Source organism: Streptococcus sanguinis (assembly GCF_020729725.1).
GTDB classification, from domain to species: domain Bacteria; phylum Bacillota; class Bacilli; order Lactobacillales; family Streptococcaceae; genus Streptococcus; species Streptococcus sanguinis_V.
Genome location: NZ_JAJEPA010000021.1, coordinates 115,344 through 228,977 on the forward strand (window position 1 = coordinate 115,344; position 113,634 = coordinate 228,977).

A 113,634-nucleotide genomic window follows, 5' to 3' on the forward strand; every position below is an offset into this window, starting at 1 on the left:
GCAAACTTGCCAGCAGGTTGGGTTCCTGCCATTCAATTTTTATCCTTTGATGAGACTGGCTTGCCTCTGGGGTTTTTAGCCCTACGCCTATCCTTAAATGAGAAATTATTTGTGGAGGGTGGGCATATTGGCTATTCTATCCGCCCCAGTCAACGCAGGAAGGGCTTAGCCAAGTTGCAGCTAGAGTTAGGACTATCAGAGGCTCGAAAGCAAGGATTAGAACGAGTGCTGATTACCTGCGATGAAGACAACGAAGCCAGCCGCCGCACCATTCTCTCTGCTGGCGGTGTTTATGAAAATACAATCGACAGAAGTCAGCGTTACTGGATTGATGTCAATTAAGGAGGGAACATGGAGCTAAGAAGACCAACTTTGGAAGATAAAGACGCAATTTTAGAGATGATTGCTGAGTTCGATGCTGCAAAATCCTATATGCACGGTGGCATGGGCTCCGCTTGGAAACGAGCAAAGGATTATGAGGATTGGTTAAAGATTGTAGAGCAGCAGGAGGATGCTGCCAACCTGCCAGCAGGTTGGGTTCCTGCCATCAAATTTTTATCCTTTGATGAGACTGGCTTGCCTCTGGGGTTTTTAGCCCTGCGCCTATCCTTGAATGACAAATTATTTGTGGAGGGTGGGCATATCGGCTATTCTATCCGCCCCAGTCAACGCAGAAAGGGCTTGGCCAAGTTGCAGCTAGAGTTAGGGCTGGCAGAAGCTAGAAAGCAAGGATTAGAACGAGTGCTGATTACCTGCGATGAAGACAACGAAGCCAGCCGCCGCACGATTCTCTCTGCTGGCGGTGTTTATGAAAATACAATCGACAGAAGTCAGCGCTACTGGATTGAATTGGAGGATGAAGATGAACAATCCCAAACCTCAAGAATGGAAAAGTGAGGAGCTGAGCAAGGGGAGAATCATTGACTATAAGGCTTTTAACTTTGTGGATGGCGAAGGTGTCCGCAACTCCCTCTATGTCAGTGGCTGTATGTTTCACTGTGAGGGCTGCTATAATGCAGCAACCTGGTCTTTTAACGCTGGCATTCCTTATACCCAAGAGTTGGAGGATCAGATTATGAAAGACTTGGCGGAACCCTATGTGCAGGGGCTGACCCTCCTAGGCGGCGAGCCTTTTCTCAATACAGGCATTCTCCTGCCCTTGGTCAAGCGGATTCGGAGAGAGCTTCCAGACAAGGATATCTGGTCCTGGACGGGCTACACCTGGGAGGAGATGATGCTGGAAACGGAGGATAAGCTGGAGCTGCTGAGTTTGATTGACATTCTAGTGGACGGCCGTTTTGACCTTAGCAAGAAGAATCTCATGCTGCAGTTCCGCGGTTCCTCCAATCAGCGCATCATTGATGTGCAGAAATCCCTTCAGTCAGGCCAAGTAGTCATCTGGGATAAGCTGAATGATGGCCTCCAGGCCTATGAGCAAGTTGACAGGGATAAGATGCTTTAAAAACTAAGTAGAATACTGATATAAAAGAGGTTTTACCTCTTTTTTTCTGTTTTCAAAAACAGTATAAAATATCGGTTTTTCGAGAGAGAAGAAAGAATTTACCGAAAATTAATACAGACTGTCCTTTTTTGTCAACAAATTTTGGAAAAAACTAAAATATTTTTAAATATTTTAGTGTATCATAATGCATTTATGATATAATAAAATGTATTTATATCTCAGGGGAGAAAAAGGGAGAATTATGAATCAACATAGGAGAAATGTGCCTGCTTCTAAAAAGGGGAAGAAGCTTAGGCTCTTTAATGCAGCTTTACTGACATTGGTAAGCTTGGTTTCAGGTTTGCTTGTTTTTTCTATATTTAAAAATAATGTTCTGGCGTTTCATCACCTGAACCTTATTTTGTCTGCTCTTTTGGCGGCTGTTATTTTACTGGCAGCCTTCTTTGTATGGAAAAATAAGTTCAAAGTCCTGACAACCTTACTTTTGCTTGTGACTCTGCTGGTATCCTCAGGAGCTATGTACGGGGTCAAGGAGCTGATGGACTTATCTAGAGGTGTGAACTCCACCTCAAATTACTCTGAAATTGAAATGGCCGTTTATGTCCGGGCGGACAGCGACAAATCAGATGTGACTCAGCTGAAGAAGCTGACAGCTCCGACTGAAAATGGAGACAAGGACAATGTAATGGCTCTTCTGGACCACATCAAGAAGACTAAAAAGACAGAACTCACAGTGGAAAACAGCTCGTCTTATATCGCAGCTTACAAGGCTCTCATCAATCAAGAGACCGAGGCCATTGCCCTCAATAGCTCGTTTGGAGATATGCTGGCTTCTCACGATGCTGACTATGCTTCAAAGATAAAGAAAATCTATACTTATAAAATTACCCGTCAAGTAGAGACCGGCAAGCGCAGGGATGATGCCAATGCGGATGTCTTCAATATCTATGTCAGCGGTATTGACACTTATGGCTCGATTTCATCTGTCTCTCGCTCAGATGTCAATATCATCATGACGGTCAATCGCAAGACCAAGAAAGTCCTCTTGACTACAACTCCTCGTGATTCTTATGTGGCGATTGCAGATGGAGGAGCTGGGCAGATGGACAAGCTGACCCACGCTGGGATTTATGGCGTGGACGCCTCTGTCCACACGCTGGAAAATCTTTACGGTATTCGCATTGACTACTACGTTCGTCTGAACTTTACTTCCTTCCTTAAGCTGGTAGACCTGCTGGGAGGGATTGATGTTGAAAATGACCAAGAATTTACCAGCCGACACGGCAATCATCATTTCCCAGTAGGGAAAGTCCATATGAACTCAGATCAGGCACTTGGCTTTGTTCGCGAGCGTTACTCTCTTCAGGGGGGCGACAATGACCGCGGAAAAAATCAAGAAAAGGTTATCGAAGCAGTCATTAAAAAGCTGACTTCAACCAGTGCTTTGAAGAACTACAATGAGATTATTTCTGGCTTGCAGGATTCTATCCAGACCAATATGGAGCTGCCTGTTCTTATGAATCTGGTCAATACCCAGCTGGAGTCAGGTGGAAGCTATCAAGTTCAGTCACAAGCTATCAGCGGAAATGGCCGCATGGATCTACCATCCTATGCTATGCCAGATTCCAATCTCTATATGATGGAAATCCAACCGGAAAGCCTTGATAATGCTAAGGCAGCGATTCAGCAGCTAATGGAAGGGAAAACACCATGATTGATATCCATTCTCATATTATCTTTGATGTGGACGATGGTCCTAAGAATTTTGAGGATTCCAAAAAACTGCTGGAAGAAAGCTATCGACAGGGAGTTCGGACTATTATCTCTACTTCTCATCGCAGAAAGGGCATGTTTGAAACGCCTGAACATACCATTAGCTCTAACTTTAAAATGGTAAAAGAACTGGCAGAGCTTGTGGCGCCTGACTTGACGGTTCTCTATGGGGCAGAGATTTACTACACCAGTGATGTGGCGTATAAGTTGGAAAAGGGGATTTTCCCCAGTCTAGCTGGCACACGCTATGTGCTGATTGAGTTTAGCATGGCGACGCCCTATAAGGACATTCATAAAGGCTTGGCTCAGATTCTGCGCTTAGGTCTAACCCCAGTCGTGGCTCATATCGAGCGCTATCACTGCCTGGAAAATGATGAAAAGAAGGTACAGGAACTCATTAATATGGGCTGCTATACTCAGATTAATAGCTCCAGTGTTCTAAAGCCTAAGCTGCTTGGAGACTCGCATAAATTTATGAAAAAACGGGCTCAGTTCTTTTTGGAGAAGGACTTGGTCCACTTTGTTGCCAGCGACATGCACAATCTAAGTCAGAGACCGCCCTTTATGAAGGAGGCCTTTGACATCGTAGCTAAGAAATACGGTTCCCGCCGGGCAGAGGCCCTCTTTGGCGGTAACCAAGCATTATTATTGAAAAATGAATTGATTTAGGGGAAAAATGGAAAAACAAGAAAAGCAAATCGTAGAAATCGATATTCTGTCCTTGCTGAGAGCCTTATGGCTGAAGAAATTTACCATCGTATTGGGAGCGGTGCTCTTTTCTTTGCTGGCTTTTGGCTACAGCGTCTTTATTGCTAAGAAAATGTATCAGAGTACCACACGCATCTATGTGGTCAGTCGTCAGAACGAAACGCAGGCAGCTTTGACCAATCAGGACCTGCAGGCAGGGTCTTACCTCGTTAAGGACTTTAAGGAAATCATTCTGTCACAGGCGGTTCTGTCACAGGCAATTAGTGAGTTGAAACTGCAAACGTCACCAAGAGAGCTGACGCGTCACATCACCGTTTCCGTTCCGGCGGATACTCGTATCGTTTCGATTACAGTTAAGGATGACAATCCAGAGGAAGCGGCTCGCATTGCCAATGCCTTCCGTAATATCGCTGCTGAGAAAATCATCGAAGTGACAAAAGTTTCTGATGTGACAACTTTGGAAGAAGCAACAGTCCCAGCAGAGCCTTCTTCACCAAATATTCGGCGTAATGTTATCTTAGGATTTTTAGGGGGCAGTGTCCTGATGTCGATCTTTATCATCGCGGTAGAAATCTTGGATGATCGGGTGAAGAAGCCAGAGGACATTGAAGAAGTCATGGGCTTGACGCTATTGGGCGTTATCCCAGATATGAACAGAATGTAAGGGAGAGAAAATGGCAACCTTAGAATTAGTTAGGAAAAAAAGGAACCTTGTCAAACTAACCGAGGAATACTACAACGCTCTGAGTACTAATGTACAGCTGAGCGGCGCCAATATCAAGATGGTCGAAATAAGCTCGGTGACGGCAAATGAAGGAAAGTCTACAACCTCAGTGAATCTCGCGGCCGCCTTTGCCAGAGCTGGTCATAAGACCTTGATGATCGATGCGGATATCCGCAACTCAGTCATGTCCGGTGTGTTTAGCAGTCAGAGAAAAGTATCAGGACTGACGGACTATCTGTCAGGACAGGCTGCCCTGCATGAAGTCATCAACGATACAGATCTGGAAAATCTGGATGTGATCTTATCTGGTCCAGTATCACCTAATCCGACGGGGCTTTTGCAAAGCAAGCAGTTTGATGCGCTTTTGACTGACCTACGTGTCCGTTATGACTATATCATTGTGGATACTTCACCGATTGGTCTGGTCATTGATGCGGCTATCATTGCTCAGAAATGCGATGCCAGCTTCTTGGTGATTCAAGCAGGTCATATCAAACGAAAAGCAGTCATGAAAGCTAAAGAGCAGTTAGAACAAACGGGAACTCCTTTTTTGGGTGTTGTCCTCAATAAATATAACATTGATTTGGAACGCTATGGTGCCTACGGAACTTATGGGGGATACGGCAGCTATGGCAATTATGGGAAATAATAGGGATTAAAGAGTTTTAGGATAATTGGGAGATTAGGAACATGACAAGAGCGAGAAAAAGAGTCATCTTAATTATTGTTGATATTATTTTGCTCAGTATAAGTCAGGGGATTTCAAAATTCTTCTTAGCAAAATATGTCGGGATAACGGATTTGTCTTTTGTCTCTATTTTAATGGGGATTATTGTATTGTATTTGACATTTGCAACACTGTCGAATGTCTTTTCTACCATTACAAGGTATACAGATTACAAAACAATGTTTCGAGTGGGGGGCTCAATTTTGGGAGCTTACTCGATTGTATACATTGTAGAGAAAATTTTTTATGAATCCACAAACAGTAGATATATTGTCCTTTCTATGCTGCTATCGTTTTTGTTGGTTATTGCTTCAAGGCTGACTTGGCGGGAGATTCATGAATTCGTGCAGCACCCGTCAGCCTTACTGGGAAAGAAAGTAGATGGGACGAAAACCCTTGTTGTTGGTTCAGGGGATGGTGCTAGTCTTTTTATCAAGACAGCCCAGCAAAAATCAAAAGATTTAAAGATAGTCGCGATTGTAGATGACGATAAGAATAAGCAAAATACCTATCTTCATGGAGTAAAAGTTGTAGGAACAACCGAGCAGATACCTGAAATTGTGGGAAATTATGAAGTCGAACAAATTGTCATTGCCATTCCTTCATTGGCTCCGGATGATTACGAGCGAATCGTAGAGTATTGCCAACAAACGGAGGTCAAGGTCAATGCCATGCCTAAGTATGAACAGGTGATTACGGGGAAACTATCTGTCAGCAAACTTCAGGAAATTGATATTGCAGATCTGTTAGGGCGTAAAGAAGTTAAGCTGGATCAGCAAAGTTTGAAGTCCAATATTAAATGTAAGACAGTGCTTGTTACAGGGGCTGGTGGTTCTATCGGCTCGGAACTTTGCCGTCAGATTGCTCAATTCTGCCCAGCTAGGCTCCTGCTTCTAGGTCATGGAGAAAATTCCATTTATTTGATTCATAAGGAGCTGTCAAGCCGATATAAAGATGACATTGAGTTGATTCCAATCATTGCAGATATTCAAGATAGAGAGAGGATTTTCCATATTATGGAAACCTATCGTCCTGATCGAGTGTATCATGCAGCAGCTCATAAGCATGTTCCTTTGATGGAGTACAATCCGACAGAAGCGGTCAAAAACAATATCTATGGTACACGAAATGTAGCAGAAGCAGCAAAGGCAGCTGGTGTCGCGAAATTTGTCATGATTTCTACAGATAAGGCGGTCAACCCGCCTAATGTTATGGGAGCAACTAAACGTGTAGCAGAAATGGTCGTGACCAGTTTAAATGAAGAAGGAAAGACTCTTTTCTCAGCTGTCCGCTTTGGGAATGTTTTGGGCAGCCGAGGTAGTGTGGTTCCTTTGTTCAAGGAGCAGATTGCCAAGGGAGGTCCTATCACCGTGACGGACTTTCGAATGACACGCTATTTCATGACGATACCAGAAGCCAGCCGCTTGGTGATTCAGGCTGGAGCCTTGATGCAAGGGGGAGAGGTTTTTGTCTTGGATATGGGCGAGCCTGTGAAAATTTTGGACCTGGCTAAAAAGATGATCACACTCAGCGGCCATACTGAAGAGGAGATTCAGATTCAGGAAGCAGGCATTCGACCGGGAGAAAAGCTTTATGAAGAGCTCTTATCCGCCAAGGAAAAGGTCAATGATCAAGTCTATGAAAAGATTTTTGTAGGGAATGTTCAGTCGCTGCCTAAGATAGAGGTGGATTCCTATGTGGACTCTCTTCTGTCTCTTGGTGCAAATGACCTCAAGGACAGCTTGGTAAAGTTTGCACAGCAATAAGTTTTTAGGATAATCATGTATAAATTTTTTAAACGAACATTAGATATAGTCTTGTCATTCTTAGGAATGATTGTCTTATCACCGTTTTTTCTGCTTCTAGTACTCGCTATTAAATTGGATTCAAAAGGACCAGTTTTGTTCAAACAGAAGCGGGTAGGTCTGCATAAGAAACACTTCTATATTTTGAAATTCAGAACGATGCGAATTGACACCCCTAAAGATACCCCAACTCATTTACTGGAAAATCCTGAGCAATGGATTACAAAGGTCGGGAAGTTTCTTAGGAAGACGTCTCTGGATGAGTTGCCTCAGATTTGGAATATTTTTGTCGGTGACATGAGTATCATAGGTCCAAGACCGGCTCTTTGGAATCAGTATGATTTGATTGAAGAGCGAGATCGCTATGGAGCAAATGATGTTTTACCAGGTCTGACGGGATGGGCTCAGATTCACGGGCGAGATGAGTTGCCGATTGCCAAGAAAGCTGAATTGGACGGCTACTACGTCCAGCATCTATCTTTTGGATTGGATGTCCGCTGTTTCTTTGGCACCATTAAGAGTGTGGCCAAGAGCGAAGGAGTTGTTGAAGGCGGCACGGGAAATATGGAAAAGAAAGATTAAAGGCTGATGAAAAGAATATTAATTACGGGAGAGGGTAGCTATATCGGCCGGAGCTTTAAGAGGTATGTTTCTTCACGGGAGGATGTCCAGGTTGATGAGTTGGACGTCCGCGGAGAAGTCTGGAAGGAGAAAGATTTTTCGTCTTTTGATGTAATTTTGCATTTGGCGGCGATTGTCCATATCTCTAACCCATCAAAAGAGATGGAGTCGGAATATAATCAAGTCAATACTCAGCTACCGTATGAATTGGCTCAAAAGGCTAAACGCGAAGGCGTCAAACAGTTTATCTTTATGAGCAGCATGAGCGTCTATGGCGAAGTTTTGGGAGATCGGGTTATCACAAAGGATACAGAAGAGCGTCCTGATTCCTTTTATGGCAAAAGCAAGCTAGCTGCTGAACAAGTTCTGAGGGAATTGGAGAGCGAAGATTTCAAATTGGCAGTTTTACGGCCGCCCATGGTTTATGGTCATCAAGCTAAGGGAAATTATAAGCGACTGTCAAAGCTGGCTCAGAAACTACCAGTTTTCCCTTTGGTCCAGAACGAACGTAGTATGATTTATATTGACAACCTTTGTGAGTTTATCAGACTGATTGTTCAGAATCAAGACAGCGGTGTCTTCTATCCTCAAAATCAGGACTATGTCAATACCTCTCAGCTAGTCAGAGAAATAAAAAGGACTCATGGCCAGAGAGTAGCCTTGCTGCCTGCATTTAACTGGATTTTAAAAGAACTGTCCCGCCATGTTTCGACTCTGAATAAGTTGTTTTCAGATTTAACTTATGAAAAAGAGATGTCTAGCTATCCTCAGTCTTATCAGGTAGCAGATTTTAGGAGCTCTATTGAGAAGACGGAAAAGGGAAACTAGTTTAGGATGATTGGGGGGGATTGTTAGTGAAGTTTTCGGTATTGATGTCTGTCTATCAGAAGGAGAATCCGGATTTCTTAAGAAAGAGTCTAAATAGCGTTCTTATAGAGCAAAGCAGCAAGCCAGATGAGCTTGTCCTTGTAGAGGATGGGCCGCTGACAGAAGAGCTTTATCAGATGATTCAAGATTTCAAGGAAACATTTCCAGAGATGAAAGTTCTACCCTTAAAGGAAAATGTCGGATTGGGAGAAGCTTTGCATCGAGGAGTTGAGGCTTGTTCTTATGACTGGATTGCTAGAATGGATACAGATGACATTGCGACACCAGATCGTTTCCAGCAACAAGTGGACTATATTGAGCAACATCCGCAGTTAGATGTTCTGGGTGGCAATATCATAGAATTTGACACGGAACCAGATCAAATAGTGGCAGAGAAACAAATGCCGCTTTCCCATGAAGAAATTATCAAAAGGTTGCAGCGGAGAAATCCTTTCTGTCACATGACGGTATTTTTTAAGAAATCATCTGTTTTAAAAGCAGGCAATTACAAGCCCTTGCCTTTAGTGGAAGACTATTATCTTTGGGCGAGAATGGCTGCTCAGGGCTGTCGTTTCGCCAATCTTAATCGGGTCTTGGTTTATGCTCGCGTCGGAAACGGCATGCATACGAGAAGAAGCCAGACAGAGCAGATTGCCAGCTGGAAAGTAGTCAATACTTTTTTGCTGTCACATAGTATGTTGAACCGAGGGCAATATTATCAAAATATGTTGATGATTCGTGCTTTTGTGGGAACGCCTATTTGGATAAAAGCGTTCATTTATAAGTATCTGCTTAGAAGAAAGTAATGACTTTACAGACAGAGCAGTCTAGCTTAGATAGGGAGAAAGCTAGAAGTTAAGGGGATATAGGATGAAAAGTTTAGGAAGGAGAGAGAAATGATTTCTGTCGTGATGGCGACCTATAATGGGGCGGATTTTATTTTGGAGCAACTAGACTCTATCCGCACTCAAAAGCTGAAGCCTGATCAGGTCATTATCTGTGATGACTGTTCGACAGATCAGACAGTGGCGCTAATCAGGGACTACATCACCAAGCACCAACTGACTGATTGGCAGCTGCTTGAAAATCAGGAAAATTTGGGCCATTATCGAACTTTTATAAAATTAGCGAGTTTGGCTGAGCACGATATTGTTTTTTTCGCTGATCAGGATGATAAATGGCTGCCTGATAAAACAGCTGCCTTGCAGAAAGTACTGTTAGAAACAGACGCTGCTATGGTGTATGGCCAGTCTTACTTGATTGATCAAAAAGGTCAGGTCATCAAGGAACCTAAGGTTTCAGGAGAAAGGCGAGAAAGAGATCTAGCTTGGCTTCTGAAAAAATGGCCGTCAGGTTATCAGACAGCTTTTAGAAAGTCGGTACTGACTAATATTTTGCAGCAGCAGTATACGGATTATCCTGGATTTGATTATCATGACGTTTTATTTGGTATGCTGGCTCCATTGTATGGAAAAGTTATTTGCTTGGACCAGCTTCTAGATCAGCACCGCATTCATCAGGCGAATGTAACCCGGTCTGCGTCGTCGCTCAGTTTTAATAAAACAAGGTTATCTAGGATTAACTATTTACAGAAGGTCATCAGTCGCTATGAGTCCGTGAAAAAAATTGCAGAAGAGCGACAGATTTCTGAGGCGGATCATCGCCAGCTTGCTAGGGCTTTGGCCTTGACCAATCTTAGACTGAAATTATTACAGTCTAGAAATCCATTTTGGGCTTTGAGCCTGATGTTTCAAATAAGGGAGTATCGAACAATAAAAGATTTCATCAGTGATTTGGTATACACCTATTCACTGAATGGAGTTGCTAGGAGATTATTGAAAAAGTTTGGGAGGTAAGAAAAATGAGAGGAACCAGTAAGATTGAATGGGAGTTGGCTTTGGGAGAACGCTTCAGCCCCATGTATCAGAAAATTACAGATGATAAATTAAAGGTTTTACAAAAAGCATATTTAAAAATGTATAAAAAATTTGATGCAGAGTGTCGTCGGCATCATATTCATTCCTACATGGTTGCAGGGACCTTGATTGGTTCTTTGCGACATGGGGGCTACATCCCTTGGGATGATGATATTGACTTGGTGATGTTCCGAGAGGACTACAATCGTCTGCAGGAAATCTTTGCGGACAGCGAGGACTTCGAGCTGATCTCTCCTGCGGATGCGACAGATAGTGTCTTTAAGGTGCTAAAGCTGCAGAGCAAGTCACTGACCTACTATGATGTTTTGGGAGAAGGTTTCAGTAAAAAGAAACATCTTTATCTTGATATGCTGCCAATTGACTTTGTCCCAGAGAATAACATGCTTCGCAAGCTCAAGGGCCTTCTATTCAGAGCCTTGGATTTGTCACACAATAGCTCACGCTGCTATACAAAGTTTACTCCGCATCTGACCTATATGGCTAAAGAATCCAAAGAACTCAGACAAAATCTTTGGATCAGAAGACTGATAGGCTTCCCTTCTTTTATCATGGGGCCGGCTAATATGTATAAGTTGATGGAAAAACTCATTCAGTCTAATAAGAAGACTTCAAAAATAACAATTGCTTATGGTGTAAAAGGCTATTTGGGAGAGACAATCGACTATGAAAGTTTCTATCCAGCTAAGAAGTATTCCTTTGAAGGCTATGAGTTCGATGGACCCAATGATGCGGACAAGTATCTGACCAATCGCTACGGTGATTACATGACACCGCCTGAAAGAAAAGAACAGACAGAACGTCATGTCAGACTGAGAGATAATTGGGTTGAATTAATAGAAGGAAGATAATGGTTTTTTTACTAATTTTGGGTGGCCTTTTCCTATTGTTTTTGACAATCAAAACAGTAGGGAGAGACTATGCTAACCCGGCTTTTATATACTTGGCAATATGGATGATAGCAAGCATTTTTACTGCATTTTATTCATCCAAATGGGGAGAGGGACTTTCTCTGATAACGGTCACTGTTATCTTTGTTGGGAATGCCATTTTTTTAATGGGAGTCCTCTTATCATCGAATTTGTTTGCTGAGAGGAAGTTGGACGCCAAACCTAGTCAAATAAAGGTGAGTAATTTTTTCATTATTTTAGTTCTCTTGTTTTTGGTTTATGCGGTCAGGTTTATTTATTCCGATTTGCTTTATTTGGCGGCGCAGAGCAAGCAGGTACCTGGGGGATTGTTTAAAACCATTGAATTGGCTCGGCATATGACTACAAATTATGATTTCTCTCTTAGCCGTCTTAGTCTCAATTTGCTGCGGGTTAACTTTTCTTTAGGAATTGTTTTCTTCTACTTTTTCTGCGAGTCTATTTTTTCAGGAAAAGATGGCATTTTTTACAAGGGCAAGTTACTGCTGGTTAGTCTGATTTCTTTAGGTATTTCTCTCTTGTCTACCGGACGTACGGAGTTGCTGGGCTTGGTTGCAGGCTATGCTATTGTGTATATGTTGTTTTTCTCGAAGTATTATTCGTGGAAAGACAGCAGGTATGGTGTGAAGCTTTTTCGCTCTTTGCTGATAATTGGCTTTATATTTCTTGTCTTATTTATGGCGGTTGGAACATTTGTTCTCAATCGAGTGGATAGTCGGGCAGAGTTCGGAATTTTGGATAATTTGGTTAAATATATGGGTTCACCCATTCAGGCTTTAGACTATTATCTAAAAAATCCTACTCTTTATAGCGATAATCAAGTCTTTGGAGAAAATACTCTTATTGCTATCTATGGAACATTGAAATCCCTTGGTCTGTCTAGTCATGAGCTGACACCTTTCCTGCCTGTTGTTCATTTTAACGACGATAAAACCAATGTTTACACAATTTATTACTACTTTATCAAGGATTTTGGTTATTTTTCAGTCCTTATCTTTCAGCTTTTATATGGCTTCTTTTACGGAAGTTTCTACTATTCTATCAAAAAACGCTATTTCACCCCGCTAAAGGTTATTGTTTTCGCTTTATTTGCGTATCCTTTGGTCATTTCATTCTTTCAGGAAACGTTGCTGTCATTGCTGACAACCCATATTAATCGGATTATCTATGCTTTTGTGATTTATATGGCAGCTGATTTACTGAGTAGAGTACGATTTACAAGGAGAGGAAGGAAAGTATCGGTATGACGACATCAGCTCTGATATTCGCAGGCGGCACAGGCAGCCGCATGAATACCAAGACCTTACCCAAGCAGTTTTTAGAGTTGCACGGTAAGCCTATTATTATTCATACGATTGAGCATTTTGAAGACCATCCGGCAGTATCGGACATTGTGGTTGTCTGTGTAGACGGCTGGCTGGATTATTGCAGAGATTTATTAGCTCGATTCAATATTAAAAAAGTCAGTCAAGTGGTTCCTGGTGGAGAGACTGGACAAATGTCTATTTTTAATGGTCTATCTGTCTTACGGGAAAAGTACAAGAACGATGACGACTATGTGTTGATTCATGATGGTGTTCGCCCCTTGATTGACGGGGGAATTATTTCTAAAAATATTGAAGCAGCCAAAAAGTATGGGGCAGCTATTACGGTTAAGCCGGTTATCGAAACGGTCATTCAGGTCGACGAGGCGGATGTTATTAATCAGGTTATTGAGCGTTCCACTTGTCAGACAGCTGTCGCTCCTCAAACCTTTGCGCTTTCAAAGATTCACTCCCTGCATTTAAAAGCTCAGGCAGAGAATCAGTTTGATATGACAGATTCTGCGACGTTGGCTCGTTATTTTGGACTCCCTCTGCATACAGTCATGGGGGGCAGCGAAAATATTAAAATTACGACTCCATCTGATTTTTATATCTTTAGAGCGATTTACGAAGCGCGTGAAAATGCACAAATTTTTGGTTGATATGGGAAATAATACGATTTTACAAAAGGATATGGAAGAGCTAGCTGCTGTCAGTCCTATTCTCAGAGAACTGAGCAATGTTACAGTCTTGGTAACCGGAGCAACCGGACTTATAGGCAGGCACTGTATTTCCGCCTTGATGGCTTTAAATGATTTGTACGATGCCAATGTCAGAGTAGTGGCCTTGGCCCGAAATCAGAAAAAAGCGGAAGAACTATTTCAGGATTTTTTACATAGTGAGAATCTGCAGCTAGTGTATGCTGACTTGCTGTCAGATTGGCAGATAGAGGAGGATTTGGATTATATTATCCATGGAGCCAGTGCGACGGACTCCTCTTTTTTCGTTGAGCATCCTGTGGAGACAATTGATCTAGCCGTAAATGGAACGAAAAAACTGCTGGAGATGGCTAAAAATAAGCAGGTTCGCAGTATGGTCTATCTCTCTTCTCTGGAAGTCTACGGGACGACAAATCCAGATGCTTCCAGCATTAACGAGAAAGATTACGGTTATTTGGATCCAACCAGTGTCCGTAGCAGTTATTCGGAAAGCAAGCGCATGGCAGAGTCCTTATGTGTAGGCTATTGTTATCAGTATCAGGTGCCAGTTAGAATGGCTCGTTTGTCACAAACTTTTGGCCCAGGTGTGAGCTATGAAGACAACAGAGTTTTTGCACAGTTTGCGCGTGCTGTCCTTGAAAAGAGAGATATTATCCTCCGGACTAAAGGGGAAACTGTTCGGAACTACTGCTATACCAAAGATGCCATTGAAGCCATTTTTTACATTCTGCTGAAAGGCCAAGCAGGTCAAGCTTATAATGTCGCCAATAAAGAGACGGCTATTTCCATTCGTGAGATGGCGGAAATGGTTATTGAGCTAAGTGGTAGCAATGAAACGAAGTTAGTTTTTGATTTGGCAGAGGATGTGGAAAAGCTAGGCTATAATCCGACAGTTAAGATTCGTCTTAATACGGACAAGATTGAAAGTTTGGGCTGGCAAGCCCATACTGATTTAGAAACCATGTTTTTACGGTTAATTGAGAGCATGGCAGCAGATAGGAAGGAATAGGAGGGCTAATTTGTCTGGTGGATTTAAAAAAATAATAGCTAATTTTTCCTATGTCGTCTTGTCCAATTTGCTGACAGTAATAGTTTCTTCTCTGGTTGTCTTGATTTTGCCTAAGATTATGGGTGTAGAGGAGTATGGCTACTGGCAACTCTATATTTTTTATTTATCTTATGCCGGTTTTGTTCATCTGGGTTGGGTGGACGGAATCTACCTGCGCTACGGTGGTTTGGAGTATGATGATCTGGATAAAGAAAAGTTTTTCTCTCAGTTTCTCATGCTTTTGATCTATCTGACAGGAATTGGAATTTTATTTTTCTTAGGGACTTCTGCCTTTATTAGAGATGAGAGCAGTCGGTTTGTTTTTATACTTTTGGTTTATACCATGTTGGTCACCAATCTGCGCTTTCTCTTTGTGTACATTCTGCAGATGACTAATCGACTAAAGGAGAGTTCCTATGTTGTCAGTGGAGACCGACTCCTCTATTTACTGCTTTTGCTGGTTTTTATTTTTGTAGGTTTTCGAGATTTCAAGATTATGGTCTATGCAGATTTGATTGGTAGAGTTGTTTCTCTTTTTTATGCTATGTATCTATGCCGAGATATGGCCCTGCGACCTCTCAATCAATTTAAGCTTGATATACAGGAAACGGTTTGCAATATTGCTGTCGGTATCAATCTGATGCTATCAAATGTAGCCAGTATGCTCATTATCGGGACGGTTCGAATGGGGATTCAAAAGGTATGGAACATTGCTACATTTGGGAAAGTATCCTTGACCTTGAGCATTTCCAATCTGCTGATGACCTTTATCAATGCTATCGGTTTGGTCATCTTTCCGATTTTGAAACGGACGGACGAAAGCAAGTTGCCTAAGATTTACAATCAGTTGCGGAATATCCTTATGGTTCTTATGTTTGGAGTGCTTTTGCTGTATTATCCCCTGAAAATAGCTTTGGACAGCTGGCTGCCGGCTTACAGAGAGTCCTTGATATTTATGGCTCTGGTCTTTCCTATGTCTGTCTACGAGGGCAAGATGGCTCTGCTTATCAATACCTACTTAAAAGCCTTGCGAATGGAGAGGCAGATTTTTAAAGTAAATGTTATTGCCATGCTCTTAAGCTTTGTTACTACCTTGATTTTTGCAGTTTTTCTGCGCAATCTGAATGCTACAGTGCTGTCTATCGTGCTGTTGCTGGCGACTAGGAGTATACTGGCAGAGCTAATCTTAGCCAAAAGGATGCAGATCGAGGTTGTCAAAGATATCTGGGTTGAGTTGCTAATGACACTTGTATTTATTGCTTCGAATTGGTTTTTATCAGTTTATCTAGCTGCAGCAGCCTACGGATTTGTCTATCTGACCTACAGCATTTACAAATACCAAAGTTTGAAAGGCCTGCTCCAGCAATTGCGGGCTCGTTGATGCTCGAGAGATTATAAATAGTTTAACAATCTAAATGCTAAGCCCTGTCCGGGCTTTTTAGGTTTGTAATGTAGCGTTAGCATACAAAGCTACTTATAAAGTTACTCTGGCTACAATCAGTTTGCTGAACCATATATTGTATATAGTGGAAATGAAAGACAATTTTTCCAGTAACTTATTGCGGATGATGGTATTTTTGAGAATAACTAGAAATTAGCTAAAATAATTCCGTTCTTTATGCCTGAGAATATAAATGGTTTTGCAAATTATTCTACCATGAAGAGACTTCAAAAATCATCTGGAGAGCAGAGCTATAGGGTAGCAAATTGGACTAGGCTTTGGTATTTTTAGTAAGTGCAGAATTTGGCGGTCAACTTTGGGAAGAGAAATACCTGTTAGTTGCAATAGTAAAATTAAAGAGAACGTGAGGATCAGCAAGAAGAGGTGTCCTATGAAAAAAATTTTAGTTACAGGTGGAACGGGGTATATAGGAAGTCACACAGTGGTTGAATTAGTCGCAGCGGGCTATGGAGTTATTATCGTGGATAACTTTTCGAATAGCTCTCCAGAAGTGCTAGAGCGCTTAGAAACTATCACTGGTGTAAACATCCCGTTTTACAAGGGTTCGATTTCTGATAAAGATCTGATGAACCAGATTTTCGAAGACAATCACATTGATGCAGTCATTCATTTAGCGGCCTATAAATCAGTAGAAGAATCGGTGCGGGAACCACTTAAATATTACGAAAATAATGTCAGTGCTGGTATTGCTCTTCTTGAAGTTATGAAAGAGTACAAGGTAGAACATATCATCTTTAGCTCTAGTGCCACAGTCTATGGAATGAATCATGGTTCATCCTTGACAGGAGATTTATCTATTTCAGCGACCAATTCATATGCTTATACCAAGCTGATGATGGAGCAGATTTTGACGGATCTTGCTCTTGCACATTCAGATTGGTCTGTGACTAATCTTCGTTATTTTAATCCGATTGGTGCTCACGAGTCTGGTCTGATTGGTGAGGCTCCAAATGGAATTCCTCATAACCTCATGCCTTATATTACCCAGGTTGCGGTCGGTAAATTACAAGAGCTTAGCATTTTCGGAAATGATTATGATACGCACGACGGTACAGGAGTGCGGGATTATATCCATGTAGTCGATTTAGCCAAGGGTCATGTTTTAGCTTTGAAACATAATTTAGAAAACAAGGGCGTCGCTGTTTTCAATCTTGGTACAGGAATCGGTTATAGTGTACTGGATATGGTTAAGGCCTTTGAGAATGTCAATGGTGTGAAAATTCCTTATGCTATCAAGGATAGACGACCTGGAGATGTGGCGACTTGCTATGCTGATGCAAGCAAAGCGAATGACATTTTGGGCTGGAAAGCTGAGAAAACTCTCCAAGATATGATGCGAGATTCTTGGAGATGGCAAAGCTCAAATCCCAATGGCTATGAAAGCTAATGTAGAATATCAGTCAGGTGAACAAAACTCTTCTGTAATAGTGCAGAAGAGTTCTTCTTATAGAAGAGATATAAGTTTCGTTGGATGCAAAAGTTTTTAAAGAATGTCATCAATTGATATGTTTTTTAATGGGCGTGTAATCTGGTTTTGATGAGCTGTAATAATAAACATGCTATAATGTCTGCATGAAGACTGAAAACACAACTTTGCACGCTTTCAAGGCCCTAGCTTGCTTTAGTATTGTTTCCTTACACTTTCTGTTGCCGGGGCAATTTGGCGTTTTTTATCAAATTGTGGCCCGCTTTGCAGTTCCCTTTTTCATGATGCTGTCGGGCTATTTTTCCTTTAATATTTCCAGGGATAAGGTCAAGTATCGTCTCAAGCAGATGCTTCTTTTGACAGCTGCCAGTCTCCTATTTTACACGATTGTGCATTTTGTCAACCTAGTGCTGGCCAGAGAACTAACAGAAAAGATGGCGGCTATAAACCTATCTGATTTTGCAGACTTTTTCCTCTTTAACAGTCCCAGAGACTTGATTGGCTCAACTGCTACACCGACTTGGTATTTGCTGGCTATCTCCTATATCTATACGCTTTATCTGGTTTTTTATAAGCGTTTCCACCGTTTAACTAGCTTTGGTGTGTCCTTATTCTTGTTGGTCCTGGCCTTTTGTATCGAGTTCAATACAGACAGCGAATTTTACTATCGTAACTTCCTGTTTATGGGCCTTCCCTTCTTTATTCTAGGCATGCAGTTTGCCAAGCATCGGGATCGGATTTTAGCCTACGACTTGTCTTCTGTCAGGAAATGGACGATTGGCTTGGGAATAGCAGGCTTGATTCTGCTTGAGTACTGTTTCATGGGTACGGAGTACGACCTCTATCCTAGTACCCTTTTGTCTTCCAGTGCAATTTTCCTCTATGCGGTCAGAAATGGGACCAATATTGATATTCCGATTTTGAATAATATTGCCAAAAAGTACGCCACCATGATTTATATCATCCATCCTTTTATTATCTTCATTTTCAGGTCGATAATGCCTCGGAATACTATTTATAGTTTTGGCTTTTTTATCATTTTCTTACTGTCTTATTTGCTGAGCATAGTTTTTCAGAAAGCTATCAGGCCCAGACTTATCAGTGCACTTCCGGCTCAGTGATGTAAGTTATCATAGCTTATCCTCTTCACTCCAAACTAAAAGCAACAGATCATACTGTTGCTTTTCTTGGTCTATCTTGGGTTTAGACTGCTCAATACTTTTTCAAAATTGTCAGAGCGGGCTTCGATGGTTATTTTTTCTAGCGTAAAAGGGTGGGTGAAGGTCAGCCGGTGGGCATGGAGCATAAGCCGCCCTTTGGGCTGCGGATGATAAAGGGGGTCACCGATAAGTGGGTGTCCGTGGTGAGCTAGATGAACACGGATCTGATGGGTGCGGCCAGTCTTGAGTTGGCATTTGACCAAGGCAGCCTGCCCAAATTGCTTGACCCTAGTCACATGGGTCTCTGCATAGAGTCCTTTTCGGGGGTCAACCAGCCGTTTCCTGCGGTCATGGCGGTCGTGGCCAATCTTGTCTTTATAGATAAGCTTTTTGCTTGGGAACTTGCCTTGGACCAGAGCCCAATATTCGCGGCTGATTTCTCGCTTTTCCAGCAGCCGATTGAGGATGGGTAGAACAAAGGGGTTCTTGGCAAAGAGGACAGCGCCGCTGGTTTCTTTATCCAGCCGGTGAACAACATAGCAGGTCTCGCCGACATAGGCAGAAACATGATTAAGAAGGGCTAGCTCTGTTGGTTCATTAGCGTGGGTTTTCATACCCTCGGGTTTATTGACGATAATGAGGTGCTGGTCCTGATAGAGCTCTTCTACGAGTTTGCCATTTCCAAATAAGATTGTCTTTTGAGGATAATCCTCCTCGTCAAATATCAGGCAGATATCATCTCCAGATTTGACTACAGTCTGCCAGTTGATAGCTAGACCGTTGACAGACACGTGCTTTTTGGTCCGCAGAAAGTGCCGAATTTTTCGCGGAATGAGAAATTGTTCTTCCAGCAGCTCTTTGACTGTCATGGCAGGCAGTCCATCTGGGATAGTCAGTGTAAATTTCATACATTTATTGTAGCAGAAAGCCATAACTTTGGAAATAGGCAGTGTCGGATAAAACTTGCTGCAGAGGCTTTTAAACGGCTATTTAATATACCCTTTTTCTTAAAAATAACTAAAAATCAGACAGGAAATAGGGTACTTTCTTGTCTGCACCTAAATAAGGTGATAAAATAAGGTTTATGAAGAATTTAAAAGATTTGTTTGAAAAATTAGTAGATTATTTTACTATACAGAAACCTCAAAAAGAAGCAGCAGAGGAGGTAGAGCTGACAGAAGAGCAGGCTAAGTCTGGTCTCAGCCGTTCAGGCAAGACCAAGAAGAAACCTCTCTCTCAGCACCCTATCCGCCGTTTTTGGCGCCGGTTTCATCTGACCAAGATATTCCTGATTCTCGGCTTGACCTTTGGTCTGGTGGTCGGTGGCTATCTCTTTTATGTGGCTAAGACGACCAATGTCAAGGATTTGCAGAATGCCCTCAAAGCTACCACGCTCATCTTTGACAAGGATGGCAATGAAGCAGGAAGTCTGTCTGGCCAGAAAGGGACTTATGTCGAGCTGACTGAGATTAGTCAAGACCTGCAGAATGCTGTCATCGCGACAGAGGACCGGACTTTCTATGAGAATGGCGGGATTAACTACAGTCGTTTTATCCTAGCTATTCTGACAGCTGGTCGCTCGGGTGGGGGGTCTACCATTACCCAGCAGCTGGCCAAGAATGCCTATCTGTCTCAGGACCAGACCATTGAGCGGAAGGCCAAGGAATTTTTCCTGGCTCTGGAAATCAATAAGAAATACAGCAAGCAGGAAATCCTGACCATGTACCTCAATAACTCTTACTTTGGGAATGGTGTTTGGGGTGTGGAGGATGCTTCTAAGAAATATTTCGGAGTTTCGGCTAGCCAGCTCAGCCTGGACCAGTCGGCTGTTCTGGCTGGTATGCTCAAGGGGCCGGAGATATATAATCCGCTGTATTCGGTTGAAAATGCGACCAATCGCCGTAATACGGTGCTGCAAAATATGGTTGCTGCAGGCTTTATTGATCAGGGGACGGCCGATCAGGCTGCCGCTGTAGGAATCGGTGGCCAGCTGGTTGATGCTTATGCCGGTAAGTCAGAAGACTATCGCTATCCATCCTATTTCGATGCGGTCATCAATGAAGCGGTCAATGACTACGGCTTGACTGAAGAAGAGATTGTTAATAATGGCTATCGCATTTATACTGAACTGGATCAGAACTACCAAGCCAGCATGCAGGTTATTTACAGCAATGTCTCTCTCTTTCCGGTAGCAGAAGATGGCACTATGGCTGAGTCGGGCAGTGTTGCCTTGGATCCAAAAACCGGCGGTGTGCGAGCACTAGTCGGGCGAGTCAATAGTGCAGAAGGTTCGACCTTCAGAAGCTTTAACTATGCAACTCAGTCTTCCCGCAGCCCCGGCTCTACTATCAAGCCTCTGGTTGCTTACAGTCCAGCCGTTGCTGCTGGTTGGCCGACAGATAAGGAGTTGGATAATACCAGAACCACCTTTGGCGACTATACCATCAACAATTACGGCAATATCCAAAGCTCCCCTAAAGTTCCAATGTATCAAGCCTTGGCAGAATCTCTGAACATTCCGGCTGTTTCAACTGTAGATGAGTTAGGCATTAACAAAGCCTTTGAGTACGGGAAAAAGTTTGGTCTGAATATGGACAAGGTCGATAAGACTTTGGGAGTAGCGCTAGGAAGCGGAGTTACAACCAATCCAATGCAGATGGCGCAAGCATATTCAGTCTTTGCCAACGGCGGTGTGATGAATGATGCCCATCTCATTACAAAAATTGAAAATGCCAGCGGTCAGGTCGTCAAGACCCATCGCCAAACCTCTACTCGGGTCCTCAATAGCTCAACGACTGACAAGATGAACAGCATGATGCTGGGGACTTTCTCGAATGGTACAGGTATCTATGCGGCTCCGTATGGCTATACTATGGCTGGTAAGACCGGTACGACTGAAACGGACTTTAACCCAGATCTATCTGGTGACCAATGGGTTATTGGTTATACGCCAGATGTGGTTATCAGCCAGTGGCTAGGCTTTCCAAAAACTGATGAGACCCACTATCTGACTGGAACCAGTGCGAATGAAGCCTCGGCGGTTTTCCGAAATGTTGCCAATAGCATCCTGCCATATACAGACGGAACTTCCTTTGAAGGGCAGAAGAATGCCTATGCTGCCAACGGCATTGCCCCTGTGGACACCTATGGTACGGAGGAAACGGGTACTACAACTGAAAACAAAGACTTCCTGCAGGATGTTCAGGACCGAGCTCAAAATCTGGTGGATGAAGCCAAGAAAGCCATTGATGACACTGGTATTCCTGAGAAAGCTAAGAATCTCTGGGATACTGTTACCAGCTGGTTTCAATAGGATTTAAAAGAGCTGAACGACTTGTCAAAAGCATAGAATCCTGCTATAATAAGAAAGATGGAGGCGTTATGGCATTAAAAAAAGCGAGTCTAGCGTGTACAGTCTGTGGTTCTAGGAACTACTCGGTTAAGCTCAGTAGCACTCCAAAACCAACGCGTTTAGAAGTTAATAAATTTTGTAAGCATTGCAGTAAATACACCCTGCATAAAGAAACTAGATAGGAGATTGTTGTGAAATTTTTTAAAGATGTTTTTAAATTATTGAAAGATACAACTTGGCCTACACGAAAAGAAAGATGGACAGATTTTATTTCTGTCATGGAATACACTGCATTCTTTGTGGTAATCATCTATATCTTTGACAAAGTAGTAGCAAGCGGTCTTTTCCAGATTCTGAATATTTTCTCTTAATAACTGAAGTAGAAATAGAGAAGAATCCTGCGGCAGCCATATTATTCAAATTCCCACCTATTGTGAGTAGGTGGGATTTTTGACGTATGTAGTTATTCTATTCTAGGTGAAGCTTGACAAAGTATAAAAAAGGGGCTAAAATAGTATACCTAGGATAGGTTGTATGCATGTACAATCGAGGACTCTCATCTATTGGCGTAGATGAGAGTTTTTTAATGAACCATTCTGGCAGGATATAATTTTCTAAATAGTTGTTAGTGAGTTTAGATTTTTTATCTTCTCAAAATCTATGACACATACTATTTTTATATAACACTTGACAAGGTATAAAAAATAAGTTATAATATAATTCCGTGATAGGTTGTATGCATGTACAATCGAGGGCTCTCATCTATTGGCGTAGGTGAGAGTTTTTTTATAGAAATTCTCCCAGAATAAAGCCGGAGCCCTCATCTATTGGCGTAGATGAGGGCTCCTTGGTTGCACCGGAATTACTTCTTCCGGCGCTTGTTGTTGTGCTTTCCCCGCTTCTTATTGCTGCGGTTTTGCTTGCGCTGCTGCTCGTTCTTGTTGAGCAAAAGCTCCTCGAGCTTGCGCTCGTCCAGCTTAGTGAGCTTGCGAAGTTCAGCATTCTTCTTCCGAAGAAGAATGATCTGCTTCCGCAGGCTCTGCTGACGCTTTTGCTTGCGCTTCTCCAGGAACTTCTTTCCCGAAGCAATGAGGTCCTTGAGGACCTCGTCAACGAGCTTATCAGCCGTCTTCTTGCCCAAGTAGAGCAGGACGACGGTGATAACAACCGAGATGTTGGGAGCGAGAGAGTGGATGGCGTCCGTGATAGTGTTGAGCATGTCAATCGTCTCCTTTCATAGGACATGCGGATGTACCTGAATGCTGCTAAAGAATACATGTCTTCTTTAATGGCTTGTCAGGCTTGCTTGTACTCTAAGGAGAAGATTAGTTGATGGGCTGCTGGTCTGCAGTCTCTTTCTTCATAATCTCGCCTCCTTAAAGATATCAATAATTTGTTCAAATAAAAAAGCCACACTCGCAGCTTGCCATTTGAACACCTGTGAAATCAGAATTTTTTCCAACTGGAAATACTTTCTGATTCGACATTCATTTGTTCAGCAAAAAAAGACCCTTCAAACAAGTTCAAAGCACACCAAAAAGCGATTCTAATAACAAAACATCCTATGTAGTCAGTTTTGAAAAAATCTTTCTTAGTGTTCTTCAAGCCATAGCCCGAAAAGTCATAATATTACCGATAGTCATAAATGTCTAAGCTGTTACACAAAATCTTTCAAAATACCAATCCCATAGCTTCGTAGATTGTTTTTCTGTATTTTGGCACTATCTCTTAAGCAGTCTAAATCTCAGTAAAGAGTAGAAAGTCAGTTCTTAAAGATAGAATGAAGCCGACAGGCCTCATACCCAACTGAAAAGTAAAAATATTAAATTATAGATTTATTATACCATTTTATATTCCCTTGTCAAGAATTTTGAGGCAGAATTAAAAGACTTTGATTTGTCAGGAAAATAGTTAATAAATTCCTTTGCATTTGAGGAAATTATGGTATAATAGGGCTAGAAAGAAGCAGAAGCCCATAGGCTTTTTTATTTAGGAAAGGATGAACTCATGGACAGTTTTGACAAAGGCTGGTTTGTACTGCAGACCTATTCAGGCTATGAAAACAAGGTAAAAGAAAATCTTTTGCAGCGCGCTCAGACTTATAATATGCTTGAAAATATCTTGCGCGTGGAAATCCCTACTCAGACCGTGCAAGTCGAGAAAAATGGCAAGACCAAGGAAATCGAAGAAAATCGCTTCCCTGGTTATGTCTTGGTGGAAATGGTAATGACAGACGAAGCTTGGTTTGTCGTGCGGAATACTCCGAATGTAACAGGATTTGTCGGCTCACACGGGAACCGCTCTAAACCAACGCCACTCTTGGAAGAAGAAATTCGCAATATTCTCATTTCTATGGGTCAAACAGTGCAGGAGTTTGACTTGGACGTTAAGGTTGGGGATACTGTTCGTATCATCGATGGTGCCTTCACTGACTATACAGGTAAGATTACGGAGATTGATAATAACAAGGTCAAGATGATTATTTCCATGTTTGGTAATGACACCGTGGCCGAAGTTAATCTTAGCCAAATTGCAGAGCTTTAATTGACGAAGCCGCTATCCTCGTCAAAAATAAAATCCAAGACTTTTTTCAGTCTTGGATTTTTGTGTTTTTGGAACGAAGTGTGAGATTACTTATCCTTAATGACGGAGTCAATAATGTCTTTAGTTTGTTTCATTTGATAGGTAGACATTACCCCAACGATTTGATTATTCTGAGTAGAGAAATTAATAGAGTTCTATAAAATCTAAAGTTTAAAATAGCAAATTTACATTTTACGGTTCAACAATCTGATAGACTTTATCTTGATCGAACATGACGCTGTAATCTTTGCCATCTTGACCTTCCCATCCAAAAACAGTTGAGTGGCCAAAGACTGCGATTGTTTCTGGGCGTCCATGTTTAGCAACGACCTCCTGCGCGGACATCCCAGGTTGCACATCCTTGAGATTGTTGATTTTCTTAGGATTAGGTAGGCTGGCTGTCTTGGTAGTTACTGCTCCCTGGTCACTAAAACTTATCAAGATGCTGTAATCAGTTCCTCGCCAAAAGCCGCCACTTCCCATATCTGAGTCAGCGGGTCCCATTTTGCTGACAACCTCATCTTTGGTGCTGGGAGTAGGACCAGCAGATCCTATAAGGGACTCAACTTTTATGGTTTTAAATTCAGCCCATTTTGGAATTTCAGGGATATCCCCAAGAGCTTCCAGAGCCTCTCCCTGATCAATTAGGCTGATTTGAGCATTAGGGTCCTTGCGAGTATTAGAGCTAGAAGAAGTAGAGTAGTCTTCATCATCTTCACTAGAAGAGGAACTTTTTTTGCTAGATTCCTTTGTTGAGGATGAACTTTTCGAAGCTTTGAGGGAGCTAGGCGTCTTTTTTCTTTGCTGCGTCTGCTTGGCAGGCATGCAGGCTGAGAGAGCTAGCAAAGAGAGGAGACTAAGGGTATAGAAGCTGACTTTTTTCATAATCAATCTTTTTTCCTTTCGCTGATGATGGATGATATTTTTATAATATTATATCAGCAAAGTTTGCTAGAAACAATAGGAAATGCAATAAAAAAAGCCCTTTGAGGACTTCTAGAAATATATTTACGAAGGCGGTAGACGGATTTGAACCGACGATCAAGCTTTTGCAGAGCCGTGCCTTACCACTTGGCTATACCGCCGCAACTCTTATTATTCTATCGTAAATACTTGCTTTCGTCAAGAGTGTTTCATAGTCAAAGCAGAAAATATTAGACGCTGCCATTCTGAACGTTTCGGAAAATACATGTTCTGCTGAGAGGTAGAATTCATTTTTAGTGGCAGATAGTGGCAGAAAATCTGCTAAATGCCTTGTCAAAGAGCTGCGCATTTGTTATAATAGAAGGTGCCGTGTAAATGGCAAAATACTCATTTTAGATGAATTGTGGGACTGTTGCCCTCGGGTGGTCCTGCGAGCTGAAATCTAAAAGAGGAAAAAAACAAAAAGGAGAATTTACTCATGGCAGTAATTTCAATGAAACAACTTCTTGAGGCTGGTGTTCACTTTGGTCACCAAACTCGTCGCTGGAACCCTAAGATGGCTAAGTACATCTTCACTGAACGTAACGGTATCCACGTAATCGACTTGCAGCAAACTGTAAAGTATGCTGACCAAGCTTACGACTTTATGCGTGATGCTGCTGCTAACGATGCAGTTATCCTCTTCGTTGGTACTAAAAAGCAAGCTGCTGACGCTGTCAAAGAAGAAGCAGAACGTTCAGGTCAATACTTCATCAACCACCGTTGGTTGGGTGGAACTCTTACAAACTGGTCTACTATCCAAAAACGTGTAGCTCGTTTGAAAGAAATCAAACGCATGGAAGAAGACGGAACTTTCGAAGTTCTTCCTAAGAAAGAAGTCGCTCTTCTCAACAAACAACGTGCTCGTCTTGAAAAATTCTTGGGCGGTATCGAAGATATGCCTCGCATCCCAGATGTGATGTACGTAGTTGACCCTCATAAAGAGCAAATCGCTGTTAAGGAAGCTAAGAAATTAGGTATCCCAGTGGTTGCTATGGTTGATACTAACACTGATCCTGATGATATCGATGTTATCATCCCAGCTAACGACGATGCAATCCGTGCGGTTAAATTGATCACTGCGAAAATGGCTGATGCTGTTATCGAAGGCCGTCAAGGTGAAGATAGCGTTGAATCAGTAGAAGCAGAATTGGCTGCAACTGAAACTCAAGCAGATTCTATCGAAGAAATCGTTGAAGTTGTTGAAGGTTCAAACGAATAATCAGTAAACTAACCTAAAGGGGCAGGGCTCAGCCCAGCTCCTTTATTTACATTAAAAAATAGGAGAAGAAAAATGGCAGAAATTACAGCTAAGCTTGTCAAAGAATTGCGTGAAAAATCTGGTGCTGGTGTCATGGACGCTAAGAAAGCACTTGTTGAAACTGATGGCGACATCGAAAAAGCGATTGAATTGCTTCGCGAAAAAGGGATGGCAAAAGCAGCTAAGAAAGCTGACCGTGTTGCCGCTGAAGGTCTGACAGGCGTTTACGTAAACGGTAATGTTGCCGCTGTTGTTGAAGTGAATGCTGAAACTGACTTCGTTGCGAAAAATGCTCAATTTGTTGATTTGGTAAATGCAACTGCGAAAGTAATCGCTGAAGGTAAACCAGCTAACAACGAAGAAGCTCTTGCTTTGACAATGCCTTCAGGTGAAACTCTTGAAGCTGCATACGTATCTGCAACTGCAACTATCGGAGAAAAAATCTCTTTCCGTCGCTTTGCATTGATTGAAAAGACAGATGCTCAACACTTTGGTGCTTACCAACACAACGGTGGCCGTATCGGAGTTATCTCCGTTATCGAAGGTGGAGACGATGCTCTTGCTAAGCAAATCTCTATGCACATCGCTGCGATGAAACCAACTGTTCTTTCATACAAAGAATTGGATGAGCAATTTGTTAAAGATGAATTGGCACAATTAAACCATGTCATCGATCAAGACAACGAAAGCCGTGCAATGGTTGGTAAACCAGCTCTTCCACACTTGAAATACGGTTCTAAAGCTCAATTGACTGATGCAGTTGTTGCTCAAGCTGAAGAAGACATCAAGGCTGAGTTGGCTGCTGAAGGCAAACCTGAAAAGATCTGGGACAAGATCATCCCAGGTAAAATGGACCGCTTCATGCTTGACAACACTAAAGTTGACCAAGCATACACACTTCTTGCACAAGTATACATCATGGATGACAGCAAGACAGTTGAAGCTTACCTTGAATCAGTAAATGCTTCAGTAGTTGAGTTCGCTCGTTTTGAAGTTGGTGAAGGTATCGAAAAAGCTGCTAACGACTTTGAAAACGAAGTAGCTGCAACAATGGCTGCTGCTCTTGGTCAAAACTAATCGTTTTTAGCTTAGAAATAGAACGATAAAAAGGTCTGAGATTTTTTCTCAGACCTTTTCATTTGTAGCATTTTGAAACATCAAGTTTAGAATGGTGAGCAGCATCACTTAGCTGCTTTTTCTCTTTCTTCCTTATGAGCAATCAAGCCATTGGTAAAAATCAAGACTACCAATATGAAGAGAAGCACTGTCGTTTGGGGGTAAGTCAGGCTAAACTGATAGACTTTGGTAATAAACAAAAGGGGCAGAGTAACCACCATCATGATTAGAAAGCTATACCATTTGACTCGGTTGCTGACCAGCTCCTGTTCGAACAGCAGGGGAGCATAAAGACAGGCGATGAGAGCTCCGATAGGAATATCAACATAGTCAGCAGAAAAGATGGTGAAAATACTCAGGGCTGCAAAGAGCCATTTGAGCACATGACGAGAATAGTTGAGCCAATCCATTTTCATTGGATTATCCTCCTTGTTTAGATGATAGTTGGCAGGCAGGAGTTTCTGTCTGTCTTTTCCTTGTGGATTTCCACCTATATTATAACGCTTTAAAAGCAAAAAGCAAGCGGTTACACAAGTCTGACAAAGCTTTTTCACTAGTTTGAATTGTCAGACCTTTCAGTCATCCCTTTTTCTTTCAAAATAGAGACTTTTCCGGTATAATATTAGTCAAAGATAGTCAATGTTAGAGAAGCAAGGAAAAAAGAAATTTATTCTGAAATTCTCAACTGGAAAGGGAAGTCATGGGTGCAAAAAACACATCGGACAGTATTGAAGCATATATCAAGTCTATTCTGGCTCAGGCTGGGATGGTTGAACTGAAACGCAGCGAACTGGCTGATGTTTTTCAGGTGGTTCCCAGTCAGATTAACTATGTGATTAAGACTCGTTTTACGGAAAGTCGGGGCTATATCGTCGAGAGTAAGCGTGGCGGCGGAGGCTATATTCGGATTGGAAAGATAGAATTTTCCGACCGGCATCAGATGCTTTGCGGCCTGTACGACAGTGTGGGAGAGCGTGTCAGCCAGCAGGTTTTCACAGATGTTATTCAGCTTCTTTTTGACGAGAAGATTATAACCGAACGTGAGGGCAATCTAATCTTGTCAACAGCTTCGGACTCGATTTTGGGTGATGGAGCTGCGGTGATTCGTGCCCGGATATTAAAAAAGATTTTACAACAACTAGACAGAAAAGGAATGGAATCATAAATGAAATACTCAAAAGCCTTAATAGAAAGCTTGGAAGCAGCCCAGCTCTTGGCCGGCCATTTTACGACAGATTATCTGGAATCATGGCATCTGCTGATTGCTCTGGCTAATAATCCCTACAGCGTTGCTGGTTCAGTTCTCAATGAGTTTCCTGTGGAAGTTGATGGATTTGAAGAAGCAGCTTTTCAGATTACTGGTCAGGCTTATCAGAAAGACGGTCACTTCGAGCTGCTGCCTTTTTCTTATCGCTTAGAGGAGTTGTTTGAGGAGGCGGGCCAGATTGCAGAAGCTGTTCGGGCTAAGCATGTAGGTACTGAACATGTGCTGCTGGCTATGTTATTTGACCGGGGGACCTTGGCCTCTCGTATTCTGGAATTTACTGGCTTTAGCTACGAGGACAAGGAGAAGGGACCGAAAATCAGTGATTTGCGAAAGGTCTTGGAGCAGCGAGCTGGCTGGGGCAAGGAAGATATCAAGGCTATTCGTAGTCTGAATAAGGGAGTAATGGCTGCTAAGCAGACCATGGCTAATATGATGGGGATGCCGGCTTCTACCAGCGGTGGTCTGGAAGACTACACCCGTGATCTGACTGAGCTGGCTAGAGATGGCCGATTGGAGCCCGTCATTGGCCGCGATCAAGAAATTTCACGGATAGTTCAGATTCTCAGTCGTAAGACTAAAAACAATCCAGTGCTGGTTGGAGATGCTGGGGTTGGTAAGACAGCTCTGGCTTTAGGACTGGCTCAGCGTGTAGCGGCTGGTCAGGTTCCGGCTGAACTTGCTAAGATGCGGGTTTTGGAGCTGGACTTGATGAATGTAGTCGCTGGCACTCGCTTTCGCGGAGACTTCGAGGAGCGGATGAACAACATCATCAATGACATTGAAGAAGATGGTCATGTCATTCTCTTCATCGATGAGCTGCATACTATCATGGGATCTGGCAGCGGTATTGACTCGACCTTGGATGCGGCCAATATTCTGAAACCGGCTCTGGCTCGCGGCACTCTGCGGACAGTTGGCGCCACGACGCAGGAAGAGTATCAGAAACATATTGAAAAAGATGCAGCCCTTTCCCGGCGTTTTGCTAAGGTCAGCATAGAAGAGCCTAATGTGGCTGACAGCATTGCTATTTTACAAGGCTTGAGAAAGAGCTATGAGGACCATCACAAGGTGCAGATTAGTGATCAAGCGATTGAGACGGCGGTGAAATATGCCCATCGCTATCTGACTAGCAAGCATCTGCCGGACTCTGCCATTGATCTTTTGGACGAGGCTAGTGCGACAGTCCAGAACAGAGGACCGCAGAATTACGAGCAGTCGGATTTGACGCCAGTGGATCAAGCCTTGATGGCAGCAGATTTTAAAAAGGTTTCCCAACTGCTTGAGCAAGAGCAGCAACCCAAGCTCTATAAACTGAAAGTGGAAGAAGACGATGTCTTAGCTACTCTTAGTGGTTTGTCTGGGATTCCTGTGCAGAAGCTGACTCAGACAGATGCGAAGAAATACCTCAACTTGGAAACAGAACTGCATAAACGCGTGATTGGGCAGGAAGAGGCAATTTCAGCTATCAGCCGAGCTATCCGACGAAACCAGTCTGGTATCCGCAGCAGCAAGCGGCCGATTGGCTCCTTTATGTTCCTAGGTACGACAGGAGTCGGGAAAACAGAGCTAGCCAAGGCCTTGGCTGAAAGTCTCTTTGATGACGAATCTGCTCTCATCCGCTTTGATATGAGTGAGTACATGGAGAAATTCGCGGCTAGCCGCCTTAACGGAGCGCCTCCAGGCTATGTAGGCTACGAAGAAGGAGGGGAACTGACGGAAAAGGTCCGCAACCGACCTTATTCTGTCCTACTCTTTGACGAGGTGGAAAAGGCGCACCCAGATATTTTCAATGTTCTCTTGCAGGTCTTGGATGACGGTCAGCTGACTGATAGCAAGGGCCGCAAGGTGGACTTCTCCAACACGATTATTATCATGACCAGCAATCTGGGGGCAACTAGTTTGCGGGATGATAAGACGGTGGGCTTTGGAGCGCGGGATATTCGCTTGGACCATGCCAATATGGAAAAACGGATGCTGGAAGAGCTTAAGAAAGCTTATCGACCAGAGTTTATCAACCGTATCGACGAGAAGGTAGTTTTCCACAGCTTATCTGCAGAAGATATGCAGGAAGTGGTCAAGGTTATGGTCAAACCGCTCATTGCCAGTCTTGCTGAGAAGGGAATTGAGCTGAAGTTTCAGGCTAGTGCTCTTAAGCTGCTGGCTCAGGAAGGCTACGATGTGGAAATGGGAGCACGGCCATTGCGCCGCACTCTGCAGACTCAGGTGGAGGACAAGCTGTCTGAGCTCCTCTTGACAGGAGATTTGACGACGGGTCAGATTCTTAAGGTCGGTGTCAAGGCTGGCCAACTCAAGTTCGAAGTGGCCTAGAAAGCGCAGTCTTTCAATGGAAAGTTGAGTGCTCGCGGTTAATCCCTGATAGCAATCATACCAATAGATACCGAACAGTTATTTCATCATTCAATGGAATTGGAATTGAAGGATTGGAGGCTGATATGTCGTTTTTTAAAGACTTGTTTGCTGGCAAGAAAGCTAGAGTAAAAGCACCAGAAGAGCGCAAGGCGGCCAGTATCCAGCGGTTGAAAAAGGAGGGGATTCCTTACATTGAGCATTTGCCAGTCATCGAAAGTGCTGAGCAAGTAAGGCCGCGCTCGCTAGAAGAAATTGCGCGTCGAGCTATTACCAGCCTCTTGATTATTCAGGCGGCCTTGGATATCGAAAATAATAATTATAATGAGGAGAGCCGCCATTGGCTGCAGGATAAACTGCAGCAATACGGGGTGCAGGAAGAGTTGACGCCCAAAGAAAGGGCAGTCTTGGAAGATCGTGCCGACCCGGCAGCTATCATCAATATGGTTTGGAAATACGAGGCCTATTGGTCCTTGATTTGGTACTTGGGTCTAGTAGATACTTTACCATTTCCAGATAAAATCTGTGATTGTGATGCTGCTATTGACGCAGTCGCTAGTGCGATTGACTTTCAGGAATTTCTGGGCAAATGCCAACCGCGCAGCTTAGAAGAGTTACTGGATGAGGATGATTTGATTTATCGTTATCATTGGGCCTGTGTTGATGCTCGGATTCATGACCAGCCAGCACCGGCAGGCCTTGATGAAAGTGTTGTTCTGGAGAGGCGGTCTGGCCTTGATTGGCTGCTGGGGCTGAATACGGCCCAAGACTGGGATGCTGTTGAGCTGCATACCTAGTCCAACTTCTCTTGATTCACTCAATTAGAAAAGGAGGTACCTTTGTCCGCTCGTAAAATGGCTAAAATTGCCATCCTATCGGCTTTATGTGTGGCCTTTCGCTATGCATTTTCCTTTTTGCCCAATGTGCAGCCTATTTCAGCTATCTTTTTCCTGATAGTTATCTTTGAGGATTTGCAGACTTCACTCCTAGTGATGGCTGTGACGATGTTTACATCAGCATTTCTTTTGGGAATGAGTCCGATCGTCCTCTTTCAGTTGCTGTCCTTTGGACTGATTCTTTGCCTTTGGCGGCTGCTCTATCCTCGGTTAAATCTAGTGGGACAGGGAATAGTAGCAGCTCTCCTATCCTTTGGCTATGGCATTGCCATCGATACACTGACAGCCTTGCTGTACAACTATCACTGGTGGTCTTATGCGATTATCAACGCTTTGACTTTCAATATAGCGCACGGACTGTCAACTTTGTTTTTTTACCCACTCTTGTACCCTATTTTAAGGAGGCTCTATAATGAAAAAAATCTTTAGTTTGCTGACACTTGCTTTTGCCCTTCTCCTTGTTGGTTGCGGCAGCAGCCAGACAAATACTGACAATAGCTCTAGCTCGGCTGATTCTTCTGTCAAAAAGGAACTGAAAATCAGCATCAGTATTGCACCAGAAGGTCAGGAGAAGAGCGAGAAAACAGTGGCTGTTGCAGAAGGAAAGACAGCTATGGATGCTTTGAAGAAGGCCTATAAGGTCGAAGAAAAAGATGGTTTTATCACTTCTATTGACGGTCGTGCTCAAGATGAAGCAAAGGGCCTCTACTGGATGTTTAAGGTCAACGGAGAAATGGCTCCTAAGGCAGCCAATCAAATCACTGTCAAGGATGGAGACAAGCTGGAATTCTATCAAGAAGTATACCAGCAATAAATCTTTTAGAATAAGAATCTGATGCTTAAGGTATTAGGTTCTTTTTTTGTGCCCTTGATATAGTTTTAAATTGTCTGAAAAATATTTTTATAAAATTTTATAAAAAACTATTGACAAAAGAAAAATATAGTTTATAATAAAATCATAGAAAGAATAAAATATAAAAAATAATAAAAAGGTTAGACGTATGAAAGAAAAAATTGCAATCGTCTTTGGAACATTTGCTCCCTTGCATCAGGGGCATATCGATTTGATTCAGAAGGCTAAGCGTTCTTACGACAAGGTGCGCGTAGTGGTTTCAGGTTATGAGGGAGACCGTGGGCAGGAAGTGGGTCTATCTCTGCAGAAACGATTCCGCTATACGCGGGAGACTTTCGCAGATGATGAGTTAACACAGGTTTATAAGCTAGATGAAACTTCTTTTCCACGCTATCCTCTGGGTTGGGACAAGTGGCTGTCGGCTTTATTGGAGTTGGTGAGCTATGATGCAGAACGGGAGGAACTGATTTTCTTTGTTGGTGAGGCTGACTATCAGGAAGAGTTAGAAAAGCGCGACTTCAAAACTTCCTTGCAGGAGCGACAGTTTGGGATTTCAGCTACGATGATTCGGGAAAATCCTAGTCGTTATTGGAAATATATCGCCCAACCTTTCCGCCGTCACTTTACCAAGAAAGTGCTGATTATGGGTAGCGCCAGCAATGGTAAAACGACCTTGGCTAAGGATTTGTCTCGCTTTTATGATGCTCCGGTTAGTCTGGAATATGCTCGAGAATACCAGATTCAAAATAACGTGCGAGACGATGAACTGACCCCTAAAGACTACTATTATCTGCTCTTAGGACAATATGCTCAGACTTCCCGATTAATTGATAGCAGCGTTAACCGTGGTCTGGTCGTGGCTGATACAAATTCGCTGGTAACCAAGGCTTACTATGATTACTATCTGAAAGAAAGTCCGGTTCAGGACGAAGAGACAGATACTTTTGATAATCTCTTTGCCAGCATTTTGTCTAAGGAAAAATGGGATTTGATTCTCTTTGCTGAGCCAGTCGGCACCTATGTTAACGATGGCTTTCGTGATATGAGCATGGCGGACGAGGCTATCCGCAGTGATTTTTCAAGCCATCTAAAAAGGCTGAAAGAGCAGTGTTTGGCTCATATTCCGACGGTCTATCTGGCTGGCAGTTATTTGGATAATTATCAGGCGGCCAAAGAGGCGATTGACATGATTTATCAAGCGGATTAAAAAAGAAAGTGGTAAAATAGAATGGTAGTAAAAAATCAAAAACTCTCTCCTGCGGATCTCTACGCAGGACTGAAACAAAAATCTCAAACTTTTGCTCGGAATTTCCGTAATGTCTGTGCCGCAGCTAAAAAGCAGGGTATAAAAGGGGTCGCGAAATTGCTCTGGCAAGATTTATTTGGCGGGCGCAGCTTGCCTCAATGGCTCTACTTGCTTGCTCTTTCCAGTCTGCCTTTCATTCTGGAGTTCACCAGTGGTCAGGAGCAGCATGACTGGCTGGGACTCTTTGCTTCTTGGACAGGCATCGTCTGCGTTATTCTAGTGGCCGAGGGGCGGGCCAGCAATTACCTCTTTGGAGCGGTTAATTCGGCAATTTACCTCCTATTATCTTTTCAGGCTAGCTTCTATGGAGAAGTGCTGACTACGGTCTACTTCTTTATCATGCAGCCAATCGGCCTTTATACTTGGCTGTCCAACCGGGTTAATGAACAAGATAAGGAAGAGCCATCTCATTTTGAAGCTAAGAAGTTAGACTGGCGTGGCTGGCTTAAATATTTGGCCTTGACTGCCTTGATTTGGATTGGCATGGGCTTTGCTTATAAGAGCATTCACAGTCACCGGCCTTTCCGTGATAGCGTGACAGATGCGACCAATGGTATCGGCCAGCTTCTCATGACTGGTCTCTACCGCGAACAGTGGATTTTCTGGATTGCGACCAATCTCTTCAGTATCTATCTTTGGTGGGGTAGTAACCTTCATATCCAGGCCATGTACTGGGTCTATACCCTTAATAGTATCGTCGGATGGTATCAGTGGACCAAGGCGGTGAAGAAAGCTTAAACCAAGGCTTGAGATTTTTTGATAGAAAAAATAGCTTAGGAAAGGAAGAAACTCATGACCAATCAGGATATCCCAGCGGGAATGTCGGAAAAAGAGTACTATGAAACCATGGCGGATGAGTCCGCCTTTTTGGCATGGTACAAGACACAGGATTTACCTAAGTATGAAACGCCTAGTGTAACAGCGGATATGGTGGCATACTGCTTCGTGGAAAGGCAGATAAAACTTTTGGTCATCAAGCGCAAGGCCCACCCTTATCAGAATAAATATGCCCTAGTTGGAGGCTTTGTAGACAAGCATGAGGATGCCTATCAGGCCTGCATTCGGGAAGTAAAGGAAGAGGTGGGGCTGGAGATACCGCTGGAAAAGGTGGAGCAACTGATGACAGTTTCCACTCCAGGACGTGATCCGCGCGGTTGGGTCATCACCATTGCCCATCTGGTCTACCTGCCGGCTATAGCAGTAGATCAAGCACAAGCTGGCGATGATGCCAAGGAAGTCACCTTTCTTGATGTTGACTTTAAGAAAAGGAGTTTTAGGAACGGTGAGAAGCTCCTGACAGCAGAGGACTTTGCCTTTGACCACTACCAAATCCTGCTGGAATCCATCAAGCGGATTCAGGGACGACTGGACTGGAATCCAACATTTCTCCATCTGCTGGAATCGCCGTTTACTGTCTATGAAGGGACTGAGCTGGTCAATCTCATCTCGCCGAGACGACCTATCGTCAGCAATAATTTTTTAGTAAAATTTGGAGAATACTTGGAGGAGGCTGGTGTTAAGCGCGTGCCAAAGAAGAAGCCGAGAAAAGTTTATCGGCTGAAGGTAGAAAAATAAAATTAAAAGAAAGTTGATTATATATTTCTCTTGCAGGACAAATTTGTCCTGTTTTTTCATTTTTAATTACGAATAGATAAGTAGGAGCGTGTTTCTCATGACAAAAGAAGCAGATTGAGAAACGAAACTTTACTTGAGTAAAAAATTTTTCGAAAAATCTTACATAAATGATTGACATAGTAAATCTAAAGTGTTACGATAATGTTACAAAAAGATTTCTAAATATTACGAGGAGACAAAAGATGAAAACACGTACTTATACAAAATTGATGGCAGCTGCAGTTCTGGCTTCTAGTTTGCTTTTAGGGGCATGTGGTAAGAAAGAAGAAAGTGCAACAAGTGCTAGTTCTAGCAAGACTGTTCAAGCTTCTTCTAGCTCAAAAGCTGCGTCATCCAGTAAGGTCAGCGCTTCTCCTAAGGTTAGCAATAGCGCTTCTTCAGAAGGAGCAGTTAGCCAGCCTGGACAAGCCGAAATTCCTGCTAATCAGCAACAGTCTACTGTTGAAGCACCTCAAGCCCAACAAACGCAGCCGAAGCAAGCTTCGGGTCGACAAAACACTCAGACTCAAGCAACTCAACCAGCCCAATCGCCAGAAAGCAATCGCCAGCTTCAAAATAAGCAGGCAGCTAGCAATGCTCGCTATAAAGGTGTCTTGACAATGGTGGATGGGGATTTCTCAGCGGCTGCTGGTACTTGGAAGGATGCCAATGGAAATACTGTGACTGTATCAGGTAACGGCCAATTCACAGTCCAGTCTGCAGATGGAAAGACAGATAATTATTCCATTGCTTCCTACTCTTATACACTGGATGATGGCAAATACAATGCGCAGTTAAGCGGGCAAGGCAATGCCAATCTGCAGATTACAACAGGAGCAGATGGTTCAGTAACAAGCGTTGTGGTGACTCAGCCCTAAACAGAACAAAAAAGGAAGTCCAATTGGCTTCCTTTTGGTTTTATTTTTGAATTTGTAAGAGTTCTTCGATTTCAGCTAGACTTTCAGCTTGCGAAATAGCACCGCGGAGCTTGGCTGCTCCGGCAGTACCGCGCAGATAGTGCGGAGCTAGGCCCCGGAATTCGCGGATAGCCACATATTCTCCTTTGAGATTTACCAAGCGGGAGAGGTGTTCGTGGGCAATTTTCATCTTGTCCTCGAAGCTGAGGTCTGGAAGGATTTCGCCTGTTTCAAAATAGTGGTTGATTTGGTTAAAGAGGTAGGGATTTCCCATAGCTGCTCGACCTACCATGACGGCATCGGCACCGACTTTCTCGATACGCTGTTTAGCGTCTTGGACGCTTCGGATATCACCGTTAGCGATGAAAGGAATCTTGGTAAGAGCTTGAGCCACATCGTGCAAGGTCTCAAGGTCGGCATGACCAGTATACATTTGCTCACGGGTGCGGCCATGCATAGCCAGGGCGGAGACTCCGGCGGCTTCGGCTGCTAGAGCGTTTTCTACAGCCAGTGAGCTGTCGGACCAACCCGTCCGCATCTTGACTGTCAGGGGAATATCCAGAACGGACTGGACCTTGTTGATGATTTTATAGATTTTCTCAGGGTCCTTGAGCCATTTAGCTCCAGCTTCGTTTTTGACAATTTTATTGACCGGGCAGCCCATATTGATATCGACAATATCGGTTTTAGTGTTTTCTTGGATAAATTCCGCTGCGCGCGCCAAACTGTCCTCGTCGCTACCGAAAAGCTGGATAGAAACGGGATTTTCTCCCTCATCAATATGGAGCATGTGGAGGGTTTTTTCGTTGTTATACTGGATGCCCTTGTCAGAGACCATTTCCATCACGACCAGGCCTGCTCCCAGCTCTTTGGCAATGGTCCGGAAAGCAGAGTTGGTTACGCCGGCCATGGGCGCCAGAACTGTGCGGTTGGGAATTTCGACTTTCCCAATCATAAAAGGGGTATTAAGATTTGTCACGAATCAGTTCCTCCAGGTCGTTTTGGTCAAAGTGATAGGCTGTCTGGCAGAATTGGCAGACGATTTCAGCTCCTTGGTCTTGGTCACGCATTTCTTCTAAGTCAGCCTTTGGCAGAGTAGCCAAGGCATTCATGAAGCGCTCTTTGCTGCAGTCGCACTGGAAGCGGATTTCTTCTTCAGATAGGCGTTTGTATGGCTTATCACCATAGATGGCAGCCAGCAGAGCTTCGATATGGTCATCAGATTCCAGCAGTTTTGAGATAGCAGGCATTTCTTGGATTCGCTTCTCAAAGCGGGCAATTTCAGCTTCTTTGGCACCAGGCAGAACTTGTACCAAGAAACCGCCAGCAACCTTGACTTTATCATTCTCATCCAAGAGGACATTGAGGCCAACTGCGGAAGGAGTCTGCTGGCTTTCGGTCAGGTAGAAGGCTAGGTCTTCGCCGATTTCTCCAGAGATGAGAGGAGTCATGGAGTTGTAAGGATTACCCGTACCGTAGTCTGTGATGACGAGGAATTCGCCTTGGCCTACAAAAGGACCAACCAGAACTTCGCCGGTAGCTGTCTTTTTGATATCTACACCGGGATTTTGCACATAGCCTTTGACATTGCCCTCAGTATCTGCCACTGTGATAATCGCGCCTAGTGAGCTAGTTCCAAGGATCTTGACGGTAATCTTGGTCTGGCCTTTTTCATTTGCAGCCAAAATCTGGCTGGCAATCAGTGTGCGGCCAAGTGCAACGGTAGAACTTGCTTGAGTTTGATGTTTTTCTTGAGCGGTCCGAACCGTCTCTGTGCTATCCAGCACATAAGCACGGAAAGAACCATTTTCTGAGATAGTTTTGATAATTTTGTCCATACCTTTTATTTTAACACAAAAAAGAAAAACAAGCGCGCGACTGCGCTTGTTTTTTGGGGTTAGGAAGCATTTTAAGACTAAAAATAGTATAATAAAACAAAGGAGGCTAGTATGAACCAATCTTTGAAAGCGGCAGTCTATGGTCTGGCAGTAGCTGATGCATTAGGCGTTCCGTATGAATTTTTAACCCGAGGCAGTTTTAAAGCGGTTGAGATGGTGGGTTATGGCAGCCATCAGCAACCGGCTGGGACTTGGTCAGATGATACCAGCCTTGTTTTGGCGACCTGTGATTCTATTAGGGAAAAAGGTAAGATTGACCCTGCCGATATGCAGCACCGGTTTAAACATTGGCTCTTCGAGGGAGCCTACACGCCGGATGGTCTGACTTTTGATGTAGGAAATGCGACTCGCGAAGCTTTGACAAGAGGACACGGTCTGTCTGAAGAATATTCCAACGGAAATGGTTCTTTGATGCGGATTCTGCCCCTTGCCTTTACGGAAGCCAGTCCGTCTGATATTGAAGCTGTTTCCAGTATTACTCATGCCCATGCGACTTCCGTAGAGGCCTGCCAGCTTTATGTGGATATTGCTCGTAGGCTCTCAAAAGGCCAGCAACTACCGGAAATACTATCAGGCTTAGAGACTAGCAAGACCTATGCTCGTTTGGAAACTTTAGCAGAGCTGACTGAAGATGACATTCGCTCTACTGGCTATGTGGTGGATACCTTAGAAGCAGCACTGTGGTGTCTGCTAACTAGCACTTCTTATCTGGAAACTGTCCTGAAAGCTGTTAATTTGGGCGATGACACTGATACAGTAGCAGCAGTTGCTGGCGGCTTGGCTGGTATCATCTATGGTTTGGAAGGAATTCCTGACAACTGGCTAGCCCAGCTGCGCAATAAAGAACTGTTGGAAAGTTGCTTGTTTTAAAGGGACGATCGGAAGAAAGGACTGTATTGATCATTTAAAAAGTAAAACAGTAAAAGAGCCACCTAGGCTCTTTTGCTTATTCTGTAGTTAATTCTTTCTGGGCTTCCTTGCCTTGGTCCAACAGGGCTTGGATAATCTTTTGATCACGCAGTTTGACAGAGTTGTTGATGGTCTCTGCAGATTGAATGACAGTGGCTTCTAGCAGAGCGCGTTTTTCTCGTCCTTTATCAATGGCTTCGATAATGCCTTGATTTTGTGCGACGAGGCTTTCTGCCAGCTTAGTGACAGATTCAACAGCGATAGTAGGGCTTTGGGAAATCCGCTCCAGTTGAGGAATGACTTCCTTGCTCGTTTCGGCGAGCATTTGCAGGGCAGCGTTATTCGCATTAGAGATAGCGTCAGCTACCTGACCAGACTTCATCGATTGCTGGAGAATGCCTAACTGGGCGATAGACAGTTTCATAGTTGGAATGGTATTTCGACGGAGCATTCCTAGCTTCTGGCGCATATCAGAGGAAACCTTGACCAGATTACGCATTTGAGGAGTCGTCGCCCAAGCTACATAGAGACGGCTGACATATTCAGTGTGTTGCTGCTCTAAGGTATTGACCACCTCTGTCATTCGGGCTAATTCTTGCGATTTGACTTGGTAGTCAACGGTTGTCATATCTAGCTGAGCAACTTCAGCCTGTAGCTTGAGCGCTCGATTGCCAGATTCTTGCTGAGCAGCTTCGATAAAGGAAATAACTCCAACTAGGTTTTCAACCGATTTGGTATTGTCCTCAATCAGCATTTCAGCAGAAACAATATTGCGAGCCAGAACGTCTTCTTGCTTGACGACGGTTGCAGCCATGCCGTCCATTTTCTGCTCAATATTTTGTGAATCAAAATAGAATTCTTGAAGAGTGTTTTTGCTCTGTTTGAAGAGCTTTTCCAGGAAATTAGGCTTCTTGTCCAATTCTGCTACTTGAGCATCCTTGTATTTTGCGACAAAGCCATTGAGTTCCTTGTTGGTATTTTTTAAAAGCTCATCTACCTGGGGAATCTGTAATTTTTTCTGCTCTGCTAAGATACGATTGACAGTACCGTTGACTTCTTCTACAGCAGATTGGCCAAAGTCCAGCAGGGCATTTTGGTCCGACACGAAATTATCCACAAGCTGCGGAGCTTTAGCCGTAATCGCACTCTGTTGCTCAGGAGTCAGCTTTTCTAGAAAAGTTAGCTGACCATTTTCTTGAGTCGTGTTGGCTTCGATGATTTCTGTTGTTTTGTCGCTTTTACTGATGGCATTGTTAGCAATTTTATCAATGTCAAAATTAAATTCTTGGCTCATAGTTTCTCCTTTGGTTTATCTAGCTTAAAAGCCGGTGTCAGTGTGCTTTTCTTTATCTAAGATGCGCAGGCTAATGTCAAAGTCCCTCAAATCAGCTTCATTTAACTGGCGTAGCGCTTCGTCTAGGTCCAAGTCAAACTGCTTGATGGCTGCTTTGGCCTTGGCTAGCCGCTCCTCTGCATTGTAAAAATCTTTGGGAGAAGCTTTGATTTTGAGGTATCCTTCTAAAATATCTTCGTAGTGCTCCATCTGGGACTGATGAATGGCAGTCAGCTCTTCCTTATTGTTGCTTTCGGATTGGGAGATTTTTTGAAGAATGGCCTCATGGTCAATCTGAATATTGCGAACCGTAGCGACCAATTCTGGGGCTAGCTCTTCTAGACTAGTTTTCTTAGGCTGAGCTTCTTTTCGTTTTTTCTCTCGTTCAATCTTTCTCAGTTGTTCATCAATTTCATCGGTTACGGTACGAATTTTGGTCTGGATCCGCTGGTAGACTGAAGCAGGAATTTCTCCTCGTAGGTCGTTAGCAGCATTTTTGATATAGGTTAGCTGGGGAAGAATTTCTAGAGCTAAATTCTGATAGCTTTCTTGGTCCCCATCTTCTTGGTAGGCTTCCAATTTTTTTATGCGGCGGTCAGCCTGACCAATCTCTGATTTTAAATCTTCAATACGGCCAATGCTGGCTTGTTTAGCTTCAATCCGAACTTTTTTCTGGCTTTGGTGGCGATAGATTCCGTAGCCAATAGCTCCCAGAATAGCTATGGGAATTAGATAGCTGGCTACAGCTCCAGAACCAAATACAAATACAAGTATCCAAATCCAGCTAAACCATTCTGGTTGCTGGTTGGAATCATCATTTCTCCTCGACATGGACGTTTCTCTTTCTTCTCAATGTGATATCTCTATTTTAACATAAAAGCTGGTTTTTGAAGGATAAAGATTGAAATGATTTTATATATTGAGACCATTTTTTATATTTGCTTAATTCAGAAAGGCATTTGCTTCCTCTCAATAGACCAAGCGTTGTTTCTAGAACGAAAGCTTCTTCGTTTGTCTCAAGTATTCAAACAAAAATCGCAAGGAATACCCTGCGATTCGTCTTTTATCAGTCCATCTCTGGGAAAAGTTTGGCTAATATTTTAGGGGTGATGCTTTGTCCCGGCCCCTCAGCACAATAGGTGTGCATATACATAGAGGGGTTGAAGTTGAGCTCGATGCAGGTACAGTTGGGATTTTCCTTTGTGGAAATAGCAGAGCTGTCAGGGATGATTAGGTCAACGCCACAAGCCCAAGCTCCCATAGCCTTTGCCATGTCCGCAGCTAGTTCCTTATAAGATGGGTGCATGCTGTCTGTGACATCAATCGAGTCTCCGCCAGTAGAAATGTTGGAATTGCGCCGCAAGTCAACCTTAACTCCAGCAGGCAGGATATCATCTGGTCCATAGCCCTGCTGGTCCAGCATAAGCAGTTCAATGTCCCCCAGTTCAATGATTTCGAGCGGTGAGCGATGGTCTCGACCGCGCAGGGGATTGTCGTTTTTGATGGCAATCAATTCTCTCACGGTATGCTGACCGTCTCCGACGACATTGGCCGCCACCCGCAAGAGGACTGCCTCACACTGACCGTCTAAGACAAAGAAGCGGTATTCCGTTCCAGCGATAAATTCTTCCACTAAGACAGCAGCGTCTTCTGAAAAAGCAATCTCCAAAGCCTTGCGATAAGCTTCCAGGCTAGCTGGTTCTTGGAAGATGGAGATGCCCAGTCCGAAGTTGGTTGACTTAGGTTTGACGACAATTTGTCGGTTCTTAATCAAAGGGTAATAGGCCAGTCCCTCTTCAAGTGTGGTAAATTCTGCTCCAGCCGGAACAGGAAAGTCAGCTTCTGCCAAAATCTTTTTGGTGACTGTTTTATTGGCCATAGCCAGAGGGATGACATAGTTATCCTTGGAGGTCATGTTTCCGTTCTTGACATACTCCGCATGGTGACCATGCCAAAGCTTGAGAAATTGGTCATTTTCATCTAAAATTTCGACATTCAGACCCTTCTGAATGGCATCAAAGAGTAGCATCTGGGTGGACAGTTCCATATTTTCGTAGCCTTTAAGGGCATAAGGAGCAGTCCAAGTGTAGCGGTGATACTCCTCTGCTTTTTCTAGTCCAAAGGCCATTAAGGAGTCCTGCTGGATATGAGACAGGAGCTGACCAGATATGGTTAGCTGAGGATTCAGAAGTGCTTCTTTAAGTTGCTGAAGCAAGGTTTGGTAGTAAGTTGGCAGTTCAAAATGTTGAATGAGCTCTTCCATGGCTTGGAGCAAGGCTGAGCTGTCTGCCTCATCTGGCAGGGCAGTCAGCGGATGACTACAAGCAATCTTTTGGTTCAAGTCGTGGGCAGCTTTTAATGCCGCATCAACATTTTCTACATCATCTAGCCAGAGCAGGCTCAGTAAAAAGAGATGGACGGTATCTAAGGTTTCTTGGCTAATGCCTAGATGGTTAAATGGATTGAGATCAAAGCAGCGGAATTCCAGATAAGTGATGCCTTGCTCCAGATAGGCACGATTGTGCTTCTGTCCACGGAAGCGAACGGCTGAGTAAAATTCCTTTTCAGCGCTGAGCTCGCCTGACTGAACGTAGTTTTCAATGTCGGTTATATATTGCTCCAAAGAAGCGTAGGACACCTGAATATGCTCGTCATTGACATAGCCATAGTCGCTGTTGCGAAAAGAGCGGATAGGCTGGGAAATGTCCTGACTATAGAAGCCAGCTTCTGCCAGAGGGGCAGCCCCGTAGAGATAGGTTAAAATCCAGCGGAAGCGCAGAAAGTTTCGAGCCAGCTTGAGATAGAGGTCATTTTTAAAGTCCTTGAGCGAATGGTGGGAGCTGGCTTGAAAGAGAGCAGTGACCAGATCTTTCCCTAGCTCCATATTGTAGTGGATGCCAGAGATAGCCTGTAGTTTTTTACCATATTTTTCCGCTAAGCCTTCTCGGTAGTGGCGCTCGTAGTCGTTTTCCAGATGGGCGATGGCAATCTCTTCTTCCGTCAGCTGTGGTGGCATGGACAGGGGCCAGAGGCGTTCACTCTGGTCAATCGAGCGGCCAGCCACATCGCTGATAGCTCCCAGTAAGCGCCGTGCTTCCTTAGTCGAGTGAGCGATAGGTGTAATTAGTTCCAGTTGTTGCTCACTGAAGTCTGTTTGGATGGTCGGGTGGAAATTGCGGGAACCAAGCTGACTAGGATGGGCAGTTTGAGCTAAGTGTCCGTCAGCTGTCACACGCAGATTTTCTCTCTCCAGACCAAAGGTCGCTTGGAGAATAGGGCTTGATGTATCCAGTTTCTGCAGTAATTGATTAATTGTCATCGTTTCACCGTCCTATAATAGTAATTTTAGTCTATTACAAACAGAAAAAGAAAACAAATTTTCGCTACGATTTTACAAAAATTCCGAACTTTTATTTTTAATAAACTAACAACTTTCAGAAAAAACAGATTTTGTGAAAATTTAATTCGTTTTCAAAAGGGAAAAAGCAAATCAAGAATGGATCCCACCTTGAAAAATTGTTAAATTTTTCATATAATGAGGTATAAAACATAATCGCAGGTGAGATTCCTGCCTGCTTTTCAAGAAAGGAAGAGCTGCTTCAGCTCAGACAGAATTATGACATCAGTAGTTGTTGTAGGAACCCAGTGGGGAGATGAAGGAAAAGGGAAGATTACAGACTTCCTTTCAGCCAATGCCGAAGTGATTGCTCGCTATCAGGGTGGTGACAATGCCGGCCATACTATCGTGATTGACGGCAAGAAGTACAAGCTGCACCTGATTCCGTCAGGAATTTTCTTCCCAGAAAAAATCTCTGTCATTGGAAATGGAATGGTGGTGAATCCTAAATCTCTGGTCAAAGAATTGAACTACCTGCATGAGGAAGGTGTGACGACAGACAACCTTCGCATCTCTGATCGAGCCCATGTCATCCTGCCTTACCATATCGAGCTGGATCGTCTGCAGGAAGAAGCAAAAGGTGATAATAAAATCGGAACGACAATCAAGGGAATCGGCCCTGCCTATATGGACAAGGCTGCTCGTGTTGGTATCCGGATTGCTGACCTTTTGGATAAAGATATTTTCAGAGAGCGCTTGGAGCGGAATCTAGCTGAGAAAAACCGCCTCTTTGAGAAATTGTACGATAGTACAGCAATCAGCTTTGATGATATTTTTGAAGAATACTATGAATATGGTCAGCAAATTAAGCAGTATGTGACCGATACCTCTGTTATCCTAAACGATGCGCTGGATCAAGGCAAGCGAGTGCTCTTTGAAGGAGCTCAAGGGGTTATGCTGGATATTGATCAAGGTACTTATCCATTTGTAACTTCTTCTAATCCGGTTGCGGGGGGAGTCACCATCGGTTCCGGTGTTGGTCCGAGCAAGATTGACAAGGTGGTTGGTGTCTGCAAGGCCTACACCAGTCGGGTCGGAGATGGACCATTCCCAACAGAGCTTTTCGATGAAGTAGGTGACCGCATTCGTGATATCGGCCATGAATATGGCACTACCACTGGCCGTCCGCGTCGGGTAGGCTGGTTTGACTCGGTTGTTATGCGCCATAGCCGCCGTGTCTCAGGGATTACCAATCTTTCGCTTAACTCCATTGATGTTTTGAGCGGTCTGGATACAGTGAAAATCTGTGTAGCCTATGACTTGGATGGTCAGCGCATTGACCATTACCCAGCTAGTCTGGAACAGCTCAAGCGTTGCAAGCCGATTTACGAAGAGCTGCCAGGCTGGTCAGAGGACATCACAGGTGTTCGCAGTCTGGAAGACTTGCCAGAAAATGCCCGCAACTATGTTCGCCGAGTGAGTGAGTTGGTTGGTGTTCGCATTTCTACCTTCTCAGTCGGTCCTGGCCGCGAGCAGACCAATATCTTGGAAAGCGTCTGGTCTAATTTATAAAAAAGTCAGCACAAGGAAATTGCTTCTTGTGCTTTTTTTGTAGGGGAATTCCATCTTAAGATTCATGTAAGATATATATTTTATACTAACAGCGTAAACAAAGACCTCCTAACTTTGTTTAAAAATCCTAAACTTTTTTCATAATAATCTCCTGAAAGTCACCCCAGTGGTGGCTTTTATTTTTTCTGAGAAGTGCAGCAGGCTTGTGGTATAATGAGATAGATGACTATAGTTTTAGAAAGACAATGATGGATTATACGATTGAACAAAAAGAAGCATTTATGCGAGAAGCTTTAAAGGAGGCGGAGATTGCCCTGGCTCATGATGAAATTCCTATCGGCTGTGTTTTGGTTAAAGAGGGGAAGATTATTGGTCGCGGTCACAATGCACGTGAGGAGCTGCAACGGGCTGTTATGCATGCGGAAATAATGGCTATCGAAGAGGCAAATCGGCATGAAAATAGCTGGCGCTTGCTGGATACAACGCTTTTTGTGACTATTGAGCCCTGTGTCATGTGCAGTGGAGCAATCGGTCTAGCGCGCATTCCTCACGTTGTCTATGGAGCAGCAAATCAGAAATTTGGAGCAGCTGGAAGCCTTTATGATATTTTGACAGATGAGCGCCTTAACCACCGTGTAGAAGTGGAGACAGGTGTCCTCCAAGAAGAGTGTGCTCAAATTATGCAGGAATTTTTCAGACAGAGAAGGAAAAAATAAAATTAGCCAAAATCAAAAGTTTGTGTTATACTAATTAATGGAGCAACAGTTTTGCGTGAAGCGGGTCAGGGGAGGAATCCAGCAGCCCTAAGCGATGTAAACTGTGTGCTCTTTTCTATTGCTCTTAATGAATCAAGCCTGAAAGGCGCAGATGAATCTTAGAGCAATGGATGCAGTTTTTCCCATAAGGGAAAAATCTGTAAACCTTATAGAGTCTTTTAGTGAATTAAGTCCAAAGGACGCAAAAGAACTTAGGTACATTGACGCAGTTCGAACGGACCTGAAATGAATTCAGCTGACATCCAATCTTAAGAAGCATATTGGTTTTCTTGTCAATCAAAATTATTCTTCTTAATAGGCCTAAAATTTGTTGACTTACGCAAACGATTGCTCTCAGTTATGTCCTAGGATTAGCTTATTTAGAAAAATAGTATAGAATAAAAAATGTAAACGTTTTAAAATAGTAAAAGCACTTGCTTATTTTTTCTTAAAGCGTTATCATAAAAGAAAAGAACAATTGGAGGATAAACATGACACATATTAAATTTGACTATTCAAAGGTACTGGATAAGTTTGTAGCACCACATGAATTAGATTATATGCAGCCTCAAGTGACTGCAGCAGATAATGCTCTACGAAACGGAACAGGTCCTGGAGCAGAAATGACAGGCTGGTTGAATTTGCCTGAAGAATATGATAAAGATGAATTTGCTCGTATTCAAAAGGCGGCTGCTAAAATCCAATCTGATAGTGAAGTGTTAATCGTCATCGGTATTGGAGGATCTTATTTAGGGGCACGTGCAGCTATTGATTTCTTGAATAATTCATTTGTAAACTTGCAAAGCAAAGAAGAACGCAAGGCACCTCAGATCCTCTATGCTGGAAACTCTATCTCTTCAAGCTATTTGGCTGATTTGGTAGACTATGTATCAGACAAAGATTTCTCTGTCAACGTTATTTCTAAGTCAGGAACAACTACAGAGCCTGCTATTGCTTTCCGTGTCTTCAAAGAACTCTTGGTTAAGAAGTATGGTCAGGAAGAAGCAAATAAACGGATTTATGCAACTACAGACCGCGCTAAAGGTGCAGTTAAGGTTGAAGCAGATGCTAATAGCTGGGATACTTTTGTAGTGCCTGATAGTGTAGGTGGTCGTTTTACAGTATTGACAGCAGTGGGACTCTTGCCAATCGCAGCTGCAGGGGCTGATATCAGCAAGTTGATGGAAGGAGCAAATGCTGCTCGCAAGGCTTATGCTTCTGATAAGTTGGCTGAAAATGAAGCATATCAATATGCAGTTGTACGCAATATCTTGTATCGTAAAGGTTATCTGACAGAAGTTCTAGCTAACTACGAACCGTCTTTGCAATACTTCTCAGAATGGTGGAAGCAATTGGCTGGTGAGTCAGAAGGTAAAGATCAAAAAGGTATCTACCCAACTTCAGCGAACTTCTCAACAGACCTGCACTCTTTGGGGCAATTTATTCAAGAAGGAACTCGTATCCTCTTTGAAACAGTTATTCGTGTAGATAAGCCTCGCAAAAATGTGTTGATTCCTGAATTAGCAGAAGACTTGGATGGCCTTGGCTATCTGCAAGGAAAAGATGTTGACTTTGTCAATAAGAAAGCAACAGATGGAGTGCTGTTAGCTCACACAGACGGCGGAGTGCCAAATATGTTTGTGACCCTGCCTGAGCAAGATGAGTTCACTTTGGGCTATACTATTTACTTCTTTGAGTTAGCTATTGCTCTTTCTGGCTACCTGAATGGTATCAATCCATTTGACCAGCCAGGAGTTGAGGCTTATAAGAAAAACATGTTTGCTCTTCTTGGGAAACCAGGCTTTGAAGAGCTGGGGGCTGAGTTGAATGCACGTCTTTGATTCTCATATGCTTTGAGTTCATTTATAATATAAAAAGATCCACAAGTTCATTTCTTGTGGATTTTTTAGTACAAGCCTCTTAATTAGTTTATTATTTTTTTGAACAGTGAAAAAAAGAGTGTCTTAATTCTTTTATGAAAGCGCTGTATAATTGCCTTGTAAATAAAATTTGAGAGGTATCAAAATGAATGATTGGTTAGACATTAAAGGTAAAACAGTTCTTGTGACGGGTGCGTCATCTGGGATCGGTAAGGCAATCGTTGAAGAATTGCTGGAATTAGGAGTCAATGTAGCGAATTTTGATCTTAGCGACAACGATTTGCGTCACCCGAATCTATTATTTGTAAAAGTTGATGTAACTTCTCGCTCTGAAGTAGAAGAGGGTGTTGCCAAAATAGTTGAAAGATTTGGCAATATTGATGCGGTAGTCAACAATGCGGGGATTAATGTCCCTAGATTATTAATCGATGCAGAAAATCCTAAAGGTCCTTACGAGTTGGACGATGAGACGTTCGAAAAAGTAACAATGATTAATCAAAAAGGTTTGTATCTGGTTAGTCAGGCAGTAGGACGTATTTTAGTGAAAAATGGGAAAGGTGTAATTGTGAACATGGCTTCAGAAGCAGGCTTGGAAGGTTCTGAAGGACAAAGTGCCTATGCTGCAACGAAAGCGGCAGTCTATAGTTATACTCGTTCATGGGCGAAAGAGCTTGGGAAACATGGTGTACGTGTGGTTGGAATTGCTCCAGGAATTATGGAAGCTACGGGTCTTCGAACTCTTTCTTACGAGGAAGCTCTTGCTTATACCCGTGGAAAGACGGTAGAAGATATTCGAGCTGGTTATGCTTCAACTTCAACGACTCCATTGGGACGGAGTGGGAAACTACGGGAAGTAGCTGATCTTGTAGCGTTCTATATTTCAGACCGTTCTAGCTATATAACAGGTGTCACTACAAATATTGCCGGAGGTAAAACTCGCGGTTAAAACAATGAAGGTAGGGAAGAGAGTTGACCTTAGTAAATCGGTGGTATAATATTTTAGATAAAATGGTCTCGCAGCCAACTTATTCCTTGGTAGATATGCGCTCAGAACTGGATATTAGCTTGCAAACCTTGCAAAAGAGTATCCAACAATTAAATGATGTTTTGGCTCCTAATATCCAGATTATCGCACAAGATGATCAGTTAATGTTAGAAGTGTATGACTATACAGAGTTGGAAAGGATTTTATCTGGTAGTTTAAAACAGGAGAGTGACTTCAATTCTTCCAGTAAAAGAATTGCCTATTTGCTAAAACGTTTAATTGAGTCAACCTCCCCTCTTCTTATTGACGACTTGGCTGAGGAAGTAGGTGTTAGTAGAAGTACCCTTAATAAGGATTTAAAACAAGTAAAATCTTTGGCAGAGAGTTACTCTATCACTATTTCAGGAAAGCCCAACCGTGGGCTGGAGGTCTTGGGGAGCGAGCTGAATTTGCGCTTGCTCTATATTCACCAAGTGGCTCCTTACTTTGAAGGAAGGACACTCACTGAGGCAACATCTTCTTTTCTGGAGACGCTAGTCCAGGACTATAAAATCCCTAAAGAAACACAGGAACTCCTTCGAAAGACCATTTCAATTATGGTGGAGCGTATTCATACATCTAGAGTGTTGAATTGTCCTATTCCTTACTATAGGAATGATTTAACAGAGACACCTTTAGCTGAGAAATTAATCTATCATATTGAGATGACTTATAAGATTTCTCTCAGTCAGTTTGAGATAGACTTTTTGTGTTTTCCGTTTAATGTCCGTTTTATTGACACTTTAAGCAAGACATCTTATCAATCTGAACAGCTTGCAAATATTTTTCAAGGGATTGTCAAGAAAGTCAAAGAAACAATGTTGGTTCACTTTGATGATGAAGAATTATTTGAAGAAATCAAATCTCATCTAGGCCCCTTAATCAATCGACTGATTTTCCATGTGCAAGCTAATGATATATTTCATGGCGAGGTTCAAACTCAATATCCTTTTGCTTTTGAAATGGCAAAAATAGCTGGAGAAGAACTATCTGCAATTTTTGGTTCTGAAATGGAATTATCTGAAATCGGATATCTGGCTTTGTATTTTGAAATGATTTTAAGAAAGCAAAATTCTGCTGTTAAGGGTTATCGCAAGCAGATAGCTGTAGTTTGCACAACAGGAAGAGGAACTGCTGCGATGATTATTCAGCAACTCAGACGAGTCCTTGGAAATGATGTAGACATTACTCAGTATTCTGAAGAGGATTTTAATGTGGATTTAAATCAGGACTATTTCGCGATTTTTACGACAGTTCCTCTAAAATATAAAGATTCTAAATCTCCAGTCATTCAAGTTAATCATCTTTTTGATGATCAATGGCTGCAGGAAGAATGGCAGAGGGCCAATGCTTTTCATCAAAAAAATCTAGAAACAGTCAGCTTACGTTTTCTTCGGTTGAGCCCCCAAAAAACCTATCAGCAATACTTGCTAAATATGATTTCAGAGTTAGAGAAACTTCAGATGATTGATGAAGGTTTTAGAAATCGGATAATTGATAGGGAGAAAAAGCAATCAACCATTTTTGGTGGAGGAATTGCCTTCCCCCATACAATTAACCAGGGTTATGCAAAGACTATTTTAATGTTTGGAAAACTAGAAGAGCCTTATCAAAAAGGAGATGAATGGATTGAATTTATCTTTCTAGTCGCCATACCCTCAGAAATTGAAAGAAAAATGGAAAGTGAATTGCTGGAATTGTATGACGACATTTTTCGAATTGCAGGAGAGCCTTCTCTAAAAGAAGCATTGAGGGCTGTAGAAACAGAGACAGAGTTTCTATCATTTTCTAAGAGCAAAGGAGTATTTTAATGAATTCGCTAATAATTTTCGCTGTATTTGTCATGGCAGCTTATATATTTCAAATGTTCCTCGGCTGGCAGCAACTCAAAGACTTCAATAAGACCTATACGATGCTCCGAAAACTGGGGCGCGTAGCGATTGGCAGAAAGTCCGGAAGAATAAAATCCGGTACGATTGTCATGTTCGCGGTTGATGAAAACGGTCGGGTTCTTAAAGCTAGCAAAATGCAAGGAGTCACAATCTTAGCGCGTTTTCAAAATATGGACGATTATGTTGGAGAAGACATCCATTATTTTGACAAGTATAATCCTCTTGTGAGAAAAGAAAATAAGTTGATGCAATCAGCCATAGAAGATGCTAGAAAAGTCTATCTTTGGCATGAGGCAGGTATTGAGAAAGAGACAAGTTCATCTGATTCTTTTCTGGGATTCGGCTTTTATGCGAATTACTTACAATTATCTATTAAACAGTTATTTAAAAAAAATAAGAAAAGGAGTTCCTTATGAATCACATTACAAAATTTGCAGAGAGTTTTATGAAACTCTTCCAATTAGGTGGAGAAACCTTTATTAGCTGGATGACAAATATTGTACCGCTTGTCTTAATGCTATTGATTGCAATGAATACCCTTATCGCTTTCTTGGGAGAAGAGAAGGTCAATTCTCTGGCTAAGATTTCTGCCAAAAATCCTGTTAGCCGGTATATGATTTTACCTTTCATTTCAGCCTTTATGCTGGGGAATCCGATGGCGATCAGTATGGGACGTTTCTTACCAGAATATTATAAACCTAGTTTTGTAGCAGCTCAGATGCAGTTCTGCCATACTTCAAATGGTGTATTCCCACATATCAATCCTGGGGAATTGTTTGTATGGATGGGAATTGCGACAGGAATTCAAACTTTAGGTTTAAGTCAGATGGACCTAGCAATCCGTTACATGCTTGTAGGAATTATCATGAACTTTGTTGGTGGATGGGTAACAGATTTTACGACTGCCTATGTTGCAAAACAGCAAGGTGTTACCTTGAGTAAAACATTTGATTGATAGAAAGAGTGAAATTATGTCATATAAGAGTATAAAAGTTGTTAAAGGAAATGGCGGTTTCGGAGGCCCTTTGGTCATTACACCTAGTGAGGCTAAGCATAAATTTATCTATATCACTGGCGGCGGAGAAAAGCCAGATATTGTAGATAAAATTGCTGATTTGACCGGTATGGAAGCTGTTAACGGGTTTAAAACTTCTATCCCTGATGAGGAGATTGCTTTAGCAATCGTGGATTGCGGCGGTACTCTTCGCTGCGGTATTTATCCTAAAAAGGGGATCCCTACAATCAATATTGTCGCTACAGGGAAAAGTGGCCCTCTAGCACAATATATCACCGAGGAAATCTATGTGTCAGCAGTTGGCCTTAATCAAATTTCTGCTGCTAATGAAGACGAAAAAGCGACAACTGTGGTAACTGAAAAGCCAACTTACGATACTAGTAAAAAAATTACAGAGCAAAAAGCTGAAACAAGTATTGTAGCACGAATTGGGATGGGGGCTGGGAAAGTCGTTGCAACCTTCAACCAGGCTGCTCGTGAAGCCATCCAAACAATGCTCAACACAATCATTCCTTTCATGGCCTTTGTTTCCTTGCTGATTGGGGTTATTCAAGGTTCAGGTGTTGGAAATTGGCTGGCAAAATTAATGGTTCCCCTAGCGGGGAACATCTGGGGACTCATTTTGATTGGCTTTATCTGTTCCTTGCCATTCCTATCTCCTTTGTTAGGCCCCGGAGCTGTTATCAGCCAGATTATCGGAACCTTAATTGGAGTCGAAATCGGAAAAGGGAATATTCCGCCCCAAATGGCTCTACCAGCTATATTTGCTATCAACACTCAAAACGGTTGTGATTTCATTCCTGTAGCACTCGGTCTATCTGAAGCCAAGTCTGAAACAGTTGAGGTTGGTGTCCCTTCTGTGCTTTATTCACGCTTTCTCAATGGTGTTCCGCGGGTGCTAGTAGCTTGGATAGCTAGTATTGGCCTTTATCAGTAAACCTTATGATAGATGCACGTAAACATAGCAACTATTATGTTAAACTTATCTATAAGCATAAGTTTATGACAGATTTGAGAAAGGATGAATCGGAATTAGATGAAGAAAATTTTTGAAGCTAAAGTAATTCAAGTGGGGCCTGAAGCTCAGAATATGATTCAAGATGCCAATATGCTCATTTTATTTGGAGAAGAAGCTCCGGAAGACTTAGCAGAGTATTGTTTTAAAATCGATAACAAAAATCTTCTAGGTGCAATACTAGAAGGTGGAAAGCTGGTCGTAGATAGTCAGGAATATTCGATTACTGCCGTAGGAAATGTAGTAGAAAAAAATTTAACTGGACTGGGCCATATCACTATTTCTTTTGATGGTTCAAAAGAGGGGAGCCTGCCGGGCACTCTCCATGTTGCAGCAGACCAAGCAGTAGTAATTGAAAAGGGCTCTACCATTCAGATTTTTGAAGCTGCCTAAGTAGGATAAAATATCTAAATAAGAATACTAGAAAAATAAGAGTCTAAAAACTTGATTCAGAGCCTGGGCAAAAAGTCCAGGCTTTTGAGTCTAAATTAGAAAAAATAGATGACGCAGTGGTTGATTGGCATCTTCCTTCGCTTTTTAAGCTCCAAAGATGACCTAATCAACTGTGCGGGGGTGGGAAGACGAACTTTTTAACTTGTTTGAAGTTCTTTCCCACTCCCTTTTTGATAGGAAGAATAATTTATGTTATAATATTGTAAAATTTGTCATTATTTTTCAATGTTTTCGCAATATGACAAATCAATAAAATTTATAAGGAGAAAACCATGTCAGATAAAGATGGACAAGGTCAAGTGCAAGGGGCTTGGCAAGAAAATCAACCTAGCCAGCCAATGCAAGGGAATTTCCAGCAGATTCAGCCGCAAGGATTGCCTGATAAGAAAGGCAATATCGGAAAAGTCATAGGACTTTCAATTTTTGCTCTCATAATTGGTCTTTTGATTGGCAGCGGTTCAGCTTATTTTATCGGCAAGCAGGCGCAGACAAATAAGGATATACAAAGGATTAAGCGCCTGAGTAAGGCTCAGGAAGAAGCCCAAGACAAGAGTGACAGCTTTACTACAGACGGGCAGTCGGTTCAGTTTAATTGGACTTTGAAAGACTTGGGACGGTTGAGCTATACAAATGATGAAGGATTAGGTCTGACGGCTGATCAAATCGTTGAAACTTATGGCTTGGCTAGTTCAGCAGAATATGATCGTAATCGTCTGTTACTCCGATGGGGCCCTTCTGTCAGGGACAAGGAGCAAAATATTTCTTTTCAATTTGATAAAGTTGACCAGAACTACTATCTGAGACAAGTGGTAGTTGGAGATTCTTTTAAAGAATATAGAAAAGGGAAGGAAACGACAGATTGGAGCGTATTATCTCCCAAAGACCTTGAACGTTTGAAAGAAGGAGACAAGGAAACGGGTGAAGGAGGAACAGCTTTATCAGAGGTTCTGAAGAAGCATCCTGTTCCGTCAGAAATTGTCATCACAAGCGAGCGTGACGTAGATAATAAGATTATCTCCAACCGTCTGATTGCTGAGGTGACTTATAAAACAGAAGATGGTTATGAATACCTATTGTTTGTAGGCCAGCCAGATGGAAATTTCTTATATATAAAGTCAGAGGAAATGTAAGTTTTTAGTTATTTAGTTTATCTTTTGTAACTGACTGCTTTCAAAGCATTTCGTTATTAAAAGAGAACTGATAAGACTATTGGAAATAAACAAGAAAGAGGAAAGAATATTGACAGAACAGCAAACACAGCATTCTTTTGAGCCTTCAAGGAATGCTCAGTCGCAAGAGGAATTCCCGCATCATTTTCAACCTCAGCAAGGCCATGTTTCAAGTCCGCAGGGACCAACTCCGCCTTTGACCAAGAATAAATCCTGGAAAGGAATCCTGATAGGCGGAGCCTTGCTTTCTCTTGGTCTTGGACTAATCGGAGGGGGAATCTGGGGATTTAGAATGGGAGTAGCGGATGTCATCAAAGGGGAATATCCTGTGCTCCATCCTTTGGCAGATGCTGGGGAATCAAAGAGAGATCAATCAGATCAGTACATTGACCCTGATACTACTGAGTTCAAGTGGGATATTGATAGTTTGTCAGAGTTACGGTTCAATACTATTCAGACAGATACGAATGGTACTTCTGTGGAAGATATTCTAGATAAATATGGTAAGGCTTTAAAAGAAGAGATCTCTCGTGACAGCCTTGATTTAGAGTGGGGAACGCTTCAAGATTCTGATGATGAGGAGGACTGGCCAATTTATTATACAGATCAAACTGCTTCTCTGGATTTTGAGAAGAAAAAAGATGGTTTCTATCTGAATAGCCTTCATATCTATAATATTCGCTTTGAGGGAAGCAAACATAATGCTGAGGACGAAGCGATGGCGGCTGATTACTTTGAAAAATTGAAAAAAGGCGATGCAAAGACTGGTAAAGATGGCATTTCCTATAAGGAAGTTTTTAAGGAATATGGCAGTCCGCGAAGTATCTCTATTCGTGTAGATGAAGATTTCAATGAGGATACTAGTCAAACCATTATGGAGGCGGCTTATGACGCTCCTAATGATGGTACTTATAGGTTGTTCTTCGTTCAGCAGGAGGACGGAAACTATCTTTTGTCCACTACTGCCAATAAATAAAACAGAACTCAAATAATAAAAGGAGAAACGATGTCAGAACAAAATAAACCGCAGGAACAATCTTTAGAAGGATTGGCTCCGTACCCGCAGCAAGTCCAGTCATCAGACTCAGGACAATTTGTAGCTAACTCAACAGAGGGGCAGCCTCGCCCAGCAGAAGGGGGCAGTCCTGAAATGCCGAATCCTAATCAAGATTTTGGTGTTCAGCAACCCATTTTTGACGCTCCACAGCAGCAGATGCCTCAGCAGGATAATTGGGGAAATCCCGCTTTTCAAGAAGCAATTCCTCAGGGATTTAATCCAGCTGGTCAGAACTTTGCCGGACCACAGCAAGCTGCAAACTTCGCTGGCCAGCCAAGTCCAGAGCCAAAGAAAAATAGTACGGGCAAGCTGATAGGATTTTTAGGAATAGGTCTGGCAGCGGGACTATTGCTAGGAGGTCTCGGCGGCTATTTCCTAAATGATTTTATGAGTGGGGGAAGTGTGCCAAGTCTGTCTCGAAAGGGACATCAAAGCGATGTTGCTTCTTTTGTGGCTCCGTCAAAAGAGGATGTATATGAGTGGGAAGTGAAAGACCTTGAAAAGCTGAGCATTGTTAGTGCGGATGATGAAGGATTGACCCCTGAACAAGTAGTCAAAGATTTTGGCTTGGCCAGCAGTGTGACGTTTCAAGAAGAAGGGCTCTCATTGTCTTGGTTACCTGACTCTAGTTATACCACTCTGACCTTTATGAAACACGAGGATGGCAGCTACCATCTTCAGGGTATGAGTATTATGCCCGGCAGTGACGACTATGATAAAAAGGTATCTAGCCAGATTACAGAGAGCTTAAAGACGGGTGATGCGGAAACAGGCGAGGGCGGTTCTTCCTTTAAAGAAGTAATCAAGGAATACCCAGAATATCAACATATCTCAGTTTATGGGGATGGTGAATCAGAGCCGAAGATGCTTGTAAACTATGAAACCTCTTCAAATAAGGAGATAACTTTGACTTTTATCCGTCAGGAAAACGGACAGTATCTATTGAGTAATCTTTCTAAATAGAATAAATGAATAGGGGTGCTTATCTCACAAGCTGGAAGTTCTGAACGGTACGCAAAAGATTAAAATAACCATTGATGCTAACAGCGGGAACATTTTGAACGAAAGAATTAAATAATATCGTTGGTATATGGTTTGGAATTGCTTTGTTAGGCACGGACGAAAGTTCGTGTCTTTTTCCTTGTAGATTTAGAGCTAAACCTGTTCAAAATATGATATACTGGAACAAGACTGTCTTAGCGAAACATTGCCTTTTCAAAGTGTTTAGAGGAAGGGTGAACTGAGAAGTTAAAAGGACTATTCATCAAAGTCTCACATTAGTTATTTTTGTTGTAAAATATTTTAAATAGTAAATGATGTTTTAAAAAAGTTATTGATACAGATATGGTATTTCTAGCTTATTGAAGAAAGAGAAGCTAGCGACTGTCTGTTAGAGCAGATCTATCGAAATGAATGAAAAATGCTATCTTACTAATGCTGATTAGTTTAAAAAATATGATTGGGAGAATATATGGAAAAAAGAAATCTAGAAGCCTTAAGACGGGAACATAAATCAAAATTTAACAAGGTTCAGCCTAAAAGAAGGGACGTCAATCATTCTGTATTCCCATCCAAAAAATCTGAAGAAGAGAAATCTCAGGTTTTGGCTCAATCTCAAATGATTGAGAAAAAAGTAGTAGAAAAAATAGAAAACATTGAGTTCAATGAATCCTCTTCTAATCCAGTAATTAATGTAAGCGACAAAGATAGTAGGGCTCAGTTAAGCTATCAGGATGTTTCAGAGACTCCAGACGGCTTGAGAACTGAAACAGAGATTAAACGAGTTTCAACGGCTGAGTCAGATGACTTCTTACACCTGAGGGAGAGAGAGTTATCTCGCCTTATTTTTGCTTTAGAATCCTTGAAATCTAAGAAGAAAGAATCACTCTATTTTAAGGATGAAACTAATCGTCCAGACTCAGAACTTGTATCTGAAGCAGAAGAGTATGAGCTGCGTCCGAGATTTAGTGCTGAGGAGCTCGCTAAAAAAGAAGAGAATGAGGCTTTTTGGAAGGAAAATTCGGAGACTTCATCTGATAGTTCTATGGGTTGGAAACTTATGTGGGCGTTTTTCATGTTACTCATAGGACTAGGAGCTGCAGGGCTAGTTTCCAATCCGAGTTCTAAAACAAACAATATTTATAATGATTCTTTTGATATTTATCAGGGGGGAATGTCATCTAACAGCGAAAAGGATTTAACTTCTACTAATCGTTCAGAATTGATTGCTGGAGAAGAATATCAGTTCCATATCACTTATGATGATCTCGCACTTTTGTTTGCGGATTTTAAAGGAACTGCCTCTCGTTTAACTGCAGACGAAGTGGTTGCTAAGTTAGGAAAAGCGAAATCAGGGAGAGAACATAACTATGATAATCAAATAATAACACTGAATTTAGATTATCCTGATGCAGGATCAAATGCTTCGGTTTCAATTTCTTTTTCTAGTTACGGTAGTGTGGGAACGCCTAAATTAGATTCTCTGTTCAGTCATCATCTTAGCAGCAATAGTTTACCAAATCGAAATTCTCAATTAACTCGTCAAGATTTTTCTGGTATAGAGAAAGGAAAATCCTACCAAGAAGTTGTCGGTCAATTGGGATTGCCAGATAGCCTTTCTATCTATACAAATTACATATCTTCTAGCAAAGTGTCTATTAGTTACCAGTTATCTGATGGCCAAATAGTTCATCTTTCTTTTGGAGTCTCTGATTCTCAAGGTTATATATTAGAAAAAAATTCTGGTTTAGAGGATGGAGCAGGAGAAACAAACACTTAGCGCTTGATGTAGAAGCTAATTTTGTTCAAGGTGCTAAAAGCATAGAGTTAAAAAAATACAATAGGAGGATGGATGAAAAAAAGAGATTTAGAGTCATTGAGACAACAGCACAAGGCTAAATTTACAGGAGGTAAATCGGCGTCAGCTAAAAAAGAGCAGCGACAACCTCAAAAAAGTCCTGATATTGATAAAACGAAAGAAGAATCACATCAGTTACCAACAGGAGAGAAGAAACTCGAAACAAAAACTGATTGGAAGCAAGGGGAGTTTGTAGAGAAGAGGAGAAAAAATTTAAAGTGGGTCTGGACAAGCGGGTCAATTCTTTTAGTGATATTGGTGCTTATTCCTATTTTTCGATATGTTTCTTCAAATAAGGGAAGTCAGGAACGCAACACCTATCAATCTAGTTGGTCCTCTAGTAAGGAAAGTGAGAGTTACTCTTTTTCGGAAACATCATCTCGCTCATGGGAGGTTCCTGAGGATGAGACTTCTCAAGAAGCGACAGCTTATGTTGATAAGAAAGCAGCTAACTTCGCTTGGACATTTGATGATATCTTAGCTCTTCAAGTCTATTCATCTGAACAGCAAGGAAGTGGACAAGACGCTCCAACTGCCGAAGAAATTATCGAACGGTTTGGGAAGGCAACTTCTGGAGGAGAAAGCAATAACGGTAGCGACGATACACTTTATCTTTTTTATAGTGAATCGAGTGGACAACAAACAGCTAGTCTTTTGTTCAAAAAAATTGACGGCAAGTACCGACTGAGCACAATTCGTGGTAACCAACTGAGCAGTTCGCTTTACTCAAGTGGCTCAGAAACGCTGACTGAAGCAGATTTCCAGGACTTGAAAGCAGACGAGTTTGGTCAAGGTGCCCACATTCAAGATGTGGTGTCGCGTTTTGGTTTGCCACAAGTTATCAACAAGTCTGTAGACTATAAAGACAGAACGATTGTCTATCTCAAATATAAGCTGACGAATAAAAGCTATCTTTACTTAGACTTTGCCTTATCAAAGACAGGGGATTATCGACTGACTCGGAAGTATGTTTATTGATAAGAAGATTCTTGTTCTACAGTTTAGGATTATTTGATTGAGGATGACATGATAATTGAGGCATGAAGGAGAGAATGATGCCAAGAAAAGAGCGGGAGAGTATGCGCCAGAAGCGTCAAACTAAATTTCAACAGGGTCAGAAGAGAGCAGGAAAAGTTCAAGAGAATCAGGAACTAGCTATTACTGAAGCGGAGCGCCAAGAAGTTACGAAGAATAGGGTGGAAAATAAGTGCTCTACTCCGGTTGAGAGAGACAGAAAAGGAATTCTTGGACGTAAGCTTGTTAATAAACAAGTGCTGTGGTTATCAGTAGGTTTCTTGTCCATCCTCTTGCTTTTGTCAGTTCCTTATTTGGTGGAACGGTTTGAACATTTCTTATCCCCTCAGAGAGTATTGGACGAATATGTGGATAAGGGGAACAATCATTTTGACTGGACTTATGAGGATATTAGTCAGCTTCAACTACAGAAAAAAAGTGATGTTGATGAGCGAAGTGGGTCTGGACTAACACCCAAGGATATTGTGAAGAAATTTGGTAAAGCGCAGTCAGGTAATCTAGCTCCTTTCCTGAATCAGACTGATGGGCGCATGAGTCTTTTCTATTCTCGAGAAGAACCGCGGCAGCGTTTGTCTTTCTACTTTGAAAAAATAAATAATGAATATCAATTGTCAGGTATTTATTCTTATAATCTTGCTAGTTCGCAGCATGTTCAAAGCCGAACGGATCTAAAAGAGGAAGATTTTGAACATCTTGTCCTTGGTAAAGAGTTTCAAAACGAAGATGGAACTAGCTATCAGGAAATTTTAGAGAAGTTTGGTCTATCAAAATACATAGAAATTGATTCCGGTGGCGAGAGTGGTCAAAAGCTGAATGTTTTATATAAGTTGAAGGATGGGAAATATGTAAGTCTCTGGTTCACCGTTTCTCAGGCCGGTGACTATCTTCTTTACGAAAAACATATCACCTGATGTTAGCTATCTTGAGAGCGAAAAGTATCAGTAGGCAATGATTGAAGATGCTTATGAGTATTCATTGCAGTGGAAAATTAAAAATATCCTCTATTGTGCGACCAAGGTTCATTTTATTGAATGGATAGTATTTGTCAGATTATGAAAAAGTAGGCAGACGGTCTTCTTTGTTTTAAAAAAATAATTGATAGAAAAAATAGAGATTTGGTTTATTTGAGGAGAAGAGCATGGGAAGAGGACGAAAAATTCAACGAGAATGGTCAAAGAAGACGGGATTAAACAAGCAAGCAACTAGTGTATTCTCTGATAGCAGTCCTCAGGGGGAAGTCTTTGAGGCTACAGCTAAAGAAAAACAGCAAAAAAAGTAGGCAGGGAATCGAAAACCTAAACTTATATCAAGTTTAGGTCAGTCTCGATACGCCTCTTTGTTAGTAGTTTCTACAGGTCTAGTGCTAATTACTTGTTTTTCAATCCTTGTATCATATATGTGGCCAAGGTCCAATCAAGTACCAAATGAGTCATCAGCGCAGTCTGCTAGTACTGTTCAGAATGAATCAGAAGACAATATAAAGAAGCAGACTGAAGAATATTCTGACCTTATTGAAGAGAATCGACAAATAGACTTTCAAATAGAAGATGTGCTACAGATGGTAAAAACGATGAAAGAACCTAATGTACTTCCACAGGATATTGTTGAGAAGTATGGAAAAGCTAGTTCCGGTAGCATAGATAATAGCGTGAAAGGCAGCCAACTAGTTGAATTGACGTATAAATTAATAGGAGAGAAAGGAGATATTATCTTAAGGTTTAGGGATGTTGGAGGTCAAACAGAGCTCTCATTAGTATACGTTAGAATATTTCGTAATGCTTGGGGGCCAGTTACGAAATCGGTCGATGATTACCAATCTCTTATTCCTCAAGATGAGCAAGAAGGAATGGAAGTAAAACAGGCCATAGCAGAACTGGGGATGCCTAAAACCATTTATGCTTCTAAAGTAGGTAAGGGGCAAGTTGTTTTAATTAGTCTTAGTTATTCCACCACAGACAATATGACGGTTTCTTTGTATTTTGATGAAGTAAATGGGCTTTACCGTCTAAAAAGTTTGCTGACCAGCACGGTCTGAGAAGATAGACCAGAAACGCCAGAATCTTCTTTAAAAATCAAGAGGCTTGCGAAAATAGAACTAAAAAAAATCCTGATGAGAGTATCAGAAAGGCGTTGGGGAAGTAAAAGTCTAAGGAATAGATGGAACCAATCGCAATGGGCCTTATCACAATCGGGTATCTAGGGTGCCCTAAAACATTTGGAGCTTCCAAATACTTATTACAAAGTAGGAATCAAGGGACATTAATCTGAGTCTATGTTAGATAGAATCCACTGTCATTTGGAATTTGCAGAGGATAAAGATAGGAGACGTCATTTAAAAAATATTCAATCCTCTGAATAGGGAATAATAATATCGTTCTAAGAAAGTACAAACTAAACTTCTGAATTGTGTTATAATAGATAAATATTAGATGGCTAGGAGAGAGTGTATCTTTCTCTACATAAAGAAATGGAAAGAACAGAGAGGTAAAGCTATGTCTGCTACTAAAATGAACGCTCAAGAAATTATCAAATTTATCGCTGATGCCAAGAAAAAAACTCCTGTCAAGGTAACCTTTGATGGAGAATTGCACGGATCAATCCCTTGGTCTGTTGTGAAGTTAGGCAATGTTCTTTTTGGAGACTGGGAAGAAATCAAGCCGCTCCTAGTGAACTTAGAGGAAAATAAGACTTATGTCGTAGAGCAGGATGCCCGCAACTCAGCGGTGCCGCTTTTGGATAAGCGTGACATCAATGCCCGCATTGAGCCGGGCGCTATTATTCGAGACCAAGTTGAAATTGGCGACAATGCTGTCATCATGATGGGGGCGGTCATCAATATCGGTGCGGAGATTGGTGCTGGGACCATGATTGATATGGGGGCTATTCTGGGTGGCCGAGCGATTGTCGGCAAAAACAGTCATGTCGGTGCTGGTGCGGTTCTGGCGGGAGTCATTGAGCCGGCTAGTGCTGAGCCAGTTCGGGTTGGAGACAATGTGCTGATTGGTGCCAATGCGGTTGTGATCGAAGGTGTACAAATTGGCAGTGGTTCCGTTGTTGCGGCTGGTGCGATTGTGACCCAGGATGTTCCGGAAAATGTAGTGGTTGCTGGTGTTCCGGCACGAGTTATCAAGACTATTGACGAGAAGACCCAGCAGAAGACAGCTCTGGAAGACGCTCTGCGTACTCTTTAAAGATGGCATAAAGATGAATTGATTGGGTGCAGCCCAACACTTTGACTGGTCTGACAAGATTTTAAAGGAAAGAAACAATGCTTGATTACCTGAACATTCGCCGTGATTTACACCAGATACCAGAAATCGGTCTGGAAGAATACAAGACTCATGCCTACCTGATGCAGGTCATTGATGGCCTGACAGCTGGCCTAGACTTTGTGGAAATCCGAACTTGGCGGACTGGTATTTTGGTCTTTATCAAGGGAAGTTCACCAGATAAGACGATTGGCTGGCGGACAGATATTGATGGTTTGCCGATTGTGGAGGATACAGGACTGGACTTTGCCAGTACTCATGAAGGTCGCATGCATGCCTGCGGACATGATATGCACATGACGGTGGCTCTAGGTCTGCTGGAGCAAGCTGTGAGCACTCAGCCTACCCACAATCTGCTTTTTCTCTTTCAGCCTGCAGAGGAAAACGAAGCTGGTGGAATGCTCATGTACGAAGACGGTGCTTTTGGTGACTGGCTGCCAGATGAGTTTTATGGACTTCATGTGCGACCGGACCTCAAGGTCGGTGATATTGCGACTAACAGAGGAACTCTCTTTGCTGGTACCTGTGAGGTCAAGCTGACTTTTAAGGGGAAGGGAGGCCATGCGGCCTTTCCTCATGAAGCCAATGATGCTTTGGTGGCGGCTAGCTACTTTATCACCCAGGTGCAGACCATTGTCAGTCGCAATGTCGATCCTATCGAGGGGGCGGTTGTGACCTTTGGTTCGCTCCATGCTGGCACGACCAACAATGTCATCGCAGAAACGGCCTTTTTGCATGGCACCATTCGGACTCTGACTCAGGAGATGAACCTCTTGACTCAGAAGCGCTTACGGGAAATAGCAGAGGGCATAGCCCAAAGTTTCGGTCTGGAATTGGACTTGGAGCTTAAACAAGGTGGCTACCTACCTGTAGAAAATCATCCTGACCTAGCAGACGAATTGATGGACTTTTTCCAGAAGGAAGAAGGAGTGCAGCTGATTGATATTGCGCCGGCTATGACAGGTGAGGACTTCGGCTATCTGCTCAGTAAGGTCAAGGGTGTCATGTTCTGGCTGGGAGTGGACAGTCCCTATGCCCTCCATCATCCCAAGATGACACCCGACGAGGCAGCACTGCCTTTTGCTATTGAAAAGATTGGAAAATTCCTAGATTATAAAATCAACGAAAGATAAGAAAAAGGTGGACGAGCTGCATGAAAAAAGAGCTGAGACAAACTGTACTGAACCAGATGAAGACACTGTCAGGAAAAGAAAAAGAGCAGGCAGATAACTGGCTGACCCAGCACTTGCTCAGTTCAGCAGCTTATCAAAAAGCTCAGGTTATTGCTACCTACCTTTCTATGCCGCATGAAGTCTCAACTGCATCCTTTATCAAGCAGGCTCAGTTAGATGGTAAGCGGGTTTTAGTGCCCAAAACCTATGGCCAGGGTCGGATGATATTTGTGGATTATGATGAAAGCCGCCTGCAAAAAAGCTCCTTTGGCCTTATGGAGCCGATGAGCGAAGAGGCTGTGGAGAAGACGGAGATTGATCTGATTCATGTGCCGGGTGTGGTCTTCAATTCTCAAGGCTTTCGGATTGGTTATGGCGGTGGCTACTATGACCGCTATCTGGCTGATTTTGCTGGAGCGTCTATCAGCAGCATCTATAGTTTTCAACAGTCTGATTTTGAACCCGATTATCACGATATAGCAGTAAAGGAAGTACTGATTTATGAACTACATCTACGATAAAAAATATCCTGTGACCAGTATTTTGCTAATTTTGACAACACTTGTCTTTGTGGGGATGCTTATTTTACGTGGCTTTTCTTATGCTGAAGCACAAACGGTCTTTGAATTTGGAGCAGTGTATTCTCCAACTATTATCATGAATCCCATTCAGATATGGCGCCTCTTTTCTGCTATCTTTGTGCATATTGGCTTGGAGCACTTTGTGGTAAATGTTATTACTCTTTATTTTATTGGACGGCAGGCAGAAGACATTTTTGGCTCACGAAATTTCTTTCTGCTCTATATGATGTCTGGCCTAATGGGAAATATCTTTGTCTTCTTTTTCAGTCCAGATGCTCTATCAGCAGGAGCTTCAACCGCCTTGTTTGGACTTTTTGCCTCTATCGTGACCCTGCAATATGTCGTTCGCGACAGCTACATTCAGCAGCTGGGGCAGTCTTATATGACCTTGATTGTGGTCAATATCATCTTTAGTTTCATGCCTAGTATCAGCTTGGCGGGGCATTTGGGCGGTTTGATTGGTGGCATACTCTGTGCGGTCATTCTCCCTATCAAAGGCTCAAGCAATGCCTTTAAACCTGCTCAGCGCTGGCTAGTCCTATTCGGTTATCTAGCCTTGGCTGCCCTTCTAATTTTTCTAGGCTTTCATCATTCTTTGATTTAATGAATCTTTAGAAAATAACTGATGAAATATCAAAAAAAGAGGTTTTCAACCTCTTTTTTATAGCTAAAATTTTATTTTCAACGTTAGTTGTTTGAATCAATTATTTTTTACTTTGTTTTTTCTCTAATGTATGACCCAGGTCAATGATATACTGCTTCAAGGAGTCTTTGACCTGCGGATGCTTGAGGGCGTAGTCGATTGAAGTCTTCATAAAGCCGAACTTGTCACCGACATCATAGCGATCTCCCTTAAATTCGCGAGCGAACACGCGTTGCGTCTTGTTAAGAGTATCAATCGCATCGGTCAGCTGAATCTCATTTCCAGCACCTGGCGCTTGCTTTTCTAAGATTTCAAAAATTTCTGGTGTCAGCAGGTAGCGGCCGATAATAGCCAAATCACTCGGTGCATCTTCAGGTTTTGGCTTTTCGACGAAAGTTTCCACGCTGTAGAGACCTTTGACACCTTCACCTTGAGGGGCAATCACACCATAAGAGGAAACTTCATCATGAGGGATCTGCATGACAGCGATGGTAGAAGCATGAGTAGCTTCGTAGTCATCAATCAATTGCTTGGTCAGTGGCACAGCCTTATCATTGGTGATGTCCATGAGATCATCGCCCAGCATGACAACGAAAGGCTCGTTTCCTACGAAAGCCTTGGCCTGAAGGACAGCATCTCCCAGTCCGCGCGGATGGCTTTGACGGATGAAGTGCAGACCGATACCAGTGGTTTCATCGACCAATTTGAGCAAGTCGTCTTTACCCTTTTCTTTGAGGTTATATTCCAATTCAAAGTTTGAGTCAAAGTGGTCTTCGATGGAGCGTTTTGACTTACCTGTGACAACTAGAATATCTTCAATTCCAGATTTGAGAGCTTCCTCAACGATGAACTGGATGGTTGGCTTGTCAACAATCGGCAACATTTCCTTGGCTAGAGCTTTAGTGGCTGGCAGGAAGCGGGTTCCGAGGCCAGCTGCAGGGATGACGGCTTTCTTAACTTTTGACATAATTATTTCCTTTCTATTAGAACGAAGTCCATTCGTTCTCAGCCTTGAATTCATTGTTCATGATTTCATAAATGGCATCTTTGATATTACAATTTTGATAAATAACCTTATAAATAGCCTGGGTAATCGGCATATAAACATCCAGCTCTTGAGCCAGTTCATAGGCTGCCTTGGTGGTAGAAATCCCTTCAATAACCATGCCCATATTGGCTTCAATATCAGCTAATTTCTCGCCGCGACCTAGAGCATTGCCGGCCCGCCAGTTGCGGGAGTGAACAGAGGTTCCAGTTACAATCAGGTCACCGACACCAGATAGGCCGCTATAAGTCAGAGGGTTGGCTCCTAACTTGACACCTAGACGTGTAATTTCGGCTAGACCGCGTGTGATAATAGCTGCCTTGGCGTTGTCACCATAGCCCAGTCCGTGGAGAGCACCAGCTCCAACTGCTATGATGTTTTTTAGAGCGCCTGCAGTCTCCACTCCGATGACGTCGGTATTAGTGTAGAGGCGGAAGTAGTGATTGCTGAAGAGCTCCTGTACATACTTAGCTGCTTCCAGATCCTTAGAAGCAGCAGTAATTAGGGTAATATCGCGTACAATGGTTTCCTCAGCATGGCTGGGACCTGAGACGACGACAATCTCGCTGCGTAGCTCTGCAGGGATTTCTTCTTCTAGGATAGTTGAAATCCGTTCGTGGGTATTGGGCTCCAGTCCCTTGGAGGCGTGCATGATTTTCACCTTGTGGTCCAGAGTTTGAGCTACTTGTTTGGCTACCAGACGGGTTACCTTGGTCGGCACGACAAAAAGCACGGCATCCGCATCTTTTAAAGCTTCTTCCAGGTCATGATAGGCCTTGATCTTTTCGTCCAGGACAATATCTTTGAAGTAGCGTTTATTGGTGTGTTCGTCGTTGATTTCGTTGATTTGCTCAGCGATATTTCCCCAAATACGAACCTCATGTCCGTTGTCATTTAACACTTGTGATAAGGCCGTTCCCCAAGAACCAGGACCAATCACAGCAACTCGTTGTTTATCCATATCTTCTCCTTATGATGAAATTCCGAGTCTGAATTTAAATCGGTTTTAGAGTCTATATCTCATTTTACCATATAATATAAGAAATTTCTTGCTTGACATTGTTTTTATGTGTGATATAGTAAGGAAACTAAGTCAAATAAGAAAAAAGTAGGAGGAAGCATGTTTTTTAAAAGTCTATTACGGTATAAATGGTATGCCCTGAGTTCGCTTTTGATGACCTCGCTGATGATTGCCAGCTCTCTTTTACTGCCCTGGTTTTTAAAGCACATCTTAGATGCTCTGCAGGAGCAAAATAGCCAGACCATCTACAGTATGGGCGGCTGGCTAATTGGCATCGGTTTTGTCGGACTGGTGGCAGGAGGGATTAATGTGACCTTGGCGGCTTATATTGCCCAAGCTGTCTCATCAGATCTCCGCGAGGAGACTTTCCGCAAGATTCAGACCTTTTCTTATGCCAATATCGAGGAATTCAACGCTGGTAATCTAGTCGTGCGGATGACGAATGACATCAATCAGATTCAAAATGTAACTATGATGCTCTTTCAAATTCTTCTTCGACTGCCCATTCTTTTTATCGGATCAGTTATCTTGGCCATTGTGACCATGCCCTCTCTCTGGTGGATTATCTTCTTGCTGATTGTGCTCATAGCTGGTCTAACGGCTGTCATGATGGGGATGATGGGGCCTCGTTTTAAGAAATTCCAGACTCTTTTGGATAAGATTAATGCCATTGCTAAGGAAAATCTTCGTGGTGTGCGAGTGGTCAAGTCCTTCGTTCGGGAGGAAGACCAGTTTCATAAGTTCAGTCAGGTGTCTGATGAACTTTTGTCAGAGAATCTCTATATTGGCTACGCTTTTTCAATCATTGAGCCAATGATGATGTTGGTCGGCTACAGCTCTGTTTACTTGGCTATCTGGACTCTATCTGGCATGATTCAGGCGGAGCCAGGACTGGTCAGCTCCATCGCTTCTTTTATCGGTTACCTGAGCCAGATTATTTTCACTATCATTATGGTTGGCTTCTTGGGAAATGGTGTGACGAGGGGGATCATTTCTATCCGTCGGATCAAGGAAGTATTGGCAACGGAGCCAGCTATGGCTTTCCCAGACTCGCCAGATGAAGAACTAGAAGGTAGCCTCAGCTTTGAGCATGTGACTTTTTCCTATCCCAATGATGACGAGCCAATGCTAAAGGATATCAGCTTTGAGGTAGAGCCTGGGCAAATGATTGGCGTTGTCGGTGCGACAGGCGCTGGCAAGTCCACCTTGGCTCAGCTGATTCCCCGTCTTTTTGACCCGCAGGAAGGTTCGGTCAAGATTGGCGGTCGAGATCTGCGAGAGCTTAGTCAGGGAACTCTTCGTAAAAATGTTTCTATCGTGCTGCAGCGGGCGATTCTATTTAGCGGGACCATTGCGGATAATCTCCGTCAGGGCAAGCTCAACGCTTCGCTGCCTGAAATGGAGCGGGCGGCTCGTATTGCCCAAGCCAGTGAATTTATCAGCCGTATGGAAGAGAGTTTTGACAGTGCAGTGGAGGAGCGTGGCAGCAACTTCTCTGGCGGTCAGAAGCAGCGGATGTCCATTGCCAGAGGTGTTGTCAACAATCCCAATATTTTGATTTTAGATGATTCGACCTCAGCCTTGGATGCCAAGTCAGAAAAGTTGGTTCAAGAAGCCTTGAACAAAGAGCTGCAAGGAACGACGACGATTATCATTGCTCAAAAGATTAGCTCTGTTGTACATGCAGATAAGATTCTGGTCTTGGATCAAGGACGGCTGATTGGTCAAGGGACACATGCGGAATTGGTCGCCACTAACGATGTTTACCGCGAAATTTACGAAACTCAGAAAGGGAAGGAGGACTAAGATGCGGACGATTGCATTTTTCTGGCAATATTTTAAGCGTTACAAATTATCCTTTGTCGTTGTCCTTTTGATGATGATAACAGCGACTGTTTTTCAGGTCCTTTTTCCGGTTTATGTCGGTCAGGCTGTTCAGCATTTGGTTGAGTTGGGACGTGCTTTTGCGGAGAAGGGTGAGACTGATCAAATTCTGTCGATTTTTGGCAGCGTCATGGGCAGTGTATTAGTGTCCTTTGTCTGCCTGTCTGTTTCTAGCTTGATTTATATGGTTTTGATGACCCGAGTTATTGCCCATTCGACCAATGAGATGCGCAAGGGCCTGTTTGGCAAGCTATCCAAGCTGACAGTTGCTTTCTTTGATCGCCATCAGGATGGAGATATTTTATCGCGCTTTACTAGCGACTTGGACAATATCCTGCAAGCTCTAAACGAGAGTATGATACAGGTTATGAGCAATGCCTTGCTCTATCTGGGCCTCGTGATTATCATGTTTGTCCAAAATGCTAGATTGGCCTGGATTACGGTAGCCAGCACTCCGGTTGCTTTTCTTCTTCTAGTGGTCATTGTCAGGTTGGCCAGGAAGTACACCAATCTTCAGCAAAAAGAAGTCGGCCGCCTCAATGCTTATATGGACGAGACTATTTCCGGTCAGAAAGCCGTTATCGTTCAGGGAATGCAGGAGGAGGTCATCAAAGGTTTCATTGAGCAGAATGACCGAGTACGCTCAGCAACCTTTAAAGGCCGAACATTTTCAGGGCTTCTTTTCCCTATTATGAACGGGATGAATTTGATTAATACAGCCATTGTGATTTTTGTTGGTTCGGCTGTCTTACTGAGCGACCCTAATGTCGAAACGGCTGTTGCAGTTGGCCTGATTACCACATTTACTCAGTTTTCTCAGCAGTATTATCAGCCCATCATCCAGATTGCAGCCAGCTGGGGCAGTTTGCAGTTGGCCTTTACAGGGGCTGACCGGATTCAGGAGATGTTTGATGCACCAGAGGAAGTCCGACCAGAGAATGCACCTGCTTTCACAGAGCTTACAGACTCCGTGGAGATCAAGCATGTGGACTTCTCTTATGTAGAAGGCAAGCCTATTCTCAAAGACGTATCTATTTTAGCCCCTAAGGGCAAGATGACGGCTGTTGTTGGCCCGACTGGTTCAGGTAAGACGACCATTATGAACCTGCTCAATCGTTTTTATGATGTGGATAGTGGCAGCATTGAGTTTGACGGTCGCGACATTCGGGACTATGAGCTGGATAGCTTACGGAGCCATGTGGGGATTGTCTTGCAGGATTCGGTGCTCTTTAGTGGTACGATTCGGGACAATATCCGCTTCGGTGTGCCGGATGCCAGTCAGGAGATGGTAGAAACGGCTGCGCGTGCGACTCATATCCATGACTATATCGAAAGTCTGCCAGACAAATACGATACCTTGGTAGATGATGACCAGAATATTTTCTCAACTGGGCAGAAACAGCTGATTTCCATTGCTAGAACTCTGCTGACTGACCCGCAAGTCTTGATTTTGGATGAAGCGACTTCCAATGTCGATACGGTAACAGAGAGCAAGATTCAACAGGCCATGGAAGCCGTTGTGGCTGGCCGGACTAGCTTTGTTATTGCTCACCGCCTCAAGACTATTCTAAATGCAGACCAGATTATCGTCCTCAAAGACGGAGAGGTCATCGAACAGGGCGATCATCACCAGCTCCTCAAACTCGGCGGTTTCTACTCAGAACTTTATCATAACCAGTTTGTCTTTGAGTAGCTGGTTGGTTTTGCAGTTGGATAATCAACTAGGCTTTTGAAGAATCAGATAGAAAATTAAAAAAATCCAGCAGGTTTCTTTTCCTGCTGGATTTTTAATTAACATCAAAGTAGTGATTATTTCACATGTTTAGCTAGATCCTCTTGGGCCTTTTTATTGGATTCCTCTTTTTCTTTTTTCCACTTTTCTTGGGCCTTTTGATAGTCTTTAGTCGTGACAATCTCATCACTGATTTCTACATATTTATGATAGTTTGCGTCTTTTGTACCTGTCTGAGCATAAGAGTTGGTAAATGGCACAATCCGAGAAATGAACGGTGCTGCTCCTCTGCTGCTCATAGTTGGCACAACGAGAGCGCTATCTGTCAGCCATGCTTGAGCTGCAGCATATTTTTCATAGCGCTTGTCAACATCTTGTGTTTCGTTTCCGGCCTCTTCGATCAGCTTGCTGTACTCATCTAGTCCTACAGCTTTAGCAGCAGCATTGTCTTTGCCTTCAAATCCAAGGTAGGTTCTGGTCTGAGTGCTGTTACCTGGCACTAAAATGTCCAGGTAAGTAGATGGATCTTGGTAGTCTGGATCCCAGGCAACGAGACCGTTGATATCCCAGTCTTCCTGGCTAGCAGCTTCAGCATTGAAGGTGATGTTTAGTGCTTCGTCCTCAGCCAGCATCTGTAGGTCTACAGAGACATTATCCTTTCCTAACGCCTCTTCTAATGATTGTTTCAGAGATTGCATACGGTTGACGAAGTTAGTAGAATTCTGAGCGACAGGAACATCTAGGTGAATTGGGAATTGTACGCCTTCATCTGCAAGAGCCTGCTTGGCTTTGGCAAATTCCGCTTTGGCTTTGTCAGCATTGTGGAGACCGTCTTGGCCGTCATCCAGCTTGATACCTTTCCACTCGTCACCATAGGAAGCTAGTGATTCTTCGACCAGAGTGCCAAATTCCTTGCCATTGGCCTGAACGAAAGTTGGCGGAACAAAGAGATTACGGACAGCTGGCTTGGCTGCATCTTCTCCATTGACTTGAGCCGAATAGCTTTCGCGGTTAAGGGCAAAGGCTAGAGCTTGGCGGAAGTCCTTGTTCAGCAGAGCTTTTTTGGTAGCTTCTTTTTGTTCATCGCTGGTTTTAGAAGTGTGGTTATAACTTTGACGGTCAATGTTAAAGCTGATTAGACCGACACCCGCTCCTGCTTCTGTCATGAAGATATTATCTTTGTATTTCTCGGCGATTGAGGAATAACTGGAAGTGGCTGGGTAGAGTCTTGCCAAACTGTAGCCGCCATCTCCAAAGGTCCGCGCTAATGAATCTTGGTCAGAACCATCGTAGTAAGACAGTTTGACACCATCAATCTTGACCTTGTCCTTATCCCAGTAATTAGGGTTCTTCTCAAATTCGACAGAGGATTTAGAAGTAATGGACTTCATGATAAATGGACCGTTATACAGAATGGAGTCGGCTTTGGTTGCCTGACCGAATTCCTTGCCTTGCTTTTCTAGAAAGGCCTCGTTGACCGGCATCATGACACCTGATGTTGTTTTAGAGTTCCAGTAGGTTTCAGGCTTGTTGAGTGTATATTGAACCGTATGATCGTCCAGTGCCTTGACTCCAACAGTTGAAAAGTCTTTGTTGGTACCGGCTGCATATTCACTCAGCCCCTTGATAGAATCTTGGATAAGAGGGAGAGCGTCTGATTTGACATCAGCAGCATGTTTGATACCTGCCACAAAGTCCTGAGCCGTGACATCTGCGTATTCTTCGCCATCAGCGGTATACCACTTGGCATCTTTGCGCAGCTTATAGGTATAGACGAGACCATCTGGAGAAACTGTCCAATCTTCTGCGATAGACGGAGCTAAGTTTCCATATTTATCATTTTCCAGCAAGCCATCTACACCATTTGTAGTCAGCTCGTGGGTAGACCCCTTTGCCGACTGGATGTAGTCCAAAGTTGTTGGATCAGACGTAAAGACATAGCTGTAGATTTTTTTGCTGGATTGGGAACTTCCGCCTCCAGAGCAAGCTGTAAGTAAGCCGACAGAGAGCAGAGTGAGCCCTGCGGCAAGAAGAATTTTTGATTTTCTCATAGGGACCTCCAAGTCATGAGTTTTTACACTGCTTATTATAACAAATTCCTGCCAAAAGTAAATAATTTTCTGATAATTCTGAAATGTTTTTCTAAATTTTAAAAAAGAGATTTATAGTGTTGCATATTCTGATAAAAAATTTTTATAACCAGCTTTAAAAAAATCTATTGGACGGCTTCGCAGAGGAGTGGTAAGATATACTATATCAAATAAGGGGGAATCACGGTATGTGCAGAACGATTGTTGGAATTTCAGCCAATCTTTGTCCAGTAGATGAAGCTGGAAAGAATATTCACACCTCTGTCTCACGCAAGTTTGTGGACGGCGTACGAATGGTTGGTGGCCTGCCGATGGTGATTCCCGTTGGGGATAAAAGTTTAGTTCAGGATTATGTAGAAACGATTGACAAGCTGATTTTGTCAGGCGGGCAAAATGTTCACCCACAGTTTTATGGGGAAGAGAAGACCATTGACAGTGATGACTACAATATTGTCCGCGATGAGTTTGAGTTGGCACTCTTGAAAGAAGCTCTGCGCCAAAACAAGCCCGTCATGGCCATCTGCCGCGGTCTGCAGTTGGTAAATGTTGCTTTTGGCGGCACTCTCAATCAACATATCGAAAATCACTGGCAGGGCTTGCCATTTGGTACTTCGCACTCCATTTGCACGGAGAAAGACAGCGTTGTAGAGCGTTTGTTTGGTCAGGCTAGCCAGATTAATTCGGTTCATCGACAAAGCATCAGAGACTTGGCACCTAATTTCCGCGCGACAGCTTTTGATCCAAGAGACAATACCATCGAAGCGATTGAATCGGTTGACAATCATCGTATCATAGGCCTTCAATGGCATCCGGAGTTTTTAATAAACGAAGAAAAGGGAAATCTGGAGCTGTTTCAGTACCTTTTGCAAGAGCTGTAAAAAATAATTTCATTTTCTTAAGTTACTTTTAGGAAAATTTAAGATAAGTGTTCTATACTAAGACCATAAACAAAGACCTCCTAACTTTGTTTAGAAATCCTAAAACTTTTCTTTTTCATAATAATCTCCCTATAAGAACCGCCCAATTGGCGGTTTTTTTGCTTGTTTTTTGCGAATTTAGTATAATAGGGACAGCAAAAATAGAAAAGAGAAATGCATGAAAATTCGAGGATTCGAGTTGGTTTCCAGCTTTACAAATGAAGATTTATTGCCAAAGAGAGAGACAGCTCACGCAGCTGGCTACGACTTGAAAGTGGCAGAGCGCACCCTCATAGCACCAGGAGAGATTAAGCTGGTTCCGACTGGTGTCAAGGCCTATATGCAGCCGAGCGAGGTGCTTTATCTTTACGATCGATCATCCAATCCTCGCAAAAAAGGGCTGGTTTTGATTAACTCCGTTGGGGTCATTGATGGCGACTACTATGGCAATCCTGGAAACGAAGGCCATATCTTTGCCCAAATGAAGAATATCACGGATCAGGAAGTCGTCCTTGAAGTTGGCGAACGTGTGGTTCAGGCTGTCTTTGCACCATTTCTGATTGCTGATAGAGATGAAGCGGAAGGCGTGAGAACCGGCGGATTTGGGTCGACTGGGAAATAGAGTAAGAAATGGCAGACTATTTATTAGTTGTAGATATGCAGTCAGATTATGTTGCTGTAGGAAAAGCATATGATCATGAAGCATTGACTGCGGCTGTCAATGACAAAATAGCCAGTTATCCCAGCGACTGGGTTATCTATATTCTCAACCGTTTTTTCTGGGAGAGAAAAGATAGGAAGAAGAAATTTGCGACTGGTTTGCAGGTTGTATCTTCTCGCATCTTTGAGAAGCGTCGGGCTTCTTGCTTTACCAATCCGGATTTAAAAGAGTTTTTAGAGGGAAATGGTGCTAAAAGCTTAGAGTTTATAGGAGTGGATGGCAATGGCTGTGTCAAAGCTTCCGTTTTGGCAGCTGTCAAGGAGAATTATCAGGTTTCCATCGATTTGTCCGCTGTCGGAGTTGCCAACCAGAAGAAATTCTCTAAAACACTGAAGCAATGGCAAGATTACGGAATTAAGATTAGATAGCTTTATGAGGGCATTAGTATGAAAATCATTTTTATCCGCCACGGAGAGCCAGATTATTCACTTTTGGAAGAGGCTGGTTATACTGGCTTTGGACTAGATTTGGCTCCCTTGTCGGCTGCTGGTCGTCGGATGGCGACAGAGGCCGCTGATAATCCTTTGCTGGAACAGGCGGAAATTCTGATCTCTTCTTCTGTGACGCGGGCTTTGGAGACGGCTTCCTATCTGATTCGAGACCGCCAACTCCCGCTTTTTGTGGAGCCTTTGCTGCATGAATGGCAGGTATATGAGAGTGGGACAGAAAAGTTTGAGCAGGCTCGGAAGTTATTTTTTGAAAACGATGGTTCTCTTCCTGCAGGAAGTCCTGTCCGTTATGAAACGGCTGAGCAGATGAAAGACCGCTTTGTGCGCACCCTAAGTAAATACAGAGAATACGAGACGGTAGCTCTTGTAGCTCACCGCATGCTCATCCGCCAGTTTGTAGCTGATCAGCAGATTGATTTTTGTCAGTTTGTTGAATGTGAATTGAAGTTTTAATGTTTCGTTGTAAAAAGAATCTTAATAAAAGGATTTTGAGATAGAAGAAAATATGAAAGAATTTAAGAACAAGGACTATGCAACAGAAATTCGTCAGAAAATTCCAGGCTATGATGTGATGCTAGATGTGATTTTCCGAGGAGTATTGCTCAGGTTAGCACCCAGTTTAAAAGTCGATAAGGTGTTAGCTTTGGCAAGCCAGACGGATGAGTTAAATGGTTTGGCATCCTTATTTCCTGAGGCAGGGTTGACGGTTGTGGAGCCAAGTGAGGCGATGCTACAAGAGCTTAAAAGTCAGGTTCATCTGCCTCAAGCGGAGTATCTTAATAATCGATTTGAAGAAGCAGTGCTACCTTCTGCTTATCAGATTTGTTCTTGCTTGCTAGTATTGCAGTTTGTTGAAAATCCCAGCTTTTTTCTTCGAAAAATTTATGAGTCTTTAAGTGAAGGTGGCCTTCTGATTCTTAGCTTTTTTTCCAACCAGCAACTAGGCTATTGGAAAACACTTGCTTCAGAGCTAGGAGCCAATCAGCAACAAGTTCAGCGTACTTATGAGAATCAAGCTAGTTTGATGAATACCCTCTCGCCTCAAGAAGTTGCAGGCTTGCTAGAAGAGGCTGGCTTTACTAATATAGAGCAAGTGTGTCAGGTCTTATCTACTTTTGTTTGGATTATTAGAAAATAAGGAGAATCACCATCGCTAAGAAAAAAACGACCTTTGTCTGTCAAAATTGTGAATATCATTCGCCCAAGTATCTAGGTCGCTGTCCTAACTGTGGCTCTTGGTCTTCTTTTGTTGAGGAAGTAGAGGCTGCTGAGGTCAAGCATGGCCGTGTTTCCTTGACAGGTGAAAAGACTCGGCCCATGAAGCTGGCTGAGGTCACTTCGATTGATGTCAATAGGACCAAGACGGAAATGGATGAGTTCAACCGTGTGCTGGGTGGTGGAGTCGTGCCTGGCAGTCTGGTTCTGATTGGTGGAGATCCTGGTATCGGGAAGTCCACCCTGCTATTGCAGGTGTCCACTCAGCTTTCTCATCAGGGCACCGTTCTCTATGTCAGCGGGGAGGAATCAGCTGAGCAGATTAAGCTGCGGGCGGAACGCCTCGGTGATATTGACAGTGAATTTTATCTCTACGCCGAGACCAATATGCAAAATATCCGCACAGAGATTGAAAAGATCAAGCCAGATTTTCTGATTATTGACTCCATTCAGACAGTTATGTCGCCGGAAATTTCCAGTGTCCAAGGCTCTGTTTCTCAGGTTCGAGAGGTGACAGCTGAGCTCATGCAGCTGGCCAAGACCAATAATATTGCGACCTTTATCGTTGGTCACATGACCAAGGAAGGAACCTTAGCTGGTCCTCGAACTTTGGAGCACATGGTGGACACCGTGCTTTATTTTGAGGGTGAACGTCAGCATACTTTCCGTATCTTGAGAGCAGTCAAGAACCGTTTTGGCTCTACCAATGAGATTGGTATTTTTGAGATGCAATCTGGCGGGTTAGTTGAGGTTATCAACCCCAGTGAAGTCTTTCTGGAAGAGCGTCTGGATGGGGCAACAGGATCTTCAATTGTCGTGACTATGGAAGGGACGCGGCCGATTTTGGCAGAGGTGCAGGCTTTGGTGACACCGACCATGTTCGGCAATGCCAAGCGAACCACGACTGGACTGGACTTTAACCGAGCCAGCCTTATCATGGCGGTTCTAGAAAAACGGGCAGGGCTCCTCCTGCAAAATCAAGATGCCTACCTCAAGTCTGCTGGTGGTGTCAAGCTAGATGAACCAGCCATTGATTTAGCAGTAGCGGTAGCCATTGCCTCCAGCTACAAGGATTTACCTACCAATCCCCAAGAGTGCTTTATTGGTGAAATTGGCCTGACTGGAGAAATTCGCCGGGTTAATCGCATCGAGCAGCGCATCAACGAAGCAGCAAAGCTGGGCTTCACTAAAGTCTACGCTCCTAAAAACTCTCTGAACGGCCTCAAAGTTTCAGACAATATCCAAGTTATTGGTGTGACGACGATTGGGGAAGTCTTAAAGAAAGTATTTTCTTGATTAAAGTAGTATTGCGAAAAGTTGTTGTGCGTGCTATAATATTGCTAGAAAAATTAGGATTTGTCTGGAAAACATCTATAAGTTGCTTTTCTAGACTTTTTAGGAGGATAATCAACCATGGTAGATCATCGTATGAATGTTTCTATTACCAATAATGCTCAATTTCCCTTGGCGGAGATTGCCTTAGATGCATCAGAGTCTGTTCGTATTCAGACTGGGAGCATGATATACCACACTCCCAACGTTGTCTTAAATGCTAAAGTGAATGCAGAGTCTCAATCAATCTTTGGCAAGGCAATCCAAGCTGTGGGCCGTTCTATGGCTTCTGGCGAAGGAGTGTTTATCACTGAAGCAACTGCTCAATCAAATAATGGTCGTCTAGCCTTAGCGCCTAATGTACCTGGTCAGATTGTTGCTCTGGAACAGCAATACCGCCTTAATGATGGGGCTTTTCTGGCTATGGATGGCTCTGCCTCTTATACTTTGGAGACGCAGTCGGTAGGTCGCGCTCTCTTTGGTGGCCAAGGGGGCTTTTATGTGATGAGTACCCAAGGTCAGGGGACACTCTTGGTAAATTCCTTTGGCTCGATTCAAAAGGTCGAGCTACATAATGATAGGATAACGATTGACAATGCCCACGTAGTAGCATGGAGTCGAGAGCTGGAATATGATATTCATTTAGAAAATGGTTTCTGGCAGTCCATGGGGACTGGTGAAGGAGTGGTTAATACCTTCTATGGAACTGGGGAAATTTACATCCAAAGTCTCAATATTGAAACCTTTGCAAATGTTCTTCGTCCACATCTACACATTGATAATTCTTGAAAATTTCTAGGAGAGACTCAGGCAGTCTCTTCTTTTTTGATGCTTCAGTTTTCCTTTGTTCAAAATGTAGGAAAATGTTATAATCAAGTCATAATAAGAAGGAGGCATTTCTTATGCGATTTTCTATGGACAGTAATATGCAGTTTCCTTTGGTTGAGTTGTCGCTCAATCAAGGAGAAACCGTCTTTATCCAGCGTGGCAGCATGGTCTACCACACGCCGAATGTAACCCTGAATACCCAGCTCAATGCAAGCGGTTCTGGCTTGGGACGTTTTGTCAAGGCTGTAGGGCGTTCGATGGTTTCTGGTGAAAGTACCTTCATTACCCAGGCTGTTTCCCAGTCTGATAATGGCTATCTTGCTTTGGCGCCAGATGCTCCTGGGCAAGTCATTCCTCTTCAGCTAGGTGAAAAGCAATATCGACTTAATGACGGCGCCTTTCTGGCTCTTGATGGTACGGCTTACTATACCATGGAGCGTCAGTCTGTCGGCAAGGCAATCTTTGGAGGTCAAGGCGGTCTCTTCGTTATGACAACTCAAGGTCAGGGCACTCTTTTGGCTAATGCCTTTGGCTCTATTAAGAAAATTGAGCTTCATAACCAAGAAGTGACTATTGACAATGCCCATGTAGTAGCTTGGAGCCAGTCTTTGAACTATAATATCCATCTGGAAAATGGCTTCTGGCAGTCTATCGGAACGGGTGAAGGAGTGGTCAACACCTTCCAAGGTACTGGTGAAGTCTATGTACAAAGTCTTAATCTTCAAACCTTTGCAGGTTTACTCAGCAAGTATATCCCAAGAAGCTCATAAGAAAGAAAACTAGGACAGAAGACCAGATTAGATGCTGGATTTACCTGTCCTATTTTTTGTAACAAAGTCGAGAACTGACAAATTGCAGAAAAGATGGTAAGATAATATAAAATTATTTGAATATCAAAGTACCAGCAAGGGGAAAGAATGTCATATTTTGAAAACTTTATGAAGGCCAATCAAGCCTTGAAAAGGCAACGGCCGCCTTTATGATTTAGCTGTTAGCACCATCGGATGCGAACTCGTTCGTGGCATTTTTGGCGGATTAAAGAAACGTTAGGAGAATAAAGTGACAATTACTATAAAACCTTATCAGAAATTGGATAAAGAGGCTGTTTTAGAATTATCAATTCAAGCTTGGTCTCCAGTTTTTCCAAAAATGGAAAAAGGAGTTCCTAAGTTTGTTTATGATAATTTTTATCCTCAAGGGTGGGAAAAAAGGCAAATCAATGATCTAACAGCAGTCTTAAATGAAGAGAGTCAGTTTGCCTGGTTAGCTTTTCTGGAGGAAGAATTAGTCGGATGGATTCACATTCGCTTGCACCCTGAGGATAAGATGGGTGAGATTTATATCCTAGCTGTTGCTCCAAGATATCAGCGTCAAGGTATTGGAAAAGCGCTCATGACCTATGCTTGTGATCAGATTAAACAAAAAGGAATGGAAATGGTCATGGTTGAGACGGGTGGTGATCTAGGTCATGCACCGGCTCGTAAAACCTATGAGAACTTTGGTTTTGAACAATGGCCCGTTGCTCGCTACTTTAAGAAGTTATAACTCACGGCTCTTTGTCAACTGTAGTGGGTGATAAAAGCTAGCACAGAGAGCAGTTCATATAGGTTCTCTCTTTTTTGAAGTTAGGGAAGTTCTAAAGCCAAAACCTAGTATGATAAAGTTAATTCGTTTGAACATCAAATAATATAATTAGTCAGGAGTCAAAATGTCATATTTTGAAAACTTTATGAAGGCCAATAAAGCTTATGTTGATCTGCATGGGACAGCACATCTGCCCATCAATCCCAAGACCAAGGTAGCTATTGTGACCTGCATGGACTCTAGGCTTCACGTGGCTCAGGCTCTGGGTCTAGCGCTTGGAGACGCTCATATTTTGCGCAATGCTGGCGGTCGGGTGACGGAGGACATGATTCGCTCGCTGGTCATCTCTCAGCAGCAGCTAGGAACGCGGGAAATCGTGGTTTTGCATCATACAGACTGCGGGGCACAGACTTTTAAGAATGAGGAGTTTACGGCCTATCTTCATAAAGAGCTAGGTGTCGATGTCAGTGATCAGGACTTTTTACCTTTTACAGATGTAGAGGAAAGTGTGCGTGAGGATATGGCCTTGCTGCGGCAGTCACCGCTAATCCCAGCTGATGTAAAAATCTCAGGCGCGGTTTATGATGTAGATACTGGTCGAATGACAGTTGTTGAGGAATAGTTGGGAAGTCAATTTCTTTGTCTGCGCATTGGCATTGAAATTGGCTCCTTTTTTATGTTAAAATAGAGAAACGATTTTAATTAGTTAGGACAATGTTATGATTCTTTCCATTATTTCTCAGGGATTGGTTTGGGCCATTTTAGGTCTAGGTATTTTTATGACCTTCCGGATTCTGGGCTTTCCTGATATGACGACAGAAGGCTCCTTCCCCTTGGGCGGGGCGGTGGCTGTTACCTTGATTACCAAAGGAGTCAATCCTTTTCTGGCAACAGCAGCGGCCGTTTTAGCAGGCTGTGCTGCGGGTGCAGTGACAGGTCTGCTCTATACCAAGGGGAAAATTCCGACCTTGCTTTCTGGGATTTTGGTCATGACCTCCTGCCACTCTATCATGCTGATGCTGATGGGCCGTGCCAATCTGGGGCTTTTAGGCAGCAGTAAAATTCAGGATATTCTGCCCTTTTCAGGGGAAGTCAATGACCTCTTGACTGGTTTGATTTTTGTCAGCCTAGTGATTGCAGCCCTGCTCTTTTTCTTGGATACTAAGCTAGGGCAGGCTTATATCGCGACTGGAGATAATCCGGACATGGCTCGCAGTTTTGGGATCAATACTGGCCGTATGGAGTTGATGGGACTGATTCTATCAAACGGCTTGATTGCTCTGGCTGGAGCGCTGATTGCCCAGCAGGAAGGCTATGCAGATGTTTCCCGCGGGATTGGAGTAATCGTAGTTGGTCTGGCCAGTCTTATCATTGGCGAGGTACTCTTCCGGAGTCTGACCTTGGCAGAGCGGCTGATTACCATTGTAGTTGGTGCGATTGCCTATCAGTTCTTGATCTGGGGTGTCATTGCTCTCGGCTTCAATACCAACTATCTCCGTCTTTACAGCGCGGTGATTCTGGCCGTCTGTCTCATGATTCCAACCCTGAAAAATAAATTCTTTAAAGGAGCCAAGTTAAGCAAATGACAGCGATTGTAGAATTAAGAAATGCAACCAAGCTTGTAAAGAGCGGCTTTGATGAAGAAAAAATCATCCTAAATGATGTTTCTTTAGACATTCACGAGCATGATTTTATTACAATTTTAGGTGGAAACGGTGCAGGAAAGTCAACCCTGTTCAATGTCATTGCCGGAACTCTCCCCCTAACCAGCGGCAGCATTCATATCTTGGGGGAAAATGTCACTCATTTTTCACCAGAAAAGCGGGCCAAGTACCTGTCCCGTGTCTTTCAGGATCCTAAGATGGGAACGGCTCCGCGGATGACAGTGGCGGAAAATCTTCTCATTGCCAAATTCCGAGGCGAAAAGCGTGGCTTGGTGCCCCGTGGACTCAACAGCTACAGGGAAGAGTTTCAGGCGACGATTGAGAAAATCGGTAATGGTCTGGACAAACATCTGGATACACCGATTGAATTTCTTTCTGGCGGGCAAAGACAGGCCTTGAGTCTGCTCATGGCAACGCTCAAGCGCCCAGAGCTTTTGCTTCTGGATGAGCATACTGCAGCGCTGGATCCTAAGACCAGTGTAGCCTTGATGGAGCTGACCAATGAGTTTGTCAGTCGTGACCGCCTCACAGCCCTTATGATTACTCATCACATGGAGGATGCCCTCAAATACGGTAACCGACTAATCGTCATGAAAGATGGGCAGATTATTCAGGACTTAAACAAAGACGCGAAAGCCAAGATGACCATCGCAGACTACTATGGCTTGTTTGAATAGGCTTTCTCAGAGTTTTGTAAAAACAAGAAAAAGAATATGTACTAAATAATGTACTGCTCCCACAAAGTTAGACAATTAATGTTCAAAAGGCACTCATAGATTAATAAAAACCGCTAGATTGCGGTTTTTTTGTTATCAAAATAGTCTAAATCACTCATCTAATCGAATAAACATCATTGCGTTAAGTAAGGAGATGAGTGCGACCGTATTAATATTATTGGAATAGATCAGTCTCTTGTTCTCAATGGGTGGAATAATAAAATTAGAAATGATGATATCGTAAGGTGATTCTTTTAAAGAATCAATTGATAGTTCTAATTTATTCCAAACTTCAAGTTCAAAATTATTACTGCAATAATAAGAAAGTGTCTCTGCTACCGATCTTGCATGATACTGATCAAAATTACTCATGACTAAAACTTTTAATTTGGGCTGATTTTGTAAAAGGTTCAGCACTAAATGTTTGCTGTGAGTGATAAAAGTATAGGATAGGTGGTTGACTTTCATTGGTGTGCTATGGATATCCAAAGTCTCTAGGTAGTGTTCAATCCCTTTTTTAATATCTGAAACAAATTGAGGGAAAATATTTTGAAAGTTCTTGATTGTATTCCCTTTTTGATCAAACAGAATAAATTCTGTAGATAGTTCCTGACGGTGCAGATGTGCTGTATTATGCAAATGCCAAATAAGATTGTCATTATTGTCTATTTTTAGATTATATTTGCTTTCTATCTGATCAATTAAATCACTTAATAATTGATACGAATTTTTTACATAGCTGTCTGTTTTTGCGCAGCTCATAAATAGATTTTCATCAATGAAAAACATTTTTTGAAAATAGGAGACAAATAGTTGGCCTATCACTTCTTTATTCAAAGAGATATGGTATTCAGAATCAAAGCTTGCTACAATGTCTTCGATTCCTTCTGCCTGCATGAAAGATTCTAACAATTGATTGTTAAAAGAATCTTTCTCAACTTCTAAGAAATGACCAAACTTTATTCGATATAAATTTGTAACGAGGAGCAATTTTAACATTCGTTGAGTTGCGAAATTGACAGGGAATGCAGTTTCTTTATAGACCAGTGCTAACAGCTTACACAAAGGTTCTACTGAAAAATCTGTAAAGGGCCATTCAAGAAAATAATATTTTTCCGAAAAATATTGTGCAAAAAAATAACGGATATCAATCTCATCTTCAATAATCCGAGCAGGATTGAGACTAATTTTGAAATTATATTGTTTTTTTATAATTTTGTTAATATGACTGATTATACGATAGAGTGAGGAAGAGCTTATATAAAACTCTTTACAAAGACTCTCAGTTTCATATCCTTCGTTAAAGAAGATGAATTCTAAAATTGAAAAATGGGTTGAGTGCTTAAAAAAATGGTGATACACCATCTCAATATCACTATCATCGGTATTAATGATACGTATGCCATTAGTGGACGAGTGAAAAATCAATTGAGGAAACGCAGACTTGACATGGGATAAATCATCTTTTACTGAACGTTCTGTACAATTCAATAGTTCAGCCAGTTCAGAAATATGAAACCAGCGTTTATTTTTAAATAGTAGTTCTAATAGTTCTAATTGCCTGTGGCTCTTTTTAGATAGTAATTCTCGCATTAAAATATTATCTTTCTTTATATAGTGTTTTTATTATCAGGCAATTATACCATATTTTATGCATTTAACCTCGTTTAACAACTCTAAAATATATCTAAAAATGCTGATAAAAGCCTATAGAACAAGGAATTCTTATCTTTGCGTATCTATAGTACAGATAAACGGAAAGAAAACCAAGTTGAATTATTATGTTTCCAAGTTGGAAAATTATATAATTATGTTAATCAAAAAATAATAGTAAAAAATATTATTAAACAATTTTGATTTAGAAAAAATTAGAAAGGAGAATCAATATGCTTTGGTCTATTATTGTTGGAGGTGTTATTGGTCTTATTGCTGGATCAATCACTAAAAAAGGCGGCTCAATGGGTGTTATTGCAAACGTTGTTGCAGGTTTAGTTGGTTCTGCTGTCGGTCAGTCACTTTTGGGAACTTGGGGTCCTAGTTTGGCTGGTATGGCCTTGCTTCCTTCTATCATTGGTGCAGTTATTGTAGTAGCTGTTGTATCATTTTTTGTAGGTAAAAATGCATAAATTGTCTTTTTACTTTCAACATACAATTTAAAATTTAATGATGTGAGGATTCAATATGTCAAAATCAAGAAAAATACTTTCCCTTATTTTCTGTATTTTAATCTTGACAATTTTGATTCCTGTTTTGCTAGACTTTCATAAAGTCAGCGGTCTGGGGCTCCAGTTATTTAGTTGGAAGTTATTCACGTGGAAGCAGATTCCTTTTGTGGGCTACTATCTTTCTAGGTATGTTTTCTGGGGCACTGTGGTTTTAGCAAGCTTAATCTTACTACTAATGTTAGTGATAGTTTTTTATCCTAAGAGACGTTTGGAAATTCAGCTAGCTGATGCGGATGGGAAACTGATGCTGAAAAATTCAGCGATTGAAGGGTTTGTTCGTAGTCTGTTAACAGAACACGGTTTAATTAAAGATCCTACAGTTTCAGTAAATAGCCGTAAAAACAAATGCATGGTTTCTGTTAAAGGGGCAATCGTTCCTTCGGAAAACATCATTAAGAGAAGTCAGTTGATTCAAGAAGAAATTGCGTCTGGATTGACAGAATTCTTCGGAATCAATCATAATGTCAAGCTTAAAATCTCTGTCTCAGACTTCAAGCCAAAAGAAGCGGCTAAAAAAACTACTAGTCGTGTAAAGTAAGGAAGTAAAAAATGGAATGGTTTAAAAAATATCAATATCCAATCTTGTCTGGATTAGCAGGCATTATTCTAGCATGTTTTATCCTATCCTTTGGCTTCTTTAAGACTCTATTTGTCTTGATTTGCGCTACTCTAGGGGCAGGAATCGGATATTATATTCAAAACAAAAATATATTTAAATAAGAATAAAGGAGTTTAACATGTCAAATAAAGATGTTAAAGATGTTGCTAAAAAAGAAGTTGCTCAAGCAGCTCATGAAGTAAAAGGTGAATTGACTTATGATGATAAGGTCATTCAAAAAATTATCGGTCTCTCTTTAGAGAAAGTTTCAGGTTTGCTGGCTGTTGACGGCGGCTTCTTCTCTAACATAAAAGATAAATTGGTCAACTCTGACAATGTCACTCATGGTGTCAATGTTGAAGTTGGTAAAGAACAAGTCGCTGTTGACCTGAATGTGGTTGCAGAATATCAAAAGAATGTTCCTGCTTTATACAAAGAAATCAAGAAAGTCGTTGCAGAAGAAGTTTCTAAGATGACTGATTTGGAAGTTGTTGAAGTAAATGTCAATGTTGTTGATATTAAAACAAAAGAACAACACGAAGCGGATTCAGTAAGCCTTCAAGACCGAGTGACAGATGTTGCTGAATCAACAGGCGAATTTGCTTCAGAGCAGTTCGAAAAAGCAAAATCTGGCATTAGCGGTGGTTTCTCAGCTGTTCAAGAAAAAGTTGGCGATGGTGTAGAGGCTGTTAAAGACGCTGCATCAAATGAAAAAGCTCGCGTTCGTTAATTCTCTAACTAAGTTTAGGAATTCTTATATTCTTTCATTGCTTTAAAAATTGAAACTAATAACGGAGGTATCAATTATGTCTACAGAAGAAAAATTCAACCAAGCTAAAGGTTCTGTTAAAGAAGGCCTAGGCAAATTAACTGGTGATAAAAAAACAGAAAAAGAAGGAGCTGCTGAAAAAGTAGTTTCTAAAGTTAAAGAAGTTGCAGTAGATGCCAAAGATGCCGTTGAAGGCGCAATCGAAGGCGTTAAAAATATGGTTAAAAAAGACGATAAATAAGACCAATAGTTGATTTTCCTTATAAAAAGTCTTTGTTAGCTATAGTCACTGATAAAAATTATCTAGAGTTTAAAGGAGATCATTTTAAGGTCTCCTTTCTTTTTTTGCTTGACTTCTTTTTAGCTAAAAAGTTTTTAAATTTCTTGGTTGTAAACGCTTGCAAATATCTGAATAGAGTACTATAATAGTGTTAAGGAAATAGAAAGAAAGGAAACCAAATTCATTCGCTTTTAAGTTTACTTTGTTGGTATAGTTGTTTGTAATACATAAGTAGTTGCTTTACTTGACATATTGGTTGAATTGTCAGACAGGCCTGCTTAGCTTGCCTGATTGTAACGATAGTATAGAAAGTAGAAGCTTTTAGATGGTTTTCAAACTTCGAGAATTCAATCAATAGTGCTTTATTATGTTATAGAGATTTCCAATGCTAAGATAAAAAGAAAATCATTAGCGGTTGAAGGAATTAAAAGTTTATAAAAAATAATAAAAACAATAAATCAAAAAATTGTTATTCAGTTACACCTTGGATGAACTGATTGCTCTCATACCAGCGAAGTAAACCAGACCTCTAGCCGAGTAAAGCTAGAGGTCGTTTTTGTAGCCACGGGCGCTAAGAAGGCACGCTTGACTTTGAAAAAACATGAAAAAATGCTATAATGGGTTGGATATGCGAACCTTTGGTTTGCAAGACTGTAATTCGACTTGGCTAGCCAAGGACCGTTAGTAATAAAATAAAGAATCTTTGATAAAAGTGAGGTTCTGAAAATTGAATAGGAGAAAAAATGAGCAAGAGCAATATTAAACTGATTGCTTTGGGCGGCGTACGTGAAAATGGAAAAAATCTCTACGTTGCCGAAGTGGATGATTCCATTTTTGTATTGGATGTTGGGCTGAAGTACCCAGAAAATGAGCAGTTGGGCGTGGATTATGTTGTTCCCAACATGGACTATTTGTTTGAAAACAAGAAGCGGATTGCCGGTGTCTTTCTGACACACGGGCACGCGGATGCGATTGGTGCTCTGCCTAATCTTCTGGCAGATGCTAAGGTGCCCGTTTTCGGATCAGAATTGACGATTGAGCTGGCTAAGCTTTTTGTTAAAAACAACGATGCGGTTAAGAAGTTCAATGATTTCCATGTGATTGATGAAAATACCGAGATTGAATTTGGCAAAACCGTGGTTTCCTTCTTCCGGACGACTCACTCGATTCCTGAGAGTTTGGGAGTTGTCATCAAGACCAGAAAAGGCAGTATCGTTTATACAGGTGATTTCAAGTTTGACCAGTCAGCCAGTCCGTCCTATGCGACAGACTTTGGCCGTCTGGCTGAGATTGGCCGCGAGGGTGTTCTGGCCTTGCTCAGTGATTCAGCCAATGCCGACAGCACTGTTCAGGTGGCTAGTGAGAGCGAGGTCGGCAAGGAAATCGAAGATACCATTGCTGACTGGGATGGTCGTGTGATTGTTGCGGCGGTTGCCAGCAACTTATCTCGTATCCAGCAGGTCTTTGATGCAGCTGCAGAGACTGGCCGCCGAGTGGTTTTGACAGGCTTTGATGTTGAAAACATCGTTCGTACGGCTATCCGCCTCAAGAAGTTGTCCTTGGTGGACGAACGCCTCTTGATCAAGCCCAAGGAAATGTCTAAGTTTGAAGATCATGAATTGATTATCTTGGAGACTGGCCGAATGGGTGAGCCTATCAATGGTCTGCGCAAGATGTCAATCGGCCGCCACCGCTATGTGGAAATCAAGGAAGGTGATTTGATTTACATCGTAACGACGCCGTCTATTGCCAAGGAAGCGGTCGTGGCTCGCGTGGAAAATATGATTTATCAGGCGGGTGGCATTGTCAAGTTGATTACCCAAAACCTGCGGGTTTCGGGTCACGCAAATGCGCGTGATTTGCAGCTCATGATTAACCTGCTGCAGCCTAAGTACCTCTTCCCTATTCAGGGTGAGTACCGCGGACTGGATGCTCATGCCAAGGCTGCCATGGAAGTTGGTATGCTGCCGGAAAATATCTTCATTCCTAAGCGGGGCAGCATTATGGAATACGACCATGGTGATTTTGTGCCGGCTGGTGCAGTATCAGCTGGAGATGTCATGATTGATGGAAATGCGATTGGCGATGTGGGTAATATCGTCCTGCGCGACCGCAAGGTCTTGTCTGAAGATGGTATTTTCATCGTAGCACTCACAGTTAACCGTAAGGAAAAGAAAATCATTTCCAAGGCTAAAGTACACACCCGTGGATTTGTCTATGTCAAGAAGAGCAGAGATATTTTGCGTGAAAGCTCTGACATTATCAATAAAACCGTGGAAGACTATCTGGCGCAGGATAGCTTTGACTGGGGTGAGCTGAAGGGTGCTGTCCGTGACAGTCTGGCCAAATATCTCTTTGACCAAACCAAGCGTCGCCCAGCTATTTTGCCGGTTGTTATGGAAGTGCGGTAAAAATCTGAACACAAATACAAGAAAAGTCGGGTTTCGGCTTTTTCTTGTCAGAAAGATAGAAGGAGAAATGCGAATGGCAGTGATGAAAATAGAGTATTATTCTGAGGCTTTGGAGATGGAATGGGGCGTCAATGTCCTCTATCCAGATGCAGCTCGTGTGGACAAGCCGGATGATAAGGACATTCCTGTTTTGTATCTGCTTCATGGTATGAACGGGAATCACAATAGCTGGCTCAAGCGCTCAAATATAGAGCGTCTGGTTCGCTCGACCAACTTGATTGTTGTCATGCCTAATACCAGCAATGGCTGGTACACCAATACTCAGTACGGCTTTAACTATTACGAAGCCATCGCTGAGGAGCTGCCTCGGGTGCTCAAGCGTTTTTTCCCAAATATGTCGGATAAGCGGGAGAAGAATTTTATCGCTGGTCTTTCCATGGGCGGATACGGAGCCTTTAAGCTGGCTCTCAAGTCTAACCGCTTTTCATACGCGGCTAGTCTTTCTGGGGCTTTGAGTTTTCTTGATGCTCGTCCAGATAATGCAGAAATGGCAACGCCAGCCTATTGGCGAGGAGTTTTCGGAGACTATAAAGACTGGACCAGCAGTCCTCACTCTCTGGAAAGTATAGCCAAGCAATCTGACAAAAAAACCAAGCTTTGGGCATGGTGTGGCGAAGAAGATTTTCTCTACAAGGCCAATCAGGAGGCAGTGAAAAACCTGCAAGACTTAGGCTTGGATATTACGTACAGCCACAGTCCAGGTAAGCATGAGTGGTATTACTGGGAAAAGCAGCTGGAGAATGTGCTGGCCTGGCTTCCTATCGACTTCCAGCTGGAAGAGCGCCTGTCGTAAAAATAGACTGTAAAGTCGTATTCTGCCCTCAGAGTATGATATAATGATTACGTTTGAAAATCGGAGTGGGAATGATTCCCCGAAATACAAATAGGAGAATGGAACTTTGACAAAAGCGATTCGAGTGCGTTATGCACCAAGTCCGACTGGACTTTTACACATCGGAAATGCGCGGACTGCGCTCTTTAACTATCTCTATGCTCGTCACTATGGTGGAACCTTCATTATCCGTATCGAGGATACAGACCGCAAGCGCCATGTAGAAGACGGAGAACGCTCACAGCTTGAAAATTTACGCTGGTTGGGTATTGACTGGGATGAAAGTCCTGAGACTCACGAAAACTACCGCCAGTCTGAGCGCTTGGATATTTACCAAAAATATGTCAATGAACTCTTGGATAAGGGCTTGGCTTACAAGTCCTATGTGACTGAGGAAGAATTAGCGGCCGAACGCGAACGCCAGGAAGCAGCTGGTGAAACACCGCGTTATATCAATGAGTTTCTAGGCATGTCAGAGGAAGAAAAGGCAGCCTATATCGCTGAGCGCGAAGCAGCGGGCATCATTCCGACGGTTCGTCTGGCTGTCAATGAAGCTGGTGTCTACAAGTGGACTGACATGGTCAAGGGTGAAATTGAGTTTGAAGGCGGCAATATCGGTGGTGACTGGGTGATCCAGAAGAAAGACGGCTACCCAACCTACAACTTTGCTGTGGTTATTGATGACCATTTGATGGAAATTTCGCACGTTATTCGGGGGGATGACCACATTGCTAACACACCTAAGCAGCTCATGGTTTATGAAGCTCTCGGCTGGGAAGCTCCAGAATTTGGTCATATGACCTTAATTATCAACTCTGAAACTGGCAAGAAACTGTCCAAGCGCGATACCAATACCTTGCAGTTTATCGAGGATTATCGCAAGAAGGGCTACCTGCCAGAAGCAGTCTTTAACTTTATTGCACTGCTGGGCTGGAATCCTGGCGGTGAGCATGAGATTTTCTCTCGCCAAGAATTGATCGAGCTTTTTGATGAAAAACGTCTCAGCAAGTCCCCAGCTGCCTTTGACCAGAAGAAGCTGGACTGGATGAACAACGAATACATCAAGAATGCGGATTTTGACACAATTTTCGCTCTAGCTAAGCCATATTTGGAAGAAGCGGGCCGTTTGACCGATAAGGCAGAAAAGCTTGTAGAGCTCTACAAACCACAAATGAAGTCTGTAGATGAAATTGTGCCGCTGACAGACCTCTTCTTTGCGGACTTCCCAGAGTTGACAGATGCGGAGCGTGAGGTCATGGCTGGTGAAACGGTACCGACCGTGTTGACAGCTTTCAAGGAAAAGCTAGAAGCTATGTCGGATGCAGATTTTGTGACAGAAAACATCTTCCCTCAAATCAAGGCTGTCCAAAAAGAGACAGGAATCAAGGGCAAAAACCTCTTTATGCCGATTCGGATTGCCGTTTCGGGTGAAATGCATGGACCAGAACTGCCAGATACGATTTACCTATTAGGCCGTGAAAAATCCATCCAGCATATCGAAAACATGCTGAATCAAATTCAATAAGACAAACCAGCTTGAAAGCTGGTTTTTACTTTGCAAATTTTTGTTTTTATGTCACACTTGTAATAAGAAAATCCTTTAAGGAGAGAAAAATGAAAAAATGGATCATTATCTTGGTTGGAGCACTAGTAGCCTTACTCGTGTTAGTAACCTGTAACCAAAAGAAAGAGCAGTCGAATCCTGCTTCCAATAGTTCTAAAGCAAGTTCAACTAGCTCCGCATCTTCTAAAAAGTCTGAAAGAGGGGCCAATTCGAGCGAACTTGATGGTCAAGCGGACAATCAGGAAACTTCTGATACAGGCTCTCAGCAGAATTCGGAAACTGAAGCTGAAAAGTCTACCAAGGAAACTAGCAAAGGAGAGAAAGAGGCTGCAATAACTTCTAGTTTGGATATGAAGGCTATTGCTTCTGGAGATTTTTCCAGCATGATTGGTACTTGGCAGGATGCCAAAGGGAACAGCTATACTTTCGATGAGTCTGGTATCGAGTCGGATGTTGCCAAGCTTGAGACGGGAGATTACTCTGGGCCAGATGAAAATGGGATTTACCGAGCAGGGATTCGTTGGAAAAACCAAACCGGTGCTGCCTTTCTTATAATTCCAGCAGGAAAGAGCCTGCCAGCTGGGGAGACTGTCAATGGAACAGATCCGACTGATACCAGTCAAGATCGCTTCATCATCACTCAAAGCGTTTCCGAACATCCCGATGTTTTTTACCGCGTAAAATAAGGAGTCTTGACAGACTCTTTTTTTCTTATTTTGAGTTCAGTATATAATATATTGATTCTGAATAAAAATTGATAAAACGTTTTTATTTTAATAAATATTAAAATTCCTCTTGACATTCGCATTTTCATACAGTAGAATGTTTAAAAATAAAATGTAGAAGGATAGAGGTAATCATATGGTTAAAGAGAAAGTCATTTTAGCATATTCCGGCGGCTTGGACACTTCGGTGGCCATTACTTGGCTGAACAAGGATTATGATGTGATCGCGGTCTGTATGGACGTAGGTGAAGGAAATGATTTGGATTTCATTCATGACAAGGCGCTGAAAGTAGGCGCTATCGAATCACATGTTATTGATGTTAAAGACGAGTTTGCGGAAGACTACGTCTTGGTTGCTCTGCAAGGACACACCTTCTACGAACGAAAATATCCTCTAGTGTCCGCTCTGAGCCGACCTTTGATTTCTAAGAAATTGGTTGAAATTGCCCACAAGACGGGGGCGACAACCATTGCCCATGGCTGTACGGGAAAAGGAAACGATCAGGTTCGTTTTGAAGTTGCTATCGCCTCCTTGGATCCCAGTCTCAAGGTCATCGCTCCGGTTCGGGAGTGGAAATGGTCTCGGGAAGAAGAAATTAATTATGCTAAAGCTAATGGTGTGCCAATTCCTGCAGATCTGGATAGTCCTTACTCAGTCGATCAAAACCTTTGGGGACGAGCCAATGAGTGCGGAGTCTTGGAAAACCCTTGGAATGAAGCCCCGGAAGATGCCTATGATTTGACGGTTGCGCCAGAAGCAGCGCCAGACAGCCCAGTCTATGTAAATATTGACTTTGAGGCGGGTGTGCCAATTGCTTTAGATGGTAAAAAGATGAAGCTGGCGGACTTGATTCTTGAGCTGAATGACTTAGCTGGACAACACGGTGTTGGACGAATTGACCATGTGGAAAATCGTCTGGTAGGGATTAAGTCTCGGGAAATCTATGAATGCCCTGGGGCGGTGACTCTCTTGGCTGCCCACAAGGAAATCGAGGATTTGACTCTAGTCAGAGAATTGGCTCATTTCAAACCGATTATCGAAAATGAGCTGTCTAATCTCATCTACAATGGTCTCTGGTTTAATCCAGCGACAGAAGCTCTGATTGCCTATCTCAAGTCCACTCAGCAGGTGGTCAATGGTACAGCTAAGGTGAAGCTTTATAAGGGAACTGCGACAGTCGTAGCGCGTAAGTCTGACAATTCTCTCTACGACGAAAGTCTGGCTACCTATACTAGTGCAGATACTTTTGATCAGGATGCCGCAATTGGCTTTATTAAGCTATGGGGTCTTCCGTCTAAGGTTCACGCAGAGGTCCAGGCTCACAAAGACAAATAGAAAGGGGCTTTCCTATGGCGAATCATAAACTGTGGGGCGGACGTTTTGAAGCCTCTCTGGAAGGCTGGGTAGAAGAGTTTGGTGCCAGCATCGGATTTGACTATCGTCTGGCTCCTTATGATCTAGAGGGGAGCCTAGCCCATGTCAAAATGCTGGGGCAGACAGGAATCATTGCTCCAGAGGAAGCAGCTGCTATTCAGGCAGGCTTAGAAAAGCTGTTAGCACGTTATGAGGCTGGAGAGCTTGAGTTTGATGTGCGTAATGAAGATATTCATATGAATATGGAGGCTCTTCTGACTGAGGAGATTGGGCCAGTAGCTGGCAAGCTTCATACGGCTCGCTCTCGTAATGACCAGGTGGCGACAGATATGCACCTTTATCTCAAGGATCAGCTCGGTCAGATTGCGTATAAACTCTTGAATTTGCGCCAGGTGCTGCTGGACTTGGCTGAGGAGCATGTAGAGACTATTATGCCAGGCTATACCCATCTTCAGCATGCCCAGCCGATTAGCTTTGCCCATCATCTGCTGGCCTATTATCAGATGTTCAGCCGGGATAGTCAGCGCTTTGCCTTTAATCTGGAGCATACGGATTTGTCTCCTTTAGGAGCAGCGGCTCTGGCGGGGACAACATTTCCGATTGACCGAGAGTTGACAGCTGATTTATTGGGCTTCAAAGGTATTTACCACAATTCCTTGGATGCGGTCAGTGATCGGGACTTTATCTTAGAATTTCTATCTAACAGCAGCATTCTCATCATGCATCTGTCTCGTCTCTGCGAGGAGCTGATTAATTGGTGCAGCTATGAATATGGCTTTGTCAGCCTGTCAGACACCTTTAGCACTGGCTCTTCCATCATGCCGCAAAAGAAAAATCCGGACATGGCGGAGCTGATTCGGGGTAAGAGCGGCCGGGTTTATGGCCATCTATTCAGTCTTCTGACGGTTATGAAATCCCTGCCCTTGGCCTATAATAAGGACCTGCAGGAAGACAAGGAAGGCATGTTCGATACAGTAGATACTATCCAGAAGTCGCTGGATATTATGGCGGGTATGCTGTCTAGTATGACAGTAAACAAAGAAAAAATGCTGGTTTCAACTCAGCAGGATTTCTCCAATGCGACAGAATTAGCTGACTATCTGGCCAAAAAAGGACTGCCTTTCCGAGAAGCCCATGAGATTGTCGGAAAGTTGGTGCTGGAATGCAGCAAGGCAGGCTATTATCTACAGGATATTCCGCTGAGCCGCTATCAGGAAGTGTCGTCGCTGATTGAGGAAGATATTTATCAAGCGCTTGAGTCGCAGACCGCTGTACAAAAGCGGGATTCCCTTGGCGGTACGGGATTTGCACAGATCTGTCAGGAGTTGGAAAGAGCGAAGAAACAGCTGAAAAAGAAATAAGATATAGGGAACACCGCAAGGGAATTGCGGTGTTTTTTTGCTGAATCAACCTTTTAAATATTTGCAAAAACAGCGTCATAGCGGCTCTTATTGGCATTTTCGAAAAATATGGTATAATAGATATAATTTTGGTGGATGGAGTTGAGTTTTGAGAAAAAACTATCGCGTCAAGAGCGAAAAAGATTTTAATGCGATTTTTAAAAGCGGACAGAGTTTTGCTAATCGAAAATTTGTCGTTTACATGTTAGAAAAAGAGCAAAAGCATTTTCGAGTAGGAATTTCCGTCAGTAAAAAGCTGGGGAATGCAGTAGTTCGTAATCGTATCAAAAGAAAAATCCGCCATGTCTTGATGCAGTATCAGAAACAGCTAGTCCAGGCAGACTTCGTAGTTATCGCTCGTAAAGGAGTGGAAGAGTTGGACTACCACCAAGTTGAACAAAATTTATTGCATGTATTAAAGATTGCTAAACTTTATCAGGAAGGATTCATTTGTGAAACAGAAAAGTAAATTAGGGATTTTGCTGGTTGCCTCGCTGCTCTTTCTCACAGCCTGCGGAACCAGTCAAGTAACGGCCGATTCAAATGGCTTTTGGGAGAAGCTGGTTTATTTCTTTGCGGACACCATTCGTTTTCTATCCTTTGGTGGAAGCAAGGGGATTGGGATTATTCTCTTTACCTTGATTATCCGGACAGTTCTCCTGCCTGTCTTCCAATTCCAGACCACTTCTTCGCGCAAGCTGCAGGAAGTACAGCCCCATATCAAGCAGCTGCAGGAAAAGTATCCTGGCAAGGACATGGAGAGCAGAACAGCCTTGGCTGAGGAAACTCAAAAGCTCTACAAAGAAAAGGGTGTCAATCCTTATGCCTCATTCATTCCGCTCTTTATCCAGATGCCAGTGCTCTTGGCTCTGTTTCAAGCCCTGACTCGAGTTGATTTTATGAAGACAGGTCACTTCCTCTGGCTCAATCTAGGAGCGACAGATCCGACCTTTATTCTTCCGCTGTTGGCGGCTCTCTTCACTTTCTTCAGTACGTGGCTTTCAAACAAAGCTTTGCCTGAGAGAAATGGCGGGATGACAGTCATGATGTACCTAATGCCAGTTGTGATTTTCTTTTTTGCCCTCTATGCAGCGAGTGGGGTGGCCCTCTACTGGGCAGTCTCAAATGCTTATCAGGTGGTTCAGACCTTGCTGCTGAGCAATCCTTTTAAAATCATTGCCGAGCGGGAAGCCAAGGAACGGTCAGAGCGTCAATTGGAACAGAAAAAGAAACGTGCCCTGAAAAAAGCACAGAAAAAGAAAAAGTAAGTAAGAAGGAGGACTCTTGCAATGGTTATTTTTACAGGAGCAAGTGTTGAAGAAGCCATTCAAAATGGTTTGAAAACGTTGGATATTCCACGGATGAGAGCGCATATCACTGTTATTTCACGTGAGAAAAAAGGCTTTTTAGGCTTGTTTGGCAAGAAGCCAGCTCAGGTGGATGTCGAGCCGATTGCTGAGACGACAGTTGTCAAGGCCAATCAAAAGGCTGTAAAAGGTGTTCCCGAAGAGATTAACGCTCAGAATGAGCCTGTGCAGTCTGTCAGTGAAGCAACGGTTGATTTGGGCCGTGTGGTAGCTGCTATCAAGAAAGTCGAAGGAGAAGGCGAAGTTATCTCAGATGAGGTCAAGGCTGAAATTCTCAAAAATGACAAGCAAGCCAATACGATTTTAGAAGAGACTGGCACCATTGATCTTCTCAAGACCAATCAAGCTATTGACGAGGCCATTACTCAAGCAGAAGAGAGCGATAGCAAGGTTATCTCTTTTGAACAAGCGGCTAAAGACAAGGCTGAGCCGACAGAAACAGAAGAAAGCTCTTTTGCTGACTTAGGCATCCAAGTCGAAGCTGACTACGATATAGAAGAAGTGGTTGACAACGTAACGAACTATGTTCAGAAAATCGTTGATGAGATGGATGTTGAAGCGGGTATTTCCAGCAGCCACAACCGCCGTACCATTAACATGCAGATTGATACTAATGAACCGGGGCGCGTGATTGGCTACCACGGAAAAGTCTTGAAAGCTCTGCAGCTATTGGCGCAAAACTATCTTTATAACCAATATTCTAAGAGCTTCTACATTTCCATTAATGTCAATGACTATGTTGAGCATCGGGCAGAAGTGCTGCAAAGCTATGCGCAGAAACTGGCTCAGCGGGCTTTGGAAGACCGACGCGGTCAGCACACGGACCCTATGTCTAACAGCGAGCGCAAGATTATCCACCGCATCATTTCTCGCATCTATGGCGTGACTAGCTATTCCGAAGGCGACGAGCCTAACCGCTATGTCGTCGTGGATATTGACAGTGAATAAAAAGAAAGCCAGCAGAGATGCTGGTTTTTGTATATAGAAAGGATTTTTTATGTCACTTTTTCCAGCTATTGAAAGTTATCTGCCTCATCAAGGGGCTAAGTATATATCTCCAGACAAGGCAGGGCAGCTGCGTGAGTCTATGTTGGAGCTAAGAGCTAAGGGCCAGGCGGCGCGCAAGGAATTTGCGGATTTGGTCAAGGATTTTCAGAGCCTCTATCCTAAGCTGACCTTGGAGCGAACCAGCCAGTGGATGAATCAGGCACAGATACTGCGGCCCCATTTTTGGAATTATCTTAAAGGCTATGGAGAAATCACTGAGCCAATGTTTGCTCTGCGCTTGTATGGGACTGCAGAAGATTTTGGAGTGTCACTAGAGGTGAGCTTTATGGAGCGTAAGAAAGATGAGCACAGCCTCAGCAAGCAAAATCGGGTCTTGAATCTGCCTATTCAGTCGCCAGCTTACTATTTTGCTCAGATAGATGGTGTGAGTCAGCGTTTTGAAGGAACAGAGGAAAATCGCCAGCTCCTTACTCAGCAGCTGGCAGCCGGTCAGGTTCGTAAGGTCTTGATTAAATACGATATTCCCCTTTCTCAGGCTGCTTCAAGAGAGCAGGTGCTGTCCCAGCTGCAGGAGGCCATGACAGCTTTGATTCCCTTTTATGAGGCGACTCGGACCATATGATTACGTTTACAAAGAGAAAGTTATTTAAGTAAGTATTGACAAAAGCCCCGGAATCATATAGAATAGTAAAGTATGTTTAGTAACTGATCACAACTAGCCGGCTAAACGAATACAAGAATCTAAGAGGAGGTATTCATCGTGAAACGTACTTATCAACCAAGTAAAATCCGTCGTGCGCGTAAACATGGTTTCCGCCACCGTATGTCAACTAAAAACGGTCGTCGTGTATTGGCAGCTCGCCGTCGTAAAGGACGCAAAGTTTTGGCTGCTTAATCCAAACGATTTATCAAGAAACCAGCGGAGACTCGAGACCGCTGGTTTTTTTGTCTTAAATTTATGGGTAAAAGTCAATAGACTGGCAGGGAAGTTCCCTTTTTTGGCCAGTGTCTTTGTTTATGACCTCTGCATACCAATCTCCTTTGAGGCTAAATAGTTTGATAAATTGAACCAGAAGAGACTGCTGTTCATACTTAATTGGAAAAAATTCTCCCTGCCTGTGCAATAAAATATCAAGAATGATTCGCAACTGAGAGTTGTTGATTGTCTTTCTGACTTCTGGTTGAAGGATTTTCTCAATTTTTGTGATCTTGCTTAACTGCTGTTCTGAAATCGAGTTTTCAAATTTTTCTTTTAATTTTTGCAGGTCAATATCAAAAGGGCACATATTGTAGTTTTCCAGAGTCAGCATGGAAAAATACAAGGCAGAAATTTCATCTATGGAGAAAATAATAGGAGATAACAAGTCGTTGCTAAGAATTTTATAACTGCCATTCCGGCCTAAGTCAGAATAAATTGGAATGCCTAACGTTTCAAGGCTGGCAATATCGCGAAGAGCAGTGCTTTTTGAAATATGATATCGATTCATAATATCTTTTAGATTGAATCGTCTTTTCTTATTGAGAAAAATAAGCATATCGTTAATTCTTTGAGATTTATTCATGAGAAACTCCATATTTTATTAAATGGTTTCAAAAAATGATACCTTTTTATATTATACTAGTTTTAAAGAAAATAATAAAGGAGTCAAATATGAATCAATATTTTAAGGCCTTATTGGCAGAACAGACAGAAATGGCCCTAGCAACTTCTGTAAAGGATATACCAAATGTAAGAATTGTCAATTTTTACTATGATGAGGATACAAAGAAATTGTTCTTTATCTCATTTAAAAATAGTCAAAAAATTCAAGAGTTGGCAACCAATAATCGTATAGCTCTTACAACAATCCCGAAAGGTGATGGGAGGTATATCCGAATTCAAGGGAGAGTCAAAGAAAGCCAGCTTTCTATTGAGGATATAAAAAGCGTTTTTATCCAGAAGTATCCTTATTATCAAGATATTATTGAGCAACACAGCAACTCCTTACAAGTTTTTGAAGTCTCTTTTTCTGATGCTTTCTTGGTCTTAGATAATAATCAAGTTGAGAAAATCAAACTATAAGGAGAAAATAGATGGTTGAGATGAAAAGATGCGATTGGGCTGAAAATAGTGAGCTTGAGAGAAATTATCATGACCATGACTGGGGGCGACCTGTGCATGACGAGCATAAACTCTTTAAAATGTTGATTTTGGAAGGTCAGCAGGCGGGCTTGAGCTGGCAAACTATTTTGTCAAAAATGGATGCTATGACAGAGGCTTATGAAAACTTCAATCCTGAAATACTCTCCAACTATGACGAGCAGAAGATTGAAGAATTGCTTAGTGATCAAAGAGTGATACGAAATAGGCTGAAAATAAAGGCAGTTATAAAAAATGCTAAAGCCTATTTAAAACTAAAAGAAGAATATGGTAGTTTGGATTCTTATATTTGGTCTTTTGTAAATAATGAACCGATTCTTAATTCATGGTCCAGTATTGAAGAGGTACCCGCTCGAACGGATCTATCCGATAAAATCAGCAAAGAACTCAAAAAGAAAGGTTTTTCTTTTGTTGGTTCTACGACTGTATATGCCTTTATGCAGTCCATTGGCATGGTTAATGATCATTTGCTGACTTGTGATTTTAGGATATAATCATTTTTTCTTTGAATTAGAAGAATGAGCGGTCTATTATTGAATGCAGGTAAATGATATGAAAAAGAGAATAAAACCAGAAAGAAACTGATTTTCTTTCTGGTTTTTTTGTATATAGTTAAGTACCGCTATTTATTTTGCCACTGGTAAAAGCATTGGATACAGATAGCAGAGTAAGGTAAAGCTTATCAGGGCGTAAAAGATACCGATGCGGATAGCTTGGATAGGTTTATAGAAACGAATCAGGGTTAGTAGGCACCAGACTAAGAGAACTAGGATGAACCATGCTGAAATCAAGCGCAGCGGTGTTGGTCCATAGAGATAGATGTAGATGCCAAATAATTTCCAGCCAGCTAGCAAGGCCAGCAGACCCGTAAAGATAAAAAGGATAGTAGCTGCGAATCGCGTCCCTTTTTGGTCCCAGAGCGGTTTTTTGGCAATCAGATAGAAGACGCCTAGGACTGCAAAGTTAAGGATAGAGACCCGAACCAGCTGCCAGAAGCCAGCTACGGCAACAGTCGAAGCATTCTGCGGAGAAATAGACTGAGCTATTGTTCCGGCGCTTAGGAGCTGACCGAGCTCACCCAGACCCGTCAGGAAAAAGAGCGCATAGGTCAGGCAGAGGCTGCCGATGATAATGTAGGCTGCGAAAGCGGGTGCTACTCGCAAAGGGCGGATGCTTGCTTGGAATTTTTTGTAGCTAAGTTTAGTATCTTTTTTGCCTAACAGACTGCCGGCTAGGAGGCCATACAAGTAGAGACTGACAGGAACAGCCAGGAAGGCCTTGAAGAGAATCATGCTGCTATCAAGACTTGAAAAGAGGGAGTCAAGTAGATTCTCAATAATATCAGCGGTATTGCTGAAGAAGGAGGCAAAGCTGTCTGAAACCTGACTCAGCTGGGACCAGACAAAGTAGACCAAGATTCCTGCAACAAAGAAGCTGCTGACGATAATCACGAGCTGTTGGGCTTTCTTTGAAGACATACTGTCAGAGCTATCAGAAGAGTCCTGCTGCTTGCCTTCTATAAAGACTAGAATAGCAGCAATGAAATTTTTAAAGGGCAGGATGCAGAAGGCTTGAATCGTGTCAAACCAGACCAGAATCCCCAAACGCCCCTGGCTTAACCAGCCTGTGCGGGACAGAATATAGAAGGCGAATGAGATGTGGATGGCCAGAAATTGGAAAAGTTCTAGCTGGCGATGAAGTCCCCAGAGACTTAAAGCCAGGGCTTGAGCTAGCGTCATGATCAGAAAGCTTCTGGCCTCTAATCTGCTGTCAAGATTTTTTATCTGCAAAGATGGATAGGCCAATTTCCTGATTAGGGCTTCGCTTAGCAATATAAGACCAATTGCAAAAGGGAAAAAGGATGCAGTTTGATAATTAAAAAATACAGCAGAGTAAAAGTAGGTTAAAAGATAGAGGATTAGATAGCTGATTTTAAAGAATCGCAGTTGCTTGTCCTCTAGGCCTGCGAAGATGGTCTTTCTTTCTTCCTCTGCGGGCAGACAAGGCTGGATATTCATCTGATCTTGTGCTGGGTATTCCATAATTATTTCTCCTCCTCATCAGGGATATATTCCAAAATATCGCCAGGCTGGCAGTCTAATTCACGGCAGAGAGCGTTGAGTGTTGAAAAGCGGACAGCCTTGGCTCGATTATTTTTTAGGATAGATAGGTTGGCTGGTGTTAGGTCAATCAGCTCTGCTAAACGGCCAGCGCTGATGCGCTTTTGCGCCATAACAAGGTCTAAATTTATCTGAATCATAAGACCTCCTAAATAGTGTAGTCCACTTGATCCTGCAGCTCAATGGCCTTGCCAAAGGCGTTGCGGATGACACGGATAATCAGGGTCAAGATACTACAGGAAACAGTGACCAAGAGCATGGGCAAATAGGCTGTCAGTCCCATAAAGAGGGAGATAAGAGCGACAGTGCCGACTTCCCAGCCAAGATAGCGCATGTACTGAACATTTTGTGTGATAAAGACCTGATTTTTACCGATGCGGCTCAGGAGTCGATAGAGATGGACAATGCAGGCCAGAGCCAGGCAGCCTAGGACATAGCTAAACAGCAGCAAGATCCAAAAGCGTGTCTCTCCTTGAAAGAAAGGAGAGGGAAATTCGATAACTAGGTTGACGACCCAAGGTCCTAGGGCTATCAGGATAATGGAAGCAATAAATAAAAGGCTGATACTGATTTTTGTAAGAATGATGCTCATATCTTCAGCAGTCTTTTTCATTTTGTCTGTCATAATTTCCTCCGACTAACGTTTCATTTCTTAGTAACTATAACACGCATCTTATCGATAATCAATAAAAAACTATCGAAAAAGGATAAAATCAGTCTTAAGGACTAGACGGAATTTTATAAAAATCTCTTATTTTATAAAGATGGATTTTTGTCAGGAGATGAACAGAGCAGAAGGGGATGAATATTTTGCCTGATTTTTGGTATAATAAAGGACAGGAAAGACAAGGAAGTAAACCATGAAGATTTTTGATACACATACTAAGTTTTAGAAATGTCTATTTTAAGAACAAATAAAATTTACACAAATATAAATTAACCAAGAAACTAACCAAAGGAAAGCAAATGTAGCAGTGAAAAGAGGAGCAAGTCTCCTCTTTTATAAATTTCTCAAACTGATAAAAGTTTTACTGGTTACTTGAAAAGTTTGTTTATATACAGTAAACTATTGATTTCAAGTATTATTCAGTGCCAATGGATAAAGCGTACATATTTAGATGAAGATGAAAATATAATTGATACAAAATATGAAATAGTTGAATTTCAGCAAAGTGCTTAGTGAATATAAAAAGAGGAATTCGTAGTGAGTTCCTCTTTTAATCTATATTTTTAACAATCTCGTTGAAGGAAGAAATGATTTTAGACTTTTTGGTATCTGATAAGTCGGATATATTTTCAACTAATGTAGTTATGGGGACAGAATTATCCGAAAAAGGAAAATCAAAAAAATCTTCAACGCTCATATTTAAGGCTGTGAGTACCTTTTCGAGTGTTTGTATTTTAAAATCATATTTTAGATTTTCTATGTTTTGTATCGCTTTAATACCCAGTTCTGCTTGGGTAGAGAGTTGCTCTTGACTCAGATTTTTTTCTTTGCGACATTCCTTTATTCTATTTGAGATATATTTTTGCAGTTGATTGGCTTCCATTCATTTAATTCCTCTTTTGTACTATTTTACTATCCTTTTAAGTGAATATTAAGTACAATAAACTATCCAAAAATCAATGAAAGTATTGTTGGTTGGTAGTTTTTTTGATAAAATAGATAAAAAACAATACAGAGGGAGTATAGAATTGTCTGAAGAAGTAGCTGTATATAAATTACAGAAGCGAAATATGGGAAAAGGGGAGAAAAATTATTCTAAAGAAGGTACTCTAGAGACGCACTATTATTTTGCAAAAAATAACGGTAATAAGTTTTTATTTACTACAGAATCAGGTCTTATTAGAAAACAGGTTAAGTATGTATTATTAGTGCTTCCAGATGGGGAGTATGGTTTTCTTTCGAAAATTGTAGGAAAAGGAACTTACCCTGATTTTCCTGAAGACTCTTCGTATATAGTACCAACTCAGTGGAAAGATATAAATAAAAATATAGAACAAGAAGGTGGATTTAATTGGATAGCTTTGGAACTTGTTTCTAAGATTATTTTTAATATTAAAGGTATTCCAACAAAACCAAGTCCACAATATATGGATAAAGAAGTGTTTATTAATATGTTAGAGAGTGAGTTATGAAAAGTATCAAATATTTATTGAATGGTTTATTATTAGTATTCATTAGCGGTTGTAGCTTTTCTCAAGAGTCGTATGTAGAGATTAAATCAGGGGATAAACCACTAAATGTTTCAGATATTTCAGCTGAAAATTATAAGAGTTTAGCAGGGACGTGGCTTAGTGAAGTAGGTGATGGAGAGCAGCAAACGATTTTAACAATTGATAACGCAGGAGTTGTTAAAATATTCAATGAAGAAAAAAAATTAAAAAATCAAGGGACATTAGTAGTTTCAGAAGATGAAACTCTTGATAAAGGTTATATAGTGGCGAATGTCAAGGGAAAAGATAAAGGTAAAGAACGAAATGTATATGCTTCAGGTGGTTTGGGGTCGGAACGAGAGTATAATAAATTAGATAAAAACCTATACTTAATTCAAGCAGATTCGGAGTTTATACGAGAAAAAGTTGGTTTTGATTATACGAGACAGAATGAATGGTCTATACAGCAAGATATACCAAAAAAAATTACCAAGGATACATTGGTTTTTCAAGAGAATGAGAAAGACATAGATGAGGGAAATGGATCCCCGAATCCACTTCATTATCAAGTGTTTCATAGAAAAAATGAAATGAACAAAAAGCAAACATTTGATAAATCTACGGTAAATACTTCAGAGATTTATAAGGATAATCTGAGTTCGGTTAATGGTAATTGGATAAGTCAAGATGGGCACTTACTAAAAGTACATTCTGACGGGACAGCAGACATTTCTTATGGTGGAATTTCTCGTAAAGGAATTATTGAAATATCTTCTAAGGATCCTATTTCAGGAGATTTAGGATTAAAGACTGAGCAAGGAATGTTACCAATTTATGCAAATAGCAGTCTCGGAAGAGAAGTAGATGCTATAGATGATAATAATTTTCAGATTAGAAAATCTGGTGAGATTGTAGGAGGTACAAAGGACATTGTATTGTATGATGTTTTTGAAGTACCTGATGGGGTTCCGAGACTATCTGTTATAGATAAAGATATTCTAATGGTAACAGAATACCATGATGAGAATTTTAACAGTCCAAAAGTTGTTTATTTTAGAGAAAATAATATGAAAGAAATTTCGAAAACTAAGGATAAAAATGGTATTAGGATTGATGAATTAGCCAAGGGTGATTACTCTAGTATAGTAGGAACTTGGGTAATGCCAAATGTTCAAGGATTGGCTACTAAAGTCCGGATTGATGAAAATGGCATAATGTATTGGGACAACTCTACAACAGCAGGTAAAAAAATACATGATGTTTTAAAAAATTCAGACAATACTGCTTTAGGTATTGTAGGAGAGGAGTATAATCATCAATCAGCTCCTACTGGAAGCTACATTAATTTTTTCCCAGCTGGAGTTGTCGTAAAAGGTGGCGAAAATAGTGACAGTAGCAAAGATCGTATAGCTTTTGGAAATTCTACTACTTATTATAATGACCCATATGTATTTTATCGTCTAGATGAGTGACAAAGCTGGAGTGAATAAAAATACAAAATAATATCTTCTCTTAAAGGAATAATCTCTTCTCCTAAAGGAATAATGTATAGCAGTTATACTTTTTTGTATAACTGCTATTTTTTTATGCATATTCCACTCCGCTGTTAAAAAGTTATTAATCAAGTCTATCCTGACTAAAAGTAATCCATCCCTTTGTGTAGTGTTGATAAATCTTAAAGGAGGAATCAACAAATGGAACAAAAAGGAAGGGTAGAACAACGTAGAGAAGAAGCAATTCAAAGAGCTGCGATAACTGGTAAGTGGAGCAAGGTGGATAACTTATTAAATCAGCCTTATGAAAATCTTTGCAGAAAAGATAGATTTTACAGTCTGTGTAGTTTGGATAGTAGTTCAGATGATACAGATTCTCTACTAGAAACGGTAGCAGATAATCGTGATCCATTGACTATTTTAGTTCAAAAGGAGGAAATAGCTATTATGAATGAAGCTATTGAGAGGATATTGAGCAACAGGGATAAAGAAATTTTATCTGGAGTTGTTTTAGAAAACAAACCATTCTCGCATCTTGCTAAAGAAGTTGGTCTTAGTGACAAAACCGTTAAAAGTCACTATGAACGTATTATACAGAGCCTACGAAAAGAATTGAAAGATTTATAATATCCTCCGAATTCTGTTGAAATTTCTCCTTATACTTAAGGAGGTAATTTTAATTATTGTCAACTGTAATCGTCACAGTGTTCATTTGATTAAAAGTAGACGATTTACTTTTAAATTTAGAAAGTAGGTTTTAGACTATGGCTCTTAAAAATTTATCGTATTTCACAGAGTTCAATGCTCAGTTGTTTCTTTCTCGCAAAGAGTTACGCTTTCTTTCTGCCACAAGGTGGACAGAAAAAAGTGAGGCTGGTTCAGAAATTGAAAAAGGAGTAAAAGTGGGAGTGCTTATCTTTTCTGATGAAAGTGAATATCCAAACGAAAAAAATAATATTGGAGAGCAACTCACTGTAAAAGTTCCCCTTGTATCAATGAAGGATTATGACTCATTTCAACCAATGATAACAACTTGTGAAATTGTAGACGTTGAAAAGGCAACAGTCTACGGTGAATATCGTAATCAGCTTTCAATCATTGCCAAGGTTGTTGAAGTTGATGAGGTTATAGACTTGTAAAGTCAGTAGATCGTCAAATAAATTATTTTTCTGACTTTATTTTTTAAATACTGAGGAGGTTAAAATGCCGTCAATCATCGAAGAAATGCCTAGAAAGGCTATTAGAACTATTGGAAAGGTCTTCCAATTATGTCGTAGAAAACTTCAGGAGTACCAGGGGAAAGTCCAGATAGAAGAAAAGCAAAAAAACTGGAATAGATTTCTAGCTTCTACGCAAAATGTATTGGTAGAATTAGTGAAAGAAAATATTCAGGAAAATCAGTTTGCATATAAACCAGTTCTAATTTACGAAGATCAGGAAGTTGTTCAAGCTGATGGAAGCAAGTCAGTCCAGAGAGTGCATGTAGCAGATGAAAGAGTTCCTATATGTACAATGGATAACCATGGGATTCAGGAATTTGGAGCTAGGTGTGAAGTTTTTCGGTTTCAAATTTTTGGAGAGATAGATCCAGACGTTCTATTACGAATAAAAGATACTTGGATCTTTTATTTGCAGAAATATGCTCTTCATGGTCTCGCTGATCTATATGTAAAGAATGGGTTGCGCTATCTAGCATTCATCATATGTAATGAATCAGATAAACGAACGATTAAAGGGGCGTTGTTCAAATTGAAACATACGTGGTCTTAGATGGTTAAATTCTTTATGCCGTGAAAGTTGTTGATAATAGGCTAAGATAGATTAGACTGGTTGGGGCGGTGCGGTCGAACTTTGTTCGCCGTGCCGACACAATCAGTTTTATAATCTTAGGTTCCCTATTGTCAATAAATCATGGAATAAATCTGAATTTAAACATCGTAATTTTGACGCTATTAACTTGATAAGCGTCAAACAAAAGCGCAAAGCATATTTTTATAGGTATAAAGCATGAGACGAATAGGACTTGGTAAAATTGTAAAAAGTTACGTGTATGGTAATACGATCGAAATGACAACTGCTAACGGTCAACAGGAACAAACTATCAAAGTGATAGAAGGCAAGCGTTACGTAAATCTTGAGACTGGAGAAATTCATGACATGGATACATCAAATAGTACACGATTTGATAATCTGAAATCAGTCAAGCAAACGATGAAAAAGCTGAGACGTTTAGTTGCTCATAACTTTACTGGTGGATACAATCAACTATGGATAACTTTAACATATAGGGAACATGTTATTGATGCTGAAATAGTTTATAAAGATTTTAAAAAATATATTCGTAAAATTCGCAAAGAATATGGTCAAGTAGAATATATTGCTGTTATTGAGCCACAAGAGAGCGGGCGGTGGCATTTACATGTGCTTATGAAGAATGACACGACTCTCTCTATCCCTAATGATGTAGTTGCTACTATGTGGGGTAAAGGTTTTACTAAAACTAAACGATTGAGAAGGGCTGATAAGATTGGAAATTACTTGATAGCTTATCTATCTAATTTGCAGATAGGTGATAAAGATTCACAGAGTAAAGCAACCGTTAAAGGAGCAAGACTATACATGTATCCCAAAGGAATAAGGATTTATAGAACAAGCAGAGGAATTGAAAAGCCTTTGGAAATCAAAACAACAAAGGGGGAACTTATGGAGACTTATAAAATTAATAGTCCACCGAATTTTTCACGGACTACAAAGTATGAAACTCCATATGGTATAAAAGAATACACTACGGAGTTTTACGATAATATAAAAAGCCTGTCAGACACTTTTAGCGGAGCAACTGACAAGCAGAATGGATAATAAAAGAAAAATTCTTTTATTATCTTCATTATACCAAATTAGGAGTTATTATGGATAGATGGTATCGAACGAAAAAGAGTATTTCGGAACTGTTTGATGTTCCGATTAAGACCCTGAATAATGACCTGACAGAAATGAGACGTATAGAGCGATTTCAATGTTATATTCTAAAACCATCTCATAAGAGGGTGTACATAGATGTTGAGGGGTACAAGCAATTTTTGATTTATAAACAGAAGAAGTATGAGGAAGCTATGTAGTTGTGTTATAATTAAGCTATGCTACATAGCTTTCCTTTGTTTATTATGATAAGAAAAAGGAGAAGCAATGTTTTATAAAAAATTAGATAGTGGAAAGTATCGCTATTTTGAGAAGTTCTATGATGAACGGGAGCAGAAGTGGAAACAAGTTACTGTGACACTGAAATCAAAATCACGGATTTCACAAGTTGAAGCAAAACGGCGTTTAGCAACGAAAATTGATAAGGTTCTTACTACTCCTACCAAGGAGGAATTGAAAAGACAAACATTCAAGGAGATGAATTTTAGTCAGCTTTTGGCAGAATGGGAGTCAATTCGAAGTAGTGAGATTAAACCGTCTAGCTTTAGAAGTGAGATGAAATGTTTGAGGTTTTTCATGGAAGCAGTAGGAGATTTGCGGTTATCTGATTACACCACGCAATTAGTTCAAACATACCTCATGAGCTTAGCTGTTCAAAACTCTACACGAAAGAATCGGAAGATTTATTTGAATGGTATTTTTAACTATGCTGAAAAGGTTGGCTATATTTCAATGTCCCCTGTAAAAAGTGTAGTAATTCCCAAACAAAAAGTAGAGTATGAAAAGGTGAAAAGAGCTAAAGAACATTTCATCACTAAAGAGGAGATTGGTTTAGTTTTGTCTTACTGTGCTAGTCACAATAAAGATAAACGATATTCTTTGGCAATGGAATTTATATTTCTAACGGGGCTTCGCTTTGCTGAATTTATTGGAGTTCGTTATGAAGATGTGGACTTTGAAAATTGTCATCTGAAAATTGATCATACGATTGATTATGTTTCTCATCATTATGATGAGAGGGTATTGCAAACAACTAAGACAGTAGGTTCTGTCAGAACAATAGCCCTTAGTGAACGTTGTCTGGCAATCATTGATTACTTCCGACAAAATTGTCTTGATGAAGTATTTATCTTTGTCACTGACCAAGGCAATATCATGCGTCAACCGTTGTTGTACAGATTCATTAGAGATATCTGTGACACTGTTTTAGGTGAAGGACGAGCATATAATATTCATATGCTTAGGCATTCTCATATAAGCTTACTAATTGAATTAGGAATCCCTATCAAAGCAATTATGGAACGAGTAGGGCATCGAGATGAGTCAATTACATTAAGGATTTATAGCCATGTAACAGAAAATGTACAGGCTGAAATGAGAGATAAACTCAATAAAATCCATTTGTAAAAAGCTAACCATAAAAATAACCAAATACTAACCCAAGCTACTAGTAAATAAAGGAAAATTGAGGAACTTTAGAAAAATGGCATCCTTTGTTTTTAAGGCTAAGGGAACTTTTAGGAATGAAAGGGAAAAATAGCTTGAAAATTTTTGATACACACACGCATTTAAATGTGGAAGAATTTGCTGGTCGAGAGGCAGAGGAGCTACAGCTGGCTGCAGAAATGGGCGTCAGCAAAATAAATATTGTGGGTTTTGACCGACCAACCATTGAGCGCGCCTTGGAGTTGGCTGACAGCTATGATCAGCTTTATGCTACGATTGGCTGGCACCCGACTGAGGCTGGGACATATGATGAGGCGGTGGAAGCCTATTTGGTAGATAAACTTCGTCACCCCAAGGTGGTGGCTCTGGGCGAGATTGGGCTGGACTATCACTGGATGACAGCTCCAAAGGATGTTCAGGAGCGGGTATTTCGCCGCCAAATCCAGCTTTCCAAAGAGCTGAACCTGCCCTTTGTCGTTCACACACGTGATGCTTTGGAGGATACCTATGAGATTATCAAGAGTGAAGGCGTGGGCCCTCGAGGCGGCATCATGCACTCTTATTCGGGTTCTTTGGAAACGGCAGAGCGCTTTATCGAGCTAGGAATGATGATTTCCTTTTCTGGAGTCGTCACCTTTAAGAAAGCGACGGATATTCAGGAGGCTGCGCAGAGCCTGCCTTTGGACAAAATCCTCGTCGAGACTGATGCACCTTATCTGGCGCCCGTTCCCAAGCGTGGAGGAGAAAACAAAACAGCTTATACCCGCTATGTGGTAGAGAAAATTGCTGAGCTACGTGGACTGACTGTCGAAGAAGTGGCGCAGGCGACCTATGCCAATGCAAAGAAGGTGTTTGGGCTTGACTGAGAAGATAAAAATCCCTCAAGTAATCGTCGTTGAGGGCAAGGATGATACAGCCAATCTGCAGCGATTTTACCAAGTTGATACTTACGAGACGAGAGGTTCCGCTATCAATGAAGAAGACCTAGAGAGGATAGAGAAACTGCACCAGCTACGTGGTGTTATTGTCTTTACTGATCCAGACTACAATGGCGAGCGTATCCGCCGAATGATTATGGAGGCAGTGCCAACTGCTCAGCATGCCTTTCTCCGTCGAGATGAGGCGACCCCTAAGTCTAAGAACAAGGGTAAATCGCTTGGAGTGGAACACGCTTCGTTTGAGGATTTACAGCTGGCATTGGCTGGGGTAGTCGGATATTTCGATGATGAGGATAATTTTGACATCACCAAAAACGATCTTGTGCGACTAGGTCTGCTTATGGGAAGCGACAGCCGTCAGCGTCGAGAGTATCTTGGTGAGCAGCTCCGTATCGGCTACTCCAATGGTAAGCAGCTCCTTAAACGCTTGGAATTGTTTGGGGTGACTTTGGCGGAAGTGGAAGAAGTGATGGAGAGATATAAGAGTTAAGAGATGTATGGTAAAGAAATGATTAACCAAATTACAATTGCTTAGAATAAAATCTATTAGGAGAGATTAGATGAGTGAAAATAATTTACAGTATTCTTTTAGGGAATCCTTGAAAAAATATGGAGAACCGCTTGTAATTGATATTTTAGAATCAGGATTAGATGCCAACTTAAACGATGGGGTTATAAAAGAAATTCCATTTATTTCTACAGCAGTATCGCTTTATCATATTGGTAAAACAGTGAAGGAAAGATATCATGTTAGGAAAATGATAGAATTTATTCAGGAAATTAATAAAGGTATTATAACTGAAGATAAGTTAAATGAATATAAGAAAAAGTTTGACAGTCAAGAAAAATTTAGAATAAAAGAACTAGAATATATCGTTATTATTGTCGATAGATATATAGGATATAATAAACCAGTAATGTTAGCGAGGCTATATCGCGCTTATTTAGATGGTATTTTAAAATGGACAGAATTTTTAGTATATTCTGAAGTAATAGATAGATTCTTAGCAAGTGATTTTAGTACACTAACCAAAAAAGATTTAATTATTTATAATAATGATGATGCCAATGAAGATTCCGTACTAAGGCTTGTCGCTTTAGGGTTAATGAAGGAAACGACTAATAATTCCGTATGGGAGGCAGTAGATAATGAAGTTTTTGTTATTACACAGAGTACAATGGAAAGAGCAAGATTAAAAAACAAGACATACACAAGAACTAATTTTGGAAACATTTTAGTTAATATTTTACAAAGATAAGATTTCAAACTCAAAAAGCATTTTATTTAAGCAGAAAATAGGAAGAAAAATGAGAATTGCAGACCATAGTGTGACCCGTGCCATTCTGGAGCGTCACGGTTTCACTTTTAAAAAATCATTCGGTCAGAATTTCCTGACGGATACCAACATCCTCCAGAAGATTGTGGATACTGCTGAGATTGACAAAAAGGTCAATGTCATCGAAATTGGTCCTGGTATTGGGGCTTTGACAGAATTTTTGGCGGAAAGTGCTGCAGAAGTCATGGCCTTTGAGATTGATGATCGGCTGGTACCGATTTTGGCGGATACTCTGCGCGATTTTGACAATGTGACAGTGGTTAATCAGGATATTCTCAAGGTTGATCTGGCTCAGTACATAGCAGAGTTTAAGAATCCAGACCTGCCTATCAAGGTAGTGGCAAATCTGCCCTACTACATCACGACGCCGATTCTCATGCATTTGATTGAGAGCGGGATTCCTTTTAGTGAGTTTGTCGTTATGATGCAGAGAGAAGTGGCGGATCGGATTTCGGCTCAGCCTAATACCAAGGCTTATGGTAGTTTGTCAATTGCGGTCCAGTATTACATGACGGCCAAGGTTGCCTTTATCGTGCCGAGGACAGTCTTTGTGCCAGCGCCTAATGTAGATTCGGCTATTCTCAAGATGGTGCGCAGAGACCAGCCTGCTGTTGCGGTACAGGACGAGAAATTCTTTTTTAAGATTTCCAAGGCCAGCTTTGTCCACCGTCGGAAGACTCTCTGGAACAATCTGACCAGTCATTTTGGGAAGTCAGAGGAGACTAAAAGCAAACTGACAGCAGCTTTAGAACGAGCTGACTTATCTCCAAGTGTTCGGGGAGAAGCTCTGAGTTTAGAGGAATTTGCTCGCTTGGCAGACGCTTTGAAGTCAGAGGGATTATAAAAAAAATAGAAGTTCTGCTCTATATAGCTGGTCTTCTATTTTGCTAATGAGGTACATATGAAAGTGAAATGTCTGTCTTTGTTTTCTGCCTTGCTCTGGTTTTCGCAATCTTTGCTCCATTACCTTCTACTGCTAGGTCTGCCTCTGGGACGTTTGGTATTTGGCGGCGCTTATATAGTATTTCCTTTATGGTTGCGGCCAGTTAACTTCCTGCTTTTCTTGCTGTGGGCTTTCTTTAGTCTTAGTTATCTATCTTTTGGCGGTTGGCTAAGAAGTAGTTTAAAGTCTTCTGTTTTGAGAAAGATTATCTTAAGCGGAACTGTATTTCTCTTTTTGGCTACTGTTTTCAATTTCTTTGTGACCGCGAGTCTATTAGAGAAATATTTAACAGGGGGACT

The 113,634-nt window shown here is 42.0% G+C and carries 119 protein-coding genes, 1 tRNA gene, 1 other RNA gene and 2 pseudogenes (2 of these 123 running past the window's edge); 104 read left to right on the plus strand and 19 right to left on the minus strand.

Annotated features, from left to right (window positions below; all coding sequences use genetic code 11):
• The 19 genes from K4I03_RS10720 to K4I03_RS10810 all read left to right on the plus strand — a co-directional run.
• Nucleotides 1-342: the 3' portion of a GNAT family N-acetyltransferase gene (locus K4I03_RS10720; protein ID WP_227965263.1), read on the plus strand. It extends 165 nt beyond the left edge of the window; the window shows 342 of its 507 coding nt (coding positions 166-507); the start codon falls outside the window, past its left edge; its stop codon occupies nucleotides 340-342.
• A gap of 9 nt (nucleotides 343-351) precedes the next feature.
• Nucleotides 352-897, plus strand: coding sequence for a GNAT family N-acetyltransferase (locus K4I03_RS10725; RefSeq protein WP_227965264.1), 546 nt, complete (start codon nucleotides 352-354; stop codon nucleotides 895-897).
• A complete protein-coding gene (nrdG, locus tag K4I03_RS10730; RefSeq protein WP_227965265.1) occupies nucleotides 863-1,462 on the plus strand; it encodes an anaerobic ribonucleoside-triphosphate reductase activating protein in 600 nt (199 codons plus the stop codon). The genes K4I03_RS10725 and nrdG overlap by 35 nt, the downstream gene beginning before the upstream one ends.
• Before the next feature lie 241 nt (nucleotides 1,463-1,703).
• Nucleotides 1,704-3,176 carry an LCP family glycopolymer transferase CpsA gene (cpsA, locus tag K4I03_RS10735; RefSeq protein ID WP_457853178.1) on the plus strand — a complete coding sequence of 491 codons (1,473 nt, stop codon included), beginning with the start codon at nucleotides 1,704-1,706 and terminating at the stop codon, nucleotides 3,174-3,176.
• Nucleotides 3,173-3,904, plus strand: coding sequence for a capsular polysaccharide biosynthesis protein Cps4B (cps4B, locus tag K4I03_RS10740; protein ID WP_227965270.1), 732 nt, complete (start codon nucleotides 3,173-3,175; stop codon nucleotides 3,902-3,904). The genes cpsA and cps4B overlap by 4 nt, the downstream gene beginning before the upstream one ends.
• Before the next feature lie 7 nt (nucleotides 3,905-3,911).
• Nucleotides 3,912-4,607, plus strand: coding sequence for a Wzz/FepE/Etk N-terminal domain-containing protein (locus K4I03_RS10745; RefSeq protein WP_002894051.1), 696 nt, complete (start codon nucleotides 3,912-3,914; stop codon nucleotides 4,605-4,607).
• 10 nt (nucleotides 4,608-4,617) lie between these two features.
• A complete protein-coding gene (locus tag K4I03_RS10750; protein WP_227965277.1) occupies nucleotides 4,618-5,316 on the plus strand; it encodes a polysaccharide biosynthesis tyrosine autokinase in 699 nt (232 codons plus the stop codon).
• Nucleotides 5,317-5,357: 41 nt separating this feature from the next.
• Nucleotides 5,358-7,160 (plus strand): polysaccharide biosynthesis protein, encoded by a 1,803-nt coding sequence (locus K4I03_RS10755; RefSeq protein ID WP_227965279.1) that lies wholly within the window; start codon nucleotides 5,358-5,360, stop codon nucleotides 7,158-7,160.
• A gap of 15 nt (nucleotides 7,161-7,175) precedes the next feature.
• Nucleotides 7,176-7,781, plus strand: a complete 606-nt coding sequence (locus tag K4I03_RS10760) for a sugar transferase (RefSeq protein WP_002908523.1) — start codon at nucleotides 7,176-7,178, stop codon at nucleotides 7,779-7,781.
• A gap of 6 nt (nucleotides 7,782-7,787) precedes the next feature.
• Nucleotides 7,788-8,648 carry an NAD-dependent epimerase/dehydratase family protein gene (locus K4I03_RS10765; protein ID WP_227965280.1) on the plus strand — a complete coding sequence of 287 codons (861 nt, stop codon included), beginning with the start codon at nucleotides 7,788-7,790 and terminating at the stop codon, nucleotides 8,646-8,648.
• Nucleotides 8,649-8,692: 44 nt separating this feature from the next.
• Entirely contained in the window at nucleotides 8,693-9,493 is an 801-nt protein-coding gene (locus K4I03_RS10770) for a glycosyltransferase (protein ID WP_265333642.1), read from the plus strand.
• Nucleotides 9,494-9,583: 90 nt separating this feature from the next.
• Nucleotides 9,584-10,543, plus strand: coding sequence for a glycosyltransferase family 2 protein (locus K4I03_RS10775; protein WP_227965282.1), 960 nt, complete (start codon nucleotides 9,584-9,586; stop codon nucleotides 10,541-10,543).
• A gap of 5 nt (nucleotides 10,544-10,548) precedes the next feature.
• The gene (locus tag K4I03_RS10780) at nucleotides 10,549-11,472 is read left to right on the plus strand and encodes a LicD family protein (RefSeq protein ID WP_227965283.1); all 924 of its coding nucleotides are present in this window, start codon (nucleotides 10,549-10,551) and stop codon (nucleotides 11,470-11,472) included.
• Nucleotides 11,472-12,797 (plus strand): O-antigen polymerase, encoded by a 1,326-nt coding sequence (locus K4I03_RS10785; protein WP_227965284.1) that lies wholly within the window; start codon nucleotides 11,472-11,474, stop codon nucleotides 12,795-12,797. Before K4I03_RS10780 ends, K4I03_RS10785 begins: the two co-directional genes overlap by 1 nt.
• Nucleotides 12,794-13,516: a 2-C-methyl-D-erythritol 4-phosphate cytidylyltransferase gene (gene ispD, locus K4I03_RS10790; protein WP_002894037.1), complete on the plus strand. Its 723-nt coding sequence runs from the start codon at nucleotides 12,794-12,796 to the stop codon at nucleotides 13,514-13,516. Before K4I03_RS10785 ends, ispD begins: the two co-directional genes overlap by 4 nt.
• Nucleotides 13,497-14,582 carry an NAD-dependent epimerase/dehydratase family protein gene (locus tag K4I03_RS10795; protein ID WP_227965285.1) on the plus strand — a complete coding sequence of 362 codons (1,086 nt, stop codon included), beginning with the start codon at nucleotides 13,497-13,499 and terminating at the stop codon, nucleotides 14,580-14,582. The genes ispD and K4I03_RS10795 overlap by 20 nt, the downstream gene beginning before the upstream one ends.
• A 10-nt stretch (nucleotides 14,583-14,592) precedes the next feature.
• Entirely contained in the window at nucleotides 14,593-16,002 is a 1,410-nt protein-coding gene (locus K4I03_RS10800) for a lipopolysaccharide biosynthesis protein (RefSeq protein ID WP_227965287.1), read from the plus strand.
• 451 nt (nucleotides 16,003-16,453) lie between these two features.
• Nucleotides 16,454-17,470 (plus strand): UDP-glucose 4-epimerase GalE, encoded by a 1,017-nt coding sequence (galE, locus tag K4I03_RS10805; RefSeq protein WP_227965289.1) that lies wholly within the window; start codon nucleotides 16,454-16,456, stop codon nucleotides 17,468-17,470.
• A gap of 185 nt (nucleotides 17,471-17,655) precedes the next feature.
• The gene (locus tag K4I03_RS10810) at nucleotides 17,656-18,630 is read left to right on the plus strand and encodes an acyltransferase family protein (protein WP_227965291.1); all 975 of its coding nucleotides are present in this window, start codon (nucleotides 17,656-17,658) and stop codon (nucleotides 18,628-18,630) included.
• A gap of 71 nt (nucleotides 18,631-18,701) precedes the next feature.
• Here K4I03_RS10810 and K4I03_RS10815 read toward each other — a convergent pair whose 3' ends face one another.
• On the minus strand, nucleotides 18,702-19,577 hold the full coding sequence (locus K4I03_RS10815) for an RluA family pseudouridine synthase (RefSeq protein ID WP_227965293.1): 876 nt from the start codon (nucleotides 19,575-19,577) through the stop codon (nucleotides 18,702-18,704).
• A 176-nt stretch (nucleotides 19,578-19,753) separates the two neighbouring features.
• Here K4I03_RS10815 and pbp2a point away from each other — a divergent pair, with 176 nt between their 5' ends.
• From pbp2a to secE, 3 genes are all read left to right on the plus strand, one after another.
• A complete protein-coding gene (pbp2a, locus tag K4I03_RS10820; RefSeq protein ID WP_227965295.1) occupies nucleotides 19,754-21,982 on the plus strand; it encodes a penicillin-binding protein PBP2A in 2,229 nt (742 codons plus the stop codon).
• 68 nt (nucleotides 21,983-22,050) lie between these two features.
• On the plus strand, nucleotides 22,051-22,203 hold the full coding sequence (rpmG, locus tag K4I03_RS10825; protein WP_002894024.1) for a 50S ribosomal protein L33: 153 nt from the start codon (nucleotides 22,051-22,053) through the stop codon (nucleotides 22,201-22,203).
• 9 nt (nucleotides 22,204-22,212) lie between these two features.
• A complete protein-coding gene (gene secE, locus K4I03_RS10830) occupies nucleotides 22,213-22,392 on the plus strand; it encodes a preprotein translocase subunit SecE (protein WP_002894022.1) in 180 nt (59 codons plus the stop codon).
• Nucleotides 22,393-22,883: 491 nt separating this feature from the next.
• Here the strand turns inward: secE and K4I03_RS10835 are convergent, their stop codons facing one another.
• Nucleotides 22,884-23,240: a hypothetical protein gene (locus K4I03_RS10835; RefSeq protein WP_227965297.1), complete on the minus strand. Its 357-nt coding sequence runs from the start codon at nucleotides 23,238-23,240 to the stop codon at nucleotides 22,884-22,886.
• Nucleotides 23,241-24,028: 788 nt separating this feature from the next.
• On the opposite strand from K4I03_RS10835, the gene nusG reads away from it, so the two are divergent.
• Complete coding sequence (gene nusG / locus K4I03_RS10840) at nucleotides 24,029-24,565, plus strand: transcription termination/antitermination protein NusG (RefSeq protein ID WP_002894018.1); 537 nt, start codon at nucleotides 24,029-24,031, stop codon at nucleotides 24,563-24,565.
• 231 nt (nucleotides 24,566-24,796) lie between these two features.
• On the opposite strand, the gene K4I03_RS10845 is transcribed toward nusG, so the two are convergent.
• Entirely contained in the window at nucleotides 24,797-25,489 is a 693-nt protein-coding gene (locus tag K4I03_RS10845) for an outer membrane protein assembly factor BamE (protein WP_227965299.1), read from the minus strand.
• Between the two features lie 129 nt (nucleotides 25,490-25,618).
• Nucleotides 25,619-25,689 (minus strand) — tRNA-Cys (locus tag K4I03_RS10850).
• A 317-nt stretch (nucleotides 25,690-26,006) separates the two neighbouring features.
• On the opposite strand from K4I03_RS10850, the gene rpsB reads away from it, so the two are divergent.
• Nucleotides 26,007-26,789, plus strand: coding sequence for a 30S ribosomal protein S2 (gene rpsB / locus K4I03_RS10855; protein WP_002894015.1), 783 nt, complete (start codon nucleotides 26,007-26,009; stop codon nucleotides 26,787-26,789).
• A 72-nt stretch (nucleotides 26,790-26,861) separates the two neighbouring features.
• Complete coding sequence (tsf, locus tag K4I03_RS10860; RefSeq protein ID WP_002894014.1) at nucleotides 26,862-27,905, plus strand: translation elongation factor Ts; 1,044 nt, start codon at nucleotides 26,862-26,864, stop codon at nucleotides 27,903-27,905.
• A gap of 104 nt (nucleotides 27,906-28,009) precedes the next feature.
• On the opposite strand, the gene K4I03_RS10865 is transcribed toward tsf, so the two are convergent.
• Nucleotides 28,010-28,498, minus strand: a complete 489-nt coding sequence (locus tag K4I03_RS10865; RefSeq protein ID WP_227965301.1) for a hypothetical protein — start codon at nucleotides 28,496-28,498, stop codon at nucleotides 28,010-28,012.
• A 146-nt stretch (nucleotides 28,499-28,644) separates the two neighbouring features.
• Between K4I03_RS10865 and K4I03_RS10870 the strand changes: the two genes are divergently transcribed.
• The 9 genes from K4I03_RS10870 (at nucleotide 28,645) to K4I03_RS10910 (ending at nucleotide 37,125) form a co-directional block, all read left to right on the plus strand.
• The gene (locus K4I03_RS10870) at nucleotides 28,645-29,109 is read left to right on the plus strand and encodes a CtsR family transcriptional regulator (RefSeq protein WP_149565778.1); all 465 of its coding nucleotides are present in this window, start codon (nucleotides 28,645-28,647) and stop codon (nucleotides 29,107-29,109) included.
• Nucleotides 29,110-31,539: an ATP-dependent Clp protease ATP-binding subunit gene (locus tag K4I03_RS10875; protein ID WP_227965303.1), complete on the plus strand. Its 2,430-nt coding sequence runs from the start codon at nucleotides 29,110-29,112 to the stop codon at nucleotides 31,537-31,539.
• A 125-nt stretch (nucleotides 31,540-31,664) separates the two neighbouring features.
• On the plus strand, nucleotides 31,665-32,375 hold the full coding sequence (locus K4I03_RS10880) for a DUF4272 domain-containing protein (protein WP_227965305.1): 711 nt from the start codon (nucleotides 31,665-31,667) through the stop codon (nucleotides 32,373-32,375).
• Nucleotides 32,376-32,417: 42 nt separating this feature from the next.
• Nucleotides 32,418-32,903 (plus strand): hypothetical protein, encoded by a 486-nt coding sequence (locus K4I03_RS10885; protein ID WP_002899229.1) that lies wholly within the window; start codon nucleotides 32,418-32,420, stop codon nucleotides 32,901-32,903.
• The gene (locus K4I03_RS10890; protein WP_227965307.1) at nucleotides 32,887-33,288 is read left to right on the plus strand and encodes a DUF4430 domain-containing protein; all 402 of its coding nucleotides are present in this window, start codon (nucleotides 32,887-32,889) and stop codon (nucleotides 33,286-33,288) included. Before K4I03_RS10885 ends, K4I03_RS10890 begins: the two co-directional genes overlap by 17 nt.
• 187 nt (nucleotides 33,289-33,475) lie before the next feature.
• Entirely contained in the window at nucleotides 33,476-34,534 is a 1,059-nt protein-coding gene (locus tag K4I03_RS10895) for an AAA family ATPase (protein WP_227965308.1), read from the plus strand.
• A gap of 21 nt (nucleotides 34,535-34,555) precedes the next feature.
• Nucleotides 34,556-35,371: a nicotinamide riboside transporter PnuC gene (gene pnuC / locus K4I03_RS10900; protein WP_227965310.1), complete on the plus strand. Its 816-nt coding sequence runs from the start codon at nucleotides 34,556-34,558 to the stop codon at nucleotides 35,369-35,371.
• Nucleotides 35,372-35,425: 54 nt separating this feature from the next.
• Nucleotides 35,426-36,208: an NUDIX domain-containing protein gene (locus K4I03_RS10905; RefSeq protein ID WP_227965312.1), complete on the plus strand. Its 783-nt coding sequence runs from the start codon at nucleotides 35,426-35,428 to the stop codon at nucleotides 36,206-36,208.
• A gap of 167 nt (nucleotides 36,209-36,375) precedes the next feature.
• Entirely contained in the window at nucleotides 36,376-37,125 is a 750-nt protein-coding gene (locus tag K4I03_RS10910; RefSeq protein WP_227965314.1) for a DUF6287 domain-containing protein, read from the plus strand.
• Between the two features lie 40 nt (nucleotides 37,126-37,165).
• Here K4I03_RS10910 and dusB read toward each other — a convergent pair whose 3' ends face one another.
• Together dusB and hslO are read right to left on the minus strand one after the other, a co-directional pair.
• Complete coding sequence (dusB, locus tag K4I03_RS10915; RefSeq protein ID WP_227965316.1) at nucleotides 37,166-38,143, minus strand: tRNA dihydrouridine synthase DusB; 978 nt, start codon at nucleotides 38,141-38,143, stop codon at nucleotides 37,166-37,168.
• Nucleotides 38,130-39,002: an Hsp33 family molecular chaperone HslO gene (gene hslO, locus K4I03_RS10920; protein WP_321573176.1), complete on the minus strand. Its 873-nt coding sequence runs from the start codon at nucleotides 39,000-39,002 to the stop codon at nucleotides 38,130-38,132. Before hslO ends, dusB begins: the two co-directional genes overlap by 14 nt.
• Before the next feature lie 111 nt (nucleotides 39,003-39,113).
• Here hslO and K4I03_RS10925 point away from each other — a divergent pair, with 111 nt between their 5' ends.
• Nucleotides 39,114-39,932: an ADP-ribosylglycohydrolase family protein gene (locus tag K4I03_RS10925; RefSeq protein ID WP_227965320.1), complete on the plus strand. Its 819-nt coding sequence runs from the start codon at nucleotides 39,114-39,116 to the stop codon at nucleotides 39,930-39,932.
• A 76-nt stretch (nucleotides 39,933-40,008) separates the two neighbouring features.
• On the opposite strand, the gene K4I03_RS10930 is transcribed toward K4I03_RS10925, so the two are convergent.
• The 3 genes from K4I03_RS10930 to gshAB all read right to left on the minus strand — a co-directional run bounded on the left by K4I03_RS10930 (nucleotide 40,009) and on the right by gshAB (nucleotide 44,623).
• Nucleotides 40,009-41,265: a toxic anion resistance protein gene (locus tag K4I03_RS10930; protein ID WP_125438887.1), complete on the minus strand. Its 1,257-nt coding sequence runs from the start codon at nucleotides 41,263-41,265 to the stop codon at nucleotides 40,009-40,011.
• Nucleotides 41,266-41,289: 24 nt separating this feature from the next.
• Nucleotides 41,290-42,135 (minus strand): hypothetical protein, encoded by an 846-nt coding sequence (locus K4I03_RS10935; RefSeq protein ID WP_227965322.1) that lies wholly within the window; start codon nucleotides 42,133-42,135, stop codon nucleotides 41,290-41,292.
• 235 nt (nucleotides 42,136-42,370) lie between these two features.
• The gene (gene gshAB / locus K4I03_RS10940; RefSeq protein WP_227965325.1) at nucleotides 42,371-44,623 is read right to left on the minus strand and encodes a bifunctional glutamate--cysteine ligase GshA/glutathione synthetase GshB; all 2,253 of its coding nucleotides are present in this window, start codon (nucleotides 44,621-44,623) and stop codon (nucleotides 42,371-42,373) included.
• A gap of 297 nt (nucleotides 44,624-44,920) precedes the next feature.
• Here gshAB and K4I03_RS10945 point away from each other — a divergent pair, with 297 nt between their 5' ends.
• The 22 genes from K4I03_RS10945 to K4I03_RS11050 all read left to right on the plus strand — a co-directional run bounded on the left by K4I03_RS10945 (nucleotide 44,921) and on the right by K4I03_RS11050 (nucleotide 65,991).
• On the plus strand, nucleotides 44,921-46,213 hold the full coding sequence (locus tag K4I03_RS10945; RefSeq protein ID WP_002899212.1) for an adenylosuccinate synthase: 1,293 nt from the start codon (nucleotides 44,921-44,923) through the stop codon (nucleotides 46,211-46,213).
• Nucleotides 46,214-46,458: 245 nt separating this feature from the next.
• Nucleotides 46,459-46,929 carry a tRNA adenosine(34) deaminase TadA gene (gene tadA / locus K4I03_RS10950; RefSeq protein ID WP_125382631.1) on the plus strand — a complete coding sequence of 157 codons (471 nt, stop codon included), beginning with the start codon at nucleotides 46,459-46,461 and terminating at the stop codon, nucleotides 46,927-46,929.
• A 28-nt stretch (nucleotides 46,930-46,957) separates the two neighbouring features.
• Nucleotides 46,958-47,056: signal recognition particle sRNA small type (ffs, locus tag K4I03_RS10955), an RNA gene on the plus strand.
• A gap of 403 nt (nucleotides 47,057-47,459) precedes the next feature.
• Nucleotides 47,460-48,809, plus strand: a complete 1,350-nt coding sequence (locus tag K4I03_RS10960) for a glucose-6-phosphate isomerase (protein ID WP_125382630.1) — start codon at nucleotides 47,460-47,462, stop codon at nucleotides 48,807-48,809.
• A gap of 184 nt (nucleotides 48,810-48,993) precedes the next feature.
• Nucleotides 48,994-49,794 carry an SDR family oxidoreductase gene (locus K4I03_RS10965; protein WP_002902100.1) on the plus strand — a complete coding sequence of 267 codons (801 nt, stop codon included), beginning with the start codon at nucleotides 48,994-48,996 and terminating at the stop codon, nucleotides 49,792-49,794.
• Between the two features lie 62 nt (nucleotides 49,795-49,856).
• Nucleotides 49,857-51,683 (plus strand): BglG family transcription antiterminator, encoded by a 1,827-nt coding sequence (locus tag K4I03_RS10970; RefSeq protein ID WP_080976170.1) that lies wholly within the window; start codon nucleotides 49,857-49,859, stop codon nucleotides 51,681-51,683.
• A complete protein-coding gene (locus K4I03_RS10975; RefSeq protein WP_002893984.1) occupies nucleotides 51,683-52,180 on the plus strand; it encodes a transcriptional regulator GutM in 498 nt (165 codons plus the stop codon). The genes K4I03_RS10970 and K4I03_RS10975 overlap by 1 nt, the downstream gene beginning before the upstream one ends.
• Nucleotides 52,177-52,719 (plus strand): PTS glucitol/sorbitol transporter subunit IIC, encoded by a 543-nt coding sequence (gene srlA / locus K4I03_RS10980; protein ID WP_002893982.1) that lies wholly within the window; start codon nucleotides 52,177-52,179, stop codon nucleotides 52,717-52,719. The genes K4I03_RS10975 and srlA overlap by 4 nt, the downstream gene beginning before the upstream one ends.
• A gap of 16 nt (nucleotides 52,720-52,735) precedes the next feature.
• The gene (srlE, locus tag K4I03_RS10985; RefSeq protein WP_009660130.1) at nucleotides 52,736-53,716 is read left to right on the plus strand and encodes a PTS glucitol/sorbitol transporter subunit IIB; all 981 of its coding nucleotides are present in this window, start codon (nucleotides 52,736-52,738) and stop codon (nucleotides 53,714-53,716) included.
• A gap of 99 nt (nucleotides 53,717-53,815) precedes the next feature.
• Nucleotides 53,816-54,187, plus strand: a complete 372-nt coding sequence (locus K4I03_RS10990; protein ID WP_125382629.1) for a PTS glucitol/sorbitol transporter subunit IIA — start codon at nucleotides 53,816-53,818, stop codon at nucleotides 54,185-54,187.
• Nucleotides 54,188-54,519: 332 nt separating this feature from the next.
• On the plus strand, nucleotides 54,520-55,377 hold the full coding sequence (locus K4I03_RS10995) for a hypothetical protein (protein WP_227965327.1): 858 nt from the start codon (nucleotides 54,520-54,522) through the stop codon (nucleotides 55,375-55,377).
• Nucleotides 55,378-55,456: 79 nt separating this feature from the next.
• A complete protein-coding gene (locus K4I03_RS11000; RefSeq protein WP_227965329.1) occupies nucleotides 55,457-56,392 on the plus strand; it encodes a hypothetical protein in 936 nt (311 codons plus the stop codon).
• A gap of 30 nt (nucleotides 56,393-56,422) precedes the next feature.
• Nucleotides 56,423-57,436 (plus strand): hypothetical protein, encoded by a 1,014-nt coding sequence (locus K4I03_RS11005; RefSeq protein ID WP_227965330.1) that lies wholly within the window; start codon nucleotides 56,423-56,425, stop codon nucleotides 57,434-57,436.
• Between the two features lie 508 nt (nucleotides 57,437-57,944).
• Nucleotides 57,945-59,252: a hypothetical protein gene (locus tag K4I03_RS11010; RefSeq protein WP_227965332.1), complete on the plus strand. Its 1,308-nt coding sequence runs from the start codon at nucleotides 57,945-57,947 to the stop codon at nucleotides 59,250-59,252.
• 72 nt (nucleotides 59,253-59,324) lie between these two features.
• On the plus strand, nucleotides 59,325-60,308 hold the full coding sequence (locus K4I03_RS11015) for a hypothetical protein (RefSeq protein WP_002893971.1): 984 nt from the start codon (nucleotides 59,325-59,327) through the stop codon (nucleotides 60,306-60,308).
• Between the two features lie 74 nt (nucleotides 60,309-60,382).
• Nucleotides 60,383-61,276 (plus strand): hypothetical protein, encoded by an 894-nt coding sequence (locus K4I03_RS11020; RefSeq protein ID WP_227965335.1) that lies wholly within the window; start codon nucleotides 60,383-60,385, stop codon nucleotides 61,274-61,276.
• A 227-nt stretch (nucleotides 61,277-61,503) separates the two neighbouring features.
• A complete protein-coding gene (locus K4I03_RS11025; RefSeq protein WP_004193930.1) occupies nucleotides 61,504-61,644 on the plus strand; it encodes a hypothetical protein in 141 nt (46 codons plus the stop codon).
• 279 nt (nucleotides 61,645-61,923) lie between these two features.
• Nucleotides 61,924-62,400 (plus strand): hypothetical protein, encoded by a 477-nt coding sequence (locus K4I03_RS11030; protein WP_227965337.1) that lies wholly within the window; start codon nucleotides 61,924-61,926, stop codon nucleotides 62,398-62,400.
• 457 nt (nucleotides 62,401-62,857) lie between these two features.
• A complete protein-coding gene (gene dapD, locus K4I03_RS11035) occupies nucleotides 62,858-63,556 on the plus strand; it encodes a 2,3,4,5-tetrahydropyridine-2,6-dicarboxylate N-acetyltransferase (RefSeq protein WP_002917803.1) in 699 nt (232 codons plus the stop codon).
• Between the two features lie 77 nt (nucleotides 63,557-63,633).
• The gene (locus tag K4I03_RS11040) at nucleotides 63,634-64,767 is read left to right on the plus strand and encodes an N-acetyldiaminopimelate deacetylase (RefSeq protein WP_227965338.1); all 1,134 of its coding nucleotides are present in this window, start codon (nucleotides 63,634-63,636) and stop codon (nucleotides 64,765-64,767) included.
• 20 nt (nucleotides 64,768-64,787) lie between these two features.
• Nucleotides 64,788-65,327 (plus strand): 5-formyltetrahydrofolate cyclo-ligase, encoded by a 540-nt coding sequence (locus tag K4I03_RS11045; protein ID WP_227965339.1) that lies wholly within the window; start codon nucleotides 64,788-64,790, stop codon nucleotides 65,325-65,327.
• Nucleotides 65,308-65,991 (plus strand): rhomboid family protein, encoded by a 684-nt coding sequence (locus tag K4I03_RS11050; RefSeq protein WP_227965340.1) that lies wholly within the window; start codon nucleotides 65,308-65,310, stop codon nucleotides 65,989-65,991. The genes K4I03_RS11045 and K4I03_RS11050 overlap by 20 nt, the downstream gene beginning before the upstream one ends.
• 100 nt (nucleotides 65,992-66,091) lie before the next feature.
• Here the strand turns inward: K4I03_RS11050 and galU are convergent, their stop codons facing one another.
• Both galU and K4I03_RS11060 read right to left on the minus strand, forming a co-directional pair.
• Nucleotides 66,092-66,997 carry a UTP--glucose-1-phosphate uridylyltransferase GalU gene (gene galU / locus K4I03_RS11055; RefSeq protein ID WP_227965341.1) on the minus strand — a complete coding sequence of 302 codons (906 nt, stop codon included), beginning with the start codon at nucleotides 66,995-66,997 and terminating at the stop codon, nucleotides 66,092-66,094.
• Nucleotides 66,998-67,013: 16 nt separating this feature from the next.
• The gene (locus tag K4I03_RS11060) at nucleotides 67,014-68,036 is read right to left on the minus strand and encodes an NAD(P)H-dependent glycerol-3-phosphate dehydrogenase (protein ID WP_227965342.1); all 1,023 of its coding nucleotides are present in this window, start codon (nucleotides 68,034-68,036) and stop codon (nucleotides 67,014-67,016) included.
• Between the two features lie 159 nt (nucleotides 68,037-68,195).
• On the opposite strand from K4I03_RS11060, the gene K4I03_RS11065 reads away from it, so the two are divergent.
• From K4I03_RS11065 to K4I03_RS12665, 4 genes and pseudogenes are all read left to right on the plus strand, one after another.
• Complete coding sequence (locus K4I03_RS11065; protein ID WP_032910568.1) at nucleotides 68,196-69,902, plus strand: ABC transporter ATP-binding protein; 1,707 nt, start codon at nucleotides 68,196-68,198, stop codon at nucleotides 69,900-69,902.
• Nucleotide 69,903: 1 nt separating this feature from the next.
• Nucleotides 69,904-70,042: pseudogene (locus K4I03_RS12655) on the plus strand (ABC transporter ATP-binding protein); the annotation flags it as partial.
• Nucleotides 70,021-70,749 (plus strand): annotated as a pseudogene (locus K4I03_RS12660) (ABC transporter permease); the annotation flags it as partial. The pseudogenes K4I03_RS12655 and K4I03_RS12660, both read left to right, overlap by 22 nt.
• Before the next feature lie 135 nt (nucleotides 70,750-70,884).
• The gene (locus K4I03_RS12665; RefSeq protein ID WP_373276230.1) at nucleotides 70,885-71,673 is read left to right on the plus strand and encodes an ABC transporter ATP-binding protein; all 789 of its coding nucleotides are present in this window, start codon (nucleotides 70,885-70,887) and stop codon (nucleotides 71,671-71,673) included.
• Nucleotides 71,674-71,789: 116 nt separating this feature from the next.
• On the opposite strand, the gene K4I03_RS11075 is transcribed toward K4I03_RS12665, so the two are convergent.
• Nucleotides 71,790-73,763: a peptide ABC transporter substrate-binding protein gene (locus K4I03_RS11075; RefSeq protein ID WP_227965345.1), complete on the minus strand. Its 1,974-nt coding sequence runs from the start codon at nucleotides 73,761-73,763 to the stop codon at nucleotides 71,790-71,792.
• Nucleotides 73,764-73,990: 227 nt separating this feature from the next.
• Here K4I03_RS11075 and K4I03_RS11080 point away from each other — a divergent pair, with 227 nt between their 5' ends.
• The 12 genes from K4I03_RS11080 to K4I03_RS11135 all read left to right on the plus strand — a co-directional run bounded on the left by K4I03_RS11080 (nucleotide 73,991) and on the right by K4I03_RS11135 (nucleotide 83,189).
• Nucleotides 73,991-74,680, plus strand: coding sequence for a gamma-glutamyl-gamma-aminobutyrate hydrolase family protein (locus tag K4I03_RS11080; protein ID WP_227965347.1), 690 nt, complete (start codon nucleotides 73,991-73,993; stop codon nucleotides 74,678-74,680).
• A gap of 217 nt (nucleotides 74,681-74,897) precedes the next feature.
• On the plus strand, nucleotides 74,898-75,341 hold the full coding sequence (locus tag K4I03_RS11085; RefSeq protein ID WP_227965349.1) for a dUTP diphosphatase: 444 nt from the start codon (nucleotides 74,898-74,900) through the stop codon (nucleotides 75,339-75,341).
• 8 nt (nucleotides 75,342-75,349) lie between these two features.
• On the plus strand, nucleotides 75,350-75,808 hold the full coding sequence (locus K4I03_RS11090) for an isochorismatase family protein (RefSeq protein ID WP_227965351.1): 459 nt from the start codon (nucleotides 75,350-75,352) through the stop codon (nucleotides 75,806-75,808).
• A gap of 18 nt (nucleotides 75,809-75,826) precedes the next feature.
• Nucleotides 75,827-76,342, plus strand: coding sequence for a histidine phosphatase family protein (locus K4I03_RS11095; protein ID WP_227965353.1), 516 nt, complete (start codon nucleotides 75,827-75,829; stop codon nucleotides 76,340-76,342).
• A 52-nt stretch (nucleotides 76,343-76,394) separates the two neighbouring features.
• The gene (locus K4I03_RS11100) at nucleotides 76,395-77,027 is read left to right on the plus strand and encodes a class I SAM-dependent methyltransferase (protein ID WP_227965355.1); all 633 of its coding nucleotides are present in this window, start codon (nucleotides 76,395-76,397) and stop codon (nucleotides 77,025-77,027) included.
• 5 nt (nucleotides 77,028-77,032) lie between these two features.
• Nucleotides 77,033-78,400 (plus strand): DNA repair protein RadA, encoded by a 1,368-nt coding sequence (gene radA, locus K4I03_RS11105; protein WP_227965577.1) that lies wholly within the window; start codon nucleotides 77,033-77,035, stop codon nucleotides 78,398-78,400.
• A 117-nt stretch (nucleotides 78,401-78,517) separates the two neighbouring features.
• Nucleotides 78,518-79,225 carry a TIGR00266 family protein gene (locus tag K4I03_RS11110; protein WP_227965358.1) on the plus strand — a complete coding sequence of 236 codons (708 nt, stop codon included), beginning with the start codon at nucleotides 78,518-78,520 and terminating at the stop codon, nucleotides 79,223-79,225.
• 113 nt (nucleotides 79,226-79,338) lie between these two features.
• Complete coding sequence (locus tag K4I03_RS11115) at nucleotides 79,339-80,034, plus strand: TIGR00266 family protein (RefSeq protein WP_227965360.1); 696 nt, start codon at nucleotides 79,339-79,341, stop codon at nucleotides 80,032-80,034.
• 289 nt (nucleotides 80,035-80,323) lie between these two features.
• Nucleotides 80,324-80,809 carry a GNAT family N-acetyltransferase gene (locus K4I03_RS11120; protein ID WP_002893940.1) on the plus strand — a complete coding sequence of 162 codons (486 nt, stop codon included), beginning with the start codon at nucleotides 80,324-80,326 and terminating at the stop codon, nucleotides 80,807-80,809.
• Nucleotides 80,810-80,972: 163 nt separating this feature from the next.
• Nucleotides 80,973-81,470, plus strand: coding sequence for a beta-class carbonic anhydrase (locus K4I03_RS11125; RefSeq protein WP_002922537.1), 498 nt, complete (start codon nucleotides 80,973-80,975; stop codon nucleotides 81,468-81,470).
• Between the two features lie 97 nt (nucleotides 81,471-81,567).
• Nucleotides 81,568-82,434 (plus strand): ABC transporter permease, encoded by an 867-nt coding sequence (locus K4I03_RS11130; RefSeq protein WP_227965368.1) that lies wholly within the window; start codon nucleotides 81,568-81,570, stop codon nucleotides 82,432-82,434.
• The gene (locus K4I03_RS11135; protein ID WP_227965370.1) at nucleotides 82,431-83,189 is read left to right on the plus strand and encodes an ABC transporter ATP-binding protein; all 759 of its coding nucleotides are present in this window, start codon (nucleotides 82,431-82,433) and stop codon (nucleotides 83,187-83,189) included. Before K4I03_RS11130 ends, K4I03_RS11135 begins: the two co-directional genes overlap by 4 nt.
• A 150-nt stretch (nucleotides 83,190-83,339) precedes the next feature.
• Here K4I03_RS11135 and K4I03_RS11140 read toward each other — a convergent pair whose 3' ends face one another.
• Nucleotides 83,340-84,821 (minus strand): M protein trans-acting positive regulator PRD domain-containing protein, encoded by a 1,482-nt coding sequence (locus K4I03_RS11140; RefSeq protein WP_227965373.1) that lies wholly within the window; start codon nucleotides 84,819-84,821, stop codon nucleotides 83,340-83,342.
• 293 nt (nucleotides 84,822-85,114) lie between these two features.
• On the opposite strand from K4I03_RS11140, the gene K4I03_RS11145 reads away from it, so the two are divergent.
• The 16 genes from K4I03_RS11145 (at nucleotide 85,115) to rpmH (ending at nucleotide 98,737) form a co-directional block, all read left to right on the plus strand.
• Nucleotides 85,115-85,354 carry a GlsB/YeaQ/YmgE family stress response membrane protein gene (locus K4I03_RS11145; RefSeq protein WP_002920347.1) on the plus strand — a complete coding sequence of 80 codons (240 nt, stop codon included), beginning with the start codon at nucleotides 85,115-85,117 and terminating at the stop codon, nucleotides 85,352-85,354.
• A 55-nt stretch (nucleotides 85,355-85,409) separates the two neighbouring features.
• The gene (gene amaP, locus K4I03_RS11150; protein WP_002899157.1) at nucleotides 85,410-85,991 is read left to right on the plus strand and encodes an alkaline shock response membrane anchor protein AmaP; all 582 of its coding nucleotides are present in this window, start codon (nucleotides 85,410-85,412) and stop codon (nucleotides 85,989-85,991) included.
• Nucleotides 85,992-86,002: 11 nt separating this feature from the next.
• Nucleotides 86,003-86,173: a DUF2273 domain-containing protein gene (locus tag K4I03_RS11155; RefSeq protein WP_002899156.1), complete on the plus strand. Its 171-nt coding sequence runs from the start codon at nucleotides 86,003-86,005 to the stop codon at nucleotides 86,171-86,173.
• Nucleotides 86,174-86,190: 17 nt separating this feature from the next.
• Complete coding sequence (locus K4I03_RS11160; RefSeq protein ID WP_002902153.1) at nucleotides 86,191-86,781, plus strand: Asp23/Gls24 family envelope stress response protein; 591 nt, start codon at nucleotides 86,191-86,193, stop codon at nucleotides 86,779-86,781.
• 76 nt (nucleotides 86,782-86,857) lie between these two features.
• A complete protein-coding gene (locus K4I03_RS11165) occupies nucleotides 86,858-87,061 on the plus strand; it encodes a CsbD family protein (RefSeq protein WP_002899152.1) in 204 nt (67 codons plus the stop codon).
• 782 nt (nucleotides 87,062-87,843) lie between these two features.
• Complete coding sequence (locus tag K4I03_RS11170; protein WP_002916602.1) at nucleotides 87,844-89,511, plus strand: ribonuclease J; 1,668 nt, start codon at nucleotides 87,844-87,846, stop codon at nucleotides 89,509-89,511.
• A 73-nt stretch (nucleotides 89,512-89,584) separates the two neighbouring features.
• The gene (locus tag K4I03_RS11175) at nucleotides 89,585-90,364 is read left to right on the plus strand and encodes an alpha/beta hydrolase (protein WP_227965375.1); all 780 of its coding nucleotides are present in this window, start codon (nucleotides 89,585-89,587) and stop codon (nucleotides 90,362-90,364) included.
• A 106-nt stretch (nucleotides 90,365-90,470) separates the two neighbouring features.
• Nucleotides 90,471-91,928: a glutamate--tRNA ligase gene (gene gltX / locus K4I03_RS11180; RefSeq protein ID WP_002916599.1), complete on the plus strand. Its 1,458-nt coding sequence runs from the start codon at nucleotides 90,471-90,473 to the stop codon at nucleotides 91,926-91,928.
• Nucleotides 91,929-92,017: 89 nt separating this feature from the next.
• A complete protein-coding gene (locus K4I03_RS11185) occupies nucleotides 92,018-92,653 on the plus strand; it encodes a DUF6287 domain-containing protein (RefSeq protein WP_227965377.1) in 636 nt (211 codons plus the stop codon).
• A 175-nt stretch (nucleotides 92,654-92,828) separates the two neighbouring features.
• The gene (locus K4I03_RS11190; RefSeq protein WP_168956459.1) at nucleotides 92,829-94,028 is read left to right on the plus strand and encodes an argininosuccinate synthase; all 1,200 of its coding nucleotides are present in this window, start codon (nucleotides 92,829-92,831) and stop codon (nucleotides 94,026-94,028) included.
• 14 nt (nucleotides 94,029-94,042) lie between these two features.
• Nucleotides 94,043-95,428, plus strand: coding sequence for an argininosuccinate lyase (gene argH, locus K4I03_RS11195; protein ID WP_227965379.1), 1,386 nt, complete (start codon nucleotides 94,043-94,045; stop codon nucleotides 95,426-95,428).
• Nucleotides 95,429-95,576: 148 nt separating this feature from the next.
• On the plus strand, nucleotides 95,577-95,936 hold the full coding sequence (rnpA, locus tag K4I03_RS11200) for a ribonuclease P protein component (RefSeq protein ID WP_227965381.1): 360 nt from the start codon (nucleotides 95,577-95,579) through the stop codon (nucleotides 95,934-95,936).
• A complete protein-coding gene (locus tag K4I03_RS11205) occupies nucleotides 95,920-96,735 on the plus strand; it encodes a YidC/Oxa1 family membrane protein insertase (RefSeq protein WP_048773897.1) in 816 nt (271 codons plus the stop codon). The genes rnpA and K4I03_RS11205 overlap by 17 nt, the downstream gene beginning before the upstream one ends.
• Before the next feature lie 21 nt (nucleotides 96,736-96,756).
• Nucleotides 96,757-97,782 carry an RNA-binding cell elongation regulator Jag/EloR gene (gene jag, locus K4I03_RS11210; RefSeq protein WP_227965383.1) on the plus strand — a complete coding sequence of 342 codons (1,026 nt, stop codon included), beginning with the start codon at nucleotides 96,757-96,759 and terminating at the stop codon, nucleotides 97,780-97,782.
• Between the two features lie 49 nt (nucleotides 97,783-97,831).
• Nucleotides 97,832-98,464 carry a ribonuclease P gene (locus K4I03_RS11215; RefSeq protein WP_227965385.1) on the plus strand — a complete coding sequence of 211 codons (633 nt, stop codon included), beginning with the start codon at nucleotides 97,832-97,834 and terminating at the stop codon, nucleotides 98,462-98,464.
• A 138-nt stretch (nucleotides 98,465-98,602) separates the two neighbouring features.
• Nucleotides 98,603-98,737, plus strand: a complete 135-nt coding sequence (rpmH, locus tag K4I03_RS11220; protein ID WP_002893904.1) for a 50S ribosomal protein L34 — start codon at nucleotides 98,603-98,605, stop codon at nucleotides 98,735-98,737.
• Nucleotides 98,738-98,798: 61 nt separating this feature from the next.
• Here the strand turns inward: rpmH and K4I03_RS11225 are convergent, their stop codons facing one another.
• The gene (locus tag K4I03_RS11225) at nucleotides 98,799-99,416 is read right to left on the minus strand and encodes a helix-turn-helix transcriptional regulator (protein WP_227965386.1); all 618 of its coding nucleotides are present in this window, start codon (nucleotides 99,414-99,416) and stop codon (nucleotides 98,799-98,801) included.
• A 23-nt stretch (nucleotides 99,417-99,439) separates the two neighbouring features.
• Here K4I03_RS11225 and K4I03_RS11230 point away from each other — a divergent pair, with 23 nt between their 5' ends.
• Both K4I03_RS11230 and K4I03_RS11235 read left to right on the plus strand, forming a co-directional pair.
• On the plus strand, nucleotides 99,440-99,904 hold the full coding sequence (locus tag K4I03_RS11230) for a pyridoxamine 5'-phosphate oxidase family protein (protein ID WP_321573177.1): 465 nt from the start codon (nucleotides 99,440-99,442) through the stop codon (nucleotides 99,902-99,904).
• A gap of 11 nt (nucleotides 99,905-99,915) precedes the next feature.
• Nucleotides 99,916-100,476, plus strand: a complete 561-nt coding sequence (locus tag K4I03_RS11235; protein WP_227965388.1) for a DNA-3-methyladenine glycosylase I — start codon at nucleotides 99,916-99,918, stop codon at nucleotides 100,474-100,476.
• 132 nt (nucleotides 100,477-100,608) lie between these two features.
• On the opposite strand, the gene K4I03_RS11240 is transcribed toward K4I03_RS11235, so the two are convergent.
• From K4I03_RS11240 to K4I03_RS11255, 4 genes are all read right to left on the minus strand, one after another.
• The gene (locus tag K4I03_RS11240) at nucleotides 100,609-102,024 is read right to left on the minus strand and encodes a DUF4153 domain-containing protein (protein ID WP_227965389.1); all 1,416 of its coding nucleotides are present in this window, start codon (nucleotides 102,022-102,024) and stop codon (nucleotides 100,609-100,611) included.
• A 2-nt stretch (nucleotides 102,025-102,026) separates the two neighbouring features.
• Complete coding sequence (locus K4I03_RS11245) at nucleotides 102,027-102,242, minus strand: helix-turn-helix domain-containing protein (protein ID WP_002893895.1); 216 nt, start codon at nucleotides 102,240-102,242, stop codon at nucleotides 102,027-102,029.
• A gap of 8 nt (nucleotides 102,243-102,250) precedes the next feature.
• Nucleotides 102,251-102,727 (minus strand): DUF2975 domain-containing protein, encoded by a 477-nt coding sequence (locus K4I03_RS11250; RefSeq protein ID WP_227965390.1) that lies wholly within the window; start codon nucleotides 102,725-102,727, stop codon nucleotides 102,251-102,253.
• Between the two features lie 592 nt (nucleotides 102,728-103,319).
• Nucleotides 103,320-103,652: a helix-turn-helix transcriptional regulator gene (locus K4I03_RS11255; protein ID WP_138099526.1), complete on the minus strand. Its 333-nt coding sequence runs from the start codon at nucleotides 103,650-103,652 to the stop codon at nucleotides 103,320-103,322.
• A 145-nt stretch (nucleotides 103,653-103,797) separates the two neighbouring features.
• Here K4I03_RS11255 and K4I03_RS11260 point away from each other — a divergent pair, with 145 nt between their 5' ends.
• The 13 genes from K4I03_RS11260 to K4I03_RS11320 all read left to right on the plus strand — a co-directional run.
• A complete protein-coding gene (locus K4I03_RS11260) occupies nucleotides 103,798-104,241 on the plus strand; it encodes a hypothetical protein (protein WP_227965392.1) in 444 nt (147 codons plus the stop codon).
• Nucleotides 104,238-105,731, plus strand: coding sequence for a DUF6287 domain-containing protein (locus K4I03_RS11265; protein WP_227965393.1), 1,494 nt, complete (start codon nucleotides 104,238-104,240; stop codon nucleotides 105,729-105,731). The genes K4I03_RS11260 and K4I03_RS11265 overlap by 4 nt, the downstream gene beginning before the upstream one ends.
• A 222-nt stretch (nucleotides 105,732-105,953) precedes the next feature.
• Entirely contained in the window at nucleotides 105,954-106,379 is a 426-nt protein-coding gene (locus K4I03_RS11270; RefSeq protein ID WP_227965394.1) for an RNA polymerase sigma factor, read from the plus strand.
• Nucleotides 106,380-106,516: 137 nt separating this feature from the next.
• Nucleotides 106,517-106,891, plus strand: coding sequence for a hypothetical protein (locus tag K4I03_RS11275; protein ID WP_227965395.1), 375 nt, complete (start codon nucleotides 106,517-106,519; stop codon nucleotides 106,889-106,891).
• A 64-nt stretch (nucleotides 106,892-106,955) separates the two neighbouring features.
• Nucleotides 106,956-107,522, plus strand: a complete 567-nt coding sequence (locus K4I03_RS11280; RefSeq protein ID WP_227965396.1) for a hypothetical protein — start codon at nucleotides 106,956-106,958, stop codon at nucleotides 107,520-107,522.
• Nucleotides 107,523-107,759: 237 nt separating this feature from the next.
• On the plus strand, nucleotides 107,760-108,611 hold the full coding sequence (locus K4I03_RS11285; RefSeq protein WP_227965397.1) for a rolling circle replication-associated protein: 852 nt from the start codon (nucleotides 107,760-107,762) through the stop codon (nucleotides 108,609-108,611).
• 50 nt (nucleotides 108,612-108,661) lie between these two features.
• Complete coding sequence (locus K4I03_RS11290) at nucleotides 108,662-108,871, plus strand: DNA-binding protein (RefSeq protein WP_227965399.1); 210 nt, start codon at nucleotides 108,662-108,664, stop codon at nucleotides 108,869-108,871.
• A 67-nt stretch (nucleotides 108,872-108,938) separates the two neighbouring features.
• Nucleotides 108,939-110,078: a tyrosine-type recombinase/integrase gene (locus K4I03_RS11295; RefSeq protein WP_227965400.1), complete on the plus strand. Its 1,140-nt coding sequence runs from the start codon at nucleotides 108,939-108,941 to the stop codon at nucleotides 110,076-110,078.
• A gap of 116 nt (nucleotides 110,079-110,194) precedes the next feature.
• Nucleotides 110,195-110,983, plus strand: coding sequence for a TatD family hydrolase (locus K4I03_RS11300; protein WP_227965401.1), 789 nt, complete (start codon nucleotides 110,195-110,197; stop codon nucleotides 110,981-110,983).
• On the plus strand, nucleotides 110,976-111,545 hold the full coding sequence (gene rnmV, locus K4I03_RS11305) for a ribonuclease M5 (RefSeq protein ID WP_408643083.1): 570 nt from the start codon (nucleotides 110,976-110,978) through the stop codon (nucleotides 111,543-111,545). Before K4I03_RS11300 ends, rnmV begins: the two co-directional genes overlap by 8 nt.
• Nucleotides 111,546-111,615: 70 nt before the next feature.
• On the plus strand, nucleotides 111,616-112,314 hold the full coding sequence (locus K4I03_RS11310; protein WP_227965403.1) for a hypothetical protein: 699 nt from the start codon (nucleotides 111,616-111,618) through the stop codon (nucleotides 112,312-112,314).
• Nucleotides 112,315-112,363: 49 nt separating this feature from the next.
• On the plus strand, nucleotides 112,364-113,236 hold the full coding sequence (gene rsmA, locus K4I03_RS11315; protein ID WP_227965404.1) for a 16S rRNA (adenine(1518)-N(6)/adenine(1519)-N(6))-dimethyltransferase RsmA: 873 nt from the start codon (nucleotides 112,364-112,366) through the stop codon (nucleotides 113,234-113,236).
• Nucleotides 113,237-113,293: 57 nt separating this feature from the next.
• Nucleotides 113,294-113,634 carry the 5' portion of a hypothetical protein gene (locus tag K4I03_RS11320; protein ID WP_227965406.1) on the plus strand. Its footprint extends 67 nt past the window's final position, so the window shows 341 of its 408 coding nt (coding positions 1-341); the start codon lies at nucleotides 113,294-113,296; the stop codon falls past the right edge of the window.

Coding starts and splice junctions, on each gene's coding strand:
- K4I03_RS10725 (WP_227965264.1), top strand. CDS start 352: ATGGAGCTAAGAAGACCAACTTTGGAAGATAAAGACGCAATTTTAGAG.
- nrdG (WP_227965265.1), top strand. CDS start 863: ATGAACAATCCCAAACCTCAAGAATGGAAAAGTGAGGAGCTGAGCAAG.
- cpsA (WP_457853178.1), top strand. CDS start 1,704: ATGAATCAACATAGGAGAAATGTGCCTGCTTCTAAAAAGGGGAAGAAG.
- cps4B (WP_227965270.1), top strand. CDS start 3,173: ATGATTGATATCCATTCTCATATTATCTTTGATGTGGACGATGGTCCT.
- K4I03_RS10745 (WP_002894051.1), top strand. CDS start 3,912: ATGGAAAAACAAGAAAAGCAAATCGTAGAAATCGATATTCTGTCCTTG.
- K4I03_RS10750 (WP_227965277.1), top strand. CDS start 4,618: ATGGCAACCTTAGAATTAGTTAGGAAAAAAAGGAACCTTGTCAAACTA.
- K4I03_RS10755 (WP_227965279.1), top strand. CDS start 5,358: ATGACAAGAGCGAGAAAAAGAGTCATCTTAATTATTGTTGATATTATT.
- K4I03_RS10760 (WP_002908523.1), top strand. CDS start 7,176: ATGTATAAATTTTTTAAACGAACATTAGATATAGTCTTGTCATTCTTA.
- K4I03_RS10765 (WP_227965280.1), top strand. CDS start 7,788: ATGAAAAGAATATTAATTACGGGAGAGGGTAGCTATATCGGCCGGAGC.
- K4I03_RS10770 (WP_265333642.1), top strand. CDS start 8,693: ATGTCTGTCTATCAGAAGGAGAATCCGGATTTCTTAAGAAAGAGTCTA.
- K4I03_RS10775 (WP_227965282.1), top strand. CDS start 9,584: ATGATTTCTGTCGTGATGGCGACCTATAATGGGGCGGATTTTATTTTG.
- K4I03_RS10780 (WP_227965283.1), top strand. CDS start 10,549: ATGAGAGGAACCAGTAAGATTGAATGGGAGTTGGCTTTGGGAGAACGC.
- K4I03_RS10785 (WP_227965284.1), top strand. CDS start 11,472: ATGGTTTTTTTACTAATTTTGGGTGGCCTTTTCCTATTGTTTTTGACA.
- ispD (WP_002894037.1), top strand. CDS start 12,794: ATGACGACATCAGCTCTGATATTCGCAGGCGGCACAGGCAGCCGCATG.
- K4I03_RS10795 (WP_227965285.1), top strand. CDS start 13,497: ATGCACAAATTTTTGGTTGATATGGGAAATAATACGATTTTACAAAAG.
- galE (WP_227965289.1), top strand. CDS start 16,454: ATGAAAAAAATTTTAGTTACAGGTGGAACGGGGTATATAGGAAGTCAC.
- K4I03_RS10810 (WP_227965291.1), top strand. CDS start 17,656: ATGAAGACTGAAAACACAACTTTGCACGCTTTCAAGGCCCTAGCTTGC.
- K4I03_RS10815 (WP_227965293.1), bottom strand. CDS start 19,577: ATGAAATTTACACTGACTATCCCAGATGGACTGCCTGCCATGACAGTC.
- pbp2a (WP_227965295.1), top strand. CDS start 19,754: ATGAAGAATTTAAAAGATTTGTTTGAAAAATTAGTAGATTATTTTACT.
- rpmG (WP_002894024.1), top strand. CDS start 22,051: ATGGCATTAAAAAAAGCGAGTCTAGCGTGTACAGTCTGTGGTTCTAGG.
- K4I03_RS10835 (WP_227965297.1), bottom strand. CDS start 23,240: ATGCTCAACACTATCACGGACGCCATCCACTCTCTCGCTCCCAACATC.
- nusG (WP_002894018.1), top strand. CDS start 24,029: ATGGACAGTTTTGACAAAGGCTGGTTTGTACTGCAGACCTATTCAGGC.
- K4I03_RS10845 (WP_227965299.1), bottom strand. CDS start 25,489: ATGAAAAAAGTCAGCTTCTATACCCTTAGTCTCCTCTCTTTGCTAGCT.
- rpsB (WP_002894015.1), top strand. CDS start 26,007: ATGGCAGTAATTTCAATGAAACAACTTCTTGAGGCTGGTGTTCACTTT.
- tsf (WP_002894014.1), top strand. CDS start 26,862: ATGGCAGAAATTACAGCTAAGCTTGTCAAAGAATTGCGTGAAAAATCT.
- K4I03_RS10870 (WP_149565778.1), top strand. CDS start 28,645: ATGGGTGCAAAAAACACATCGGACAGTATTGAAGCATATATCAAGTCT.
- K4I03_RS10875 (WP_227965303.1), top strand. CDS start 29,110: ATGAAATACTCAAAAGCCTTAATAGAAAGCTTGGAAGCAGCCCAGCTC.
- K4I03_RS10880 (WP_227965305.1), top strand. CDS start 31,665: ATGTCGTTTTTTAAAGACTTGTTTGCTGGCAAGAAAGCTAGAGTAAAA.
- K4I03_RS10890 (WP_227965307.1), top strand. CDS start 32,887: ATGAAAAAAATCTTTAGTTTGCTGACACTTGCTTTTGCCCTTCTCCTT.
- K4I03_RS10895 (WP_227965308.1), top strand. CDS start 33,476: ATGAAAGAAAAAATTGCAATCGTCTTTGGAACATTTGCTCCCTTGCAT.
- pnuC (WP_227965310.1), top strand. CDS start 34,556: ATGGTAGTAAAAAATCAAAAACTCTCTCCTGCGGATCTCTACGCAGGA.
- K4I03_RS10905 (WP_227965312.1), top strand. CDS start 35,426: ATGACCAATCAGGATATCCCAGCGGGAATGTCGGAAAAAGAGTACTAT.
- K4I03_RS10910 (WP_227965314.1), top strand. CDS start 36,376: ATGATTGACATAGTAAATCTAAAGTGTTACGATAATGTTACAAAAAGA.
- hslO (WP_321573176.1), bottom strand. CDS start 39,002: ATGGACAAAATTATCAAAACTATCTCAGAAAATGGTTCTTTCCGTGCT.
- K4I03_RS10925 (WP_227965320.1), top strand. CDS start 39,114: ATGAACCAATCTTTGAAAGCGGCAGTCTATGGTCTGGCAGTAGCTGAT.
- K4I03_RS10930 (WP_125438887.1), bottom strand. CDS start 41,265: ATGAGCCAAGAATTTAATTTTGACATTGATAAAATTGCTAACAATGCC.
- K4I03_RS10935 (WP_227965322.1), bottom strand. CDS start 42,135: ATGTCGAGGAGAAATGATGATTCCAACCAGCAACCAGAATGGTTTAGC.
- gshAB (WP_227965325.1), bottom strand. CDS start 44,623: ATGACAATTAATCAATTACTGCAGAAACTGGATACATCAAGCCCTATT.
- K4I03_RS10945 (WP_002899212.1), top strand. CDS start 44,921: ATGACATCAGTAGTTGTTGTAGGAACCCAGTGGGGAGATGAAGGAAAA.
- tadA (WP_125382631.1), top strand. CDS start 46,459: ATGATGGATTATACGATTGAACAAAAAGAAGCATTTATGCGAGAAGCT.
- K4I03_RS10960 (WP_125382630.1), top strand. CDS start 47,460: ATGACACATATTAAATTTGACTATTCAAAGGTACTGGATAAGTTTGTA.
- K4I03_RS10965 (WP_002902100.1), top strand. CDS start 48,994: ATGAATGATTGGTTAGACATTAAAGGTAAAACAGTTCTTGTGACGGGT.
- K4I03_RS10970 (WP_080976170.1), top strand. CDS start 49,857: ATGGTCTCGCAGCCAACTTATTCCTTGGTAGATATGCGCTCAGAACTG.
- K4I03_RS10975 (WP_002893984.1), top strand. CDS start 51,683: ATGAATTCGCTAATAATTTTCGCTGTATTTGTCATGGCAGCTTATATA.
- srlA (WP_002893982.1), top strand. CDS start 52,177: ATGAATCACATTACAAAATTTGCAGAGAGTTTTATGAAACTCTTCCAA.
- srlE (WP_009660130.1), top strand. CDS start 52,736: ATGTCATATAAGAGTATAAAAGTTGTTAAAGGAAATGGCGGTTTCGGA.
- K4I03_RS10990 (WP_125382629.1), top strand. CDS start 53,816: ATGAAGAAAATTTTTGAAGCTAAAGTAATTCAAGTGGGGCCTGAAGCT.
- K4I03_RS10995 (WP_227965327.1), top strand. CDS start 54,520: ATGTCAGATAAAGATGGACAAGGTCAAGTGCAAGGGGCTTGGCAAGAA.
- K4I03_RS11005 (WP_227965330.1), top strand. CDS start 56,423: ATGTCAGAACAAAATAAACCGCAGGAACAATCTTTAGAAGGATTGGCT.
- K4I03_RS11010 (WP_227965332.1), top strand. CDS start 57,945: ATGGAAAAAAGAAATCTAGAAGCCTTAAGACGGGAACATAAATCAAAA.
- K4I03_RS11015 (WP_002893971.1), top strand. CDS start 59,325: ATGAAAAAAAGAGATTTAGAGTCATTGAGACAACAGCACAAGGCTAAA.
- K4I03_RS11020 (WP_227965335.1), top strand. CDS start 60,383: ATGATGCCAAGAAAAGAGCGGGAGAGTATGCGCCAGAAGCGTCAAACT.
- K4I03_RS11025 (WP_004193930.1), top strand. CDS start 61,504: ATGGGAAGAGGACGAAAAATTCAACGAGAATGGTCAAAGAAGACGGGA.
- K4I03_RS11030 (WP_227965337.1), top strand. CDS start 61,924: ATGGTAAAAACGATGAAAGAACCTAATGTACTTCCACAGGATATTGTT.
- dapD (WP_002917803.1), top strand. CDS start 62,858: ATGTCTGCTACTAAAATGAACGCTCAAGAAATTATCAAATTTATCGCT.
- K4I03_RS11040 (WP_227965338.1), top strand. CDS start 63,634: ATGCTTGATTACCTGAACATTCGCCGTGATTTACACCAGATACCAGAA.
- K4I03_RS11045 (WP_227965339.1), top strand. CDS start 64,788: ATGAAAAAAGAGCTGAGACAAACTGTACTGAACCAGATGAAGACACTG.
- K4I03_RS11050 (WP_227965340.1), top strand. CDS start 65,308: ATGAACTACATCTACGATAAAAAATATCCTGTGACCAGTATTTTGCTA.
- galU (WP_227965341.1), bottom strand. CDS start 66,997: ATGTCAAAAGTTAAGAAAGCCGTCATCCCTGCAGCTGGCCTCGGAACC.
- K4I03_RS11060 (WP_227965342.1), bottom strand. CDS start 68,036: ATGGATAAACAACGAGTTGCTGTGATTGGTCCTGGTTCTTGGGGAACG.
- K4I03_RS11065 (WP_032910568.1), top strand. CDS start 68,196: ATGTTTTTTAAAAGTCTATTACGGTATAAATGGTATGCCCTGAGTTCG.
- K4I03_RS12665 (WP_373276230.1), top strand. CDS start 70,885: ATGTTTGATGCACCAGAGGAAGTCCGACCAGAGAATGCACCTGCTTTC.
- K4I03_RS11075 (WP_227965345.1), bottom strand. CDS start 73,763: ATGAGAAAATCAAAAATTCTTCTTGCCGCAGGGCTCACTCTGCTCTCT.
- K4I03_RS11080 (WP_227965347.1), top strand. CDS start 73,991: ATGTGCAGAACGATTGTTGGAATTTCAGCCAATCTTTGTCCAGTAGAT.
- K4I03_RS11085 (WP_227965349.1), top strand. CDS start 74,898: ATGAAAATTCGAGGATTCGAGTTGGTTTCCAGCTTTACAAATGAAGAT.
- K4I03_RS11090 (WP_227965351.1), top strand. CDS start 75,350: ATGGCAGACTATTTATTAGTTGTAGATATGCAGTCAGATTATGTTGCT.
- K4I03_RS11095 (WP_227965353.1), top strand. CDS start 75,827: ATGAAAATCATTTTTATCCGCCACGGAGAGCCAGATTATTCACTTTTG.
- K4I03_RS11100 (WP_227965355.1), top strand. CDS start 76,395: ATGAAAGAATTTAAGAACAAGGACTATGCAACAGAAATTCGTCAGAAA.
- K4I03_RS11110 (WP_227965358.1), top strand. CDS start 78,518: ATGGTAGATCATCGTATGAATGTTTCTATTACCAATAATGCTCAATTT.
- K4I03_RS11115 (WP_227965360.1), top strand. CDS start 79,339: ATGCGATTTTCTATGGACAGTAATATGCAGTTTCCTTTGGTTGAGTTG.
- K4I03_RS11125 (WP_002922537.1), top strand. CDS start 80,973: ATGTCATATTTTGAAAACTTTATGAAGGCCAATAAAGCTTATGTTGAT.
- K4I03_RS11130 (WP_227965368.1), top strand. CDS start 81,568: ATGATTCTTTCCATTATTTCTCAGGGATTGGTTTGGGCCATTTTAGGT.
- K4I03_RS11135 (WP_227965370.1), top strand. CDS start 82,431: ATGACAGCGATTGTAGAATTAAGAAATGCAACCAAGCTTGTAAAGAGC.
- K4I03_RS11140 (WP_227965373.1), bottom strand. CDS start 84,821: ATGCGAGAATTACTATCTAAAAAGAGCCACAGGCAATTAGAACTATTA.
- K4I03_RS11145 (WP_002920347.1), top strand. CDS start 85,115: ATGCTTTGGTCTATTATTGTTGGAGGTGTTATTGGTCTTATTGCTGGA.
- amaP (WP_002899157.1), top strand. CDS start 85,410: ATGTCAAAATCAAGAAAAATACTTTCCCTTATTTTCTGTATTTTAATC.
- K4I03_RS11155 (WP_002899156.1), top strand. CDS start 86,003: ATGGAATGGTTTAAAAAATATCAATATCCAATCTTGTCTGGATTAGCA.
- K4I03_RS11160 (WP_002902153.1), top strand. CDS start 86,191: ATGTCAAATAAAGATGTTAAAGATGTTGCTAAAAAAGAAGTTGCTCAA.
- K4I03_RS11165 (WP_002899152.1), top strand. CDS start 86,858: ATGTCTACAGAAGAAAAATTCAACCAAGCTAAAGGTTCTGTTAAAGAA.
- K4I03_RS11170 (WP_002916602.1), top strand. CDS start 87,844: ATGAGCAAGAGCAATATTAAACTGATTGCTTTGGGCGGCGTACGTGAA.
- K4I03_RS11175 (WP_227965375.1), top strand. CDS start 89,585: ATGGCAGTGATGAAAATAGAGTATTATTCTGAGGCTTTGGAGATGGAA.
- K4I03_RS11185 (WP_227965377.1), top strand. CDS start 92,018: ATGAAAAAATGGATCATTATCTTGGTTGGAGCACTAGTAGCCTTACTC.
- K4I03_RS11190 (WP_168956459.1), top strand. CDS start 92,829: ATGGTTAAAGAGAAAGTCATTTTAGCATATTCCGGCGGCTTGGACACT.
- argH (WP_227965379.1), top strand. CDS start 94,043: ATGGCGAATCATAAACTGTGGGGCGGACGTTTTGAAGCCTCTCTGGAA.
- jag (WP_227965383.1), top strand. CDS start 96,757: ATGGTTATTTTTACAGGAGCAAGTGTTGAAGAAGCCATTCAAAATGGT.
- K4I03_RS11215 (WP_227965385.1), top strand. CDS start 97,832: ATGTCACTTTTTCCAGCTATTGAAAGTTATCTGCCTCATCAAGGGGCT.
- K4I03_RS11225 (WP_227965386.1), bottom strand. CDS start 99,416: ATGGAGTTTCTCATGAATAAATCTCAAAGAATTAACGATATGCTTATT.
- K4I03_RS11230 (WP_321573177.1), top strand. CDS start 99,440: ATGATACCTTTTTATATTATACTAGTTTTAAAGAAAATAATAAAGGAG.
- K4I03_RS11235 (WP_227965388.1), top strand. CDS start 99,916: ATGGTTGAGATGAAAAGATGCGATTGGGCTGAAAATAGTGAGCTTGAG.
- K4I03_RS11240 (WP_227965389.1), bottom strand. CDS start 102,024: ATGGAATACCCAGCACAAGATCAGATGAATATCCAGCCTTGTCTGCCC.
- K4I03_RS11245 (WP_002893895.1), bottom strand. CDS start 102,242: ATGATTCAGATAAATTTAGACCTTGTTATGGCGCAAAAGCGCATCAGC.
- K4I03_RS11250 (WP_227965390.1), bottom strand. CDS start 102,727: ATGACAGACAAAATGAAAAAGACTGCTGAAGATATGAGCATCATTCTT.
- K4I03_RS11255 (WP_138099526.1), bottom strand. CDS start 103,652: ATGGAAGCCAATCAACTGCAAAAATATATCTCAAATAGAATAAAGGAA.
- K4I03_RS11265 (WP_227965393.1), top strand. CDS start 104,238: ATGAAAAGTATCAAATATTTATTGAATGGTTTATTATTAGTATTCATT.
- K4I03_RS11270 (WP_227965394.1), top strand. CDS start 105,954: ATGGAACAAAAAGGAAGGGTAGAACAACGTAGAGAAGAAGCAATTCAA.
- K4I03_RS11275 (WP_227965395.1), top strand. CDS start 106,517: ATGGCTCTTAAAAATTTATCGTATTTCACAGAGTTCAATGCTCAGTTG.
- K4I03_RS11280 (WP_227965396.1), top strand. CDS start 106,956: ATGCCGTCAATCATCGAAGAAATGCCTAGAAAGGCTATTAGAACTATT.
- K4I03_RS11285 (WP_227965397.1), top strand. CDS start 107,760: ATGAGACGAATAGGACTTGGTAAAATTGTAAAAAGTTACGTGTATGGT.
- K4I03_RS11290 (WP_227965399.1), top strand. CDS start 108,662: ATGGATAGATGGTATCGAACGAAAAAGAGTATTTCGGAACTGTTTGAT.
- K4I03_RS11295 (WP_227965400.1), top strand. CDS start 108,939: ATGTTTTATAAAAAATTAGATAGTGGAAAGTATCGCTATTTTGAGAAG.
- K4I03_RS11300 (WP_227965401.1), top strand. CDS start 110,195: ATGAAAGGGAAAAATAGCTTGAAAATTTTTGATACACACACGCATTTA.
- K4I03_RS11310 (WP_227965403.1), top strand. CDS start 111,616: ATGAGTGAAAATAATTTACAGTATTCTTTTAGGGAATCCTTGAAAAAA.
- rsmA (WP_227965404.1), top strand. CDS start 112,364: ATGAGAATTGCAGACCATAGTGTGACCCGTGCCATTCTGGAGCGTCAC.